Origin of the sequence: Luteibacter sp., from assembly GCF_035539195.1 — a bacterium.
GTDB lineage: Bacteria > Pseudomonadota > Gammaproteobacteria > Xanthomonadales > Rhodanobacteraceae > Luteibacter.
In genome coordinates this window covers 1-115,343 of the sequence record NZ_DATLIW010000040.1, presented here as the reverse complement: position 1 = coordinate 115,343, position 115,343 = coordinate 1, and the positions used below count along the sequence as shown (strand labels likewise).

The window sequence follows — 115,343 nt, the reverse complement described above, 5'->3', positions numbered from 1 at the left end:
GGTGCGTGAACTGATAGTGCCATTTCAGCCTGCCCGTGGCGATATCCAGCGCGACAAGACCGGCGCCGAACTTCTCCGATGTCGGCGTGCGACCGCCACCGAACTGATCCGGTGTCTGGTTGCCCATGGGCAGGTAGACGGTACCCAGCGCCTCGTCGACGCTGAAGAGCGACCAGACGTTGGGCGAGTTGCGTGTATAGATACCATCGGGTCCGATCGGTGCGGTCGCGTCCGGATTGCCCGGATCGAAGTTCCATACCAGGTGACCGTCATGCACGTCATAGGCGCGAATGACGCCGGACGGTTCGTTGGTCGACTCGTTATCGGTCACATGGCCGCCGATGATAACGAGGTCTTTCGTTACCGCCGGTGGCGAAGTGGAGTAATAGCCACCCGGAGTGAACGGGCCGATGTTGTTGCGCAGGTTGATCGTGCCCTTGTCGCCGAAGTCCGCGCAGGGCTGGCCTGAATCGGCATCGAGCGCAATGAGTCGCGCATCGGCCGTCGGCAGGAACAAGCGACGCGGGCAGGTCGCCGAGGCGTTGACAGTCGGCGGCAACGGCGCGGTGGACGCGGCGGCGGGAACGCCAGCCGCCGTCGTCGCGGGCGCTGGAATCACGGCCGAGGCGTACTTCGCGTCGTCGTGATACGACACGCCGCGGCAGGTCATATGCTCCCAGTGCTTGAAACCGACCGGGCTCTGGATCTTCGGATCGAATTCCCAGCGCTTCTGCCCGGTCGCCGCATCCACGGCGATGACGCGACTGTGTGGCGTGCACAGATAGACGGTATCGCCGATCTTCAGCGGGGTGTTCTCGGAGGTGGTTTCCGTCGGATCGTCCGGTCCTACCTTGTCGCCTGTCTCGATCTTCCAGGCCACCTGCAACTGACCGACGTTGTCCGGGGTGATCTGGGTGAGCGGCGAATACCGTTGGCCGTACGGCGAGCTGCCGTAATCCGTCCAGTCGGCGTCGGCGCGCGCAGCCCGGTCGCCTTGCGGGCCGGAGACATCGGCCATCGGCAACTCGCCAGGCATGTCGTGGTCGACATGGAACACGCCGACGAGACCGACGGCGGCGACGACGAGCAGCGAGAGGAAGAGAAAGCCACCACCAGTGCCACGGGCGCTGTCGTAGTAGCGATCACGGCCGAGGCCGCGTCGGGGCCAGGGAAGCAACAACCACAGGCCGAGCACGAACCAGACGTCCAGGCGTGGCAGCAACTGCCAGAAATCCCAATGGACTTCCCAGACCGACCAGGCTGCGCTGCCAACGAGCATCAATGCGTACAGGCCCACCGCGAGTCGTTGTCGCAGGAGCAACAAGAGGGCCACGACCAGCAGGATCGCGCCGGCCACCACGTAGTAGATCGAGCCACCGAGGTTGACAAGGCGTATGCCACCCAACAGGGTCGCTATGCCAGCCAGCGTAAATAGGAACGCGGTGAACAGCGTTGCCGGATGGAATCTTCTGACTCGTTTCACGTCTAGCCTCGTCATGAGCAATACCCCCACCGCCGTGCGACAGGGTGGTGGTCACGGCGTGAATCCGAAGTGGAGGCCCTGCGCTATGCGCTTTTCGCACTGGTCTTTTCGGCAAGTTCGGCGACCATCGCTTCGCGCATCAGGTATTTCTGCACCTTTCCGGTCACCGTCATCGGGAACGCATCGACGAAGCGCACGTAGTGCGGCACCTTGAAGTACGCGAGATGACGCCGGCAATAATCCTGGATGGCCGCCGCGGATACGCTACTGCCGTCGCGCAGACGTACCCAGGCGCAAACCTGCTCGCCGAGGCGCTCGTCAGGTACCCCAAACACCTGCACGTCCTGGATATCGGGGTGGCCATAGAGGAATTCCTCGATCTCGCGTGGATAGATGTTCTCGCCACCGCGGATGATCATGTCCTTTAGACGACCGACGATCGTGCAGTACCCCGCCGCGTCGATCGTCGCCAGGTCACCGGTGTGCATCCAGCGGGCCGCGTCGAGCGCGGCGCGCGTATCGATCTCGTCGCCCCAGTAGCCGCGCATCACCGAATAGCCGCGCGTCAGCAGTTCGCCGGTCGTGCCACGCGGGACGACGCGCCCGGCCTCGTCGACGATCTTCACCTCCACGTGCGGGTGGATCCGTCCGACCGTGGCAACGCGCAACTCGAGCGGATCCTCCGCCACGGTCTGGAAGCTCACCGGGCTGGTTTCCGTCATGCCATAGGCGATCGTCACTTCCGCCATGTGCATCTCGCGCACCACGCGGCGCATGATCTCGATCGGACAGGGCGAGCCAGCCATGATCCCCGTGCGCAACGAGGTGAGGTCGAACTCGTGGAAACGCGGATGCTCCAGCTCGGCGATGAACATCGTCGGCACGCCATGCAGGCCCGTGCAGCGCTCTTCGGCGACGGTCTCCAGCGTGGCGAGCGGGTCGAAACCCTCGCCCGGAATCACCATGCAGGCGCCGTGTGTCACGCAGGCGAGGTTACCCAGCACCATGCCGAAGCAGTGATAGAACGGCACCGGGATGCAGAGCCGGTCTTCCTCGGTGAGGCGCATCGCCTCGCCGATGAAGAAGCCATTGTTGACGATGTTGTGGTGGGTGAGCGTGGCGCCCTTCGGTGCACCGGTGGTGCCGGAAGTGAACTGGATGTTCACCGCGTCGTCGAACGACAACTCGGCCTCGATCGCGGCGAGCTTCTCGCGCGCCCCGGCATCCGCGGCGATATCGGCCCAGCGACGGGTGCCGGGCGCCGCTTCGTCGTCGAGCAGGATGACGTGGCGCAGGTCGGGGAGCGCGGCGGCACGCAGGCCGCCGGCCACCGAGGCGGTCAACTCGGGAGCCAGGCCGCTGAGGATCTCCAGGTAATGCGAACTCTTGAATGCCCGCGGCAGGATCAGTGCACGACAGGCGACCTTGTTCAGCGAGTAAGCCAGTTCATGCGAGCGATACGCCGGATTGACGTTGACCAGGATCAGGCCGGCCTTGGGCGCCGCGAACTGGGCGACGACCCACTCGGTGCGGTTCGGCGCCCAGATGCCGACGCGGTCCCCCGGCTCGAGGCCGAGCGCAAGCAGGCCGGCGGCCACACGCTCCACTTCGGCATGGAACTCGCGGTACGTCCAACGGATACCTTGCTGCCGGACGACGAGGGCTGGCCGTTCGGGCCAGTTCGCGACAATCCGGTCGAGCATCGCGCCGACCGTTTCGCCGAGCAGTGGCGTGGCGCTCGCCCCGTGGACGTAACTCGCGGTGTGATCCATGCGGACGTTCCTCATGCCTTTGCGTTGCAAGGCAGGATAGGTCAGCTGCTGCCACTGACCAACCCGGCGATGACCTCGTCGACCCCGGTGACACCCTTCACCGAGTTTCCTTCGAAGTCGATCCAGCCCTCGTTGAAGCCGTCCAGCATGCGCATGCGCGGGGTGGGGTTGCTCATGCCCTGGGCGGTGAATCGCGGCGCCCACGCCTCGCGCGGCACGATGCGCGCGGTGACGTCGCGGCCCAGCGCCTTGGCGAAGGCGTGGGCGATGTCGTTCGGACTGGTCCGTCGCGGTCCTTCGAGTTCCACCACGCGGACACCGGTAGACACGTCGCCCAGCAGCGTCGCGGCCAGCTCGCCAACGTCCTTCGTGGCGACCATGGGCAGCTTGCGATCGAGCGGATAGAGGTAACTGTCGATGACGCCGGTATCGCGCGCCGAAGCGACATCCCACTGGGCATTCTCGAAGAACCAGCCGGCACGGAGAAAGGTGACCGGCATAGGCAGCCTGCCGAGTACGCTCTCCATGCGGCCGAGCTGCGAGAGCAGGTTCTCCTCGGCGGCGTGGGCGCCGATCGTCGAAAGGACCACGACCCGGTCCGGCCGGGCGGCAAGCAGGGCGTCGCGGATCGATGCGATGCTGCGATGGGACTCCGGGTAGCCCGGCGCGGGATCGAACACGGGCGGCAGCAGGACGAAGACGGCCTCGGCCCCGCCGAACGCACGGGCGAGCGCCGGCGTGTCGTCGATCTCGGCAACGGCGGTCTCGGCGCCACGCCGGGCGAAGGCGTGGGCCTTGGCGGCGTCGCGAACGATGGCCCGAAACGGCTTGCCTGCGTCGAACAGGGCTCGGGCCAGGGCCGTTCCGACCTGGCCGGTGATTCCGGTGATGGCATACATGGTGATTTCCTCGTCTGGATGGGAACGAGGACCACCATAGGCGTGTGCAACTCGTGACTGAAGCGACTTATTTGCAGGTCTTTAGTGACCTTTTGTCACTTCAAGCGAAAGCGGACTGGCCGAACGTGAGGTCATGCGCGGCCCGCTCCGCCGCCGACACACGGGCTGCCGGGGCGCTCTCGCCCTCCCCGTCGACGGTGAAGAAGGCGACCTGCCCGCTCAGCGAGTGCGCCTGGTCCTGCATCGACTTCGCCGCGGCGGCCGCCTCTTCGACGAGCGCCGCGTTCTCCTGGGTCACCTGGTCGATCTGCGCGATCGCCAGGTTCACCTGATCCACGCCCGCCGACTGCTCGGCGCTCGCGGCGGCGATCTCGGCGACGATGTCGGTCACCTTCTTCACGCTGGCGACGATGTCACGCAGGGCCTGCGAGGACTGCTCCACCAGCGCGGCGCCGATCTCCACGCGCTCGCTGCTTTCGACGATCAGGCCCTTGATCTCGCGTGACGCGGCGGCGCTGGACTGGGCCAGCCGGCGCACTTCCGCCGCGACCACCGCGAAGCCCCTGCCCTGCTCGCCGGCGCGTGCCGCTTCGACGGCCGCATTCAGTGCAAGCAGGTTGGTCTGGAACGCGATCTCGTCGATGAGTCCGACGATATCGCCGATGCGCCGGCTGGAATCGCCGATCTCACGCATGGCGTCCATCGCCTCGCCGACCACGGCGCCGCCTTTCTCCGCTTCGCCGCGCGCGTGGCGCGAGAGACGATCGGCGGCGGTCGCGTTTTCCGCATTCTGTTTCACCGTCGCGGTCATTTCTTCCATCGACGCCGCGGTCTCTTCGAGGCTGGACGCCTGCTCCTGCGTGCGCTGGGAAAGATCGTCGTTGCCGCGCGCGATCTCGGCGGACGTGGTGGCGACCACGTGCGCACCTTGCTGCACTTCGGACACGATGGACGAGAGCGTTCCGCGCATGCGCTCCAGTGCGCCGAGCAGGCTGGCCGGTGCATAGTCGCCACCGTCGTTACGCAGGTCGCCGCCGGCGATACGGCCGGCGATGTGCACCGCATCGCGCGGCTCGCCACCCACCGTGGCGCGAATGCTGCTCATCGACAGCCAGACCACCAGTAACGCCAGCGCGGCAATGGCACCGGAGCGAAGCAGGTCCGCTTCCAACTGGGCGCGGAATGCCGCATCGATGTCGTTGAAATAAGCCCCCGAGATGAAATGGAGGTCCCAGGGCTTGTACCAGCTGGAGTAGCTGATCTTGTCCTTCAGTTCGTTGGTCTTGGGCATGACCTGTGTGTAGCGCGTCATGCCATGACCGTCCTTCGTATCGGCCTCGAGCATGGCCACATACTGGTGGAAGCCTTTGCCGTCCTTGTCGTCACGGATGTTCTTGCCGACATCCTCCGAACGCAACGGATGCATGCGCATGGTCAGTGCGGAATCGAAGGCGAACACGTAACCGGTGCCGTTCGACCAGCGCATCGACTGGATATCACCGAGCGCGGCGACGCGCGCCTCCAGATCGCTCGTCTCGCCCCTCGCCGCACGCGCGTGGTACGCGTCGGCGATGGCGATGGCGGCACTGACATGCTGCTCCAGCGTATCGGCGAGCCCTGCCATCTGTACGCGACGGCTTTCGACGGCCGACATGACGGTCTGGCCGATGAGGCCGAGCACCACGACGGTCATGACCATCCACACGCGCGTATTGAGCGTCGTGCGGCCGAACCAGTTCTTCAATGCGGACACTGCCGTCACCCTGTTTGCTACCCCGTATCTGCATTAACGGCTGGGGATCGCAGGGCTTTACGACCGTTTTGTGAACGGACGCGCGCCCACCTGTCCTACGGCGCGGTGAGGTGATGATCACCGGGGCCTATCAGCGTGTCCGCCTTCCCGGGCAGCCCGACCACCGCCTCCGCCCCCACCGGCACGTGCATGTCCAGCTCGACCCGGCCGTCCACCTTGCGCCAGGCCACCGATGCCTCTCCATAGGGCGTCATCACGGCCGCCGAGGCATGGTCCAGCCAGTCGGTCACGGCAGGCCGCACCTCGATCCGCTGCCATCCGGGCGCCAGGGGCCGCAGGCCGGCGACGTCGCCGAACAGCCAGTCGTCCACCGTCCCAAGGAAATAATGCCCCCGCGAACGCGAGGCCAGCTTCCAGTGCTCCCACAGGCTGGTCGCGCCGTTCTCCCGCCAGAATCCCCAACTCGGGAAGGTGACCTGGGTGGCGATGCGCCAGGCTTCATCGGCATGCCCCGTGGCGGTGAGCACCGGCAGGACGATCTTGGTGGCCAGCGCTCCGGTATCGAGATGGTCGTCGCGCGCCTTCGCGTCCGCCGCCACGCCGGCAGCCACGCGTGCGCGCAGGTCGTCGGGCACCAGGCCGAAGGCCAGCGCCAGCAGGTTGTGCGCCTGGCGATAACCATGGTCGCCCTCGCCGCGATAGCGCCCTTCCGCGCGATCCAGGAAGCGCGCATTGAAAGCGTCGCGCACCGTGTCCGCCTGCGTGTCGAAGCCGGCGGCGCGCGTGTCGTTGCCCAGCAGCCGAAGCATCTGCGCGGTAACGCGCTGCATCCGGTACAGGTAGGCCGTGGCAGCGACACGCTTGTCCTCCGGCGCGTTCTCGCCAGCCGGGTCGGTTTCCGGGCTCACCCAGTCGCCCAGTTCGGTATCCGCGATGCCGCCGGGAGAACGGGCGTTCTCCATGGCCACGTAGCGCGCGATTCCGTCGATGTGTTCGTCGATCGGACGACGGTCGCCCGCGTTCATCCACAACGACCACGGCACCAGCACATAAGCGGCGTGCCAGGTCGGTGCGCGCACATCGCCCCAACCCGGATTCGGCGCGATCAGCAAGGGCGCGCCATCCGCCTTGCGGGTATCGGCGATGTCGCGCACCCATTTCGCCAGCAGGCGATCGGCATCGAGGTTACGCAGGAACATATCCGCACCGAGCATGCCGTCGCCGGTCCAGCCGTTCTTCTCGTACATCGGCGTGTCGGTGGGGATGCCGTAGAGGTTGTTGAGCATCGTGTCGACCGCCGCGCGGTGAATCCAGTCCAGCAGCGGATTGCCGCTGTCGAAGCGCCCCGTTACCGCGACATCGGTGTGGACGACCTGTGCGGTCACGGCGTCCAGTGCCGGCCTGCCACCCGGCCAGCCTTCGACCTGCACGTAGCGAAAGCCCTTGTACGAAAAGCGCGGGTGCCAGCGTTCGCGACCGCCGGCCAGGGTCAGTCGATCCGTCTGGAAACCCGCCTTGAAATAATGGTGCTCGTCGCGCGCGTCCACCGTGCCGTCCGGCATCAGCTTCTCGCCGTAGTGGGCGACGATCGTCGTACCCGCCGGCCCGGTGGCATCGAACGTGGCCCAGCCCGCGATGACGCGGGCGAAGGCGAACACGAAGACGCCGGGCTTCGGTTCGGTGACCGACGTGGCATGCAGGGTCTGGACCGGGCGGATCGGCTGCTCCGTCTGCGCGACCGGCCTGCCTCGCGGTGCCGGCAGCACGCTGGCCGGCACCCATGTGACGGGCGTGGCGTCGCGTGCGTCGTAGGTTTCGCCGCCATAAAGATCGTCGAGGCGTGTCGGGCCATCCGCGAGCTGCCAGGTGTCGTCGCTGACGATGTCCTGCACGTGTCCGTCGTCGTAGCGGATACGTAGCAGGGCACGCACGCGTGGCTGCCCGTGCCAGGGGGCGCGTTCCCAATGCCAGACATTGGGATTGGTCATGCCGTAGAAGCCGCGCCCCAGTTCGGCGCCAAGGGTGTGCTCGCCCGCTGCCAGCGCGACCTCCATGGCGACCACCTCCACGCGCTTGTCGTAGTCGGTAAAGCCGGGTGAAAGCACCGCGTCGCTCACCGGTTGGCCGTCGATGGAGAGGTCGGCGTAGCCCCCCGCCGCCACGTAAAGCGTTGCGCGGCGTGCATGCGCGTCGACGTGGAAGACCTTTCGCAGCAGGGGCGCGGGCAGGCTTTCCGCATCCGCTTTGCCGATCCACCGCGCGCCGTGCCAGCCCGCTTCATCGAGCGCCGTGTCGAAGTGCGACGCCACGCTGCCATCGCCGTGCGAGGTATGGACGGCCGCACGCCATGCGTAACGCTGGCCCGGTTGCAACGCCGGACCCGCGTAGTCGATATCGAAGGATCGCGACGATCGCACTTCGCCGCTGTCCCACACCGGCCTGCCTTCGTGGGTGACCACGATGCGGTAGCCGGTCTGCCGCGTGCCATTGACGGTGGCGTCGATCAGCCAGGAGAAGCGCGGCGTGGGGGCGTCGACGTAGGTCGGGGCATCGGCGCGTTCGACGCGGGGCGTGTGGACGGCGACGCTGGCGCCCGTCACCGCCGAAGCGACTCCCACAGGCAGCGCGGGCAACGCGGAGAACACGAGGGCGAGCATGGCGGCGCGGACGATTGGCAAGGCCGGGACCTTTGCGGGACGAAACGTCCGAGCATAACCGGCAGAATGCCGTGGCGGTGGGTGCCGCATACATCCATCTAACGCGCGAAGGTTTATCCCTGCCGGACATCGAACCTCCGGAGCCAATGTCATGAAGACCGTCCTCACCGGTATCGCACTCACCCTGACCCTCGCATCGGGTGTCACGTCCGCCGGACAGTTCGACAGCCTCAAGGGCCTGGCGGGCGGGTCGTCCGGCTCGCTCACCTCCGGCAGCATGGGCAACGCGGCCGGTATCCTGCAGTACTGCGTGACCAACAACTACCTCGGCGGCGACAGCGGCGCCTCGGGCGTGAAGGACCAGCTGCTGGGCAAGCTCGGCGGCAAGTCGTCCGAGGCGGCGCCGACCCAGGACACGGGCTATCTCGACGGCGCCAAGGGCCTGCTCAAGTCCAAGGATGGCAAGACCGTCGATCTTGGCGGTGCCGCCGGCGCGGACAGCTCGCCCATGGGCGATGCCAAGGCCAAGATCACCAAGAAGATCTGTAGCGCCGTGCTCAAGCAGGGCAAGGGCATGCTCGGCGGCATGGGCAAATGACATGACGTGGACGGGACATGGACGTCCCGCCCCGTAAACCGGAAGACCTCCCCACCGCGAGGATCTCCCCATGGCGAAGCACGCCACGTTCGACCCCTATGCCATGCGCGATCCGCGCACGCAGTATCCGCAACCGGATTTCTCCAAGCAGCCCCAGCCTGCGCCCGGACTGGCCAGGGACATGGTGCCGAAGCCCGACCATGGTGAAACCAGCTATCGCGGCAACGGACGCCTGAAGGGCCGCAAGGCCCTGGTCACCGGCGGCGACTCCGGTATCGGTCGCGCGGCGGCGATCGCCTTCGCCCGCGAAGGCGCCAGCGTGGTGATCAACTACCTTCCGGACGAACAGAAAGACGCCGACGAGGTGATCGCACTGCTGGCCGGCGAAGGCCACAGCGTTATCGGTCTACCCGGCGACCTGAAAGACGAAGCCTTCTGCAAGCAGCTCGTCGCCAGGGCCGTCGAGGAACTGGGCGGCCTCGACATCCTGGCCAACGTCGCCGGGCGTCAGCAGTTCGCCAAGTCGATCGACGAGCTGGACAGCGCGGCGTTCCAGGAGACCTTCCAGACCAATGTGTTCGCCCTGTTCTGGCTGTGCAAGGCCGCCCTGCCGCATATGCCACCGGGCGCCGCGATCGTGAATACGGCTTCGATCCAGGCCTATGAGCCGTCGGACATCCTCCTCGACTACGCGCCGACCAAGGCGGCCATCGTCGCCTTCACCAAGGCGCTGGCCAAGCAGGCGGCCGAGAAGGGGATACGCGTGAACGCCGTGGCTCCCGGTCCGGTGTGGACGCCATTGCAGCCGAGCGGCGGCCAGCCGCAGGAGAAGCTGGTCGAGTTCGGCAAGAACGTGCCATTGAAGCGACCGGGACAGCCGGTCGAGTGTGCACCGGTGTATGTGTTGCTGGCTTCGCAGGAGGCGAGCTTCATCACCGGCGAGACGTATGGCGTGACGGGCGGGCATATGCTGCCCTGATGGCAGCACCCTTTCGCCGCTGAAGCGGCTCCCACACGGAGCGCGTTATGCCCTGTGTGGGAACACCTTCGCCGCTGAAGCGGCTCCCACACGGAGCGTGTTATGCCCTGTGTGGCAGCACCCTTTCGCCGCTGAAGCGGCTCCCACACGGAGCGCGTTATGCCCTGTGTGGCAGCACCCTTTCGCCGCTGAAGCGGCTCCCGCACGGAGCGTGTTATGCCCTGTGTGGCAGCACCCTCTCGCCGCTGAAGCGGCTCCCACACGGAGCGCGTTACGCCCTGTGTGGGAGCCGCTTCAGCGGCGATGCTTCTACGAGCCCCGGGTAATCCGCCCGATCGCGTCGATAAGATCGGCCACGCCATACGGCTTCACGATGATCGCCGTGCGCGCGTCACGCTGCACGCCGTTGGCCGTCTGGTCGCCGGTGGCGAACAACACCGGCAAGGACGGCTGCACCTCGCGCATGCGTTCGGCCACTTCCACACCGTTCATCCCCGGCAGGCCTACGTCGGTGAGCAGGATGTCGATGTTCTCGGCGCGGTGCCAGCGCATCGCCTCGTGGCCGTCGCCGGCTTCGAAAACGATATGTCCGCGGCTTTCGAGCATTTCGGCGATCGACATGCGGATCAACGCATCGTCCTCCACCACCAGCACACGCAGCGGCGCCGGCATGCCGTTCGGCGGTGGCATCGACGGTGCCGGCGCCGCCGTGGGACCGACCGGCGTGCGCGGCACGCGGCCGGCGAGCACGTGGCGGATCTTGCGGGCCAGCGCTTCGCGCGAATACGGCTTGCTCAGCAACTCCACGCCTTCGTCCAGGCGGCCGCCGTGGACGATCGCGTTTTCGGTGTAGCCCGAGGTGAACAACACGGCGATGCCGGGCTGACGCTCGGCGGCCTTGCGCGCCAGCTCGGGGCTGCGCAACGGACCGGGCATGACGACATCGGTGAACAGCAGGTCGATCGCAATGCCGCTCTCGATGATCGACAGCGCGCTCTCGGCGTCGCGTGCCTTGAGCACGCGGTAACCCAGGTCGGCAAGCAAGCCGACAACGGTCTCGCGCACCTGCTCGTCATCCTCGGCCACGAGGATCGTTTCATCGCCGCCGCGCACGCCTTCTTCTTCGAGATCGACGACACGATCTTCGCCCTGGGTCGAGCGTGGAAGATAGATCTTCACCGTCGTGCCCTCGCCTGGCTCGCTGTAGATCTTGACGTGGCCGCCCGACTGCTTCACGAAGCCGTAGACCATGGACAGGCCCAGTCCGGTGCCGCGCCCCTCGGGCTTGGTCGTGAAAAAGGGTTCGAACACCTGACCGAGGATGTCCGGCGCAATGCCGGCGCCGGTGTCGGTCACCGCGAGCATCACATACTGCCCCGGACGCAGGTCGCCATGGGCTTTGGCGTAGGCATCGTCGAGCAAGGCGTTGCCGGCTTCGACCGTGAGACGACCCTGCCCGTTCATGGCGTCGCGCGCGTTGATCGCGAGGTTGAGCAACGCGTTCTCGACATTCGACGGGTCGACCAGGGTATTCCACAGACCGCCTGCGATGACGGTTTCCACCTCGATGGCCTCGCCCAGCGCACGGCGCAGCAGTTCGTCCATGTCGCGGACGAAACGGCCGATGTTGACGACCTTGGGCGCCAGCGGCTGGCGGCGACCGAAGGCCAGCAACTGGGCGGCGAGTTTGGATCCGCGCGTGACGCCGGCCATGGCGTTGGCGACGCGACGCTCCGCACGTTCGTTGCCGGCCACGTCGGCGCCGAGCAGCTGCAGGTTGCCGCTGATCACCTGGAGCAGGTTGTTGAAGTCGTGAGCGACGCCGCCGGTGAGGTTGCCGATCGCATCCATCTTCTGCGCCTGGCGGAGCTGCTCCTGGGCCACCTCCAGGGCGGCCTCGCGCTCGCGCTCGGCCGAGACGTCGCGGGCCACGGCGAAGATCAGGCCTTCGCTCGGCACGGCGCGCCAAGAAAGCGTGCGCAGGCCACCGTTGGCCGTGCGATAGCGGTTCTCGAAACGAAGCGTGGTCTCGCCGTCGGCCAAGTGTCCGGTTTCGTCCTGCGTACGCGGAATGTCCTCCGGATGGACGAAATCCAGGTAGGAGCGGCCAAGCGTATCGCGCTCGCTCCAGCCGAGAATGGCCGTCCATGCGGGATTAACCGAGATCAGGCGGGTATCCGTGTCGGCGACCACCAGGATGTCGCTGGACAGGGTCCAGACGCGATCGCGCTCGTACGTGCGCTCGACCACCTGGCGCTCGAGGTCTTTGGCAAGCAACCGGAGCTCGTGCTCGGCACGGCGCCGTTCCACGGCCACGCGCGTGCGGCTGGCGACCTCGCTCACGAAGCTGATCTCTTCCTCGCTCCACTCGCGGGGGTGCTCGTGGTTGAGGTACAGGAGGGCGACAAACCCACCCCGCTCCGTCACCGGCATATTGATGAAGGACAAGGCGGTGATCCCGGCCAGCGCGTCGGCGCGGGCGGCCGTCCGTGGATCCTCCCTGGCGTCGCTGATCACGACGGTCACGCCGCGCTTGAGCTCATCGATATAACTGCCGTAGTCGCGGAACTGCAACACGCCGGCAAGGGTCTGGATGCCCGGCGCGTTCCAGTCGCGCTCGACGGTGATCGTCTCGGCCACCGGATCGATCGTGCCGTAGCCGGCGCGGCTGACCTTCAGCGTCCGACCGAGGACTTCGCCGACCCGATAGGCGATCTCGACCGGATCTTCGATATCGCGCAGAAGGTTGCCCACCTCGATGAGGGCCAGGCGGCGATCTTCGGTCGCGCCGGCCGTATCGAGGTCGCCGCTTTCCGAACGGATCGTCACGACCACGGCGGCAGGCTGTGCCGACCGGGCTTCCAGCGATACGCGCACCTGGGTGCCATCGACCGTGCTCAGGGCCAGCTCGCGGACGCCATTGCCGGGGACGACCAGCGGCAAGGCGGCGGTCAGGCGATCGCGACTGTCCGGGCTCCACAACCCCAGAAAGCCCGAGGGCTCGTGCTCGCGCAGGCGGGCGGTCACCCAGGCATTGGCATAGAGCAGCTCCCCCGACGCCGACACGGCCGCGAACCCGAACGGCAGGGTATCGAGCGCATGGGAAAGGAGAGTCTGGTCCTGCAATGCGAACGATGAGGGCATCTGTGAAGGCTATGGTGGGGTTGAGATGGGCGGCGATTTTATCGGTTCGTCGTGCTTCCCTTTGTGTAGACGGTCTTCACAGAACCGTCATGCGCACGGCCATGAAAAGCGCTTGACAACGGCGACTCCCCGGCCGATCAACAACCTACGTCGACACCCTATATCTTGTGTTGACGCACCCCGTCACCAGCTATATCGTGTGTCTCGTTGGTGTCCGGAGAGGCGCGACTGCCCGTCGGACTTAATAGGGAATCCGGTGTGAATCCGGAACTGCCCCGCAGCGGTAAGTGGAAACGATCCCGTTCAATGCACTGGTCCTTCGGGGACTGGGAAGCGACGGGTAGGCGGACCGCAAGGTCCATGTCCACGAGTCCGAAGACCTGCCAGCGATCGGTGCCCGAGCGGCCTCGATAGTGGTGACGGCTTCCGCGGGGAAGCACGTCGCGGACCGGAGCCCTCTCGAAGGCGCTCCGTCCCCGACTTTTCCCGTTTCCAGCCGCATTGCTTCGAGCCTCGCCCTCGGGAACGGGGTTTGACCAAGGCCATGGGGCTGCCAACACAATGACGACGATGGATTCCGCAGCGCGCGAGCGCACCGAGACGGCCGATGCGGCCGCCACCCCCTCCGCAGCAACCGACAAGGCGCCTGCCGCCGGTTACAGGAACGACGCACCGCCGGCCTTCGCGCTGACGCCGCCGCACAACCCCGGACAGATGCGCGTGACCAAGCGCAACGGTGGCCACGAAGTGGTCGACGTGAACAAGATCGTGCGCGCGGTGACGCGCAGCGCCGATGGCCTGTATGCGGTCGATCCCATGCGCGTGGCGCTGAAGACGATCGGCGGCCTGTACGACGGCGCCACCACCCAGGAACTCGACCAGCTGTCGATCCGCACCTCCGCGGCGCTCACCGCCGAAGAGCCGGAGTACGGTCAGCTCGCCGCGCGCCTGCTCGCCGCTTTCGTCGACAAGGAAGTGTCCGGCCAGGACATCCATTCCTTCTCGCAGTCGATCTCGACCGGTTTCGACCTGGGCATCCTCAACGAGCGCCTGCGCGACTTCGTGCAGATCAACGCACGCAAGCTCAACGATGCGATCGACACGACCGGTTCGCGCCGTTTCGAGTACTTCGGCCTGCGCACCGTGTACGACCGCTACCTGCTGCGCCACCCGACCAGGCGCTTCGTCATCGAGACGCCGCAGTACTTCTTCATGCGCATCGCCTGCGCGCTTGGCGGCAACGACGTGGCCGAGACGCTCGAGCTGTACCGCATGCTCTCGTCGCTGGAGTACCTGGCCAGCTCGCCGACCCTGTTCAACGCCGGCACGGCGCATGAGCAGCTGTCGTCGTGCTTCCTGCTCGACTCGCCGCAGGATGCGCTGGAATCCATCTACGCCAAGTACGGCGACGTGGCCCAGCTGTCCAAGTTCGCCGGCGGCATCGGCCTGGCCTACTCGCGCATCCGTTCGCGCGGTTCGCTGATCAAGGGCACCAACGGCCATTCCAACGGCCTCGTGCCCTGGCTGAAGACACTGGATGCCTCGGTCGCCGCGGTGAACCAGGGCGGCAAGCGCAAGGGCGCGGCCTGCGTCTACCTGGAGTCCTGGCACGCGGATATCGAGGAGTTCCTCGAACTGCGCGAGAACACCGGCGACGACGCGCGTCGCACGCACAACCTCAACCTCGCCAACTGGGTGCCCGACCTCTTCATGCGCCGCGTGGAGACCGACGGCGACTGGTCGCTGTTCGATCCGAAGATCGTCCCGCATTTCGTCGACACCTGGGGCCCGACCTTCGAGGCCGCCTATGAAAAGGCCGAAGCCGAAGGCCTCGCCGCCAAGTCGATCAAGGCGCGCGAACTCTACGCCCGCATGCTGCGTTCGCTGGCCCAGACCGGCAACGGCTGGATGACCTTCAAGGATCGCTCCAACGCGACCAGCAACCAGACCGCGCTGCCGCAGAACGTCATCCACCTGTCGAACCTGTGCACCGAGATCCTCGAAGTGACCTCGGAAGGCGAAACGGCCGTGTGCAACCTCGGCTCGGTGAACCTGGCCCGACACGTGGTGGACGGCCAGTTCGACTACGACAAGCTCGCCACCACGGTGCGTACCGCCGTGCGCCAGCTCAACCGCGTCATCGACCTCAACTTCTACCCGATCGCCACGGCGAAGACGGCGAACATGAAGTGGCGTCCGGTCGGCCTCGGTGTGATGGGCCTGCAGGACGTCTTCTTCAAGCTGCGCCTGCCGTTCGATTCGGAAGAGGCGCGCAAACTGTCCACGCGCATCCAGGAAGAGATCTATTTCCACGCGCTGTCGATGTCCAACGAGATCGCCGAGCGCGACGGTCCGCTGCCGGGCTTCGAGGAGACCCGTTCGGCCAACGGCGAAATGCAGTTCGACTACTGGCCCGCCGCCACGCCGACCGACCTCGACGGCCGCTGGGCCGAGCTGCGCGAGAAGATCAAGGCCAAGGGCCTGCGCAACTCGCTGCTCATCGCCATCGCACCGACCGCGACGATCGCTTCCATCGCCGGCTGCTACGAGTGCATCGAGCCGCAGGTGTCCAACCTGTTCAAGCGCGAGACGCTGTCGGGCGACTTCCTCGTGGTCAACCGTTACCTGGTGGACGAGCTGAAGACACTGGGCCTGTGGACCGCCGAGGTGCGCGACCAGATCAAGCTTGCCGAAGGCTCGGTGCAGGGCATCACGGCCATTCCGGCGCCGCTGCGCGAGGTTTACCGGACCACGTGGGAACTGCCGCAGAAAGCGCTGATCGACCTCGCCGCTTCGCGCGGTGCGTACATCGACCAGAGCCAGTCGCTGAACCTGTTCATGGAAAATCCGAACATCGGCCAGCTGTCCTCCATGTACATGTACGCGTGGAAGTCCGGCGTCAAGACGACCTACTACCTGCGCTCGCGTCCGGCCACGCGCATCGCCAAGACCACGGTCAGCTCGTCGTCGGCCGCCCTGCCGACGCCCGCCGCACCGGTCGTCGATGCGCAGGAACAGGCCGAAGCCGCGGTGTTCTGCTCGCTGGAAAACCCCGAGTACTGCGAAGCCTGCCAGTAACAAGAAGAACACTGTGGGGCCAAAACACTGTGGGGCCCAAGACAATGTGGGACCCAAGACAATGTGGGACCCAAAACAATGTGGGAGCCGCTTCAGCGGCGAAAAGCCAACGGAGCGATTAAGCCGAAAGGCCAATCGCCGCTGGAGCGATTAAGCCGAAAGGCCAATCGCCGCTGAAGCGGCTCCCACAGAAGCGGCTCCCACAGAAGCGGCTTGCAAAGAAACGGCTCCCACAGAAGACGCTCATCCTTTCCCGAGGTACCCGATGTCCGCTGCACCGATCACCCGCGACTCCAATATTCTCGACCCCGGCTTCGAACTGACGTTGCGGCCGATGAAGTATCCGCAGTTCTACGAGATGTACCGCTCCGCCATCCGCAACACCTGGACGGTGGAAGAAGTGGATTTCTCGCTGGACACCTCGGACCTGAAGTCGAAGATGTCGGACGCGGATCGGCACCTGATCCATCGCCTGGTGGCCTTCTTCGCCACCGGCGACACGATCGTGTCGAACAATCTCGTGCTGAACCTGTACCAGCACATCAATTCGCCCGAAGCGCGCATGTATCTCTCGCGCCAGCTGTATGAAGAAGCGCTGCATGTGCAGTTCTACCTCACGCTGCTCGACACCTATATTCCGGAACCGTCGGAGCGCAACAAGGCGTTCGCAGCGATCGAAAGCATCCCGTCCATCGCGGCCAAGGGCGAGTTCTGCTTCAAGTGGATCGATTCCATCCAGAATCTCCACCGCCTGGAAACCCGCGAACATCGCCGGCAGTTCCTGCTCAACCTGATCTGCTTCGCCGCCTGCATCGAAGGCCTGTTCTTCTTCGCCGCCTTCGCCTACGTGTATTACCTGCGTTCGCGTGGCCTGCTGCATGGCCTGGCCTCGGGCACCAACTGGGTGTTCCGCGACGAGTCCGGGCACATGGCGTTCGCCTTCGAAGTCGTCCGCACCGTACGGGAACAAGAGCCGGACCTCTTCGACGACGAGATGCGCATGCAGGTCGAAGCCATGCTCGAGGACGCCATCGCTTGCGAGACCCTGTTCGCCCAGGATGTGCTCTCCGGCGGCGTCGCCGGCCTTTCGGTCACCGACATGCGCCAGTACCTCGAATACTGCGCCGACCAGCGTCTCGTGCAGCTGGACATGCCAAAGAAATACGGTTCGAAGAACCCGTTCGACTTCATGGACCTGCAGGACGTCCAGGAACTGACCAACTTCTTCGAACGCCGCGTGTCCTCGTACCAGGTCGGCGTGGAAGGCGAGGTCGCCTTCGACCAGTCGTTCTGACGTCTGGCCTGGCGTGGGCCGGGCAGGGTTCGGTGCAGTGATCTACAATTGCTGCACTGCAACAGGACCCAGCCATGACCGATATCGCCCGTCCCATCGAGGCTCGCCTCCTCGAAATCGTCTTCCCCGACCACACCAACCATCTGGGCACGCTGTTCGGCGGGCAGGCGCTGGCGTGGATGGATAAAGCGGCCTTCCTCGCCGCTTCGCGCTACTCCCGGCAGATCGTCGTTACCGCCCGTTCGGAGCAGGTCGACTTCCACGTGCCTGTACGCAAGGGCCAGATGGTCGAGTTGATCGCTACCGTCGTTTCGGTGGGCCGCACCTCGATGAAGATCGATGTGGCCATGTACACCGAAGACCTGCTCACCGGCGCCCGCGAGCTGTGCACGCGTGGCACGTTCACGATGATTGCGCTCGATGCCGACCATAAGCCCACGGCGGTGCAGCCGCTTCCGGTGTAAAGCCATGTCCGGGGCAGCCGGCCGCCTGTGGGAGTCTGCTATCGCCGGCGATTCCGCGGCGGCGGGCCCATTGCGACGCTGCTGCCAGCACCCTTTCGCCGATGAATCGGCTCCCACAAGAAGCCGTGGCCCAGCCTGTTGACTTAGAGTGCACTCGAAGGCGTACGCTCTTCGAATGCCTTCTTCGATGACCATTGCCGAGGCCGCTCTCGCCACCGGCCTGACCCCTCATACGCTGCGCTACTACGAGCAGATCGGCCTGATCGATCCCGTGCCCCGGCGGAGCGGACAACGCGTCTACGGCGAGGCCGAGATGCGTTTCATCCACTTCGTGCTCAAGCTGCGCGCCACCGGCATGCCCATGCGGGTGATCCAGGAATATGCCGGGCTGCGACGCCAGGGCGAAACGCCCGAAAGCATCCGCCTGCGCGGCGATCTCCTCGCCCGCCATGCCGCCAACCTGCGCACCGAGCTGGTCACGCTCACCGAAACCATCGCGCGACTGGACGACAAGATCGCCCTGTACCGCTCGATGTACGTCGAAGACGGCGCCCCTTCCCCTGCCGAAGTACCGGCGCCCCCGGCGCCGATCCCGGCCGCCATCCCCTCGAAACGAAGGAGAAACGCATGAAGACCCGCCAACTCGGAACGCACGGCCCCCAGGTGTCGATGCTCGGCCTTGGCTGCATGGGCATGAGCGAGTTCTACGGTGCCGGCGACGAGAAGGAATCCATCGCCACCCTGGAGCGCGCGCTCGAACTTGGCATCACTTTCTGGGACACCTCCGACGCCTACGGTCCGCACACCAACGAGGAACTGCTCGGCCGCACGCTCGCCGGCCGCCGCGACAAGGTGTTCCTGGCGACCAAGTTCGGCATCGTCCGCGACCCGAACGATCCGACCCGGCGCGGCATCAGCGGTCGCCCGGAATACGTCCGCCAGTCCGTGGAGGGTAGCCTGCGCCGGCTGAAGACCGATCACATCGACCTCTACTACCAGCACCGTGTCGACCAGGCCGTACCGATCGAGGAAACCGTTGGCGCCATGGCCCGGCTGGTGGAAGAAGGCAAGGTACGGCACCTCGGCTTGTCCGAGGCCTCGGCCGAGTCCATCCGCAAGGCGGCCGGCGTGCATCCCATCGCCGCGCTGCAGAGCGAGTACTCGCTGTGGACGCGTGACCCGGAAACCACCGGTACCCTGGCCGCCTGCCGCGAACACGGCATCGCCCTGGTCGCGTACAGCCCGCTGGGCCGTGGTTTCCTCACCGGTGCGATCACCCGGCCGGAAGATTTCGCCGAAGACGACTACCGTCGCCTGAACCCGCGTTTCGTCGGCGAGAACTTCCACAAGAACGTCGCCATCGTCGACAAGGTGAAGACCTTCGCCGCCGATAAGGGCTGCACGCCGGGCCAGCTGGCCCTGGCCTGGGTGCTCGCCAAGGGCGAAGACATCGTTCCGATCCCGGGCACCAAGCGTCGCACCTACCTGGACGAAAACGCCGGCGCCGTCGAGGTGGCCCTGAGCAGCGCCGAAGTGACGGAGATCGACGCCATCTTCCCGCCGGACGCCGCCGCGGGCGACCGCTACCAGGCCAACATGATGGGTTTCATCAACGCCTGATCCGATGAACGGAGGCCTTGCCCCCGGTTAACGGGGGTCGGGCTTCCATCCCTATAATGGGCGGATGTCATCTGCCGACCACTCGCCGCTGGGCAAGGCCACCGTCTACGCCGACCGCTATGACGCCGGGCTGCTCTATCCCATTCCCCGCCAGGGCAAACGCGACGAGATCGGCGTGTCCGTCGATGCGCTGCCTTTTCATGGCGTGGACGTCTGGAACGGCTATGAGCTGTCCTGGCTGGACCTTCGCGGCAAGCCGGTCGTGGCGGTGGCGGAATTCCGTTTTCCGGCGACCACGCCGAACATCGTCGAATCCAAGTCCTTCAAGCTGTACCTGAACAGTTTCGCCCAGGAACGCCTGGCGGATGCCGCGGCCGTGCGCGCCTTGCTCGTCCGTGACCTCTCGGCCGCGGCCGGCGGCGCCACCGAGGTGATCCTGCGCGCACCCGGCGCGCTCGACGGCACGCCCATCGGTGAGCCGGAAGGCGACCTGCTCGATATCCAGGAACTGGACTTCGACAGCTATGGCCCGCCGCGCCCGGACTTCCTCCGCACCCACGGCGGCGATGCCAGCGAAATCCTGGTCTCGCACCTGCTTCGCTCCAATTGCCCGGTGACCGGGCAACCCGATTGGGGCAGCGTGCAGATCGCCTATAAGGGCGAGTCGATCGACCATGCGGGCCTGCTGCGTTACCTGGTTTCGTTCCGCAGCCACACCGAATTCCACGAGCAGTGCGTCGAGCGCATCTTCATGGATATCCGCGAGCGATGCGCCCCTCGCGAACTGGCCGTCTATGCGCGTTATACGCGCCGGGGCGGCCTCGATATCAACCCGTTCCGCAGCACGGACCCGACCGCCGTCCCCGGCAATCCGCGCGGCGCGCGCCAATGATGAATGCATCGTTCATGCGTTCTTCATTGGTCTTGCCTTTAGTTGTGTAGCCTGTAACCTGCCGCGGCCAAGGGGATTGGTCCCTGCGCCTCGTCCCATTCGACTTTGATCAGCACTATCGGAATCCAGACATGAAGCTTTCCTTCCGCTCGTCCGCCCTCGCCACGGCCACCGTCGCCGGCCTGCTGGTCCTCACCGCCTGCGGCAAGAAGGAAGATCAGCAGAACGCCGCGCCGGCACCGTCCACGACGGCTCCGGCTGCCGCCAGCACGGCGCCGGCCGCTCCGGCCGCCGCGACCACCGCCGCCGCCGCTCCGGCTGCCCAGCCCGCCGCCGCTCCGGCCCCTGCCGCTGCACCCGCCGCCGCGGACACCCTGAAGGTCGGTTCGGTCACCCTCGGTAATGCCGTCGGCGCCGACAAGAAGGTCGCCAAGGCCAAGAACGCCTTCGCTCCGTCCGACAAGACCATCTACGCCTCGGTCGCCACCGACGGCAACTCGGCCGGCGCCACGCTGAATGCGAAGTGGACTTACCAGGACGGCGACACCGCAACCACGGTCAGCGACATCAGCCAGTCGATCAGCACGGAAGGCCCGGCCGTTACCACGTTCAAGATCCAGAACCCGAACGAGTGGCCGGAAGGCAAGTACAAGGTCGTCATCTCGCTCAACGGCCAGGCCGTGGGCAACGAAGCCTTCGAGGTCAAGAAGAAGTAATTCGCTTCTTCCTGCCGATATGCCCCGGAAACGGGCGGCGAAAGCCGCCCGTTTTTTCGTATGGGATCTCTCTCGCCTACCCCAGTCCGTACTTCGAGAACGGCGAATCGAAACCCCTGGAACCGCGGATCATCCGCTTCGCGATGATAGGCCGACCGGGCAGCGTTTCCGTATCGCGCTGCGGATACATCGACACGGATACCGACACCTGCGTCATTGCCGCAAGCGGGTCGGTCGCCCTCGGCCAAGGGTCGATAACGTTCCTCGAAGAATTCCTGGTGGCGCCCTCGAACGACACGTTTGTCATAAAGAAACAGACCTACTGGGATGCCGCCCTCGTCTAGGGCGGTCGGTCTGCGCAACGTTCGAGGTCCGGCCGCGGTTTCGTCTACGTCGGTGGGTTCGCGCGCGTGCCGAGCAGACCGTTGAGCGTCGAATAACTCACTACCCCGGGCTCCGGCCTGCCCATGAACTCGGCCGCCGCGCGTGCGGTGGCCGCATACGCGTCCAGCGACAGCGCGATGCCCGCGCTCAGCCGTCGCGCACCCGCCGCGAACAGTTCCTCTCGCGTGGGAAGGCCCGGCACCAGCATGACGTTCAGCGGCACCGGCGCAATCGCCTGGGCAAGGCGGCGGATGTCGTCGAGCGCCGCAACGCCGGGAACGAACATGCCGTCCGTGCCGGCGTCGATGTAACGCTTCGCGCGGCCGGTGACTTCCTCGACGGCTGCGTTCCCCGCAGCCATCCCGCGCAGGTACACGTCGGTGCGTGCGTTGATATACAGATCGCGGCCGCCCAGCGTGGCGCGTATCGCCTTCAGCTTCGCGACGAGAAGGTCCGGCGACTTCGATCCATCCTCGATATTGATGCCCGCCACGCCGGCGTCCACGAGCGTGGCGACCAACCCGGCCACTTCGGCCGGGTCGTCCGAACACCCCTCTTCGATGTCCACGGTCAACGGCAGGTCGACCACGCGCAGGATGCGGCGAACCGCGCCGACCATCTCGCCGGCGGGCAGCTGGTCGCCGTCCGGCCAGCCGCACGACCACGCCACGCCGGCGCTCGTCGTGGCGATGGCGGGGGCACCGGCATGCTGGATCACCACGGCGCTGGCCGGGTCCCAGGCATTGGGCAGGACCAGCAGTTCGCTGCCGCGGTGGAGGTCTCGAAGGCGCTGTGCGCTCATGGGGAACGTTCCTGGCGAGAAGGTCCGCACACCATCGCGCCTTGGCGCCGCCGCCGCAACTGCCGCACGACGTGTAGGAGATGCATAGGCGCGGTGAGACAGGGGCTCACCCGTTGACGACACGGACTTCAGGCAAGCGATGGTCGAATGACACCCGACCTGGAGCAGCAAGTGTTGCCGCCCGGGCGGCAGGACCGCTCCATCCCACCCATTTCGCTTTTGCCGCGTCACCAAGAGGAGTCATCGCCATGCTGCATTGGGCCGTAGTTTTCTTCATCATCGCCATCATCGCGGCGGTCTTCGGCTTCACCGGCATCGCCGCCGGCGCCGCCAGCATCGCCAAGATTCTGTTCGTGGTCTTCCTTATCCTGTTCATCCTGTCGCTGCTGTTCGGCGGCCTGCGTCGCGGTCCCAGGATATAAGTCACGCGCACATCGAGTTAGAGGGACAACGCCCCGGCCCCAGACCGGGGCGTTGTCTTATCCGGATGTCACTCACGGGATTTGGCCATGCGCATGTTTGTCTGTCTTCTCCTGGCTGCTTGCCTGACCGGCACCTGCGCCGCCGAATCCGCACGCAGCAGCGCCGCCGATACCGACTTCGTCCGCAAAGCGAGCAGCGGCAACCTCAGCGAAATCGCACTGGGTAAACTCGCCGCCGACCAGGCGTCGTCGGATGACGTGAAGAAATATGCCGCACGCATGGTGGCGGACCACACGGACGCGAACGAGAAACTCGGCAAACTGGCCGGGAGCAAGGGCATTCAGATCGCCGCCGCTCCGGACGCCGCCCAACAGCAGGAGATCGACCGGTTGAAAGGCCTCGATGGCGCAGCCTTCGACCGCGCTTACTCCGATCTCATGGTCAAGTCACACAAGCTGACCGCGGGTCTTTACGAACTCGAGGCGACCAAGGGCGAGGACACCGAGATACGCGCCTTCGCCCACGACACGCTGCCCGTGTTGCGCGAGCACGAGAAGCTGGCGGATTCGCTGCCACCGTTCTGACCCGGCACGGGCTCGCCGGGGACGGCGAATCGGCGGATCATTGCGGGTCTGCCCTCCCCGCCTCCCCGGAAACGCCATGTCCCCCGATGCCCTCTCCGCACTCGATCGCCTGCCGCGCATCGCCCTGCTGGACAGCACGACGACCATCCATTCGCTCCCGCGCATCGAGCAGCAACTGGGGCTCGCCTCGCGCGGCATTCGCCTGAGTATCAAGCGCGACGATGTCATGGCCCTGGGCGGCGGTGGCAACAAACTGCGCAAGCTGGAGTATCACTTCGGTCACGCACGCGAGATCGGCGCGGATACGATCGTGACGGTCGGCGGCGTACAGTCCAATCATGCGCGGTTGACCGCCGCCGCCGCGGCCCGGCACGGCTTCGCGTGCGAGATGTTCCTCGCCCGGATGGTCCCGAAAGACGGCGACGACTACGAGAAGAATGGCAACGTGCTTCTCGACGAGCTGTTCGGCGCGGCAGTGACCTTGCTGCCACGCGGGGAGAATGCGCTGGCCCATGCCAACGCGCGCGCCGAAGCCCTCCAGGCGAAGGGCCGCACCGCGGTCGTCCTGCCCACCGGAGGCTCGACACCGCGCGGGGTACTTGGCTATGCGCGCTGCGCACGGGAGATCGCGCAGCAGGAAGAGGCGCTGGGCGTGCGCTTCGACCGCATCGTCGTACCGAACGGCAGTTCGGGTACCCATGCCGGGCTGATCGCCGGCTTCGCCGCGCTCGGTCGCCAACCGGAACGCGTGCAGGCGTACTCCGTGCTCGGCGAGCGGGATGCGGCGGTGACGACCACGCTTGGTCTGGCACGCGATGCGCTGGCCCTGCTGGAGTCGCCGGCCGAACTGGCGGAGGGCGACGTATGCATCGACGGTTCGCAGCGCGGCGAGGGCTACGGCGTACCCACCCTGGCCATGAAAGACGCCGTGCGCCTGATGGCCCGTGCGGAGGGCATTCTTCTCGACCCGGTGTACTCGGGGAAGGCGTTCGCAGGCTTACTGCACGATCTGCGTAGCGGAGCCGTGCGCGACGGCGAGCACGTGTTGTTCGTCGCGACGGGTGGCCAACCCGGGCTATACGCGTACCGCGACGACCTCACGAGCTGACGGACGCTTCGTGCGGGAAAAACAGCGCCGTGGCGTCGACATCATGGCAGCTCGATTCTCGCGAGCAGGCCTCCGCCCGGCCGATTGGCCAGCGTGAGTCGCCCGCCTACCGACAGCATCAGCTGGGCCGCGATGGCCAGCCCCAACCCTGTTCCACCGGTATCGCGATTACGCGAGGTCTCCAACCGATAGAACGGCTCCAGAACGTGTACCAGTTCGGCTTCGGGAATACCGGGCCCGCGATCGGCGACGTCGATGCACAGCGTGCCTGCGGCCGTCCGTGCGATGCCCACGTCCGCCGTGCCTGCGTACTTGAGCGCATTGTCGATCAGGTTACCGAGCACCCGGCGCAAGGCCTGTGGCCGGACGACCGCGGTGCCGTCGATGCTGCCCGACAGGCTTACCGGTTTGCCGGTGTCCTGATAGTCGAAGACGAGGCTCTCGACGAAGGCGGAGGGATCGATCTTGCGTGGCGTCTCTGTCGCGCCGTGTGCGCTGCGTGCATACGCCACGCCTTCGCGTACCAGATGTTCCATCTCGTGGAGGTCGTCCAGCAGCTTGCCACGCTCGGTCGAATCGTCGAGCGCTTCGGCGCGCAGGCGCATGCGCGTGATCGGGGTCTGCAGATCGTGCGAGATGGCGGCGAGAATCTGCAAGCGCTCCTTCACGTAGAGGGCGATGCGGTCCTGCATGGCATTGAAGGCGACCGCCGCGCGGGCGACTTCGGTGGGCCCGTCCTCGCGCATGCGGGGACCCTCGTTCGTCGGCGTCATCTTCTCCGCCGCGCGTGCCAGTCGGACCAGCGGTCGCGTCGCCAGGCGTACCGCCAGCCAGGTGATCACCACGAGCACGACCATCTGCAGAATGAAGACGAAGGGCAGCCAGTCGGCGAGTGGCATCACGCGTGGCGTCACTTCGATGGTGAGCGGCGCCCCATCGTGCAAGGTGAGATGCACCTGGTAGCGCTCCGGGCCCACGGAGACCGTGTTCGCCTTGACCGCGAACGAGGGCCCGACTTCGCGCTGGATCAGTCCGGTGACCACGCGCGAGCGATCCGAGATCAGTTCGGTGCCGGCCTGGCCCGGGCCGAGGATGTAGCGGTAGGTGTCGCGCTGCAGGCGGCCCAGCCACGCGGGCCGTTCCCCGGCGGGAAGGCGGTCGAGGATGGCGACCGAACTGCCGACGTCGTGCTCGAGGGTGTTGAGCATGACCGTCTTCGCGCTCTGGTAGCGTTCGAAGAACAGCAGCCCGAACGACATGCCGTGGGCGAGCAGCAACCCGGCGAAGATGATCAGGTACAGGCGCGATGCGATGCTACGCGGCATCCAACGCCGGAGCCTTGCGTTCACGACGCCTCTCCGAGCACCACGACGGGCATCGTGAAGACGTAACCTTCGTTACGCACCGTCTTGATATAGGTCTGTTCGCGGGCGTCGTCGGCGAGGCGCTGACGAAGGCGGCTGACCATCAGGTCGATCGAGCGATCGAACAGCTCCGCGTCGCGCCCCTGGGTGAGGTTGAGCAACTGGTCGCGCGAGAGGATCCGCTGCGGATGATCGAGGAACACTCGGAGCAGGCGGAACTCCGCGCCGCTCAGCGACACGATGGTGCCTTCCTCGTCGAGCAGATGACGCGCCGTGGTGTCCAGGCGCCAGCGGCCGAAGCCGAGCATCCCGCTGGCTTCGGTCACCCGCAGGTTCGGCGGCAACATGCGCGTGCGCCGGATCACCGCGTTGATGCGCGCGAGCAGCTCGCGTGGCGAGAACGGTTTCACCACGTAGTCGTCCGCGCCCATCTCCAGGCCGATGATGCGATCGGTCTCGTCGTCACGCGCGGTGAGCAGGAGCACCGGGATCGCCCGGTGCTTGCTCGCACGGAGGTTGCGGGTGAGCACCAGGCCGTCGTCGCCCGGCATCATGATGTCGAGCACGATGAGGTCCACGGCGGTGGAGTCGAGCAAGGCGTTCATCTCGCGACCATCCGCCGCGACACTGGTTCGCAGCCCATTTTTCTGCAGGTATTGCGCGACCCCGGTGCGGATCTCGCGGTCGTCGTCGACGACGAGGATGTGATCGACGTGGTCCATGCCAGTCTCCCGTGGCGATAGGTAAGGCTACGCAGGTTCACGCCTTGCCGAGCAACTGGCGGACGCGCGCTTCGGTTTCGTCGTAGTTTCCCTCGCCGTAGTGGCTGTAGACAATCTTGCCGTTCCGATCGATGAGATACAGCGCAGGCCAGAAGCGGTTGCCATAGGCGTTCCAGGTGGCGTACGCGTTGTCCACCGCCACCGGGTACGTGATGCCTTGTGCCCGGATGGCCGCGGCGACGCGACCCAGATCGTGCTCTTCGTCGTACTCCGGCGTGTGGACGCCGACGACGACAAGCCCATCCTTCGCGTAGCGACGGTAGAGCGCCTCGGTGTGCGGAACGACATGCACGCAGTTGATGCACTCATGGGTCCAGAACTCGACGAGGGTGACCTTGCCATGCAGATCCTTCAGCGTCAGCGGGGTTGAATTGAACCAGCGGTCGATGCCGGCGAACTCCGGCGCAGGCACGGCGGTGGAGGCGCCGGACACGGCGTCGCCGGCGCGGTCACGGGCCCAACCAGCCGGCCACGAGGCAAGGAGGGCGAGGCACAGGGAGGAGAAAACCAGGAGAAGGCGGGGCGAGGTCATGGCAAGTCACCGTTGACTGAGGATGACTCATTGAAGTCCCGCCACGTATCCCGCGCATGTCGTGCAAGGGCCGTTTTGTAACCGAACGTAGCGCGGCCACCGGGGGCCTGGCCCATGCCGTCCGGCGCCCCGTGTATCCGAATGTATCCGGCGGCCGGCGCTATACATTACGACGCGTTTCGGCGGGGGGGACGACACACCTGGGATACGCCGCGGGTGTCTCATGTTCCTCACTTTCAACGAACGGGAACCACCATGTCGCGCATCCAGAATGTCCTCTACACCGGCAAGACCCGCACCACCGGCGGCCGCGACGGCGAGTCGCGCAGCGCCGACGGCCGCCTGGCCATCAAGCTGTCCCCTCCGGGTACGGCCGGCGAGGGTACCAACCCCGAGCAACTGCTCGCCGCCGGCTGGTCCGCCTGCTTCATCGGTGCCATGGGACTCGCCGCCCGTGCGCGACACGTCGCCCTGCCGAGGGATACCGAGGTGAACGCCGAAGTGGATCTCGGCACCTCCGGCGACGAGTACTTCCTGCAGGCACGCCTCAACGTCAGCCTGCCCGGTCTCGACCGCGACGTGGCCCAGTCCCTGGTCGACGCCGCCCATCGCACCTGCCCGTACTCGAAGGCCCTGCACGGCAATATCGACATCGTCACCACGCTCGTCTGAGTCCGGCCCTGGCGGAATAGCCGTTTTGGATATGGGAGCGACCGCGCGACAGGCGTAGATTATTGCGAGCCACGAACCACGTGGCTCCCGGTAACGAACGGAGATGCGCATGTTTCGTCGGTCGTGGTTCGTGTGTGTAGCGGTGCTCATCGTCGCAACGGCGCAAGGCCGGGAAATGCACGACCACGGCATACCCGAGAAACTGGGGAAGGTCACCTTCCCCATTTCCTGCGACCCGAAGGTGCAACAGCCCTTCGACCGTGCGGTCGCCCTGCTGCATTCCTTCGCCTACGGGGCGGCCACGCAGGCCTTCCAGGAGATCGCCGCCACCGACCCGAAATGCGCCATGGCGCATTGGGGCGTGGCGATGACGTACTTCCATCCGGTCTGGGCTCCGGCCCTTCCGCCCGATACCTTCGCGGCCGGACAGAAGGAAATGCTCGAGGCGGCACGACTGGGTGCGGCGACACCACGCGAGCAACAGTTCATTCGTGCGCTCGGCGAGCTCTACAAGGTCGATCCGGGCCTCGAGCCCGCGCAACGCACGCTCGCCTACGAAACGGCGATGGGCGAGGTTGCCCGAGCCAACGCCAAGGATGTCGAAGCGCAGGTGTTCTACGCCGTGGCGCTGCTGTCCAATGCCGCACCGTCCGACAAGACCCATGCGAAGCAGAAGCAGGCCATCGCTATCCTCGAGCCGCTGTTCCGCATCAACCCCGATCATCCCGGCATCGCGCACTACCTCATCCACGCCTGCGACAGCGCGGAGCTGGCACAGCAGGGCCTTCCCGCGGCCAGGAAGTACGCCGGCATCGCACCGTCGGCGCCGCATGCCTTGCACATGCCGTCGCACATCTTCACCCGGCTCGGTCTGTGGGACGATTCCATCCAGTCCAACCTCGCCTCGGCGAAGTCCGCGCGCGAGCATGGGGACACCATGGGACGGCTTCACGCGATGGACTATCTGGTTTACGCGTACCTGCAAACCGGCCGCGCGAAAGAAGCCACGGGCGTCGTCGACGAACTGCACGCCATGCCGCCTCTGGACATGAAGGACTTCGGCGTCGCCTACGCCGCCACCGCCATGCCGATCCGCGTCGCGGTCGAGCAGGAACACTGGGCGGATGCCAGCGCGATCACGGACCCCCAGGGCGCGCCGCCCTCCGTGGTCGCTATCGCCGTATGGGCGAGGGGGCTGGGCCTGGCCCGTACGGGGCACCCCGCGGAAGCACGGAAGGAAGCGATGCGGCTGGGCCAGATCGCGAAACGATTGAGCGACACCGGCGATACCTATTGGTCGGTGCAGACCAGTGTGCTCGCGGACGAAGTCATGGCGTGGTCCGCCCAGGCCAGCGGCGAGGCCGCGAGCGCGGAGACCTTGCTGACCGCCGCCGCGGACAAGGAGGACGCGCTGGAAAAGCGGCCGGTGACGCCCGGCCCGATCCTGCCCGCACGCGAACAGCTCGGCGACCTGCTGCTGGCGCAGAACCGGCCCGATCCGGCCCTGGCCGCCTTCAAGGCCACCCTGACCGGATCGCCCGGTCGGGCGGGGGCGCTGGCAGGCGAAGCGCGGGCGTCGAAAGCCGGAAACTGACGGCACGATGCGCCTTATGGGGGAGCCTCGGCATGATCGCCATGCCAGAATGACTCCAACGCATCCCTACCGACTATCCCCATGACCTCGCCCCGCTCCGTCGTCTTCGCCGCCCTGGCGATCTGCGCGACCTTTGCCCTGACCACGGCCGTTGGCGCATCCCAGGCGGTGGTAACAAGTACCGCCGGCTCGGCCGACAGCAGCACCTCGACCTCTCGTGCATCGGCTCCGATCGCGCTGGTCCCCGCCGACCAGGAAGCCACCGCCGGCAAAGTGGCCAGCTTGTTCCTGACCCGGTTCCACTACCGGCCACGACCGCTGGATGCGAACTTTTCGGCCGTCGTCTTCGACAAGCTGATCGAAACACTCGACCCGGACCGCAGCTACTTCACGGCGGCGGACATCGCGCATTTCGCGCCGCTTCGCCCCACGCTCGGCACCGCCATCGACCAGGGCGACCTGACGCCGGCGTTCGAACCGGTGAATCTCTATCTCAACCGGGTGGTGGAGGAAACGCGCTATGCACAGTCGCTGCTCAAGGACGGCTTCGATCTCGGCGTCCACGAATCCATCGCCACCGAGCGCAAGGACGTGCCGTGGCCGGCGTCCACCGACGAACTCCATGAACTCTGGCGCCAGCGCGCCAAGGAAGACTGGCTGCGACTGAAGCTCGCCGGCCAGGGTGACGACGCCATCCGCAAGACACTTGCCCATCGATACGCCAACCTCGCGTCGCGCATCCAGAAAACCAGCGCCGACGACGCCTTCCAGCTCTTCATGACCGCCTATGCCGAGTCGACCGACCCACATACCGACTACTTCGCCCCCAAGGCCGCGACGGCGTTCAATACGGAAATGTCGCTGTCGCTCGAAGGCATCGGCGCATACCTGCGCGAGCACGACGAGTACACGCAGGTCACGGAACTGATACCGGGAAGTCCCGCCGCAAAGTCCGGCAAGATTCACGTCGGCGATCGCATCACCGGCGTCGGCCAGGGCGCCGCCGGTCCGCTGACCGACGTGATCGGCTGGCGCTCGGACGACGTCATCGCGTTGATCAAGGGCAAGAGCGGCACGAGCGTACGTGTCGAACTGCTCCCGGATGAAAGCAAGGGCGATGTCGCCCCGCACGTCGTCACTCTCACCCGCCGCCACATCAGCATCGAGGACGAAGCCGCGAAACAGACCGTCCTCCAGGTCGGCGAGCCAGGCCATGCGCACAAGCTCGGCATCATCACCGTGCCCTCGTTCTACGAAGACTTCGATGCCCGCCGTGCCGGCAATGCGAACTATCGCAGTGTGACGCGCGACGTCTCGCGCATGCTGGGCGAACTCAAGAAGCAGAAGGTGGACGGCGTCGTCATCGACCTTCGCGACAACGGCGGCGGCTCGCTGACCGAGGCGGCGGACATGGTCGGCCTGTTCACCGGCGCTGGCCCGGTGGTCCAGGTGCGCAGCGCGGACGGCAAGGTCGACGTGCAGGGCGCCGCCGAGGCCGCGCCGACCTGGTCCGGTGCCCTTGGCGTGCTGGTGAACCATGGTTCGGCATCGGCCTCCGAGATCTTCGCCGCGGCGATCCAGGATCGCGGCCGTGGCGTCATCCTCGGTCAACGCACCTTCGGCAAGGGCACCGTGCAGAATCTTCTCGACCTGGACGACGCCGTGCAGGAAGAGCACGAGGGCAAGCTCGGCGAACTCAAGATGACGATCGCGCAGTTCTATCGCATCAACGGTGCGAGCACGCAGTTGCTCGGCGTGACGCCGGACATCGTCTTCCCAGCGACGGAGAGCGAAAAGGACTTCGGCGAATCCACGTATACGAACGCCTTGCCGGCATCAGCCATTCCTGCCGTGCCGCATGCGACCGATCCGACGACGGGATCGCTCATTGCCGACCTCGAGCATGCGCATGCGTCGCGCGTGCAACACGCGGCCCGCTGGCAGCTCACGATCGACGAACTGGATGCCTTTCAGGCGATCGCCGCACGAACCCGCGTTTCCTTGAACCTCGACGAACGGAAGGCGACAAGGGAAGCCGATCTGAAGGCGTCCGCGGACTTCCGCGCCCGCCGTAAGGCCCTGAACATCGCCGACGGCCTGCCTGTCGACGATGACGCATCCGTCCAGGGCGACGACGGCCTGGATCCGGAAGAACGCAGCGTGGCGCTGGACAAGCGCCCCGGGCCAGCCAAGCCGTCAAGCGACGCCTATGTGCAGGAAGCCGCGCAGATCGTCGCCGACGAAGCGGCGATGGCGATGACGGCGAAAGGCGCCTAAACCGCCGGGGACCGCGATCCGTCGTAGAAGGCGGGCAAGTCGGCGGTCCCGTGCGTCTGGGCGCGAAGGCCTTGATACGGCCTTGATGCCTCCCGGGCCAATCCCCCCGCCGTCTTTAATCGGACCGTCCTACGCTGCTTGCCTCCCTTATCGAGAGGCCCTTCGCCATGCGTCCGATCCCTGCCCTGGCCGCGCCGCCATGATCGTCTTCGGCTGCCTGTTGCTGCTCGCGCTGTTCGCCTACCTGCTCTACGCACTGATCAGGCCCGAGCGGTTCTGAGACCACCCATCGAGGTTCTTCCATGTACGACATCGTCTTCGTGGCGGTGGCGGCGCTGTTCTTCGCCACCACCACCTGCATCGTCATCGCCCTGGACCGGATCTGAGCGAACATGTCCATTGATATCGCCCAATTCGCCTTGCTCCTGACCCTGATGGCCGGCCTGGTCGTCGTGGCCGGACGCTGGCTCACCCGCGTTCTCGTCGCGAAGGACCACTGGCCGGTCGAACGCCTCGGCTACCGACTGTTGGGCATCGATCCCGCCGCGCCGATGGACTGGAAGCATTACGGCATCGCACTGGTCCTGAGCAACGCCGCCATGATGCTGCTCGGCTACGCGATCCTGCGCATCCAGGCGTGGCTGCCGTTCGACGCTCTCCAGCGACCGGCGCAGACGCCCGATCTCGCCTTCAACACCGCGGCATCCTTCGTCACCAATACCAACTGGCAGTCCTATTCGGGCGAGTCGAGCCTGTCGAACTTCTCGCAGATGGCCGTCGTCACCTACCTGATGACGGTGAGCGCCGCGTCGGGCATCGCCGGCTGTGCCGCCTTCATCCGCGGCCTCGCACAGCGCGAAGCTCGCGATGTGGGCAACTACTGGGCCGACGTCAGCCGCATCGTCTGGCGCCTGTTGCTTCCGGCATGCCTGGTGCTTTCGCTGGTGTACGTGTGGCAGGGCATGCCGCAGACGCTGGCAAGCAGCGCGGATGCCAGCACCCTGGAGGGGGCGACGCAGCACATCGTGGTCGGTCCCGTGGCGAGCCTGGAGGCAATCAAGCACGTCGGCACGAACGGCGGCGGCTTCTACGGCGTGAACGCGGCGCACCCGTTCGAGAACCCCACGCCGCTGACCAACCTGCTGCACATGCTGGCCATGTTCCTGGTGCCTTCGGCTTTGACCTATGCGTTCGGCCGGATGCTTTCCCGGCACCGCCAGGGCTGGGCATTCCTCGCCGCCTTCATCGTCATGTTCGTCGGATTCCTCTGCGTGGAATACCCTGCCGAGCGCCACGGCAATCCGATGTTCACCAGCCTGTCGGTCGATCAGACCGCCGGTGCCCTGCAGCCGGGCGGCAACATGGAGGGCAAGGAGATGCGCTTCGGCATCGCGCAGACCAGCGCCTTCGTCGCCGTGACCACCGCGGCCACGACCGGCTCGGTGAATGCGATGCACGACTCGCTCACCCCGCTCGGCGGCATGGTGCCGCTGTTCCTGATGATGCTCAACGACGTATTCGGCGGCGTCGGCGTGGGGTTCATCAACCTGGTCTCGTTCGCGATCCTCACCGTGTTCCTCGTCGGCATGATGATCGGCCGCACCCCGGAGTTCCTCGGCAAGAAGATCGAGGCGCGCGAGATCAAGCTGGTGATGCTGGCGGTGCTCGCGCATCCATTCTGCATCCTCGGCTTCACCGCCCTGGCCGCGGTCTGGCCAGGTGCTTCGGCGAGCTTCGCCAACGCCGGCCCGCATGGTTTCAGTGAGCTGATCTACGCGTATACCTCGGGCACGGCGAACAACGGTTCGGCATTCGCCGGCCTGAATGCCAATACGCCCTTCTACAACACGACGATCGGCCTGGCGATGCTCATGGGCCGGTATTTCACGCTCCTGCCGATGTTGGCGGTCGCCGGCTCGCTGGCGATGAAACGCAGCGTGCCGGAAAGCCTGGGCACGCTGCCGACGGCGACGCCGTTGTTCACCGGCCTGCTGATCTTCGTCATCGTCGTCGTGGGCGGCCTTACCTTCCTGCCCGCGCTCGCCCTCGGCCCCATCGTGGAACAACTCGCCATGACGGCCAGCCAGTTCTTCTGAGGCAATGACCATGTCCTTCTCCCTTGTTCGTCCTGTTCTCGTCTCGGCGGTGCTTTTCATGGCGATCACCGGCCTGGCCTATCCGCTGGCCGCGACCGGTCTCGCCACCGCCCTGTTCCCTCGCCAATCGGCCGGCAGCCTGGTGCGCCACGGCGATACCGTGGTCGGTTCCGCCGTGCTTGGCCAGGACTTCCACACGCCTGGTTACTTCCATCCCAGGCCAAGCGCGACGGGCGACCAGCCCTACAACGCGGCCGCCAGCGGCGCGAGCAATCTCGGGCCCACCAGCGCCAGGCTGCGCGACACGGTGCGCGAGCGTGCGGAGGCCTTCCGCAAGGAAAATCACCTCGCCCCGGATGCTCCCGTGCCCGTGGACGCCGTCACGTCGTCGGGCTCCGGCCTGGATCCCGACATCAGCCTCGCGAACGCGCATGCCCAGGCGGCGCGCGTGGCCGCCGAGCGGCACCTGTCGGCGAACGACATCGCCGCGCTGATCGACCGGCAAGCACTGGGCCGTCAGTGGGGCGTGCTCGGCGAGCCGCGCGTCAATGTCCTCACCTTGAACCTCGCGCTCGACGGCGCATCGATCCGGACCCTTCCATGAGCATGCCCCTACCCACCGTTCCCGAAAGCCTCGATGACCGCCCGGCGATCGCCTCGCCGGGGCCCTGGGCGATCGTCGTCGGCGCGTTCGCCAAGCTGGCGCCGGCGACGCAATGGAAAAATCCGGTGATGTTCGTCGTCTACCTGGGCAGCATCCTGACCACCGTGCTCGGGGTGCAGGCCCTGCGTGGTCATGCGGACGCCCCGGCCGGTTTCGTCTGGGCCATCGCGGGCTGGCTCTGGTTCACCGTGCTGTTCGCCAACGCCGCCGAAGCGCTGGCCGAAGGACGCGGCAAGGCGCAGGCGGAAGCCCTGCGCGCAGCGAAGAAGCGCGTGCACGCCAAGGTGCTTCGGGAGCCTCGACCGGACAGCCTCTGGCATATCGTCGGCAGTGACGAAATCACCGCGGGAACGTTCGTGCTCGTGCAAGCGGGCGAAGTGATCCCCGCCGACGGCGAGGTGGTCGAAGGGGTCGCCTCCGTCGACGAGTCGGCGATCACCGGCGAATCCGCTCCGGTGATCCGCGAATCCGGTGGCGACTTCTCCTCCGTGACCGGCGGCACGCGCGTGCTGTCGGACTGGATCGTCGTCCGTGTCACCGCAAACCCCGGCGAAGCCTTCCTCGATCGCATGATCGCCATGGTCGAAGGCGCACGGCGCGGCAAGACGCCTAACGAAGTCGCACTGACCATCCTGCTCGTCGCGCTCACCGCCATCTTCCTCATGGTCTGCGCCAGCCTGCTTCCCTTCTCGGCACTCAGCGTGGCGTTGAGCGGCCACGGTGCCGTGGTGAGCGTGACCGTGCTCGTCGCACTCCTGGTGTGCCTGATCCCCACCACCATCGGCGCACTGCTGTCGGCGATCGGCATCGCCGGCATGAGTCGCATGCTGAAGGCGAACGTCATCGCCACCTCCGGCCGCGCCATCGAGGCCGCCGGCGATGTCGATGTGTTGCTGCTGGACAAGACCGGCACCATCACGCTGGGGAATCGCCAGGCGCACGCCCTGCATGCGGCCGCCGGTGTCACCGCCGAGTCGCTCGCCGAAGCCGCGCGGTTCGCGTCACTGGCCGACGAAACCCCGGAAGGTCGCTCCATCGTGACGCTGGCGCGCGAGCGACTGGGCACGAAGGACCCCAGCTTGCCGACGGGTAGCGCAGCGGTTCCGTTCAGCGCGCGGACGCGGATGAGCGGTGTCGACGATGGCGAGCGGGTCCTTCGCAAGGGCGCGGCGTCGGCGCTGCGCGCACACGTGGAAAGCCTAGGCGGCGCGTTTCCCGTCGATGTCGAGCGTACGGTGGAAACGGTGTCCCGTCGCGGCGCCACGCCGCTGGTCGTTGCCGAGGGGCGCCACGTGCTCGGTGTGATCGAACTCAAGGACATCGTCAAGGACGGCATCAAGACGCAGTTCGCCGAACTGCGCCGCATGGGAATCGCAACGGTCATGATTACCGGCGACAACCGCCTGACCGCCGCCGCCATCGCCGCGGAAGCAGGCGTCGACGACTTCCTCGCCGAAGCCACGCCCGAGGACAAACTGGCGCTGATTCGCCGCTACCAGAGCGAAGGTCACCTGGTGGCGATGACCGGCGACGGCACGAACGACGCGCCGGCGCTGGCCCAGGCCGATGTGGCGGTGGCGATGAACAGCGGTACGCAGGCGGCCAAGGAAGCCGGAAACATGGTCGACCTCGACTCCAATCCGACCAAGCTGCTGCGCGTGGTGGAGGTCGGCAAGCAGATGATCATGACGCGAGGTGCGCTGACCACCTTCAGCGTCGCGAACGACCTGGCGAAATACTTCGCCATCGTACCGGCGGCGTTCGTGGCCACGTACCCGTCGTTGGACGCGCTCAACGTCATGCGCCTGCACTCGCCGGGCTCGGCCATCCTGTCGGCCGTGATCTTCAATGCCCTGATCATCGTCGCTTTGATCCCGTTGGCCCTGCGCGGCGTGCGTTATCGCCCTGCGCCGGCAAAGGACCTGCTGACCCGCAACCTGCTGGTCTACGGCGTGGGTGGCATCGTCGCGCCCTTTATCGGCATCAAGCTGATCGACCTGATCCTCACGCCGCTGATGTGACCCGGCGCGTGCTCACACCGATGGCCGCACCCGCGAGGGGGCGGCTATCATGGCAGGCAATGATCTCGCACAGCCTGAAGGTCGCTCCGCGCCCGTTCCGCTACCGCGTGCTGGCGTATGCGGTGGCTGCCTGCGCCACGACCACCGGCATCGCAGCGCTCCTCCTGCGCGTATTCGACCTGTCGAACGTGGTGATGGTTTTCCTGCTCACCGTCGTGCTGGTGGCCCTGCGCTGGGGCCGGGCGGCCGGCGCGTTGGCGGCCTTCGTCGCCGTCGGTAGCTTCGATTTCTTCTTCGTGCCGCCGGCGTGGTCGTTCCACGTGTCGGACACCCAATACGTCTTCACGTTTTTCCTGATGCTGGTGGTGGCCCTGGTCACCGGACAACTCGCCGCACGCTTGCGCGCCGAGGCGGTAACCGCCGCGGCCGGGGAGAAGCGGGCGAGCGCGCTGGCGGCCGTGGCGACCGACCTGTCGGTGGCCGTGCGCGACAAGGACATCGCGCAGGTCTGCGGCGCACGTATCGGCCCCCTATTCGATGGCCATGCCACGCTGTTGCTACCCGACGACGATGAACGCATGTCGACGGAGGGCCCAGGCGATGTCGCGGTCGCCCAGTGGGTGCTCGAACAAGGCCTCCCTGCCGGACGCGATACCGATACCCTGCCCGCGAACGATGCCACCTATCTTCCGCTGCCCACGGCCATGCGCACGCGCGGCGTGCTCATGCTAGAACGTGCGGCGGAGGCTCCCCTGGATGCAGGGCAGATCGCCTTGCTGCGTGCCTTCCAGTCGCTGGTCGCGCTGGCGATCGAACGGGTGCACTTCGTCGAGGTGGCCCACGAAACCCAGCTGCGCATGGAAGGAGAACGCCTGCGCAACACCCTGCTCGCCGCAGTCTCCCACGACCTGCGGACACCGTTGACGGCAATCCGTGGCATGGCGGGCATGCTCGGCGACAACGACGTGGCGCGCGCCATCGTGAACCAGGCCGACCGCATGCAACGCCAGGTGGCGAACCTCCTTGACGCCGCGCGCATGCAGGGCGAAGGCGTGCACCTGGACCTGCAATGGCATGCGCTGGAAGAAGTCGTCGGTTCCGCGTTGGCGGCCGTCGACCTCGGTGCGCGCCGCGTGGTGGTCGACATATCCCCCGACTTCCCCCTGGTTCAACTGGACGCCACCCTGTTCGAACGGGTACTGGCGAACCTGTTCGACAATGCCGCCAAGTACACGCCGGGCGAAGCGACACTACGTATCCGTGCGGATCGGAATGGCCCGCGTATTCACCTGACCATCGAGGACGACGGCCCCGGCTTTCCGCCGGGGATCAACGCGGACTCGCTCTTCGAGGCCTTTGCACGGGGCACACGCGAGTCGGCCGTGCCCGGCGTCGGCCTCGGGCTGGCGTTGTCACGGCGCATCGTCATCGCGCACGGCGGCAGCATCGCCGCATCGCGCGCCGCGCCACATGGCGCGCGTTTCGAGATCACCCTGGCTGCCGGCGATCCGCCGACGGTCGACCTGGAAGAAGCCGAATGAACAAACCGCGCATCCTGGTGGTCGAGGATGAATCGGATATCCGCCGATTCCTGCGCCTGGCCCTCGAACGCGAAGACATGACCGTGTTCGAAGCCGGCGACGCGCTGCGAGCCCGCATCGATGCCGCCAGCCGCCAACCCGACCTCATCGTGCTCGACCTCGGCCTGCCCGACGACGATGGCAAGGCCGTGATCCGCGACGTGCGCGGTTGGTCGTCGGCACCGATCATCGTGCTCTCCGCGCGTGACAGCGAAGCGGAGAAAGTCGCCGCACTGGAAGCCGGTGCCGACGACTATCTTTCCAAGCCTTTCGGTGTTCCCGAACTCGTCGCGCGCGTCCGCGCCCAGCTGCGTCGCGCCAGCCTGGCCGGCGACCGCGGCCAGGCCAGTGCACGCATGCGCTTCGGCGATATCGAAGTGAACCTCGCGACGCACGAAGTCACCCGCCAGGGCGAAGCCGTCCACCTCACCCCGATCGAGTTCCGGCTGCTGGCCGCCCTGCTGCGCGGACAAGGAAAAGTTCTGACCCACCGGCAGCTCCTGCACGAGGTCTGGGGGCCGGGCTATGCCACACGTCCCCACTACGTGCGCGTCTACATGGCGAATCTGCGCCAGAAACTCGAGGACGAACCGGCGCGACCACGCCATCTGGTCACGGAACTCCAGGTGGGCTATCGACTTGCCGGCCTGGCCTGATGCGCCTTGATGTCATCTTGATGCCGCCACGATCAATACAGCGCCGCCCTTAGAAAGGGCTGCCTAGCATGGGTGGTCATACCTGATCCCAAGGCCTGACCATGACGCTCCGTTCCCTGCTGCTACCCGTTGCCTTTCTGGCTGCACTGCCCGCCTTCGCCGCCCACGCCGACGATACGTCGCCCATCTGCACGGACCGCCCGACCAAGGCGAATGCCCCGTGCACCGTGCCCCAGGGCTCGTGGCAGCTCGAGACAGATGCGGGCAACGCGACACACGACGCTCGTCCGGGGAGCCGTACCGACACGCTTTACGTCGTGAATCCGTATCTCAAGTACGGCATCGGAGCCCACACCGACATCGAAGTAAACTGGGCGCCCGCCGTACGCGTGCGCACGAGGATCGATGGCGATCGCCATACCACGCATGGCTCGGGCGATCTCTATGTCCGCGTGAAAACGGCCCTCTACAGTGGCGATGTCTTCAGCGCCTCGATCATCCCGTTCGTGAAGGCACCCACGGCCTCGCACGGTATCGGCAACGACCACTGGGAAGGTGGCCTCGCGGCACCGATGAGCATGGCGGCGGGTGCTGGATTCACGGTGACGATCGGCCCGGAACTCGATGCCCTCGCCGACGCCGACGGACATGGCCGCCATCTTGCCATGACCCATCTGGTGAACGTCGCGCATCCGCTCTCCAGCACCGTGTCGGTAGCGGTGGAGTATTGGCGCCAGGACAACCGCGATCCCTCCGGCCACGTCAAGCAGGAGTCCGCCGATATCGCCTTTACCTGGCTGCCACGCACGAACCTGCAACTGGATGTGGGCGCGAACATCGGCGTGAACGACGCGACGCCCGACCGCCAGATCTACGCGGGACTCTCGTACCGCTGGTGAGATGAGCGGAGCGCTATCGTCAGGCGAATCGATCGACGCATGCATTCGTGACAGCAATCTTCTGCAATTCCCGCTCAGGCCCTCGCTGCATAGTGGCCGGTACTAACCACCCTCCAGGGGAATGCCATGAGTGAGATCGAAGTTACCACGTCGCACGACGCCCCTCGCCGAAAGTTCGTCGCCTCGGCGAGCCTGACCGCCGGCGCCCTCGTCGCTGGCGCCGCATCCGTCGTGCAAAGCGCCGGTGCAGCCGCTGCACCGGCGCCTGCGAAGCCAGGTGCCGGACCGCATCGAGCCGAGTCGTCGACCGTTATCACCAAGGACGGCGTCGAAATCTTCTTCAAGGACTGGGGTCCGAAGGATGCGCAGCCCATCATGTTCCACCACGGCTGGCCGCTGTCGGCGGACGACTGGGACGCGCAGCTGCTCTTCTTCGTGCAGCACGGCTATCGTGTCGTCGCTCATGATCGCCGCGGTCACGGCCGCTCGCAGCAGGTGAGCGACGGCCACGACATGGACCACTACGCTGCGGATGCGTGGGCCGTGGTGGAGCACTTGAACCTAAAGAATGCCGTGCACATCGGTCATTCCACGGGTGGCGGCGAAGTCGCGCGCTACGTGGCCAATTACGGCCAACCGAACGGTCGCGTTGCCAAGGCCGTACTGGTAAGCGCGGTGCCACCGCTGATGCTGAAGACAGCGGGCAATCCGGGCGGCACGCCTATCGAGGTGTTCGACGGCTTCCGCAAGGCCCTGGCGGAGAATCGCGCGCAGTTTTACCTGGACGTGGCCTCCGGCCCCTTCTATGGCTTCAACCGTGCCGGGGCCAAGGTATCGCAGGGGATCGTCCAGAACTGGTGGCGTCAGGGCATGATCGGTGGCGCCAAGGCGCACTACGATGGCATCAAGGCCTTCTCTGAAACCGACCAGACGGATGACCTCAAGAAGTTCGCCGTGCCGACGCTCGTACTGCATGGTGACGACGACCAGGTTGTCCCTTACAAGGACGCCGGCGTGCTCTCGGCGAAACTCATCAAGGGCGCGAAGCTCAAGATCTATCCGGGTTATCCCCACGGCATGCTGACTGTGCACGCCGATGAGCTCAACAACGATATCCTCGAGTTCATCAAGAGCTGAACGAAGATTCGTAGCCGGGCCGGGGCGCCATGCCCCGGCCATGGCACGCCGTTCGGCACTGCCACGGCGACAACGGGAGGTGCCTTCGGAGAGGCTGGCCCTGGAAGATGGTGCGCCCGGAGGGATTCGAACCCCCGACCAATGGCTTCGGAAGCCACTACTCTATCCGGCTGAGCTACGAGCGCATCTTGCAGAGGCGGCATTGTAGCCGAATGGCTCGGGGCGGCCTAGCCTGAGCCGTCAGGCCCTGGCCAATGCGGGCTCGGCGCCCGCCGCGGCGGCGCGCAGGCTTTCCCTATAGCGACGGCTGCATGGCAGCACCGTACCGTCGGCCATATGCAGCCGGGCGTCGCCGGCGTCCAGCGGTTCGATCGAGGTGACCTGGGCCAGATGGACCAGATAGCTTCGGTGGGCCCTGACGAACACCGCCGGATCCAGCCGGGTCTCCAGCGCGGCCAGGGTGCTGCGTAGCGGGTAGTCCCGGCCACGCACGCGCAGGTTCACGTAATTGCCGGCGGACTGCACCCACTCGATATCGGCCGTGGCCACGAGGAAATCGCGACCGAGCTTGCGCACCAGGAAGCGCTCCGGCCGGTCCACCGCCTCGACCGGCTGGCCCTCGTCGGGCACATCGAGCAGGCTGGCTTCGCCCTGGATGTGACGCCCGAACCACTCGACCATGTGACCCACGGCGACGATCAGGAAGAAGGTGCGGATGTCCTTCAGGTATTCGTAGACCGCCTGGTTGGCCCAGGGGCCCGGCTCGTACTTCGAACCGAACCCGGCGTAGACCAGCATCCGCAGCAGGTCCATGCCGACCACGTGACAGGCGCAGTAGGCCACGCTGCCCAGGAGGTACAGCGGCAGCCGGCGACGCCAGGTATCCGCGTGCAGCGGCCAGCGGTCGCAGGCCTTCAGGAGGAAGGGCAACATCAGCAGGCCGAGGACGATGCTACTGAACTCGTTGGTCGCGATCTGCCAGGTTGGCGACGGGATGTCGTAACGCATGGCGTCCATCCGGGTGGTCATGGTGTTGCCGACGGCCGCGGTGACGAAGACCAGTACCCAGAAGGCGATCATGAGCGAGCGGCGACGGCGGTGGGCGCGGTCGAGTTCGCTGCCGGGCGGTGGGGGGGACGTGGCTTCCATGCCGGGAATCATAGCGTCGTCGTGGCGGGTGCTCGCCGAAAACCATCCCACCCGCCCCACCGTTCGTCCCTGAAAGCCGCCTGTTCGGCCCCTCGTGCTGGCGGCGGGCCCGGTCCGACACCGAATCTGGTGCAGCCTTCACGACAGGACGCACGGCCATGAGCACCGCCCGCCGCCACGATATCGATGCCTTGCGCATCTTCGCTTTCGCCCTCCTCATCCTCTATCACACGGCCATGGGCTACGTGTCCGACTGGGATTTCCACATCAAGAGCGCCTACACGGCCGAGTGGCTGCAATGGCCGATGCTCTTCGTCAACCGCTGGCGGATGTCCCTGCTGTTCCTGATCTCGGGTGCCGCGATCGCCCTGGCCGCGCCCGAGGGCCGGCTATGGCGTTTCGCCCGCGAGCGCACCTGGCGACTGATCCTGCCGCTGATCTTCGGCATGTTCGTCGTGGTGCCGATCCAGCCCTACTGCGAGGGCGTGGCCAGCGGTCACCTCACGCCCGGCTTCTGGAACTTCCTGATCAGCTACTGGCATGTGCATCCGTGGCCGAAGGACAGCTTCACCGGCTGGCAGTACGGCATCACCTGGAACCATCTCTGGTACCTGCCCTACCTGTGGACCTATACGCTGTGCCTGGTGGCCCTGATGCCGCTCCTGGGCAAGGGCCCGGTTCGCGCTGGGGTCGCCGCGTTCTGTCGCGCGCCGGGCTGGGTCGTCGTGGCTGCGCCGGTCGCGCTGCTGTGGTTCTACGTCCTGACCCTCGATCCCTTCTTCCCGTCGACGAACGCCTATGTCGGCGACTGGTACCAGCATGCCAAGTACGCGACCATCTTCCTCGGCGGTTACCTGCTGGCCCGCGAGGCCGGGTTCTGGACTCGCGTGGTGGCCCTGCGCAAGACGACGCTCGTCACCGCGCTGGTGGCGATAGCGGTGTACATGGGCCTGCGCCTTGCCGGGCAACTGGTCGGCGGCGACTCGTGGGTGCACCGCGTACCGGACGCGTTCTGGAACGTGCTGGTGGAGATCTCGCACTGCCTGTATCTGTGGACGGCCCTGCTGACCATCCTCGGCTGGGGCAAGGTCTTCCTCGACCGCCCGTTCCGCTGGCTGCCGTATTGCACCGAGGCGGTGTATCCCTGGTACATGCTGCACCAGAGCCTGATCATCCTGCTGCTGTTCTGGCTGAAGCCGATGGCGCTGGGGCCGTGGCTGGAGCCGGCGCTGGTGCTCGGCGGCACGATTGCCGGGTGCTATGTGCTGCACGAATTCGTGATCCGCCGCATCGGCTTCATCCGCCCGCTGTTCGGCCTGAAGCCCATCAAGCGCATGACCAGCGCTCGCGTAGCACCCGATTCGTCGACGATGGGCGCTCGCGACGGCATTTGATGGTGTCGCCCGCACAAGCGCGCGCCCCGCATTCGCTGAGTTACCCTGCGATCTGGACAACGAACTGGATATCGACACGTGACTCAAGGAACGATAGTCGTCACCGGCGGATCGCGCGGCATCGGCCGCGCCATCTGCATCAGGCTGGCGGAACGGGGACACCCGATCGCGGTGTGTTATGCGAAGGATGCCGAAGCGGCGCAACGCACGGTCGAAGCGATCGCGGCGAAAGGAGGCCGCGCCGCGGCATTCCAGGTCGACGTCGGCGACGCGGCGCAAGTGCGCGCCATGTTCCGCGCCGCGGAAGCGAGCTTGGGTTCCTTGCGTGGACTGGTCGCCAATGCAGGCGTACTCGGCGATGTCCGGCGCGTCGACGAACAAACGCACGAAGGCCTGCAGCGACTATTCGCGACGAACGTGCTCGGGCCGATGCTATGCGCCGGCGAAGCGGTGCGGCGCATGTCGAAGCGACACGGTGGCGACGGCGGCGCCATCGTCTTTATCTCGTCCGTCGCGGCACGCCTGGGCGGACTGGGTGGACTGGTGCCTTATGCGGCGACCAAGGGCGCGATCGAGACATTGACCCGTGGCCTGGCCTCCGAAGTGGCTCAGGAAGGCATCCGCGTCAATGCGGTCGCGCCGGGCATCGTCGAAACGGACATGATTACCGACACGGTACGCGCTGCGGTGCCTGGCCTGGTGCCGATGCAGCGTTTGGGCGAGCCCAGCGAGATCGCCGATGCCGTCGCCTGGCTCCTGTCCGCGGAGTCGTCGTTCGTGACGGGCACGACGGTGACGGTTTCCGGCGGACGCTGACGAATAAGCATTGCGCCACACCAACGAAAAGAGGGCCCCTTGTGAGCTGCCCCCGGACGTTGGACATCCGTCCAATCTCCGGGGGCAGTTCATTGCGGGGCCCTTTGCGTGCCTTATTTTGTCTTGTAAAGCTCGCCCAGCCAATCGGGCTTGCTCTTGTCGCGCTCCAGATGCGGATACATCAGGCCGTCGTGGTAATCGACGCTGATCGTCTTGTAGGTGTCGAAGTTCTTCACCAGCAACTGGATCGGTGCCTTGTTCGTCTTCGCGTCGGTGACGGCGTCCTTCAGCACGTCGCCGGAGAACTCCTTGTTGTTCACCGCGATGATGTGCATGCCCGGCGAAAGACCCGCCTGGAAGGCGGGGCCGTCCCAGCGCACATCGGAGATATCGCCCTTGGACGATACGGCGAAGCCGGCCGAATAGGTCAGGTCCGTCATCATGCGACGGGTTTCGAAGCCCTTGATCGCCTCGGAAGGCTTGTCGTTGTAGACCAGCTTCCAGCCACTGCGCGCGATACCTTCGATGTCGCCCTTGTGGCCGTCCACGCGCTCACGCAGGTAGGTCGACCAGTCGTACGGCGCGATACCGTTGAGGGTCGAGACCACTTCTTCGAAGGTGTACGGATTGACCTTCCAGTCGCCATCCTTCATGCCGAAGAACGCCTTGGCGAAATCGTCGAGGTTGCGCTTGTTCTTGGTCAGCTCACGCAGCCGGGTGTCGACGTCGAGCCAGATCATCTGGCCACCCTGGTAATAGTCTTCGCTCATCTGGTAGTTGCGATACGAGAGCGGGCGACGCTGGGCGATGGTCGGATCGTTCGTGGTGTCTTCGATGTTGCGCCACGACAGGCCCGGACGGCCCTTGTCATAGGTCGCGGCGACGAAGGCGAGAAGGTCGCGTGCCTGGTCCTGCGAGACGAGGCCGGAACGCGCGGCAACCACGTTACCCCAGAACTGGGTCTGGCCTTCGTAGACCCACAGCAGGCTGTTACCCATCGGCACGTTGAAGCTCGGCGTGGCCAGGTCGGCGCCACGACGGTACTTGCCGTCCCAGGAATGGTTGTATTCGTGGGCGAGCAGGTCGCGGCCCAGCCAGTTCTTTTCCCACTCGGTGAAGTAGCCCGGGGCGGCGCTGTTTTCCGAGGAGCGATGATGTTCCAGGCCGATGCCGCCGAGCTTGTCGGTCAGCGCGAGCAGGAAGTCGTAATGGTTGTAGTGGCGCGCACCGTAGAGCTTGTCCATCTGCTGGACCAGCTTGCGATGGATCTCCAGCGCCTCCGGCTTGATCTCGAGCGACTTGGCGTTGTCGGCGACGATGTTCAGGTGAACCGGGGAACGACCGTTCGGATCGAGGTCGACGCGCTTGAAGTAGCGGCCGGCGAAGATCGGCGAGTCGACGAGATCGTCGTAATCGATCGTCTTGAAGCTGACCGTGTCGCCACTCTTGCCGGCTTCTTCCAGTGCGCTGCCGTACTGGAACCCTGCCGGAAGCTTCACGCTCGCGTCGACCTGGACGCGGTCGGCGCGATAGCCGGCCGGATACAGCGACACCTGGTTCCACTCGACATTGACGATGTCGGGCGTCATCACGATGCGACCCTGACGGGTGTCCTGCGGCGTCAGCGTCTGGAATTCCACGTCCACGGACGAGGCACCGGCGGGCACGTCGACGTGGAAGGCATAGACGTTGAACTCGTCACGCTTCCACTCGATGCGCTTGCCGCCGGCGGTCACGACCAGACCGGCGAACTGGTCGATCGGCCCGGTCGGCGAATGGTGGCCGGGAATCCACTGCGGGAACAGCAGGGTCAACGGACCCGGCTGCGCGGGAATGGTCTCGCGCACACGAAAGACGCGGTGGTCCGTATCGGTCGCATCGACGACGAGCTTGAGCGTGCCGTTGTAGGCAGTGTCCTGCGGCGCGGGGACATCGTCCGCGCGGACGGCCGTCGCGCCAACGCCGGCGAGTGCCGCCAGCAGCGCGGAGGCAAGAAGGGTGGATTTCACTGATTTCTCCCAGGGAACGTGGGTCGGCGCGAGCCCCTGCGGTTCGCGCAAGCGTCCGATCCTAAACGCCGGGGCCTGGGGTTCCCTATGCCAGAGGTAACGGACAGGGCGCACGGGCTTTCCCGTGAAGGAACTTTCGATCCCCGAGGGAAAGGAAGATCTTGGCGCGGGAAGTTAAAAGATCGTAATATCGCGCGGCCAGTCAAGGGGCCGCCCGGCGAAGGGGCCGGTGCGCACTATCAGGAACACAGGGAATCTCATGGAAAAGCGTCTTCTTACGGCCGCCGCGGCTGCCGTGCTTTCGCTCGCCTCGTTCGGCGCACAGGCTGCCAACGAGGGCACGTTCATCGGCATCAACGGTGGCCGTGCTGACTACGACATCAACCACACCGGCTTTCAGGACAAGAACGACACCGCGTTTGGCGCCGTCGTCGGTTATCGCTGGGCGGTCGATCGTCCGTTCTACTTCGGCGTGGAAGCCGGTTACGTGGATCTGGGCAAAATCTCGTCCAAGTACTCGTACGGCGGCATCACCTACGGCGAGACGGACGCGTTCAAGCTGAAGGGCAAGGCTGTGCTGGTCGGGGCGAATGGCAAGTGGGAGTTACCGCATCACTGGACCATTACCGCCCGCCTGGGCCTGGCCCATTCGCGCACGACCTACGACATCCGTAGCGATCTTTACCAGCGGGGCCCGAACGGTATCGATACCACTCCCTACGCCACCCTGAAGTCGCATAACACGTCGACCGACAACGGCATCTACGCCGGCGTAGGATTCGGTTACGACTTCACGCCGAACTTTGGCGTGGCAGTGAACTACGACAACTATTCGCTGAAGGCGCAGAACATCACCGACGACAAGCGCACGGTGAATGTCGGCGTGTGGGGCGCTTCGGCAGAATTCCGCTTCTGATCGGCAATCGTCGGGGACCATGAAGAACGGCCGCTTTTCGCGGCCGTTTTTTTATCCACCGCGAGCGCTCAGGTGCGCGATGGAATCTTCAACCCACGCTCCACGCCGGGGCGCGAAGTGCCACGTTCCAGCCAGGCGATGACGTTCTGGAAATCGTCGAAGCCGACCAGCTCGCGCGCGCCGTAGAATGTCACCAGGTTGTTCACCCAGCCCAGCGTGGCGATATCCGCGATGGTGTACTCGTCGCCGACGATCCACTGGCGGCCATCGAGGCGACGGTCCAGCACACCGAGCAGACGCCTGGACTCGTCGACATAGCGCTGCAGCGGGCGCTTGTCCTCGAACTCACGGCCAGCGAACTTGTGGAAGAAACCGACCTGACCGAACATCGGGCCGATCGCCGCCATCTGGAAGAACACCCACTGGATCGTTTCCCAGCGTTTCGCCGCGTCGGCGGGAATGAACTTTCCGGTCTTCTCGGCGAGATAAAGCAGGATGGCACCGGATTCGAACAAGCCGATCGGCTTACCGTCCGGGCCGTTCGGGTCGATCATCGCCGGAATCTTGCCGTTCGGATTCAACGACTCGAATTCCGGCAGCTTGTTCTCGTTCTTCATGATGTCGACCAGGTGCACCTCGTAAGGCAACCCCAGTTCCTCCAACATGATCGAGGTCTTGACCCCGTTGGGCGTCGGCAGCGAATAGAGCTGGATACGGTCCGGATGGGCGGCCGGCCAACGCGAGGTGATCGGGAAGGCGGAAAGATCGGACATGAGGCGTTCCTTCGAAGGCGTAACGCCCGAAGTTAGGGCTTCGGACCGGGGCTTTCAAGGCCGGTGTCGGACGCGCCAGGCAGCCCGCTCTCTTCCACATCGCCAGGGGCGACTTCCCTTGCGCCCACACGTGCCGTAAGTGCAAGGCGCGGCGCATATCGCGACCGACAAGGAGGGTTCCGGCTGCGCTATCGTCCGTGCCCCGCCAAGCAAAGGAATGTCATGACGCCGTCATATCGTCATCCACGGTCGCGTGCCGCGTTGTTTTCGCTCGCTCTCTGCGCCGCCGGCGCCATCGCTCCCGGGAACTCGTACGCCCTTCCCGTGAATGCCGTCGACGCATTCGATGCGGCGGTCGCGCGCGGCTTGCCGCAAACCGTCGCGCTTGCCGCCTCGTCGGACATGACGCGCGGCGATCAAACAAGCAGCGGCGAGCTTGCCATCGAGTCGGTCCTGGATGTCGACCTTCGCTTCCCCGACCACCTGCCCGGCGATGCGCCGGAAAGCATGTACCTGGCGACATGGCAGGGTGCGGCTGCCGTGGTGACGCGGTCGGGTACGCATCTGGATATCAGCGTGCCCCGTAACGACGGCATGGAGGTCATCGGCTTCAGCCGCGACACCGACGAAAGCCACCATGTGGAAACCGGCGCCGCTCGCGAAGGGAGGCAAGGTCCTCGACCGCAAGCATCGCAGCCCGCCATGGGCATGCCGTGGGACGTGACGCGAAGCGCCGCCGCACCGAGGCAGCGACGCGACACCACCTTACCCGCGCTGATCTTCTGGCTGTTCCTGCATGACGATACCCTCGGCATGACACGGCAACATGTTCATGCAGGCTACGTGGCCTGGTGGCTCGCGGACATGAAGAAGATTCTTCCGACACGGCGTTTGTGGGTGATCTACAGCCAGCAGGTCGAAGGATTGACCGATATGCCGTACGGGCACGAAGCGTCGCTCAGAGACTGGACCAGGGTCGTGGAAAACTATGCGCGGCGGGAGAAGCTGACGAGAATCCGCGACAAGTTCGAATACAAGTTCATGCTGGTCACGAACGATGAGGTCGCACCAGGCGTCTCCGGACTCTCCTGGTACGGCGGCGACGAGGCCATGGCCTCACTGCAGGGGCGTTACACGATCGTCGCGCATGAGTTCGGTCATACACTGAAAGCAAGCCACGACGACGCCGAAGTGCGCTGGTCGTCGTGGTGGCCCTGCGAAACGAACATGAAATCGGTCACCAGCGCCCTGCGCGCGAACTGCTATCGCTATTCCGCGGCGAACGAGCGCCGCATGCGCGTCCACATGGCTCACGAATGGATGGTGCCGGTAAGACTGTATCCTCCTGAAATCCCGCGACTCATCATCGACTAAGCCCGACTGGCACGGGGATCGAGTAAGCGGAACCGACTGGAACAAGAGGTCGCCTGTGTGTCGCGCCCGCGAACCATGTCACGATTCGGCCGCGACATATTTCAACGGGAACTCAAAGCATCCGATTTCGGCACCACCCGGGGCGCGAATGGAAAGGTGGGCCTTCAACGCCATGTTCGGCAACGCCGGGGGCGCCCTGAGTGTAAAAGTTCGTGAGAACGATATCTCAGAAAAATCCGGAAGATCGCCATCACTCACCGCGACGTAGTTGGGCAGGAGTAAGGAATTGATAACCGCGCCGGCCTGCAATGTTGTATTGGGAAACGATCGATAGCTTCCCTTGACAGTGAACGACACGTCCGCCCCTTTCGGAACGACTGCGATCCCGGCATCGACCTTCCCTTCCGTCGTCAGGGCCGTAAAGGAAATGGGGGCATTCGATTGAGAACACGTTGTGGGCTGGACGGACTCGGTAGCGGACACGAGCGTCCATGGCACCAAAAGCAGACCGGCCAACGACATCACCTTTCCTGTGTTTTTCATTTGAGCTCTCCTTGCTCACACCGCCCCTGCTCGACCGTTTTAAACCATGTGGCGCCGAGGCGAAAGTAGGCCTTTCGTCATAGCGGCGCCAGCGTCATGGCTGTCGTTGGTGCACGCGCAGCAAGCTCAGCCCCGGTGGTTCAGCTTGCTGTGCCTGACACCGTAGGTGAAATAGACGATCAGACCGACCGCCATCCAGATGGCGAAGCGTTCGAACGTGATCCATGGCAGGCCCCAGATCAGCGCCAGCGAGAACAGGATGCCGAGCGGGGCGACGAACCACACCGCCGGCGTCTTGAACTTGCGCTCCAGCGCCGGCTTGCGCACACGCAGCACCAGCACGGAAGCGCAGATCAGGATGAAGGCACTGAGCGTGCCGATGTTGACCAGCTCCGCCACCTCTCCAATCGGTAGCAGCCCGGCGACCACGGCGGTAAAAAGGCCAAGGATCATGGTCGGACGCGCCGGCGTGCCGAAACGGGGGTGCACCCGGGCGAACCAGGCGGGCAGGAGACCATCGCGCGACAGCGCGAACCAGATGCGTGCCGCGCCGAGCATGAAGGCGAACAGGACGCTGATCACGCCGATGACGGCGGCCACGGCGATGACGTTGCTGAGCCATGGCAGGCCGATGGCGTTGAAGGCATCGGACACCGACGCTTCGCCGTTGAGCGTGCCGTAAGGCACGATGCCGGTCAGCACCAGCGAGACGGCGATATACAGCACCATCGCCACGGCCAGCGAAAGCAGCACCGCACGCGGAAGGTCGCGCTGCGGGTCCTTGGCTTCTTCGGCGGCGGTGGTCAGGGTGTCGTAGCCGAACACGGCGAAAAAGACGACGCTGGCACCGGTAAGCACGCCCTGCCAGCCGAAATGGCCCATGCCCTTGTCGTCGAAAATGCGCTCGGGAATGAACGGGTGCCAGTTGGCCGTATCGATGTAGAAGGCGCCGACGCCGATCACCAGCGCCACCCCGATCACCTTGATACCGACGATCACCGTATTCAGGCGAGCGCCCCATTCGGTCTTGACTGAAAGCAGGATGGCGACGAACAACGAGATGCCAGCGGCGATGATGTTGAAGCGATGCGCGTCGGTCGGCGCGCCGACCGGATGGGCGAAATGCATGCCGAATGGCGTCATGGCCTGCTGCCAGTAGTACGCCATGGTGTCCGCGCTCATGCTCTTCTGCGCCCATGCCGGCAGATGCACGCCCGCCGAGGCGAGCAACACCTGCACGTATCCGGACCAGCCGATAGCAACGACGGCGACCACCAACGCGTACTCGAGGAGAAGGTCCCAGCCGATGATCCATGCGGCGCCTTCGCCGAGGACGGCATATCCGTAGGTGTAGGCGCTGCCGGTGACGGGGATGAGACCGGCGAACTCGGCGTAGCACAGCGCGGCGCAGGCGCTGCCCAGGCCGGCGATGATAAAGCTGAGTGCCACCGCCGGACCGGCGTTGAGCGCCGCCTGCTGGCCGGCAAGTACGAAGATGCCCACCCCGATGATGCCGCCGATACCGATGGCGGTGAGCTGCCACAGACCCAGCACCCGCCGGAAGTCCTTGCGCTGGCCCACCTCGGCCTGCAGCTGCTCGACGGACTTGTGACGAAGAAACTTGGCTAACGACATCGGCGGATCCCTGGGGCTGGCTGACCGGGGATCATAGCGGGGTGGCCGGAGCCTGTCGTCGTGCAGCGCCGTAAGACGCCCTTGCGGGAGAGCTACTTGCCGTCGAGCGCCTTGCGGCCCAGTGCCGGATCATCGGTGAAGAAGGCATCGATCCCCGTGGCCAGGTAAGCGCGAATCTCCGCGACGGATCCCGCTTCGTTCCGCGCCGCGTCCCCCGCGTCATTGCGAAAATCCGCAGCGAGGAAGTGATTCTCCGGCCGGAAGGTGTAGGGGTGAACTTCCAGGCCCGCGGCATGCGCGTCGTGGACCAACGGAGCCACGGCTGCCAGGCGGCCGTCCTTGCCCAGCGGGATGATGCTGCGGGTCGAGGGGCCGATAGCGTCGGCGTAGGCGGCAATGGCCTGGAGGCCCTTCGGCGTCATCATCGCGCCGTAGGTCGTGCCGGCATCGTCCGCCGGATGCTCCGCGGCATCGTCCATCAGCTGGAGCAGGCGAATATTCGGATGCGCCTTGCCCAGCTTGCCGTGCAGGTACTTCAGGTTGCCGATCTCGAAAGACTGGATCTCGACGGGAGCCGTGCGCGTGTATGCGTGCGCGGCCAGCGTGGCCAGCAGTTTGTCTTCCATCGGCAGGCCCACGCCATGGAAATACGTGGCGTGCTTGATCTCGGGAATGATGCCGATGACGCGTCCACGGGCGGACGATTCCGCAGCGACGAACTCGATCATCTCGTCGAAGGTCGGCACGCTGAACTGGCCATCGAATGCGGTATTGGCCTTGCGAATATCGGCGAGCCGCTCGCGGGCGCGCAGGGTCTTCAGCTCCGCCAGCGTGAAGTCCTCGGTGAACCAGCCGGTGATCTTGACGCCGTCGACCGTCTTCGTCGTGCGCCGGCCGGCGAACTCGGGATGCGACGCGACATCGGTCGTGCCGCTTATCTCGTTCTCGTGGCGAATCACCAACACGCCATCCTTCGTCGAGACCAGGTCGGGCTCGACGAAGTCGGCGCCATCCTCGATGGCGACGGCATACGAGGCCAGCGTGTGCTCGGGCCGCAGCGCGCTGGCGCCACGATGCCCGATGACGAGGACCTTCGCGGCGAGCGGCTTGACCGGTGCGGCATGCGTGGACATCGAGAGCGCTCCGAACGCCAGGGCGAGAGCGCACGAGGATAGAACATACGAGGAGCGGGCAAACGCCTTCATCAGAAATCCGCCGTGAGGGTGACGAAGCTCTGCCGCGGCGCGCTGGCGTGGAAGGCGAGCGCACGGCCGTTCGGGTCCGTGGCCGCGAAGGCGGTCAGGTTGGTCGCATAGCGGTGGTCGGTGAGATTCGTGATGTTGAGGGCCAGGGTGAGCGCCTTGAGGCTGGCGACAGGACCGAAGTTGTAGCTAGCGCCAAAGTCGAAGGCCGTGGCGCCGGCGACGCTCTGGTCGTTCGTATACGTGTAGTAGCGCTTGCCCGTGTACTTGCCCTGCAGGCTCGCCGACCACGGACCATAGGTATAGCTGATCTCGCTGGCGTACATGCGCTTGGGCGTGTCGACCGTGGTCTTGTCCTTCACCGGCACGATCTGGCCGTTCGCCACGTAGTTGTCGTCATACCGGGAACGGTTGAACGAAGCCGAGTTGTACCACTCGAAGCCGCGGACCGGCTTCCAGATGAAGGTGAACTCCGCGCCGCGACTGCTCACCGAGCCGACGTTGACGAAAGCCGTGTTGCATTCGGGGCGCGTGCCCTGCTCGATGCTCGGGCAGGGGTTGAGCGAGAGCAGGCGGTTGTCGAACTTCACGTCGTACAGGGCGACGGAGGCCTCGTACCACGCACCGACGCTACGGAAGCCGCCGTCGATGCTGCGCGACTGTTCGGGCTTCAAGCTGGACTTCGTACCGTTGAACGCGGTCTGCGAGACCGAGAGCGGACCGCCTGCGCCGCCACCCTGGAAGGCGGCGATATTCTTCGCGTAGGAAAGGAACAGCTCCTGCCCCGGCGCCAACCGATAGGCCAGGCCGGCCTGCGGAAGGAAGGACTTCTCCGCCTTCAGCGTGCCGTTCGCGTAGGGGCTCTCCACCCCCGGCAGCTCGCGCGCGGTCATCGTGGTGTGCGGGCTCTTCACCCCGAAGTCGACACTGAGGCGGTCATCCAGGGCCTTGAAGCTGTCCTGCAGATAGGCCTGCTTGGTGGTGATCACGTAGTCCTGCGCGAACAGCCGGCGGTTCGGGTTGGACAGGTAGCGGTCGTCGCTGACCGGGCCGTCGATGTAATAGAAATTGCGTTCGACGTGATGATCGTTCTTCTCGTACCAGATGCCGCCTTCGACATGGTGGCCGTCGAGTTCCCAGGCCAGCGAGGCGATCGCGCCGTTACGGTTGATCGTGTAGTTGGTGCTGCGGATCGAGATCGGCAGCTCCTGCGCCGTGCCCGGATACGACTTCTGCCCGGGTGCCCACCAATGACCCTGGCCGGCGTCTTCGTGGTGGTAGACCTGGGTGTGCAGCGTGCCGGAGTCCGCGACCGTGAAGTCGCCGGCGAGATAGTAGAGGTCGTCCCGACGGAGGGCGCGACTCTGGTAGTAGGCATCGTCGATGTTGTCGACGCCGCCCGAATAGCCGCAACGCGGATCGCTCACCCCGCCCTTGGTATAGCTGGGTGCGCAGTAGGCCGCGGCCAGCGCACGTTTCCAGTCGGGGGCGTAGAGGTTCCAGTCCCAACCGAGCCCACGGCGCATCCCGCTCTTGGAAAGATACGCATAATCCGCCTGGCTGGTGCGCGAGGTATCGGCGAAGCCGGTGATGCGATTGCCCTCGCCGAACTCGTACACGGCCTTGCCGTTGAACTGCTTCGTGTTGGTCGGCGAGTTGGGATTGGCCCACATGTCCGCATCGCTGTGCGCGCCGGACAGGTACATCGAGAAACCCTTGTAGTCGCCGGTGTCGATGCGCGCAAAGGTGCGACGGTTGTGGTCGCTGCCGAAGGTCTGCGCGACCTTGCCACCGAAGGTCTTGGCCGGGTCCGACGAGAAATACTGGATGGCACCGCCGAGGTTGCTGGTGGAAGCCGTACCGAGCGCGCCGATGCCCTCGGACAGCTCGACCGTCGCCATGTTCTCCGCGATCAGGGCGCGCGAGATGTTCAGACCGTTATAGTTGCCGTAGGCGTTGTCGCCGAGCGGCAGGCCGTCCAGCGTGTATCCCAGGCGCGTCGTGTTGAAGCCACGCAGGGTGATCGTCTGCGATTCCTCGTTGGCGCCGAACGCGTCGTTCGACTGCACGGAAACGCCCGGCAGGCGGTTCAGGATCTTCTGCGGACTGGTACCCGGCGGCAGCACCTTCTGGTCGGCCGGCGTGATGCGCTGCACCTGTCGCGTCTCGCCCTGGCCGATCACGGACACACCTTCGAGCTGCTGGGCCTGCTCGGCGGTGGCGGGCGGCGGAACATCCTCGGCATGGGCCTGGAAGGCCATGGCGGAGGCAAGGGCGATGAACAGGGTACGGCGGGAAAGCGGCATCGAGGGGAAACTCGCGGCAAGGGAAGCCGACAAGACTGCAGACGCGACATGTACATTTTCTTACGAAACGATGTGATTCTTGAGAAGGGGTGACCTGTACCGCAGTTCCGGGCAGGCCGTCCCCGAACTGCAACACGCCCGCGTCAACATGCTCGGCTTTATCCTCACGGAACCCGCCATGCGTCGACTCGCCACCCTGGCCGCCATCCTTCTCGCCGTGGTTTGCGCGGATGCGCATGCGCATCGCGTGATCGTGTTCGTCTGGGATGGCATGCGACCCGACGCGATCAGCGAGGACGACACGCCTCACCTGGCGGCGCTGGCGAAGCAGGGCACCTACTTCGCGGACAACCATGCGACCTATCCCACCTTCACGATGATCAACGCGTCGAGCTTTGCCACCGGCTCGTTCCCCGGGACCATCGGCTTCTTCGGCAATCGGTTCTGGGCGCCGGGCGCCACGGGGTTCGACGCCAAGGGTGCGCCGAGCGATTACAACGCGCCGATCTATACCGAGGATTACGCGGTGCTTCGGGCCCTCGACGACCACTGGCATCACGACCTGCTGCAAGCGCCGACCCTGCTGGAGCGTGCGCGCAAGGCCGGCCTGAAGACCGCCGTGGTCGGCAAGTCGGGGCCCGCCTTCATGCAGGACATCCACGAGGGCGGGGTTATCCTCGACGAAAACGTGGCGCTCCCGCTGGACTTCGCCAAGCGCCTGTCCAGGGCCGGCATGCCGCTACCGGCGAACACCGTGCATGCCTACGATGCGGACCGCTTCCAGCTCGAGCCGGACAACGGCACGCCGACCGCGCAGCTGCCCCTGGTGACCCTGAAGGATGGCGCCACCTCCGACGCTTCCGATGCCGCCGGTGCGCCGCCGACGGCGTCCAATGCGTATCTGATGAACGCCTTCCTGACCTATATCCTTCCGGTGGAGAAGCCGGACGTGAGCTTCGTCTGGCTGCGCAACCCCGATTCCACCGAGCACCTCTACGGTGTCGGGTCGCCGAACTTCCACCTCGCGCTGCGCGCGCAGGACGAACTGCTCGGCAAACTGCAGGCGCGCCTGAAGGAATTGGGCATGGATGCGGATACCGACCTGGTCATCGTCTCCGACCATGCGCATAGCAACGTTTCCGCCCCGCTGGACCTCTTCCCGCTGCGTACGATCGCCGACGGTCGTGTCGGCAAGCCCGATGGCGAATGGGGCTATGCCGTGTCGGGAGCGATCCGGCTGGCCGATGAAATGACCCGGGCCGGCTTCACGGCTTTCGACGGCTACGGCTGCCTGTATGTGCCCGTCATGGCCGGCATTCAGGCGGATGGCAAGCCGTTGCGGCCGACGCGCTTCGACGACGACGGCAAGCTGTGCGGCAAGCCCGGCCCATACACCACCCCGGCGTACAAGGTCCCCACCGAACTGCCCCGGGAGGCCTTCGTCATAGCGCCAAACGGCGGCAGCGAGTACCTGTACCAGCCCCAGCACGACCGCGCGCAGGTGCTCAAGGCCGTACGTTTCCTGCAGAGCCACGAAGCGTTCGGCGCCATCTTCGTCGACGCGCGCTACGGCAAGATTCCCGGCACCCTGCCGCTGGGCACGGTGCACCTGGCCAACAAGCGTGCCCCGGATATCGTGGCCAGCTACGACTTCGATGCGGATACGGTCGTCCAAGGCTTCAAGGGCACCGTATACACCAGCATGTCGAACGAACGCGGCATGCACGGCAGCTTCAGCCCGGTCGACGTGCACAACCTGCTCCTGGTGAGCGGCCCGGACTTCCGCAGGAACCTGCGCAGCGAGCTGCCCAGCGGCAATGTGGACCTGGCACCCACGCTGGCCGCGGTGCTGAAGCTGGACTTCGGCAAGCCGGACGGTCGCGTACTGCGCGAGGCCATCGAGGGGCGTAACGGCGAGGGCCTGACCGTGAAGCCGGTGGAGGTGGCGACCGATATGGCCACCGGCCTCGACGTGCGCCGCGTGGACGGCTCGCCGATGCACCGCAGCGCCTACCGATTCGTCCTGAAGACCAAGCAGCTGGACGATAACGGCAAGGTCTACACGTACTTCGACCAGGCCAAGGCCGAACGCACGCCGTAGCGAACCCCTATGTGGGAGCCACGCACGCCGTAGCGAACCTATATGTGGGAGCCACGCACGCCGTAGCGAACCTATATGTGGGAGCCGCTTCAGCGGCGATGGAGTTGCCTTGGCCTGACTATCGCCGCCGAAGCGGCTCCCACGCGAGCGCGTTTCTGCTAGTTTTCCGACCCGATAACCCCGTCCTCCCGGATACCCCCATGCTCAAGCATCTCGCGATGGCCACGCTCTCGGCCGCCCTGCTCGCCTCCTGCGCCAGCGCCCCGAAAGACAAGACCGCCCGCCCCGCTGCCATCACCGATGGCGCGACGCTCGACCTGGCCATCCTCGAGACGACCGATGTCCACTCGAACATCCTCTCGTACGACTACTACAAGCAGAAGGACGATCCGACCTTCGGCTACGAGCGGGTCGCCACGCTGATTCGCCAGGCCCGCAAGGAGTTCCCGAACACCGTGCTGTTCGACAGTGGCGACACCATCCAGGGCTCGGTGCTCGCCGACTACCAGGCCATGGTCAAGCCGGTGGGCTGCGATACGGAGCTCGGCATCTACGCGGCCATGGACGCGATCGGCTATGACGGCGGTACCGCCGGCAACCACGAGTTCAACTACGGCCTGCCCTTCCTCGCCCAGGTCACCAACACCGCGATGAACGTCGACGGCGTGAAGGCGCAGCAGTGCGCGGGCCCGAAGTTCCCACTGGTGCTGTCCAACGTCTACAGCGCGCGCGACGGCAAGCCGATCTTCAAACCGTGGACGATCGTGACCAAGACCGTCAACGTGACCACGACGATGGGCAAGGTCGTACCGACCACGCTGAAGATCGGCATCATCGGCTTCACGCCGCCGCCGATCCTCGACTGGGACAAGCGCAACCTGCAGGGCAAGGTCACCGTCGACGGGGTCGTCGAAGCGGCGAACAAGTACATGCCCGAGGTCCTCGCGCAGAAACCCGATCTGGTCGTCGCGATCCTGCACGGCGGCCTCAACACCGCCCCGTATACGCCGCAGATGGAAAATGGCGGCTGGTATCTCGCTGGCGTGCCCGGCATCGATGCGCTGCTGCTGGGTCACTCGCATACCGAGTTCCCCGGACCGCGCTACATGGACATGAAGGATGTCGACGCCAAGCGCGGCATCGTGCGCGGCGTGCCCGCGGTGATGGGCGGTTTCTTCGGCAAGGATCTCGGCGTGATCGAGATGACGCTGAAGCGCGATGGCGATCGATGGGTGGTCGAGAAGGACAAGAGCCACAGCCAGGTACGCCCGATCTGCCCGAAGAAGAACGACTGCGTTGCCGTCGATCCGACCATCGCGCCGATCGTGAAGGACGCGCACGAGGCCGCGATCGCCTACGTGAATACGCCGATCGGCGCGACCGATCACGACCTCACCAGCTACTTCGCCGACGAAGGCAACATGAGCGCGCTCGCCGTGGTCAATGCCGCACAGGCCGACTATGCGCGTGACGAACTCGGCCGCACGCACCCGGAGTGGAAGGACGTGCCGGTGATCTCCGCGGCATCCGCCTTCCGCACGGGTTTCGGCGGCCCCGACGACTACACCGACGTGCCGAAGGGTCCGATGACGATCCGCAACGCCGCCGACCTCTACTTCTATCCGAACACGCTCGCCGCGGTGAAGATCGACGGCGCCGGCGTGAAGGCGTGGCTGGAGGAATCGGCACAGCGTTTCAATCAGATCGACCCGTCGAAGGAAGCCGAGCAGTCGCTGACCGGCAAGTTCGTCGCTTACAACTTCGACCAGATGCAGGGTGGGATCACCTACACCATCGATATCACCAAGCCGGAAGGCCAGCGCATCGGCAACCTTCGCTACAAGGGGAAGCCGGTCAAGGACAGCCAGCCCTTCATCGTGGTGACCAACAGCTACCGTGCCAACGGCGGTGGCGGCTTCCCTGGCATGAACGGCGAGTCCGTCGTGCTGAACGCACCGGACGGCAATCGCGAAGTCGTCATCAAATGGGTGCAAGCGAAGAAGACCATCACCGCGAAGGATGTCGAGAAGCGCTCATGGAGCTTCGTGCCGGTAAAGACCAAGGGCCCGCTGACCTTCACCGCCGCCGCCGGCAAGGAAGACATCGCCAAGGCGCAACACCTCGCTATCAAGCAGCTGCGCGACAACGGCGACGGCACGGCGGTGTACGTCCTGGACCTGTCCAAGCGCTGAGGTCGCTGGGCTGAGGCTTCTTGTGGGAGCCGCTTCATTTGTGGGGCTGCTTCATTTGTGGGGCCGCTTCATTTGTGGGGCTGCTTCATTTGTGGGGCTGCTTCATTTGTGGGAGCCGCTTCAGCGGCGATGGGTGCTTGCCGCACCCTGGCCCTGGCCCGCTGCTGCGGGATCGCCGCTGAAGCGGCTCCCACACTTCTCTCTCCACCCCATCCATTTCCCTGACTTTTCTCTCCACCCCATCCATTTCCCCGTCGGCAGCGTCGCCGGATGCCACATAGGCCATCCGGCCAGCGCGAACCCGCTTGACAGCCACGTATACGCGGGCATAACGTCGAGCCATGCATCCCATCGCGCCAGCGCTGCGTTCCATCCCGGCCCTCACGGCCGGCGCGCTCGCGTCCGTGTCCACCACCGCGACTACAACGACAACGACCACTACCCTGGTCGGAGGATCGGAGTTCGCGCGCGCCTAGTTTCTTGTCGCTGCCGGCCCCGACCTCCCGCAGGACGGGATCGGCGCCGGAACCTCCAGCCAAGACTCCCAACCTGATGTGACGAAGGGCCTCTCACCGGAGGCTTTCATCGTGTCCATCGCTGTCGCATTACCCCGTTCGCCCTTACGTGTCGCGCCGATCCGCGCGGCCGTCGCTCCCCTCGTGGTCCATGTCGGCGTCGTCGGACCCGGCAAGGTCGGCACGGCGTTCCTGAACCAGCTGCGCCTTGCCGCACCCCGGCTGCTGCGCGACTGCAACCTGCAGCTCAGCCTGCGCGCGGTGAGCGACAGCCGGCACATGTGGCTCGATTGCGACGACGACGCCCTCAATGGCCGCCAGCACGGCGCCCAGACCTGGCGACCGACCGAGTTGGACGAGTTCGCCGCTTACGTCGCCGGCGAGGGACACCATGTCGCCGTGCTCGCCGATTGCAGCGCCAGCGACGCCGTCGCCGACCATTACGCCGGCTGGCTGGCCGCCGGCATCCACATCGTCACGCCCAACAAGCGCGCGGCCAGCGGCCCGCTCGAGCGCTGGCGCAAGATCGGCGCGGCGGCGGACGCCAGCGGCGCACATCTCTACTACGAAGGCACCGTCGGCGCCGGCCTGCCCGTGGTGCAGACCCTGCGCGACCTGATCGACACCGGCGACGAGCTCACCGCCGTCGAGGGCATGCTCTCGGGCACGCTCGCCTGGCTGTTCAACCGTTTCGACGGCTCGGTACCGTTTTCCGCCCTGGTCCGCGAGGCCCATGCCATGGGCTACACCGAGCCCGATCCCCGCGACGATCTGTCGGGCATGGACGTGGCGCGCAAGGTGGTCATCCTGGCCCGTGAAGCCGGCGTGGCCCTGTCGTTGGACGACGTGGCCGTGCGCAGCCTGATTCCCGCCGAACTGGCCGACGCCTCACGCGACGACTTCATGGCGAACCTGCACCTCATGGACGCACCGATGGCCGCCCTGCTCGCCGAGGCCCGGTCCGCCGGCGGCGTACTCCGTCACGTGGCCCGACTGGACGGGCGCCAGGCCTCGGTCGGTGTGCAGGCGATCGAGGCCGACCACGCGTTCGCCCATGCCAGGCTCACGGACAACGTGCTGCGTTTCGCCACGCGCCGATACTGCGACAATGCCCTGGTTGTCCAGGGGCCGGGTGCCGGCCCCGAGGTCACGGCCGCGGCGGTATTCACGGACCTGCTGCGCGTGGCCGGTGCCATGGGAGTAAAACGGTGCGCATGCTGAAAGAAGATTCCACGCCCTTGCTTCGTGCGGATGTCGCCGTCGCCGAGGCCTACGCCAGTGTCGGCAACGTCGGTATCGGCTTCGACATCCTCGGTCACTGCGTCGAAGGCGCCGGCGATCGCGCCGAAGTACGTCGCATCCCCGAGCGGGAGGTGCGCATCGCCGCCATCGACGGCGTGATCACCGACCTGCCGATGGCCGCCGCCGACAACACCGCCGGCGCCGCGCTGTTATCGATGATGCGCGCACTCGACCTGCCCTTCGGTTTCGAGCTGGTGCTGCACAAGGGCATCGCGCTGGGCTCCGGCATGGGCGGCTCCGCCGCGTCGTGTGTTGCCGCCGTGGTCGCCGCCAACGCCCTGCTCGACGAACCGCTGTCGCGCGAGGCCTTGTACCCGTTCGCACTGGACGGCGAGGTTGTCGCCAGCGGCAGCCGCCATGGCGACAACCTCGGCCCGATGCTGCTCGGCGGTCTGGTGCTCGCTACCGAATCACGGCTGGTCCGCATCCCCGTACCGGGTGAATGGCATTGCGCGCTGGTCCACCCACACGTGGTCCTCGAGACCCGCCGCGCACGCGCCGCGCTCGCCGGTCACTACGCCCTGGGTGAGTTCGTCGCGCAGAGCGCCAACCTCGCGCTGGTGCTGGCCGGCTGCTATCGGGGCGAGGCCGCCCTGGTCCGCGAGGGCCTCTCCGACGTGTTGATCGAACCGCGTCGCGCGCCACTGATTCCCGGCTTCGCCGCGGTGAAGCAGGCCGCCCTGGCCCACGGTGCCCTTGGCGCCAGCATCTCCGGCGCCGGCCCCAGCGTGTTCGGTTGGTTCGAGGACCGCACCTCGGCCGTCGCGGCCTCCCACGATATGCGTGCCGCCTTCCGGGCCGCCGGCCACGACAGCGACGTCCTCGTCGCACCCATCGACGGCCCTGCCGCCCGGCTGCTCTGACCATGCGCTATGTCAGCACGCGCGGCGGTACCGCGCCCACACGTCTTTCCGATGCCATCGCGGCGGGCATCGCACCCGACGGCGGTCTCTACGTTCCCGAGAGCATGCCGAGCGTCCCGCTCCCGCCGGCGAACGGCACCCTCGCGGGGACTGCCCTGCGCATGCTCGAGCCCTTCTTCGATGGCGACCCGCTCGAAGACGATCTGCCTGCGATCTGTGCGGAAGCCTTCTCGCCTCCGGCACCGCGCCGTGAGCTGCACATGGAGGGTGCCCATGTTCTCGAGCTCTTCCACGGCCCGACCGCCGCCTTCAAGGATTACGGCGCACGTTTTCTCGCCGCCTGCCTCAGCCGCCTGCGGCGCGACAGCGACCGGCCGCTCACGATTCTCGTCGCCACCTCGGGCGATACCGGCGCGGCCGTGGGCGCGGCATTCCATGACCTGCCGGGCGTCCGCGTCGCCATTCTGTATCCGGACAACCGCGTCTCCCCGCGTCAGGCGCATCAGCTGGGCAGCTTCGGTGGCAACGTACGCGCGCTGCGCGTGGGCGGCAGCTTCGACGACTGCCAACGCCTGGTGAAGGGCGCGCTGAGCGACACCGTCCTGCAAGCCGACGTACCCATGTCCTCGGCGAACAGCATCAGCCTCGGGCGCCTGCTGCCACAGATGGCTTACTTCGGACATGCGTCGTTACAGACCGAAGGCCTCATGAACGTGATCGTGCCCACCGGCAACCTCGGCAACGCCGTTGCCTGCCTCTGGGCGCGTGAAATCGGCATGCCGATCGGCGAGGTGGTGTTCGCATGCAACGCCAACGATACCTTGCCGGAGTTCTTCGCCGGGCTGCCTTACCGCGCGCGGGATGCGGTGGCGACGATAGCCAACGCGATGGATGTCGGTGCGCCAAGCAACTTCGAACGGCTGAGTCATCTGTTCGGTGGCGACGATGCCACGCGACGGCGCGGCCATGCCGAAGGTGTCGACGATGCGGAAATCCGCGACGTGATTCGTCGTCACGCCGCCAGCGACGATGAAATCTTCTGCCCGCACACGGCGACGGCGATCCGCGTAGTCGAGCGTCGGCGGCTGGCGGGAGATGCACGCCGCTGGACGGTGGTGGCCACCGCGCATCCGGCCAAGTTCGACACGATCGTCGAGCCGCTGATCGGGCGTACCGTTGCCATCCCCGAAGCCCTGGGCGCCATGCTCGTCCGCGAAGCATCCGCCGAGCCGCTCGCTGTCGATGCCGGCACGTTCGCCGCCTGGCTGCGCCGCTGGTAGGCGGCCGCGCTATCGCCGCTGAAGCGGCTCCCACATACCGCTGGAGCACCTGGTACCTGGCACCTGGTAACTGGCAACTGGCAACTGGCACTGGCACTGGCAACTGGCACTGGCAACTGGCAACTGGCAATGGCAATGGCAATGGCAATGGCAATGGCACTTGGCGGCTGACGGCTGACGGCTGACGGCGGGTACGTGCGGCCTTGCACACCGAGTGGAGACCGCGCCTATCCGGTGTGGGAGCCGCTTCAGCGGCGATGCCCTCACTGGGCAATACCAGTTTGCGAATTCGCATAGAGGGCAGGCTTTCCGCATGCGAACCACCCGCTCGGGCGTCTAGCCGTCCAAATGTCCTAGGAAACAAGTTTCAAGAGAAAGTGTTGACACACGTCGACGACCTGACATACGGTCGACTACATGACGCAGCGCACCACCACTGGCCGCTTTGCCCTGAACCGCCTCCCGGCGGCAGTCGGCAAGCTGCGTCTCGGCGGCGGCCTCCTTCTTATTAACCTTGTACTTATTACCTGCGGAGGTGCGGGCTAAGGGCAAGTGTCCAGGTAAATAAGAAACAAACCTGAAGACTCCTTAAGAACCCCGCACCCGGCAACGGATGCGGGGTTTTTTATTGCCCCGGCCCGCCTCATCACGAGCGGAGCCAGACATGAATCCAGCAAACCAGGGCAGCACCGAATCCGTCGAGAGCGACGTAGGCGGTCGCGTGCGCATCTTCGACACCACCTTGCGCGACGGCGAGCAAGCCCCCGGCTTCTCGATGGACCGGCGTGCGAAATTGCGCATGGCACATGCCCTGGAGGCACTCGGCGTCGACATCATCGAGGCCGGGTTTCCCCAAGCCTCACCCGACGATTTCGCCGCCGTGGCGGAGATCGCGAGGACGTTGAAGACGCCCACGATCGCCGCATTGGCCCGATGTCAGCCCGCGGACATCGACAGTGCGGGTAAGGCATTGCAAGGCGCTCGACATTCACGGATACACTTGTTCCTGTCCACCAGTCCCCTGCACCGCGAGCACAAGCTCGGCAAGAGCAAGCAGGAAGTGATCGATATCGCTGCAACGGCGATTCTCAGGGCCAAGGCCCTCGCTCACGAAGTCGAGTTCTCGGCCGAAGATGCGCTGCGCACCGAGCCGGACTACCTCGCCGAGATCTTCTCCGTCGCCGTCGAAGCCGGTGCCTGCGTCCTCAACGCGCCCGATACCGTCGGCTATGTCACCCCGCAGGAAATCACCGAGATGTTCACCTACCTGCGCAAGCACGTGCGTGGGGCGGATCGCGTGGTCTTCTCGGCCCACTGCCACGACGACCTGGGCATGGCCACCGCCAACAGCCTGGCCGCGATCAGTGCCGGTGCGCGACAGGTGGAATGCACCATCAACGGCATCGGCGAACGCGCCGGCAACGCCGCGCTGGAGGAGATCGTGATGGCGCTGCATACGCGCCGCCCGCTGTTCAAGGTCGATACGGGGATCGTCACCGAGCGCCTTTTTCCGACCTCCCGCGTGCTCGCCGAAGTCACCGGGCAGGCCGTGCCACGCAACAAGGCCATCGTCGGCGACAACGCGTTCGCCCACGAATCCGGCATTCACCAGCACGGCATGCTCAAGCACCGCGGCACCTACGAAATCATGCGACCGCAGGATGTCGGCGCGAAGACCTCGCTCGTTCTGGGCAAGCATTCCGGCCGCCACGCGCTGCGCCAGCGCCTGGTCGAACTCGAGTACGACGTGGACGAGGCGACGCTCGACGCCGTCTTCGAAAGTTTTAAAACCCTTACAGACAAACAGCGCTCCGTGACCAACGATGACATCTGTTCACTGATGGCAACACATCAAAACAACACCCAAGCCGCCGCCGTCGCGGTCAGCCCCTGAAGGAGCAATACATGGAAGCCCCGACCCATCTCTGGCACAACGGTCGCATCAAGACCTGGGCCGACGCCACCGTTCATGTCGGCGCCCATGCGCTGCACTACGGATCCTCCGTGTTCGAGGGCGTGCGCGTGTACGCCACCCCGGACGGACCGCGCTATTTCCGTCTCGAGGAACACACCGAGCGGCTGTTTCACTCCGCGCGTGTCTACGACCTGGTGATGCCGTTCGACGCCGACACGATCAACCGCGCCTGCCGCGACGTGATCGCCGCCAACGGCCTCACCTCGGCCTATGTGCGTCCGATCGTCTTCCGCAGTGGCTTCACCTTCAGCCTGGCTCCTTCGCTGGATACCGCCGTGGACGTCGCCATCATCGCCCTGCCCTGGGGCGCATACCATGGTGCCGACGCCATCGAGAACGGCGTCGACGTGTGCGTGTCCTCGTGGAACCGCGCCGCGCCCAATACCTATCCCAGCGGCGCGAAGGCCGGCGGCAACTATCTCAACAGCCAGCTGATCGCGCGCGAAGCGGTCAACGGCGGCTTCGCCGAAGGCATCGCCCTGGGTACCGACGGCCTGCTGAGCGAGGGCGCCGGCGAGAACCTGTTCATCGTGCGCAAGGGCACCATCTACACGCCGCCGGCCGCCTCGTCGATCCTCTGCGGCATCACGCGCGATTCCGTACTGACCCTGGCCCGCGACCGTGGCTTCAACGTCGTCGAGCAATCGCTGCCACGCGAGATGCTGTACTTCGCCGACGAAGTGTTCATGACGGGCACCGCGGCGGAAGTCACCGCCGTCCGTTCGGTGGACCGCAAACCGGTCGGCAGCGGTCGCCCGGGCCCGATCACGCGGCAGCTGCAGGAAGACTTCTTCGGCCTGTTCGATGGCCGCACCGAAGATCGTTGGGGCTGGCTGAGCGCCATCGACGAGCCCGCCGTCGCCGGGAGGGCCGCGGCATGAGCGCGCGCACCCTTTTCGACAAGCTATGGGACAGCCACCAGGTCGTCCCCGAAACCGACGCCACGCCGGGCGTGCTGTACATCGACCTGCACCTCGTCCACGAAGTCACGTCCCCGCAGGCGTTCGACGAACTGCGCTCGCGTGGCCTGAAGGTACGCCGCCCCGACCGCACGCTGGCGACCCTCGATCACTCCACCCCGACCCTGCCTGCCGACGCGAGCGGTGTTCGTCCCTACTACACGAAGGAAGCCGAGGCGCAGGTCGCCAAACTGGAATCCAATGTCCGCGAGTTCGGCATCGACCTGATGGGCTGGGACAGTCCGCAGCGCGGCATCGTGCACGTCGCCGGTCCCGAGGTGGGCGCGACGCAGCCGGGCATGACGATCGTATGCGGCGACAGCCATACCGCGACCCACGGTGCGTTCGGTGCGCTGGCCTTCGGCATCGGCACCACCGAGGTCGGCCATGTGCTGGCGACCCAGTGCCTGCTCCAGCGCAAGCCGAAGTCCTTCGCCATCCATGTGGACGGCACCCTGCAGCGGGGCGTCACGGCGAAGGATCTGATCCTCCACATCATCGGCACGATCGGTATCGGCGGCGGCACGGGCTACGTGCTGGAGTACATGGGCGATGCGATTCGCGCCCTGTCGATGGAAGAGCGCATGACCGTCTGCAACATGTCGATCGAAGCAGGCGCCCGCGCCGGCCTGATCGCGCCGGACGAAACCACGTTCGCCTGGCTCGAAGGCCGCGAGCGTGTGCCCAAGGGCGAGGCCTGGGATCGTGCCGTCGCCCATTGGCGCACCCTGCCCAGCGATACCGGCGCGGCATACGACCGCGAGGTTCGCATCGATGCCTCGAAGATCCAGCCCTCGGTCACCTACGGCACGCACCCGGGCATGGTCGTCGCCATTCATGCCAACGTTCCGGTCGCCGCCGATGCGGTGGAGCAGCGCGCGCTCGATTACATGCAGGTGGTGGCCGGCAAGCCGATCGCCGGCGAACGCGTCGATGTCGTCTTCGTTGGCAGCTGCACCAACGGTCGCCTGTCCGATCTGCGTGCCGCGGCGGAGATCCTACGCGGACGCAGCGTCGCCGCCGGCGTGCGCATGCTGGTCGTACCGGGATCCGAACAGGTACGCCGCGATGCCGAGCGCGAAGGCCTGCACGAGATCTTCCGCGCCGCCGGCGCCGAGTGGCGCGAGCCAGGGTGCTCCATGTGCATCGCCATGAACGGCGACCTCGCACAGCCGGGCCAGCTCGTCGTCGCCACCAGCAATCGCAACTTCGAGGGACGCCAGGGCAAGGGGGCACGCACCGTGCTCGCCAGCCCGCTCGTCGCCGCCGCCTCGGCCGTGGCCGGGCGCGTCACCGATCCCCGCGAATACATGACCCAGGAAGTCGCCGCATGAGCCAGACCAGCCGCCCGCTCGCCTACGTGCATTCCTGCACCGCGGTGCTGCGCAACGAAAACATCGACACCGACCGGATCATCCCGGCGCGCTTTCTCACCACGACCGAACGCACCGGCCTGGGCAAGCATTGCTTCGAAGACTGGCGCTATGCCGCCGATGGCAGCGACGATCCGGCCTTTCCGCTGAACCAGCCCAACGCCCGCGGCTGCGCGATCCTGGTTGCCGGCCATAACTTCGGCTGCGGTTCGTCGCGCGAGCACGCCCCCTGGGCCCTGCTCGACTACGGCATCCAGGCCGTGATCTCCAGCGAGATCGCCGACATCTTTCGCGGAAATTCGCTCAAGAACGGCCTGCTCGCCATCGTGGTCAGCCCGGCCGAGCATCGCTGGCTGCTGGACAACCCCGGCATCGAGCTTCGCATCGACATCGCGGACGGTTCGATCCGCCTGCCCGACGGCGGCACGATCCGTTTCGATCTCGACGCCTTCTCGCGCCATTGCCTGCTCAACGGCGTCGACCAGATGGGTTTCCTGCTACGGCAGGAAGCGGCCATCGACACCTTCGAACACCGTATGGAGGAAGCCGCATGAAGGCCCAGATCGTCGTACTGCCCGGTGACGGCATCGGCCCCGAAGTCGCCGCCGCCGGCGTCGCCGTGCTGCGCCAGGTCGCCGAGCGCTTCGGTCATCAGTTCACCTTCAGCGAGCACGCGATCGGCGGCGATGCCATCGATCGCTTCGGCGATCCGCTGCCGCCGGCGACGCGCGAAGCGCTGTTGGCCGCCGACGCGATCCTGCTCGGCGCGGTGGGCGGCCCGAAGTGGTCGGACCCCAACGCGACGGTGCGCCCGGAACAGGGCCTGTTGGCCATGCGCAAGCTCCTCGGCGTTTTCGCCAACGTACGTCCGCTGAAGCTGCACCCGCGCACCGCCGCGCTGTCGCCGCTGAAAGCCGAGCGTACGCAAGGCGTGGATCTGGTCTTCATCCGTGAGCTCACTGGCGGCATCTATTTCGGCGCGAAGACCCGCAGCGACACCGAGGCGACCGACGAGTGCCGGTACAGCGTCGAGGAGATCGAGCGCGTCGTCCGTCATGCGTTCGAGCTGGCGCGTACCCGCAAGAAGAAAGTGACCTCGGTGGACAAGGCCAACGTGCTGGAGACCTCTCGCCTGTGGCGCTCCGTCGCCACGCGTGTCGGTGCCGACTACCCCGACGTGGCGCTCGAGCACCAGCTGGTCGACTCCATGGCGATGCACCTGCTGACCCGCCCTGCCGACTACGACGTGATCGTTACCGAGAACATGTTCGGCGACATCCTGACCGACGAAGCCTCGGTGCTTGCCGGCTCTCTGGGCCTGTCGCCCTCCGCATCGATCGGTGGGCCGGGCGCCGGCGTCTATGAGCCGATCCACGGTTCGGCACCGGATATCGCGGGACAGCAGCTGGCGAACCCACTCGGGACGATCCTCTCGGCGGCCATGCTGCTGCGTCACTCCCTGGGCTTGGCGGAGGAGGCCACCGTGGTCGAAGCGGCGGTGGATCACGTTCTCGAGCACGGCAATCTCACCCGCGACCTGGGCGGCAGTGCGACGACATATGCCGTGACACGCGCTGTTCTGGATGCATGTAAAGCCAAGGCGGAGGCCGCATGAACACGAAGAAGATCCCGATCCGCACGTTGCGCAGCGACGCCATCAAGACCGGCCCGGATCGCGCCCCCGCGCGGGCCATGTTGCGCGCCACCGGCCTGGACGATGAAGCCATCGCCAGGCCGATGGTCGCGATCGTGCACAGCTGGTCCAACGTATCGCCGTGCAATCTCAACCTGCGCGATCTCGCCGAGGCCGCCGCCGACGGCGTGCGCGCTGCCGGCGGCACACCGGTCGAGTTCAACACCATCGCCGTCACGGATGGGATCGCCATGGGCACGTCCGGCATGCGCTCCTCGCTGGTGAGCCGTGAGCTGATCGCCGATTCCATCGAGCTCGCGGTGGACGGCCATTGCCTGGATGCCATGGTGGTCCTGTGTGGCTGCGACAAGACCATTCCCGCGGCCGCGATGGCGCTCGCCCGCCTGAACATTCCCGGTGTGGCGCTCTACGGCGGCAGCATCGCGCACGGCAGTCGGCATGGATGCCCGATCACCGTGCAGGAAGTGTTCGAAGCGGTCGGCGCCCATGGTGCCGGCAAGATCGACGATGCCGAGCTGGACGATGTGGAGCGTCATGCCTGCCCGGGCGCAGGCGCCTGTGGCGGCCAGTTCACCGCCAACACCATGGCGATGGTACTGACCACGCTGGGCCTGTCCCCGCTCGGGCTCAACGACATCCCGGCGACCGACCCGGCCAAGCGCGACGCGGCCTTCCGCTGCGGCGAACTGGCCATGGCCTGCCTCAACGACAATCGCCTGCCTCGCGACGTGATGACCCGCACGGCTTTCGATAACGCGGCGCGCATGGTCGCCGCGACGGCGGGCTCCACCAATGCCGTACTGCACCTGCTGGCGATGGCTAACGAAGCGCGCGTGCCATTGACCATCGAGGACTTCGAACCGGCCTCCGCGCATACGCCGGTGATCGCCGACCTGAAGCCGGGCGGTCGCTATAGCGCGGTGGAACTCACCGCCGCGGGCGGCACGGCCATCGTCGCGCAGGAATTGCGCAAGGCCGGATTGATCACCGACACGCCAACCGTCACCGGCCGCAGCCTGTTCGCCGAACTGGATGCCGCGCCCGCAGCCAGCGAAGGACAGCAAGTCGTGCGCACCGTCGCGAACGCGTTCAAGCCGCGCGGTGGGTACAGCATCCTCTACGGCAACCTCTCACCCGAAGGCTGCATCCTGAAGCTGGCCGGCCACGGCCGCACCAGCCACGCCGGCCCGGCGCGCGTCTTCGAGAGCGAAGAAGACGCTTTCGCCGCCGTGCAGGCCGGGCGCATCCGCTCGGGCGACGTCATGGTCATCCGCAACGAAGGCCCCGCCGGCGGCCCGGGTATGCGCGAGATGCTGGCGGTCACCGCCGCCCTCGTCGGTCGTGGGCTCGGCAACGACGTGGCACTGATCACCGACGGGCGCTTCAGCGGCGCCACGCATGGGTTCATGGTCGGACACATCGCACCCGAGGCAGCGCGCGGCGGTCCGATCGGGCTGATCCGCGAGGGCGACGCGATCTTCATCGATGCCGCGACCCGCGAGCTGCGCACCGACGCCGACCTCGCCTCGCGTCGCGGAACGTGGCAACCGACACCGCCCAAGGTGACGCGCGGCGTGCTGGCGAAGTACGCGCGACTCGTTGGCTCGGCCGCGGAAGGTGCGGTAACGCAGGCCTTCGACGATGCACCGGCGACCACCGCAACCCCGACCCGGCGTAAGGCCGACGAGGAAAACATGACCCAGGAGCTGATCGGCAACTGACGCCACCTTGTGTAGGAGCCGATGTCGTCGAACCTCGTTGCAAGCCTATCGCCGCTGAAGCGGCTCCCACGAAGAGCATCGCTGCACGGCATCCAGAGCCACCCGTTTTGCGCCACTTGCCAATCCCTATCAGGAGACACCCCGTGACCGACAAGCAAGCCACCACCGCCCCCCTGCAGAACGCCCGTATCGCCGTGCTCGGCTACGGCAGCCAGGGCCGCGCGCATGCGCTCAACCTGAAAGACTCCGGCCTGGATGTGGTGGTCGGGCTGCGTCCCGGCGGTCCGTCGTGGAGCCGCGCCTATGTCGACGGTTTCGCCGTGGCCGAACCGGGCGACGCCGTGCGCGGCGCGGACCTGGTTGCCGTGCTCACCCCGGACATGACCCAGCCTGGCATCTACAAGGACGCCATCGAGCCGAACATCAAGCCCGGCGCGACACTGCTGTTCGCCCATGGCTTCAACGTGCACTTCGGCCAGATCGATCCGCGCAAGGATATCGACGTCGTGCTGGTCGCGCCGAAGGGTCCCGGCGCGCTGGTCCGTCGCGAGTATGAAATCGGTCGTGGCGTGCCCTGCCTCTATGCCGTGCACCAGGATGCCACGGGCCACGCCGCCGAGCGTGCCACGGCCTATGCCGCGGGCATCGGCGGTGCGCGCGCGATGCTGATCGAAACCGACTTCAAGGAGGAAACCGAGACCGACCTGTTCGGCGAACAAGCCGTGCTCTGCGGCGGCGCCAGCGAGCTGGTCATCAAGGGATTCGAAACCCTCGTCGAGGCTGGGTATCGACCGGAGATCGCCTATTACGAGGTCATGCACGAGCTCAAGCTCATCGTCGACCTCTTCTACGAAGGCGGCATCGCCCGCATGCTGGAGTTCGTCTCCGAGACGGCGCAGTACGGCGACTACACCCGTGGTCCGCGCATCGTCGACGAAGGTACCAAGCAGCGCATGAAGCAGGTCCTCACCGAGATCCAGGACGGCACGTTCGCCCGCGAGTGGACCGCCGAATACAAGGCCGGCCTGCCCAATTACAAGGCGTTCAAGCAGCGCGATCTCGACCACCCGATCGAAAAGGTCGGCGCTCAGTTGCGCGCACGCATGCCGTGGCTGGCCACCAACCAGCCGAAACCGGCACCGGAGCCAGCCAAGGCCGCGGAGTAAGCGGCAGGTCTTGTAGGGGCGCGCGACGTACGCGCCGTTCTTTGCGATCCCTCCCGCGGCTCCCCATCGCGGACGTCGCGCGCTCCTACACCCTTTACATGAGAGGACTCAGATACCCGTGAACGCGCAACTGGACTCCGTCGGCGACATTCGCCGTCCTACCGTGAATCATCCCCTGGCCGGCCAAGCCATGACCGGGGCGGACATCGTCGTGCAGGTGCTCGCCGACGAGGGCCTGGACGTACTCTTCGGTTACTCCGGTGGCGCCATCCTTCCCGTCTACGACGCGGTGTTCCGTTACAACGAATCGCACCTGCATGACGATGGCAGCGAATCCCTGCCGCTCATCGTTCCCGCGAACGAACAGGGCGCCTGCTTCATGGCGGCGGGCTATGCGCGGGCGTCCGGCCGCGTCGGCGTCGCGTTGGTCACGTCCGGACCCGGCGCGACGAATGCAGTGACGCCGGTGCGCGACTGCATGGCGGATTCGATCCCGCTGGTCGTCGTCTGCGGCCAGGTTCCCACCGGCGCGATCGGTACCGACGCGTTCCAGGAAGCGCCGATCACCACGATCATGGGGGCCTGTGCCAAACACGTATTCCTGGTCACCGACGCCTCGACCCTCGAGGCCACCCTGCGCACGGCGTTTCATATCGCACGCAGCGGCCGGCCGGGTCCCGTGGTCATCGATATTCCCAAGGATATCCAGAACGCGCCGCTGGTCTTCGAGGGCCGGCGCGAGCTGGCCGTGCGCGGCTATCGGTCGCGGCTGCACGCGGTGGAGTCGGCAGTCATCGACGACGCGCACTGCGCAACGTTCTTCGCGATGCTCGCGGCGGCGAAACGACCGCTGATCTACGCCGGCGGCGGCGTCGTCTCGGCCGGAGCGGCGGGCGCGCTGCGCGCGTTCTCGCACGCATTCGGACTGCCCGTCGTCACGACGCTCATGGGTATCGGCGGATTCGACACTACCGATCCCCTGGCAATGCACATGCTCGGCATGCACGGCGCCGCGTATGCCAACTACGCGATGGACGACTGCGACTTCGTCTTCGCCCTCGGCGCGCGCTTCGACGACCGTGTCGTCGGCGTACCGGACAAGTTTGCACCCAAGGCGCGGGCGATCGCCCAGATCGATATCGATCCGGCGGAAATCGGCAAGGTAAAGGCCGTGGACTGGAAACACATCGGCTCGCTCGATACCTCTCTCGAGCGCCTCCTTGCCTACGGCCAGCGCACGGGTTTCGGCACCGATTACGCGGCGTGGCACGCCCATGTCGCCGCGCTCAAGCAAACCCATGCCATGGACTTCTGCCGCGACGGCGAAGCCATCCATCCCTGTGCGGTGATCGAAGCGATCAATCGCATCACCGACGGCCGCGCGATCATCAGCACCGGTGTCGGCCAGCACCAGATGTGGGCCGCACAATATTTCGACTTCCGCGAGCCACGTCGCTGGCTCACCTCGGGATCCATGGGCACGATGGGCTTCGGCCTGCCCGCGGCCATCGGCGCCCAGTTCGCCCGTCGCGACCTCGTCGTCATCGACATCGACGGCGACGCCAGCATCCGGATGAACATCGGCGAACTGGAAACGGTGACGACCTACGGCCTTCCGGTGAAGGTGGTCGTACTCAACAACGCCGGCGACGGCATGGTGCGCCAGTGGCAGAAGCTGTTCTTCAAGGGACGCTTCTCCGCCTCCGACAAGAGCCTGCACAAAAAGGATTTCGTGCGCGCGGCGCAAGCCGATGGATTCGACTGGGCGCGACGTCTCGACAAGCCAGCCGAGATCGACGCGACCATCGCCGACTTTCTCGCCTTCGACGGACCCGCCTTTCTCGAAGTCGTCATCGATCCCGACGCCGGCGTGTACCCCATGGTCGGCCCCGGCTCGACCTATGCCGAAATGATCACCGGCGACTGGATCGCCAGTCGCCACGCGCCGCCGATCGACACCGCCGAACCCACCGGGATGTTCTGACCATGCGCCACCTGATATCCATGCTGTTACAGAACGAAGCCGGCGCCCTGGCCCGCGTCGCAGGACTGTTCGCATCGCGCGGCTACAACATCGAATCGTTGACCGTCGCGGCGACGCAGGACGTGGATGCATCGAGGCTGACGCTGGTCGTATTCGGCGACGACGCCGTCGTCGAGCAGATCGTCAAGCAATCGGCGAAACTCGTGGACGTCATCGAGATCGCCGATGTCTCGGGAAGCGATCACGTCGAGCGCGAACTGCTGGTGGCCCGTACGGACGCGGGCGGCGAGGCGGTCGACGCGTGCCTTAGCCGCTTCGGCGGCCGCCTGCTGCACCGCTCGGCGGGACAGTCGGTGGTCGAGTACACCGGATGCGCGCGCGATGTCGATGCCTTCCTCATCGCCCTCCGCCTTTCGGGTCATATCCTCGACCACGCACGCAGTGGCATCGCCACGATCGCACAACCCCTTGTCGCGGCCTGACACCATCGGGTACTCGCCGCTCAGAAGTAGCGGATCTCGAATCCCAGGTCGCCCGAGAAGGTCAGCTCGTTGCTCAGGTCGAGTTCGTTCACGGGCTTGATATGCGCGTTCAAGAGAAGGTAGGTATCGAAATGCTTGATCGGCGAAGGCGGCTTGTCGCTTCCATTGTCAGCTACGAAGCCTATCGCGAACGCCCCATTGGGGATGGGTTGGACGGAGCCCGTGGAAGGTCCCCATATCGTATGTTCAAGATCGGTCGGGCTTGCCGACGCCGTGTAGTAGGCATGCGCGCCTTCGATATGGGCCGACCAGCTGTCATATCGGACGTACAGCTTTCCTGCCGTCGATTGACCGCCGTCCGAAACCAGGCCGAAATCGTAGTCGTCATGGGTAGCGCTTCGCGAGGCACCGCTGGCGACGGTCGCGTAACGCATCGGGTTGGCGCAGACGATGTTCATCTTGATCCGTTGCTCGCCAAGCGCCGTGGGCAGAGAGGGATCGGGATTGAGGTCGCCGCGCGCAATCCGCCCGAAGTCGACGATGCCGGTTCCGACCGTCATCTCACACGCGGGGCCCGGCGTAATGCGGCCGGCAACACCCAGGTCGACGCCCGAAGCAGCCAGCGAGCCGGCCGCCGAAAAAAGAAGAAGGGCACAGGTAAGCGCGGATGGACGATGTATCACGGAAAAACCCTCAGAAGTACGCAATCTCGAATGAAACATCGCCGGCTAGCGTCAGCTCGTCTTCAAGCACCAGATCGACCTTCGGCGCGATATAGACGGCGATGCTCAACGACATGGATGCGGAACGTATGAAGTCGGGGCCCGAGGTGACACCCCCGGTCTTGTTCAAGCCGACGTAGTAGGCCCCTTGCGAGAACGGGATGCTGCTATCGGTCGATGCGCTCCAGGACGCGAGGTCTTCCGATCCGGTGACATACGCTGCCTTGGCATCGGCCATCGCCCCGTGGTACTGCTCGGTCAGGACGAAGTGACCCGTCGGCTTGCCATTACTGCCAAGACCCAGACCATAGCGTTCGCGGCCGTTACCGCCTCCCGTCGCCAGGTCGCGAGCCTTCAGGGCGAATCGCGCCGGACCGCCGCACTCGACGAGCAGCGTGTTGTCCTTGTCGACGAAGTGCGTGTACTCGGTCTCGATGGGGTTCAGATCTCCCATACCGATATCCCCGAGATCCAGGACGCCGTCCCTCAACGAGACCTCGCACGAGGTGGGAGAGATGCTCCCGGCGACTTGCAAGCCGATGCTGTTGCTTGCCAGCGCGCCCGTGGGCGCCAGCGCGAATGTCATGAGGATGGCGGCTGCGCTGCGATGCGTTGTCATTAGAAGTACCTGATCTCGAGGCCAAGGTCGCTGGAGAATCCCACGGTGTCCGAGAGGTCCAGCTCGTTCGTCGGTTTGATCAGGGGCCGTATGAGCAGGTCGACGCTCAGGTCCTTGATGTTGTCCGGCGCATCGGTACTCTCGGCAACTCTCACGAAGCCGACGGCGTAACGCCCGTTGGTGATAGGCAGGTTCTCCCTTGGAGATGTCGCCGGCCCCCAGGTCGCGTGTTCGAGGTCGCTCGTGCCCTGGCTCGATCCCGTGGCGTATCCCTGCTTGCCGTCGATCTTGGTCGACTGCGTATCGAAAAGCAGGAACAGCTTGCCGGGGGTTGCCTCGCCGTCCGCGGCGTACATGTTGAAGACCAACGGCTGACTGAAATCGCTTCCCCTTGCTTCGGTAACGACAAAGGCGAATCGCGTGGCGTTCAGGCAGGTCACCAGGGTCTTGACCCGCTGCTCCTCCAGATTCGTCGGCTTCGACGGATCCTCGTTCAACATCCCGCGAGCGATCGTACCGAGGTCCAATGCGCTGCTACCGATGCTGACACCACACGCCGCGCCGGGTGCGATGCTTCCATTGACGAGCAAATCGGCGCTTGCCGCGCTCGCGGCCTGGGAGGCCACGAACAGCAACGACGTCGATATGAGGACCGACAGGTGTTTCATGCGTTTTTCCTTCATGGTAACGACCTTCCTGGAGCGGATGGGTCTCAATAAACGATCTCGAAAGTCACGAGGCCATCTGCCTCGATCGCTTCGTTCAACGAGAGCAGATGCCTGGGAGCGAGGTAGACCTTGGCATCGAGGGTGATGTGCAACGCCGTCAGCGGGCTGGGACCGGCCGCGGCATCGCCGGTGCCGGCATAACCCAGGCGTTCCGTGCCCGTGGGCACGGCCACGATGGGGTCGCGGGCTTGCGACCACGTCCTGCCGCCATCCACCGAGCGGGTGGCATGCAGTTCACCTCGATCCGATGTCGCTCTCGCGCCCCAATGGAGTACGTAAGCGCCGATGTTCTCGCCGGCAGGCGTCTGCCCCAATCCCATCCATGATGCGTCGGTGTAGCGCAGCCCGAGTCCCGTGGGGACGACCGCCGTCCCCGCTCGCTCGTCGCGCATAAGGCGCAGGGCGAATGGCATGGGAGCATCGCACGTGACCTGCAGCTCGCCATTTTGCGTCGAAGGAAGCGGCGTCGAAGCACCGCCTGGATCGAGATCCGTCGAACGGATCCGTCCGAAGGAGAGGTGCCGTGTCACCTCCACCTGGCAACGTCCCGCGAGCACATCGGCCTGCAGCGAAAGCTCGCGCGTGACCCTCGCCCCCACCGCGTCGATCTCACCGAGGATCGTCCAGCGCGTCGCATCGCGCACGCTCATTGCCTGCGCCTTGACGGTCGCATCGATATCCACCTGCGCGATGAACACGCGCCCGGTGGCGACCCGCCCGGCCTTGACCGGTGCGATGCCCTGGTCGGGCTGCCACGGAAGCGACGACGCCACGCGAATAGGGATATCGCCTTGCCTTTCCAGTTGTCCAAGATCGACGGCCTCGCCGTCGAGTACGCCACCGCGCAAGCGCAGCCCGAACCGACCCTGGCCTGTGAAACGAAATGCCTTCGTGTCGGCGGGCTGCGCACGAAAGAAGACCGTCATATCCTGCGGCTCCGGGCAACGGACCGACAGGGTGATCGAGCGCGCCGGCAAGACCAGATCGCCGCTTGCGTCCACGGCCATCGTCGCGCGACTGAGCCGACCGTAGTCGACCTGTGGCGCGCTCGATGTCACCTCGCAGTGCGTCACTTGCGCGCCAGCCTCGGCCGCAAAGGCAAGCACCGCCAGGAAGAACCATTTCACCCTGGCATTCATGGGCCGGACCTCTCGACGGCATGACATACCGCGACCGCCGATTCGAAGTAGGCACCGGCATCGGCAGTCGCGCCCAGAGCGTAGTCCAGCTCGCAGCGCGGAAGGTCGGGGATGTTCACCCACAGTCGCGGCGTCGCCAATGCGTTCGGCACGAAGACCTGACCATCGCCCTGAACCAGGCTGACCAACTCACCGTGTTCGTCCGTGACGGTGGCGCCGACCGGCAAGGCCCGTCCATCGACCGACCGGGCAGTGAGCAGGAGACGACGCGTTTTCACCACGCCGAAGCGCAGCGAGGCCACGGCACCACGCCCCGCCTCGACGATGGCGGCACCGTTCTGGATATCGACATGCCGTGGCAGGGAGTCGGTCGCGACTTCGATACTGCTCTTGCCGAAGGGGCTGAGCTGCGGCAGCACGGCGTAACCGCGCGCGTCCGTCCATACGGGGCCACCGGGGGTCGACACCCGGACACCGGCGGCATCGCCTACCGAGAGCACGCCGAAGGTGTCACGCACGGCGTACGGCGAGGCGGTCAGGCCGTGCGTATGCAAGACAAGGGCGCCACGAAGGCCAAGGGTAGTGGTGCTGCCTTCCGGATTTCGCGTGTAGCCCGTGTCCAGCTGCAAATAGCGCGGCAGTAAGGACAGGCCGGCCGTCAGGCTTCGCCTTCGGTCGCCGGGCCGGTATTCCATGCCTGCGCGATACGACGCGTACTCGTTGATCTGCTCCGACAGGTTGGCCCCATAGCGGGTCTCGGCGCCGTACCGGCGCATCGAGGTAGTCAGCCGACGCTGCTCGCCAAGCGGAACGCTGACGGTCAGGAAGACGCTGTTGTCACGGGCCCGGCGCCCGCCGTTGAGATTCCATTCCGCCGAAAGCGACAGCGAAGCGCGGCCGACGCGCGTCCCCCACGACGCCAGGGCGCGACGCGCCCCACGGCCGTCGAAGAGGATCGTGCGCGAGTATCCCGTACTGAGGTTACCGAGCCCCGGGTGCGACCAGGACAGCGTCGCTGTGGACTGGTCCCGATAGCGCGAACGACCAAGGCTCGCTTGCGTGACACGCGTCGTGTCGAGAAGGTCGCGGTAGCCCCGATCCTGGCGGGTATGGGAAAGACCGAACGACCAGCGATCGGTCAGGCGCTGCGACAGGGCCAGCATGGCCTGCGTGCCCGAAGCGTCCACGCGCGGCGCATCGGATCCGGCGAGATTGACTTGCAGTTGCATCGTCGATCCCACCTGCACACCGAGGCCGAGCCCGATCGCACGGTAGTTCGAAGCCGCCATGAGCCCGCCACTCAGCGACACGCCACGACCGACCGGCCCGCTCCATCCGCCACTGGCGACCCACGGCGCACGGTCGGCACCGGTGTTGCGCACCTTCCCCACCGCGAACGAGTAGCCTGCCGACGGCGCGATGGTGCCCGCCAGTGCGGCGGCGACCACGAAGTGCTGGGAGCCGCCGTCGATGCCGACGACCGTCACATCGAGGTCGGCGTAACGATTGATGCGCGGAATGTCGGCCAGCTTGAAGGGGCCCGCCGGCACGATGGTCGAGTAAACCAGCACGCCGTCCTGGCGAACTTCCACGCGCGCCTCGCCCTGCGCAACGCCCTCGACGATGGCGCCGCCGCCCTGGGTCGGAAGCGCCTGTTCGCTCATGACCTGGGCACCGGCGATCTGTGCCCCGGACAGGACAGGACTCACCAGGTTGATCTCGCCCACTTGCAGCACCGATCGGCGCTCGGGAAATGCGCGCTGGGCATACGTGTCCAACATCTGGATACGATGCCGGCCATCGCTGGAGGTGGAGACCTGGTGGCTGCGAAACACCCAGTCGCCCGCATTGAATCCGGCCTCGGTATTGGCCGACCAGTAGCGGCTGGTACGCGAGCCCCATCGACTGTCCAAGCCGGTGATCTCGTAGTTGAGAAGTCCGGCGGCACCGCCGTGCTCGTAGCCGGACACATCCTGCGTCGGCACGCGCAACGCATCGGTCGGGACCAGCAGGGAAACGGCGGCTTTGCCGGGATCGATCTCGACTTTCGCCGTGGGATAGACCGCGACCAGGTTCACGCACGAAGCCTCCTGCGATTCGCCCGTCGCGGGATCGTTCGTCCGGATCGGCGTCAGCTCCGCCGCGTCCAGCAGTGCCTGGTCGATGCACAACGCGCCCTTCGGGTTGAAGCGTGCGCTGGTCTGTCCCATGGGTTTGCCGTTGACGGCAAGCGAGACCACGTGATGCCCGGCTGTGAAGCGCGGCGCCTCGCGAAAGTACTCGGCCAGCTTCGGATCGATGCCTCTCAGCTTCAGCATGCTCTGATCGAACTCGACGTCGCCGTCCCGTACGAGGTTCTCGTCGGGACGCATGGCATAGGCGTCGGTGATATCCGTCGCATACGCCAGCGGCAGCAACGCCAGACGCAGATGGGCACCGCTCATCGCGTCGCAGCGGAACTTAGCGGTGCGTCGTAAGCATCGACCGCGAAGCCGTAGACGGTGGCTGGATAGAGCCGTACCGCCGTCGCCGTCCCGGCGGCTTCGGGAAGGGGTAGCGCATGGCGGGCTCCCGGCAGCACGTATGCGGCGGGAACGCGGACCGACGCCATCGTGGGTAGCAGATGAACCTCCTGCCCCATGCGCACGACATAAGGCGTATCGTTGCGCACCACCAGTTGGCCCTGGTCGATCGACCAGGTGAGGCCCTTCCAAGGCTCCCGGTTCGGCGCCAGTCCCTTCGGGTGCAGGATGACCGGCAGGTTCTGCCGGATGTTCACGGCAACCGTTGCGCGACCCGGCTCCAGCTTGCTCTTCGGCTGCAGCCCTTCGAACACCACGCGTTTCAGCCGCTGAGTCTTCAATGGCTCGACGTTACGCAGGATGAAACGGACCAGCTGGTTCTGCCCCGGCTCGACGCGCGAGACCGGCGGCGTGACGAACAGCAAGGGCTCGGTATCTTCGGGGATGTCCTGCAAGGTGACATGCAGGAGCGAGGGTCGCGGATCGCTATTCCTGACATTGATCGAAGCCTCGCCCTTTTCCTCGTAGACGATGACCACCGACGTCTCCGGCAGCATGCCGTCGGCCAGCGCGGGCATGGCCATGCCCGCGCCAAGCAGTGGCACGGTGAACAGGAGGCGTATCGCGTGCTTGCGCGAGGTACCGATCCTCTTCACGTCAGTAAAAGATCTCGATCGTGGCACGACCGGAAATAGCGACGTCCTCGTTGACGATAGGGTCTTTGGCCAACACCGCTTCGATCTTCAACGGCACGGTCAACGTCGCCAGGTCTGCCGGCTCGGTGGCCGAGGCATCGGCCGCGAACGCAAAGGCCTCGCCATCGTGATCGAACGGGACGAGGCCGCTCACAGGTGTGCCCCACGCCTGGCCTGCGCCGCTATCGGTGGACTTCAGAACGAACTTGCTGGACGCCATGCTTTGCGCATCGATGCTCAACTTGAAATAGCCGTTGGGCTTGTTGAGATTGCCCTGCTCGTTACGACCGAGGCTGTAGTGGGAATCCCCGGCGGTCGACGTACCCTCGGCCAGCGAATCGGTCGCCTTCAGACGAAATTTTGCCGGAGCGCCCTGGCAGTCGATCAGCAGCGATGCGGTCTTTGCGCCGAGCGCGAGATCCTGACCGGGCGTGAAGTCGCCCAGTTTTACGGGGTCCAGCTGCACGTCCGGGGCACCGCCCAACGACACGCTGCACGATGCCGGGGTAATGGTGCCCGTGACCTGGAGCGTCGCCGTATCGGCCGCGATCGCGGCCAGTGGTGTCAGCAACGCCAGACTGATGCCGGAAAGCAAAGCGATATGTCGCATCTGACCCTTCTCCTGAAAAGTGGTCAGAAAGCATATCGGCCGTGCCGGGCCGCCCATATAGGATCACTCCTATTTCGGACGGCCAATCCTCCCTCGCACGATCTACCAGACTTTGTAGACCTGGCCGGTCTGCCGACCTTCGACCGAACGCGAGAAGGCCAGGGCGGCGCGCGTCGCGCTCACCGGCTCGAAACCGCGGAAGTACGGCGCATACGCGTGCATTGCCTCGGTCAGCACCGTCGGGCTGACGACGTTGATGCGGATGCCACGCGGCAATTCGATCGCCGCCGCACGCACGAAGGCCTCGACAGCGCCGTTGACCGTGCTGGCCACCGCCCCGGACAGGATCGGCTGCTCGGTGAGGATGCCGGTGATCAGGGTGAAAGAGCCGCCGTCACGAAGGTGCGGCGTACCGGCGTTGACCAGGCGTATCTGGCCGAGCAGTTTGTCCTGCAACCCCTCGAGGTAGTTCGCTTCGGTCAACTCGCCCAGGGGGGCGAAGGGCACCTTGCCAGCGGCGGAGATGACCGCGTCCACCGGCCCTACCTGGCGAAACATGGCCTCGACGCTCGCCGCGTCGCGCAGATCCACGCGGACGTCGGCGCCTGTGCGGCTCGCCCCGACGATCTCGTGCCGCGCGCCCAGTTCCGCCGCGACCGCCTTGCCCAGGGTGCCGTTGGCACCCACGATCAGAACCTTCATGTTCGCCTCCTTGGTGATTGATAACAGGAAAGAGTACGCTCGGCCGTATGAACCGTCGCGCCGCCCTGTCGCTGCCGCCGCCCATGGCCGATACCTCGGCGCTCGGTCGCGAGCAGGATGTCCTGGGCCTCTCGGACGAACCCTCGATCCACTACCTCGACCACGGTTCGCGCAGTCGGCTGATCCGCTGGCATTACCACCCCGCGTACGAGCTGCATCTGATCGTCGCGACCGAGGGCACGGCCTATGTGGGCGACTACGAAGGACGTTTCGCGCCCTATACGCTCATGCTGACCGGACCCAACGTGCCGCACAACTGGGTGACCGACTCCCGCTGGGAGCCGGCAGCCCTGCGCGATCGCGTGATCCTGTTTTCCGAAGCCTTCGTCCGCCGCTGCATCGAGTTCTTCCCGCTTGCACGGCACGTGAAGTCGCTGTTGCTGGAAGAAGCACGCTACGGCATCGAGTTCGCACCGGACCTCGGCCGGCAGTTGGAACCGTACTTCCGCCGTGTTGCCGAGAATCCGGGCCTGCGTCGCGTGGCGAGCTTCTTCGAGATGATCGAAGCGCTGGCGGAAGACTCGACGCGCCGGCCGCTCAGCAGTCGCCCTTTCCAGGCCTCGGCCGATCCCAGCCAGTCGATGAAACTGCATCGCGCGGTGACCTTCATCGACCGACATCACGCTGGCGATGTGTCACTGAAGACCGTGTCCGATCGTCTTGGCATGTCCGAAACCGCGTTCTCGCGTTTCTTCCACCAGCACACCGGTTACCGCTTCATCGACTACGTGAACCAGACACGCGTGCAACGCGCGTGCGAGAAGCTCGTCGGTTCGCCAGGGTCCATCACGGACATCTGCTACGAGGTGGGCTTCAGCAATCTGTCGAACTTCAATCGCCGCTTTCTTGCCCTTACCGGGATGACGCCGCGCGAATATCGGATGCGGCACCGGCAACCCGCCGCCGACCTGTGATGTCGCGCCGCGTCACGCGGCGCACGAGCGCACACGCTTAGTCCGGCGTTTATACGTACTTTGTTGCCTGGCGCAACATGTGCTGCACAGCAGCATTAACGGCCGCATGGCCGGCGTTTCTTGGGCCGAAGCGCGGCTCATTCTGCAAAAAAGTACGCATCTTCACTGGAAACGACCAGACCCGTATTGGTGGTCGCGGTGCCCTTGAATCTATAAACGTTCATCCATTCGGTTCGCCGTAAAGGGAGGCATGATGAGCGATGACCGGAACGGCCTTGGAAGAGGTATCGCCTCCGTGCTGTTCGCGACGTTGTTGGGAACGGCCGGCGCGGCATACGCCGATACCACGCTCACCATCGGCACGGTGAACAACGCGGACATGGTGCGCATGCAGGCACTGTCGTCCGAGTACGAGAAGAGCCATCCAGGCGTGCATCTGAACTGGGTAGTGCTTGAAGAGAACACCTTGCGGCAGCGCCTGACCACGGACATCGCCACGCACGGCGGCCAGTTCGATGTCGTCACCATCGGCGCTTACGAGGCGCCCCTATGGGGCGCCCAGAAGTGGCTCAAGCCACTGGACAACCTGCCAGCCGACTACGACACCGACGACATCTTCAAGAACGTGCGCGAACAGCTGACCGTGGATAACCACCTCTATGCCGTTCCGTTCTATGCCGAAGCGAGCATCACCTACTTCCGCACGGACCTGTTCGCCAGGGCGAACCTGACCATGCCCGCCGAACCGACCTGGGACCAGATCCGCGGCTTCGCGCAGAAGCTCCACGATCCCGATCACGGTGTCTACGGCATCTGCCTTCGCGGCAAGGCCGGCTGGGGCGAGAACATGGCCCTGCTCGGCACGGTCGTCAACAGCTACGGCGGGCGTTGGTTCGACGAGCAGTGGCATCCGCAGATCGATACGCCGGAGTGGCACAAGGCGGTGAGCTTCTACGTGGACCTGTTGAAGAACAACGGTCCGCCTGGCCCCTCCGACAACGGCTTCAACGAGAACCTCGCCCTGTTCGCCTCGGGCAAGTGCGCCATGTGGGTGGATGCGAGCGTCGGCGGCGGCACGGTTACCGATCCGAAGGAAAGCAAGGTCGTCGGCAACGTGGGCTTCGCCCGCTCGCCGCATGAAGTGACCGACCGCGGCTCGTCGTGGCTATGGGTCTGGTCGCTGGCCATCCCGGACAGCACCAGGCAACCGGATGCGGCGCGCGCGTTCATCCTCTGGGCCACCTCCAAGCCCTACCTGAAGATGGTCGCCGACAAATACGGCGCGCAGGCCACGCCACCGGGCACACGGGAGTCGACCTATGCCAATCCCGCCTACATGAGCGCGGCCCCCTTCGCCAAGGTGACCTACGACTCGCTCAAGGCGGTCGATCCCGCGCATCCGACGCTGAAACCGGTGCCGTACAAGGGTATCCAGATCGTCTCGATCCCCGAATTCCAGGCAGTCGCCACCCTGGTCGGCCGCGAGATCGCCGGCGCGCTGGCGGGACGCGGCAACGTGGACGCCTTGCTGCATACCGCCAACGCCGCCGTCAGCCGCACGATGAAACGTGCGGGCTATTACGACCAGAAACCGGTCATCGCCAAGGAGCCGCCGAAATGAGCGCGCGTATCCGTAAACGCCCGGAGCGGCTGCTCGCCCAGCCCGCGATCGTCATGCTGCTGGTATGGATGATCGTCCCGCTGGCGATGACGCTGTACTTCTCCACGCAGTACTACAACCTGCTGTATCCCGGTAAGTCGGCCTTCGTCGGGCTGGAGAACTTCGCCTATTTCTTCACCTACCCCAGCTTCTGGACCTCGGTCCTCAACACCATCGTCCTCGTCGGCAGTGTGCTCGTGGTCACGGTGGTGGGCGGCGTGCTGATCAGCGTGCTGGTGGACGAGACCTTCCCCGGCCAGGGCATCGTGCGGATGCTACTCATTTCGCCGTTCTTCATTATGCCGACCGTCGCCGCGCTGGTATGGAAGAACCTGCTGATGAATCCCGTCTCGGGCTTTCTCGCCTGGGTATGGAAGCTGTTCGGCGCGACACCGGTGAACTGGTTCGCCGACTGGCCGCTGTTTTCCATCATCACCGTGGTGTCGTGGGAGTGGTTGCCCTTCGCCATCCTCATCTTCGTCACCGCGCTGCAGTCGCTGGACCGTGAACAGATGGAAGCGGCACGCATGGATGGCGCACGCGGCTTCGCGATCTTCCGCTACCTGACCCTGCCGCATCTCGCACGGCCCATCGCGGTGGTGGTGATGGTCGAGGCGATCTTCCTGCTCAACATCTTCGCCGAGATCTTCGTCACGACGAACGGTGGCCCGGGCGACGCGACGACGAACGTGCCGTATCTGGTCTACACCCAGGCGCTGCTCGAGTTCGACGTGGGCGCGGCTTCGGCCGGTGGCCTTGTGGCCGTGGTGCTTGCCAACATCATGGCGGTGTTCCTCATCCGCCTGATCGGCAAGTCGCTGACCGAGAAAACGTGAGGAGAATCGACATGGCCAAGCGCAAGCACAATCAGACCGCCCGCACGATCCGCATCGTCGCCTCATGGATCGTCGCGCTCATCGTCTTCTTCCCGATTCTCTGGATGCTGCTGACCAGCTTCAAGTCGGAGCTCGATGCCTTCAGTATGCCGCCGCATTTCTTCTTCGCGCCAACGCTGGAGAACTACGAGCAGATCCTCGCGCGCGCCAACTACCTGCACTACGCGTGGAACTCCATCGTCACCGCGGGTGGCGCGACCATCCTCGGCATGATCGTCGCCGTCCCGGCGGCTTATGCCTTCGCCTACCACCCCACATTGAAGACGAAGAACATCCTGCTGTGGATGCTTTCGACCAAGATGCTGCCAAGCGTCGGCGTGCTGGTGCCGATCTACCTTATCTGCCGCAACCTGGACATGCTCGATTCGAAGACGGCGCTGATCATCATCTTCGCGCTGATCAACCTGCCGATCATGGTCTGGATGATCTACACCTACTTCCGCGACATCCCCTACGACATCCTCGAAGCGGCACGCATGGACGGTGCCGACACCGCCCAGACGATGTTCCGCGTACTGATTCCGGTCAGCCGTGGCGGCCTTGCCTCGACCGCCTTGCTCTGCCTGATCCTGTCGTGGAACGAGGCCTTCTGGTCGCTCAACCTCACCACCGCCAGCGCTGCGCCCCTGACCGCGCTGGTCGCCTCGTTCTCCAGTCCCGAGGGGCTGTTCTGGGCGAAGTTGTCCGCCGTATCGACCCTGGCCTGTGCACCGATCCTGGTGCTCGGCTGGCTGTCGCAGCGCCAGCTCGTCCGCGGCCTCACCTTCGGCGCAGTCAAATAGGAGTCACTCATGTCTCGTCTGGAAATCCGTTCGCTGCGCAAGTCGTTCGAGGGTGTCGAGGTCATCAAGGGCATCGACCTGGTCGTCGAGGACCGCGAGTTCTGCGTCTTCCTGGGGCCGTCCGGTTGCGGCAAGTCGACCACGCTGCGCCTGATCGCCGGCCTCGAAGATGCCGACGATGGGCAGATTCTTCTCGACAAGGACGACATCACCGATCGCGCGGTCGACAAACGCGACCTGGCCATGGTGTTCCAGAGCTACGCGCTGTATCCGCACATGACCGTGCGCGAGAACATGTCGTTCGCGCTACGACTGTCGAAGATGGACCCGCGTGCCATCGACGAGAAGGTCGGCCGGGCGACCAGGATCCTCGCGCTGGAGCCGTATCTTGACCGCAAGCCCTCGGCGCTTTCCGGCGGCCAGCGCCAGCGCGTCGCGATCGGTCGTGCGATCACCCGTGAGCCGCGTGTGTTCCTGTTCGACGAGCCCTTGTCCAACCTCGATGCCGCGCTGCGCGCGGCGACGCGGCTGGAGATCGCCCGCCTGCACCAGGAACTCAACGCGACGATGATCTACGTCACACACGACCAGGTCGAGGCGATGACCCTGGCCGATCGCATCGCCATCTTCAACGAGGGTCGTATCGAGCAGATCGGTAAGCCGATGGCGCTTTACCACCGTCCGGTGAACACGTTCGTGGCCGGCTTCCTCGGCATGCCGCAGATGAACTTCTTCGATGCCACGGTCGAGGGCGGCAGCGTGCGCCTTGGCAATGGCAACAGCGTGAGCGTTCCCGGTGCCGGGCCATTGAGCGGCAAGGTCACCATCGGCATCCGGCCCGAGCATCTTCGCGTCTGCGATGGCGATGGCACCGGCGAAACGGTGAGCGGCAAGCTCTCGGTGGTCGAGCGCCTGGGCAGCGAGACCTACGCCTACGTGGACGTACCGCAGGTCGGGTCGATCACCGTGCGCGCCGAAGGCGACTTCGAGCGTCGGGCCGGCCGTGACATCTGCATTCGCCTCGATCTGACGCACGCCCACGTCTTCGACGCGTCCGGCGCCGCCATCCATCATCCTTGAGACCGCCTCATGCCCGTCCCCCTCGACAGCACCACGCTCGGCCGCCTTCCCCAGGGCGTCGATGCGCCACCCTTCGATCGCTCGAAGGTCACAGCCGGCATCGCACACATCGGTGTCGGCGCCTTCCACCGTGCGCACCTGGCCATCTACACCGATCACGTCCTGGCCGATGCCGACATGCATGCGTGGGGCATCCTCGGCATCAATCTTCTGGACCATGATCGGCCGCTGGCCGACGCCTTGAGCGCGCAAGACGGCCTGTACTCGGTCAGCGAGTTCGACCCGCGCGGCGTGCGACATACGCATGTCGTCGGCGCTATGGTCGAGTATCGGTTTGCGCCGAGCGATCCTGGTGCCGTCCTCGAGCGGCTTGCGGATCCCGCCATCCGCATCGTCTCGCTGACGATCACCGAAGGCGGCTACCTCATCGACGAACACGGCGCGTTCCGCCTCGACGACGAAACGGTCGCCCACGACCTGATGCATCCCGGCGCGCCCAGGGGCGTGTTCGGCTTCATCGTCGGCGCGCTCGAGGCGCGTCGCCAGGCCGGCGTTGCGCCGTTCACCGTGATGTCCTGCGACAATCTCCGCCACAATGGCGCGCAGGCGAAGAAGGCGGTGCTCGCGTTCGCCAACGCGCGTTCGAAGGATCTCGCGGACTGGATCGACAAGGAAGTGGACTTCCCCAACGGCATGGTCGATCGCATCACCCCCGCGACCACGCCGGAAGTGCGAGATCAGCTCAATGCCGCGACCGGCCTCGACGACAAGGCGCCGGTCGTCTGCGAAGACTTCATCCAATGGGTGCTCGAAGACAGGTTCCGCCGGGGCCGGCCGGCCTGGGAGCGTCACGGCGTGCAGATCGTCGACGATGTATCGCCCTACGAGGATGCCAAGATCCGCCTGCTCAACGGCTCGCACCAGATGTTGTCCTACCCGGCCTTCCTGTCCGGACATCGGCAGGTCGACGTCGCGGTGAGGGACCCGCTGTTCAACCGTTACCTCACCGACTTCCTCGACGAGGACGCTGGCATCTGGCTGACGTCGCTACCGGGCATGGACCTCGAGCCGTACAAGAAGAAGCTGCTCGACCGATTCAGCAATGCGTCCATCGCCGACCAGCTCGATCGCCTCTGCCTGGACGGCGGCTCGAAGATCCCAGGCTTTCTCGGCCCGACGATCACGGCCTGCCTGGAGCACGGCAGGGACGCCCGCCGCCTCGCCTTCCTGCTCGCCGCCTTCGATCGCTACGTCCGCGTAGGCAGGGACGATAACGGCGAGTCCTACCCACTGCGCGAACCGAATGCGATGCGACGGGTGCAGCCGATGATCGACAGCGGATCGAAAGACACGTTGATCGAAAGCGTGGAACTGGTCGGCCCCCTTCCCGCGAAAGACAAACGGTTCCGCAAGCAGTACGACCGTTACGTAACGTCCCTGCAAGAGAAGGGTGTACGCGCGACGCTGGAGAACCTCGACGCTCTCGTCGACTAAAGGGTAACGGTATCGTCTCGGGCACTTCACTCCCGCGAACCTACGTTGGATGCCTTCCCGTCCTCGAGTGGAGTCCGCGCCGATGCCTTACAACCCGAGCAACCCGCAACCGCCCTTCGCCGAGCCGGGCAAGAACCGCCCCGATAGCGAGATCCGCAAGCCCGGCAGCTACAAGCCCGAGCACGACGCGGACCCCGAGCCGCCCGAGGATGAAGACGATCCGATCGAGCCGCTCAAGCGTTGATGGTCTTTCCAGGGCGCCGAAAGGCGCCCTTCTTCGCAAGGTAACGCTTAAGCGTCGTCGCGGTGTTCCCACGCGTACTCGACCATCCGCCGCGGGCGGAATGTGAGTACAAGCCGGTGCTCGCCAGAAGGCAAGAACTTGCTGGCGACCTGCGAGGTGACTGCCGCACCGGCTAGACTTCGCTTATGACTCCTGCTCCCAAGAAGCCCCAACCGCGGCGCACGGCGGCCCCGTCCGCACGCAAGGTCGCCCCGCCGAAACCGGTCGCCCGACCCGCCGATGCGTCGACGACGGCCGAGCGCTTCCTCGCCTTCCTTCTCAAGGGGCTGCCTCCCGGGCGGCGAGAGAAGATCCACGGCTATCTCGTGCTCACCCGCATGGACCGTCCGATCGGTGCCCTGCTCCTGCTGTGGCCGACCTGGTGGGCGCTGTGGCTGGCGGCGAAGGACTTCCCGCCGATCGGCAGCCTGATCATCTTCACCCTCGGCGTCTTCGCCATGCGCTCGGCCGGTTGCGCGATCAACGATTACGCCGACCGCAAGCTGGACCCGCAGGTGGCCCGCACGGCGGGGCGGCCGATCGCCAGTGGGCGCGTCACGCCGCGCGAGGCCTTGTACGTGTTCGCCGGATTGCTGGTCTTCTCGTTCCTGCTGGTGCTGCTGACCAATCGGCTGACCATCCTGCTCTCGTTCGGCGGCGCGGCGCTGGCGGCGATCTATCCCTTCTGCAAGCGCTACACCAACCTGCCCCAGGTGGTGCTCGGCGCCGCGTTCGGCTGGTCCATTCCGATGGCCTTCGCCGCGGTGACCGACAGCGTGCCGCCGGTGGCGTGGCTGCTCTTCATCGGCAACATCCTGTGGTCGGTGATTTACGACACCGAGTACGCCATGGTCGACCGCGAGGAAGACATCAAGGCCGGCGCGAAATCCACCGCCATCCTGTTCGCCGATGCGGATCTGGTCATCATCGGCATCCTGATGGGCACATTCCTGCTCACGATGCTGCTGGTCGGCACGCGCTCCGCCCTGGGCTGGCCGTACTGGCTCGGCCTCGCCGCCACGGCGGTGCTGTTCGCCTACCAGCAATGGCTGATGCGCGACCGTGCGCGCGATGCCTGCCTGCAGGCCTTCCGTCACAACAACTGGGTCGGCCTGGCCCTGTGGCTGGGCATCGTCATCGCACTGGCTCTGTGACCGTCATCACGCCACAGGATTTCCGTGGCGATTTATCACGATTGAAACCGCACGGTCATGCGGGTTGAGTCGATCCGTCATGGCTGACGCATAAGTTCCTACGGGTTGTGTTGCCCCTCCCCGGAGCTTTGCCCCATGTTGCATACCAAGCCACTCTGCCGTGCCCTGCGCACGGCGATAGCCACCGCTTTGCTCGTCGCCTCCGCGACGGCGGCCCGGGCCGACGACACCCCGCCGCAGAAGAAGACCACCGACCTGGATAACGTCGTGGTCACCGCCCGCTCCGGCGTCGAGACCCGCACCAAGGCGGAAACCAGCTACTCCATCACCACGATCGACGAAGACCGCCTGCGCATGCAGGCCCCGACCAGCGTCACCGAGGCGGTGAAATCCGTCCCGGGCTTCTGGGTGGAGTCCTCCGGCGGTGAAGCCTCGGGCAACATCCGTGCACGCGGCATCCCGGTCGACGGCTACGGCTCGGTCACCCTGCTCGAAGATGGTATCCCCGTGCAGCACGATCCGGCCCTGGGTTACCTCAATGCCGACCAGGCGTTCCGCCTCGACGAAACCATCGAGCGCGTCGAAGTCGTCCGTGGGGGTCCGTCGTCGATCTTCTATTCGAACGCGCCCGCCGGCGCGATCAACTTCATTCCCCGCCAGGCCGGCGATACGCCCGAAGGCCTGATCAAGTACACCGTGGGCAACTACGCGTTGAACCGACTGGACTTCTGGTACGGCACGCCCGTCGGTGGCGGCTGGAAACTCGGTGTCGGCGGCTTCTGGCGCGTGGACGACGGCCAGCGCAATCCCGGCTACAGGGCCAACGACGGTGGTCAGCTGCGAGCCACGCTGTCGAAGAAACTCGAGAACGGCGACATCAGCTTCGATGTGAAGCACCTGGACGACAAGGTCGCGCTGTACCTGGGCATTCCGATGCGGACCAACGCCAGCGGCGACATCCGTGCCGTGCCGGGTTTCAACGGCAACGACGGCACGCTGGCCGGCCCGGAGACCGAGCATCTGCAGATGCGCGAGGGCGACGGCAGCCTCTACAACTTCGACAACCGTGAAGGCACGCACGTCAAGCGTACCCAGGTGTCCTTCAAGTTCAACCACGACCTTGGCGACGACTGGAAGCTGGCCGAGTCCATGCGTTACAACACGACGGACACGCAGCGTAACGGCGTGTTCCCCAATGCCCTGCAGAGCGCGGCGTCGTTTCTCGCGCAGGACAGCAAGCGACTTTCCGCCATCCCCGGCGCCACCGCGCTGCAGTTCCGTTACGTGGACAACCCGGCGCAGGTGTACGACACCGCGAACCAGAACGGCAATGGCCTGGTACTCACCGACGGGCTGCGCGGCGTGACCATGCCGGTGAACGAGTTCATCAACGACACGCGCGTGCTTCGTCAGTTCGAGTTTGGCGAACAGACGCACGACGTCACCTTCGGCTACTACCACGCGAACTTCCAGCAGGACTTCGATCGCTATTCCTCCACCGTCCTGACCGACGTGCGCGACAATGCGCGCCTGATCGATCTGGTCGGCGTGGATCCGAACGGCAACGTCGTCGGCTCGCTGACCGACCATGGCGTCTACCGCTACGGCTACGAATGGGAACATGCCAGCGGCAAGTCCGACACCAACGCGGCCTATGTCTCGGACGAGTGGACCATCACGCCGGAACTTCGCATCGACGGTGGCCTGCGCTACGAGCGGGTCAATGTGCAGGGCTACACCGAAGGAAAGCAGACCGTCGACCTGGGTGGCTCGCCGGCGGCGGCCACCGTGCTCACCGGCAACGGCCAGTTCGCCCACTACGACCAGACCTTCTCCAAGACCGGCTGGACGCTCGGCGCCAACTGGCAGTTTTCGCCACGACAGGGCCTGTTCGCACGCTGGACGTCCGCTTTCCGCCTGCCCAACCTGAGCACCTACATCACCAGCCCGGCGGCCACGCCGCTGCTGCAGACGATGGACCTGGCCGAGACCGGCTGGAAGTACAGCGACCGGTTCATGGACCTGTACGCCACGGCGTTCTACACGAAGTACGACAACGTCGGCTTCACCAACAATGTCTTCGATCGTAACGGCAATACGTCCACGCCACAGACCGGCTTCGCCAGCACCAAGACCTACGGCCTCGAGCTCGAAGGCACGCTATACCCGACCAAGTACTTCGACGTGCAGTTCAACGCGACGCTGCAGGATCCGAAGTACAAGGGGCTGTCCTATACCGATAACGTCAACAACGGCCCGGTGCTTCGCGACTACGACGACAACCAGCTGATCCGCGTGCCGAAGGTGAGCTATCGCGTCGTGCCCGGCGTGAACCTGCTGGACGGCCGGCTGCGCCTGCAGATGTCGTACGAGCACGAAGGCAAGCGCTACGTCGATACCGCCAACTCGGTCGTCTTGCCCTCGTACCACGTGGTCGGTGCCAGTGCTCGCTACGACGCCACGCCGGAGCTGTCGTTCTATCTGTATGCCGACAACCTCTTCAACTCGCTGGGGCTGACCGAAGGCAATCCACGGGCCGGCGAACTCGCGAGTTCCGACGCGGGGGCGAACACGTTCATCGCGCGTCCGTTGCTCGGCCGTTCGTTCCGCGCCGCCGTGATGTACCGTTTCTGATGCGCGCTCTCATCGGCATGCTCCTGGTCTGTTTCGCCGCCGTCGCTGCAGCCGAACGGGCGCCCGACCTCACCCTGCGCGGCGCGCTGTCGGGCAAGGACCAGCACACCTATCGCGAAGTGCCGTTCGATGTGCCCAAGGGCACGACGCGGATCACCATCGACGTCGCTTACACCGGCCGCGACGAGAAGACGACGATCGATCTGGGCTTGCTGGGGCCGACCGGCTTCGCGGGGCAGGATGGCTTCCGGGGCTGGAGTGGCGGAAGCAAGCGTCGCTTCACGGTTTCCGCGACGGATGCCACGGCGTCGTTCCTGCCGGGGTCGATCGAGCCCGGCAAGTGGCGCCTGTTGCTGGGCATTCCCAATATCCGCCCCGCTTCGACGGCCACCTATACCGCGCAGGTGTGGCTATCGCGGGACGATGAAGGCTTTGGCCCCGAGCACGGACTATCCGCCGCGCTCAGCCCGGACGCCCGCTGGTATCGTGGCGACCTGCATATGCACACGGCGCATAGCGATGGCGGGTGCCCCAATGCGACAGGCACGAAGAAGGTGCCTTGCCCGCTGTTCCTCACCGTGGCTTCCGCGGCGAAGCGAGGGCTCGACTTCATCGCCATCTCCGAACACAACACCATGTCGCAGGTATCGGAGATGCGCGAGCTTCAGCCCTACTTCGACACGATGCTGATGATTCCCGCGCGGGAAATCACCACCTTCGAAGGTCACGCGAACCTGTTCGGCGTGTCGCGACCACTCGACTTCCGTGTCGGCAGCGCCAGCGTGCCGAACTGGAATGCCTTGCTCGCCGAGGTCGCCAGGGCGCATGGCGTGATCTCGGTCAATCATCCCCGTCGGCCTAACGACGAGACCTGCATGGGTTGCGGGTTCACGCCGCACGACACCGTGGACATGCATGGTTTCCAGGCGATCGAGGCGATCAACGGTGGCGATGTGGAACGTGCCGACAGCGGCATTCCGTTCTGGGAAGCCCAACTCGATGCGGGCCTCCGGATCACGGCCATCGGCGGCAGTGACAGCCACGATGGCAGCGATGCCCCGAGGGATGCCTTTGCCGGACGCATCGGTTCGCCGACGACGGTGGTGCATGCGCGCGAGCTGTCGATGGAGGGCATCCTCGATGGCATTCGTGCCGGGCATGTGTTCGTCGACGCCGAAGGGACGCGTGACCGCTCGCTCGACGTGCAGGCGACCGCCGGGTCGCACGTGGCCGGCATGGGCGATGCGCTTGCCGTGGCCAACGGGCAGTCCATGCGCGTCGTCGTGCACACGGCGGCGCTGGGCGGTCAGCAACTGCGCGTTCTCGACAACGGACAACCGGTCGACCTTGCGGGACGTGACGTGGTACCCGCGAGCGGCGAGTCGGCATTCGACTGGAAGAGCGATGGCAAGCCACACTGGTTACGCGTCGACGTTCGCTCACCCGAGGGCAAGCTTCTGATCCTCGGCAATCCCATCTACATCAATCACTGACGGTCGCCGGGCGACGGCGTACGCGCCAGTGCCCAGATGTCCACCCGCTCGACGCCGACGGCAAGCAGGGCCTTGGTGCACTCGATGAGGGTGGCGCCGGTGGTCATGACATCGTCGACGATGGCGACGTGCTTCTGCGCAGGGACGCGGCGTACGGCGAAGGCGCCGCGCACATTGACGAGGCGGGCCGCCGCGTCGAGTTCCGACTGGGCCTCGGTGCGGCGCGCGCGGTAGAGCATGTCGTGCGCGACAGGGATGCGATAGCGCTTGCCCAGCGGCCTGGCCAACTCCAGTGCCTGGTTGTAGCCGCGCGAGCGCAGGCGGCTCAGGTGCAGCGGAACGGGAAGGAGCAGGTCGGGCATCGACGGTGGCGGGCCCGCGTCCATCCATGCATCCGACAGCACGCGGCCAGCGGCAAGACTGCCGGCGAACTTGAAGCGTGCCTCGAGCGAGTCCAGCGGCCAGCCGTACTCGTAAGGCACCCACAGATCGCCCCACGGACGCGGCGCCGCCTGGCACTTGTGGCATTCCGGAAGCGGCGCGGGTAACGGCACGGCGCAGCGTCCGCAACAGGCGAGGTTGCGTGGCAACGAGGCATGGCAGGCGTGGCAGAGTTCACGCGCCTCGTGGCCCCCGTCGCCGCAGACCAGGCAGCGCGGCGGCAGCAGCCACCGGCCGGCCGCGGCGAACCATCGAGCAAGGCGGGACGCGTCCATGCGTCGGCGCTTCGGTCAGTAACGCCGGCGGTACAGCGCCGCGTCGACGATCGACCACAAATGAATGATCCAGCCCAGCCAGATCACCCAGAGCACGGCGGCCAGCACGAACATGATCAGCGCCTTGAACACCCGGCCCTGGACCAGCTGGCCGAGGCCAGGGATGAAGAAACTGCAGATGGCAGCGAGCACGTTGCCGCTGCTGCCCTGTCCGTCGCTCATGCGATTACCTCCTGATGGATGCCCGTTGGCACATGGTAAGACACCTCTCGGCCTTGCTTCGTAAACTTCCGACACGCCGTTAAGGTTGACAGTGGGCGCGCGCCTTTCCACACTTCGCGCCTTCGCCCCGGGAGCCCACCATGACCGCAGCCATCCGCCACGACTGGTCCCGCGAGGAGGTCGAGCACCTTTTCGCCTTGCCCTTCAACGACCTGCTCTTCCAGGCGCAGACCGTGCACCGCCAGTATCACGACCCCAACGCGGTCCAGGTGTCGACCCTGCTGTCGATCAAGACAGGTGGCTGTCCCGAGGACTGCGCTTATTGTCCCCAGGCCGCGCGCTACTCGACCGGCGTGAAAGCCGAAAAGCTGATGAGCGTGGAAGCCGTGCTTGCCCGGGCCCAGGCGGCCAAGGACGCCGGCGCGAGCCGCTTCTGCATGGGTGCGGCGTGGCGCTCGCCGAAGGACCGCGACGTGGTCAAGGTGGCCCAGATCGTTGCCGCGGTGAAGGGCCTCGGCCTGCAGACCTGCGCGACCCTCGGCATGCTTTCCCAGCCGCAGGCCGACACACTCAAGGCCGCGGGCCTGGACTTCTACAACCACAATCTCGACACCGCGCCGGACTTCTACGGCGAGATCATCCATACCCGCGAGTTCCAGGATCGCCTCGACACCCTCGACCACGTGCGCCAGGCCGGCCTGAAAACCTGCTGCGGGGGCATCGTCGGCATGGGCGAATCACGCGCGCAGCGCGCCGGCCTGCTGACCACGCTGGCCAACCTGCCCGAACACCCCGAATCCGTACCGATCAACCGTCTGGTCCAGGTGGCCGGCACGCCACTGGCCGGCACCGAGGCACTGGATCCGTTCGAGTTCGTGCGCAGCATCGCCGTCGCGCGCATCGTCATGCCGGCCTCGGTCGTACGCCTGTCGGCCGGCCGCGAGTCGATGGACGACGCTTTGCAGGCGCTGTGCTTCGCCGCGGGTGCCAACTCGATCTTCTACGGCGAGAAGCTGCTGACCACGGGCAACCCGGACGTCGAACACGACCGCCGGCTGTTCGAACGCCTCGGCCTCACGCCGATGGACGTCGAGATCGAGCCGGGCACGGTCCACGCGGACATCGTCGAACGCGCCGACGCGGCGTGAGCCGGCCGGACCTCCGCGCCCGCGTCGAAGCTGCGCGGGCGCAACGCGAACGGGAGGGGCTGCTGCGCCGCGCTCGCGTCTGCGAGGTCACCGCGGACGGCCATCGTGTCCTCGACGGACGGACGCTGGTCGACTTCTGCGGCAACGACTATCTCGGCCTCTCGCGTCACCCCGACCTCGTCGAAGCACTGCACCGCGTCGCGGCCACCGAAGGGGTCGGCACGGGTGCCGCACATCTGGTCTCCGGCCATCGCGGTGAACACGCCGCTCTGGAAGAAGAGCTGGCCGACTGGACCGGGCGTCGGCGCGCGGTGCTGTTTTCCACCGGCGTCATGGCCAACCTGGGGGCTTTGCAGGCCTTGCTCGGAGCTGGCGGCCTGCCAGGCCGCGGCGGTGCCCTTTGCGTGCAGGACCGTCTCAACCACGCCAGTCTCATCGATGGCGCGCAGCTGGCCGGCGCCGAGCTTCGTCGCTATCCACATGGCGATGCCGAGGCCGCGGCGCGCCAGCTCGACGCACGACCCGAGCACGCGGCCCTGCTCGCAACGGACGGCGTATTCAGCATGGATGGGGATGTCGCGCCGCTGTCCGCGCTGGCGACGCTCTGTCGGGAGCGCAGCGCGCTCTTCTATGTCGACGATGCCCATGGCCTGGGCGTTATCGGCCCCGAGGGCGCCGGCAGCGTAGCGGCGGCCGGACTCGACGCCACACGGGTGCCCCTGCTCATGGGCACGCTGGGCAAGGCACTCGGTACGGCAGGCGCCTTTGTCGCCGGCGATGCCGACCTGATCGAGGCCATCGTCCAGTTCGCCCGGCCCTATATCTATACGACGGCGATGCCGGCCGCCCTCGCCGCGGCAACGCGTGTCTCGCTGCGCCTGGTCCGCGCCGACGTGGAAGGCCGTCGCCAGCGGCTCGCGGCCCATATCGAACGGTTTCGCGCCGGCGCACGGCAACTGGGCTTGGCCGTCATGCCTTCTCGCACCGCCATCCAGCCGCTGCTCATCGGCTCGGCCGAGGGCGCGCTGGCCGCCTCGCGGGCCCTGGAGGCAGCCGGTTTCCTCGTGGTCGCGATCCGACCACCCACGGTGCCGCAGGGCGCGGCCCGGCTGCGGATCACGCTCTCGGCGGCGCATTCGCCGGAACAGATCGACGCCCTGCTGGACATGCTCTCCCGCCTTCCGGGTCCGGCCGGGACCGCCGCCGTATAATGGGCGGCCACGTCCCTCCCCCTATGCCCATGTCGATCCTCAACATTTCCGCCTACAAGTTCGTCGGTCTCGACGATCTGGACGTGCTGCGCGCGCGCATGGTCGAGCGCTGCGACGCCCTGGCGCTGAAGGGGACGATCCTGCTGGCACCGGAAGGGATCAACCTCTTCCTGGCCGCACCGCGCGAGGCGATCGATGCCTTCGTGAGCTGGCTCCACGAGGACCCACGCTTCGCCGACATCACGCCGAAAGAGAGTCTCTCCGACGACGTGCCATTCGGTCGCATGCGCGTGCGCCTGAAGAAAGAGATCATCACCATGCGTGCGCCGTCGATCCGTCCCGAGGAAGGTCGCGCACCGCATGTGCTGCCGCTGGATCTGCGGCGCTGGCTCGACCAGGGCCACGACGACGAGGGCCGCCCGGTCGTACTGGTCGACACGCGCAACGACTACGAAGTGGCCGCGGGCACGTTCGAGAACACTGTCGAATACGGCCTCGCGAGCTTCACCGGGTTTCCCGACGCCATCGCCGCGGATCGCGCGCGCTTCGATGGCAAGACCGTGGTCTCGTTCTGCACGGGCGGTATCCGCTGCGAGAAAGCGGCCATCCACATGCGCGAGATCGGCATCGATCGCGTCTTCCAGTTGGAAGGCGGCATCCTGAAGTATTTCGAGGAAGCCGGCGGCGCGCACTGGCGTGGCGATTGCTTCGTCTTCGACGAGCGCGGCGCCGTCGATCCGACCCTCGCACCGAGCGACCCGGCAGGCGGCGCGTCATGAGCGGTCTGCACATCGAGCGCCACGGCGAGGGCGATACACCGCTGGTGCTGATCCATGGCTGGGCCATGCACGGCGGCATCCTCTCGCCACTGGTCGACGCACTGGCCTCGCGCTACACGATGTACGTCGTCGACCTGCCGGGCCACGGCTACTCGCGCGACTGCGGCATTCCGCTCGAACCGCTGGCCTGTGCAAAGGCGATCGCCACAGCGACGCCGCCCGCGATGTGGATGGGTTGGTCGCTCGGTGGACTGGTCGCGCTGACCGCCGCACTCGACACGCCGGAGCACGTGACCTCGGTGGTCGCCATGTGCTCCACGCCGCGCTTCGTCCGCACCCAGGGCTGGCCCTACGGCAACGACGCGGCCATGGTGCAGAAGCTCGCCGCCGATCTCGAGACCGACTACCGCGGCACACTGGAGCGCTTCATCGCGCTGGAGGCCATGGGCAGCGCCGATCCGCGCGCCGAAGCCCGACGCCTGAAGGAAGAAGCCTTCGCCCGCGGCGAGCCCGACCCGCGCGTCCTGATGGAAGGCCTGCGCCTGCTCGAGAGCGCCGACTTGCGCCCGCGCCTGTCCGAACTGCGTCAGCGCAGCCTGTGGATTGCCGGCCGGCGCGACCGCATTGTTCATCCCGAGGCCGTGCGCTGGTGCGCCGAGGCGGCCGGCGGCCGCTTCGAGGAGATCGCCCACGCCGGTCACGCCCCCTTTATCGGCCACGCCGCCAGCGTGGCCGATGTCCTGACGCAGTTCACCGAAGCAGACGCATGAGCGAATTTCATTTCGACCGTACCCAGGTCAGGCGCAACTTCGGTCGCGCCGCCGGCACCTACGAGAAACACGACGCGCTACAGCGCGAAGTGCAGTCGACCCTGGTCGACCGCCTCGACATATTCGAGCAGGTGCCCGAGATCGTCCTCGACGTTGGCGCGGGTACCGGCCGCGGCAGCGCTGCGCTGAAGAAGCGTTACCCCAAAGCGCAGGTCATCGCGATGGATCTGGCGCTCCCGATGCTGCGCCAGGCCAGGCAGCACAGCAGTTGGCTGAAGCCGTTCTCGCGTGTCGCCGCCGACGCCTACACCTTGCCGATGCCCGACCACAGCGTCGACATTCTGTTTTCCAATCTGTGCTTCCAGTGGTGCGAGGACGTGGCCCGCCTGTTCACCGAGTGCGCGCGCGTGCTCAAACCCGGCGGCCTGCTCACGTTCTCCACGTTCGGTCCGGACACATTGAGCGAGCTCCGTGCCGCCTGGGCGGAAGCCGACCAGCACGCGCACGTGGCACGCTTTCTCGACATGCACGACATCGGCGACGCGATGCTGAGCGCCGGGCTGCGCGATCCGGTCTTGTTCGCCGAACGCTACACGCTCACCTATCCCACGCCGCGCGCGCTGCTCGACGAGCTGCGCGGTCTGGGCGCGAACAATGCCGACGCCGATCGTCAACGCGGACTCACCGGCAAGCAGCACTACCGCCGCATGCTCGATGCCTACGAAGCGATGCGCAGCGACGGGGTCATTCCGTCGACGTGGGAAGTGGTCACCGCCCATGCCTGGGGGCCTCCGGCCGGGCAGTCGCGCCGCGAAGGCAGCGGCGAGATCGCCAGTTTCCCCATCGACAAACTGCGTGGGTCGCGGCGGAAGACGCCGTTCTGACGGTTATCGTCGGGTCGCGCGGTAGCGGCAACCGGGTTCGTGTCCGTCGACCATCCCGGTGGCCTGCATGAGCGCGTAGCAGATGGCCGTACCGGCGAAACGAAATCCTCGCCGATGCAGGGTCGCGCTCATGATGTCGGAGGCATCGCTTCGCGAACGCGTTCCAGGCGCAAGGCATGATGGCGTGGCGCTGGCATCCCCACCGACGAAGCGATGGAGAAAGGCCGATAACGATCCCTCGTCTTCGATCAACCTGAGCGCGGCCCGCGCATTGCCGCGCACCGAGGCGATCTTGAGGCGATGACGGATGATGCTGCGATCGCGGCGGACCATGGCGAGTTCGCTGTCGGTCATCGCGGCGATGCGTGAGAGGTCGTAGTCGTGAAAGATGCGGCGATAACGCTCGCGCTTTGCCAGAACGGTACGCCACCTCAGCCCGGCCGCCGCGCCACGCAGCGTGATCAGCTCGAAGAGCTGTCGATCGTCGTGGATCGGCAGCCCCCACTCCCCGTCGTGATACGTGCGTTCAACATCGCTTTGTTCGGCCCAGGCGCATCGCATGTCCCGTCTCACACGTCCTGAAGAAGAGACGAGAATAGCTACGCAAAGTGGCCGCGAATGTCCGCTTCAGGTCGCGCTTCCCGTGCGAATGCCTACCAGGGCAAGTCATCCAGATCGACGTTGCCGCCAGTCAACACCGCGCCGATACGGCGCCCGACGACACGCTCCGGGTAACGCATGAGCGCGGCGAGCACCGTGGCACTCGACGGCTCGACGACGATGCGCAACTCGGACCAGAGCAGGCGCATGGCGGCGATCACGTCGGCGTCGCTGACACGCAGCACGCTGACGCCCTGCTCGCGCAGAACATGAAAGTTCGGCTCGCCGATCAGCGTACGCAGGCCGTCGCAAATCGTGTGGGGCGTGAACGGCCCGACCCGCGCATCCGCTTCCAGCGAACGGGCCGCATCGTCGGCGCCTTCCGGCTCGGCGCCGAACAGCGCGATCGCCGGGTCGATGCCGTGGGCCGCGATCGAGCAGCCGGATGCCAGCCCACCACCACCGACGGGAAAGACGATCGTATCGATACCCGGAGACTGGCGCAGCAGTTCGGGCACCAGCGTCCCCTGCCCCGCCATCACGCGCGAATCCGCGTAGGGGTGGACCAGGGTCGCGCCCGTGCTTGCCATGACCTCGGCAGCCTTCGCCTCACGCGCCGCGGTGGTCGGCTCACAGCGGTGCACCGTCGCGCCCGCGACGACAATCGCGTCCACCTTGGTCTTCACCGCGCCTTCGGGAACGACCACGTGTGCCGTGATCCCGCGCGTACGCGCCGCCATGGCCAGGGCATTACCGTGATTGCCGGAGGAGTGCGTGACGACGCCGCGCGCGGCGTCCTCGTCGCTCAACGACCAGACGGCATTGGTCGCGCCGCGAAACTTGAATGCGCCGCCCCGCTGCAGGTTCTCGCACTTGAAGACCACCATCGCCCCGACCAGCATGTCGATGCGGTCGCTGCGAAGCACGGGTGTCACCAGCGCATACGGTGCGATGCGCGCGGCGGCGTCGCGTACGTCGGCAAAGGTCGGCAAGGTCACGTGTCGAATTCCACGCCGCAGACGAAGCGACGCTCCTGACCGGCGGCCAGCGTGATCAGCGGCGTGCAGTCGTCGCGGTTGAAGGCATCCGGCATGCATTCCATGGGCTCGAGTGCGACCGACTTGCGGGCGTCGCGTTCGGCGGTGTCCGAGGTGAAGGCGAGCATCACGCCCTTCTCCTGCCACACGGCGATGCCCACACCCGTTTTCGGGTCGCGCAGATGGGTGCGCGCCTTGCCATCGGTATCGAGCTGCAGATCCGCGTAGGTGTGATTGAGCGCGACGCTGCCGATCGCGCGCGGCTTGCGAAAATCGAGCGACGCATCGGCTTTTTCCACAGCCTGCCACGCGCGCGTGCCCGGCAGCGGAATGAAATCCTTGTCCGTGGCGATGACCTTGTCCGCCGGCACCTGCAGCTCCCAGGTGTCGATCGGGTTTTCCGAAAGCCGGAAGTACGGGTGCCAGCCGAAGAACGTGGGTGCGGCGTGGTCGCCGACATTGCGTGTTTTCGCTTCCACCGTCAGGCCGTGCTCGTCCAGCGTGAAGGTGACACTGAAGTCGAGGGCGAACGGGTAGCCCGGATTCACCCCGGGCCGGATCGCGTCGGTGAAGAGCGTGACCGAGGCGCGGTCGTCGTCGGCATGCTCGCGCTGCACGTCGAACAGCGTGCCGCGAAGGAAGCCGTGGCGGCTGGCGCGATCGGCGCCGACGGCACCCGGCTGCAAATCGTAAGTAGTTCCTTCAAATGTGTAGCGCGAATCGTTAACGCGGTTGGCGAACGGCGTCATGATCGCGAAGCGCGATCCCTTATGCCCCACCAGCTCCTTTTCGTCGCGGAAACCGTCGGTCACGGCGTGTGTCGCGTCGCGCCAACGGGTGCTGATGGAGAGCACGGTGGCGCCGCGCCGGGCGATGCGCACCTCGCGGTCGGCATCGGCGTCGACCAGTACCACCAGTGCGTTCGCGCCCAGGGTGGAGTGCGTCACAGTGAATCGGGACATGGGGAGGCTTCCTTTTGACGAATCCGACCGCATGTTAGCCTGCCTGTCAGACCAGAACATGTGTTGTCTTACCGCCATGAGTGATCGCTCCGACGCCCCTACGTCCGTTATCCGTCTCGCCGACTACCGCCCGCCCGCGTGGGCCGTGGAAGAGGTGGCGCTCGAGTTCGACCTCGGCATCGACCGCACCGAGGTCGTCAGCCGCCTCACCCTGGTAAGGCAGGCCGACGAGCCTGTTCGCCTGAACGGCGAGGGGATCGAGCTCCTGGGGCTCACGCTGGACGGCCGTGAGCTGGGCGACGGCGAGTACATCCTCGCCAACGGCATGCTGGAAGTCGCGGTCGACGCCGACCGCTGCGTCCTCGGCGCCCGCGTCGCGGTCCGCCCGGCGGAGAACACCGCCTTCGAAGGCCTGTACCTTTCCGGCAGCCGCGATCGCGGCTTCCTGCTGACTCAGTGTGAAGCCGAGGGTTTCCGGCATATCACCTATTTCCCGGACCGTCCCGACGTCCTGTCGAAGTACGCCGTGACGCTGCGCGCCGACCGGGAGCGCTTTCCTGTTCTGCTCGCCGGCGGCAATCCGGACGGTGCGGGCGAACTGCCCGACGGCCGCCACTGGGCACGTTTCGTCGACCCGCACCCGAAGCCGAGCTACCTGTTCGCCCTGGTCGCCGGTCGGCTGGAACGGATCAGCCACGACTACACCACGGCCGATGGCCGCGCGGTGGCCCTGCACATATGGGCCGAGGCCGATGTCATCGATCGCTGCGACTACGCCATGGACTCGCTCATTCGCTCGATGCAATGGGACGAGCGCACCTACGGTCGCAATTACGACCTCGACGTTTTCCACGTCGTCGCCACGCACGATTTCAACATGGGCGCGATGGAGAACAAGGGTCTCAACATCTTCAACGCGAAGTACCTGCTGGCCGATCCGGATTCGAGCACCGACGACGAATACCGTCACGTCGAAGCCGTGGTCGCGCACGAATACTTCCACAACTGGAGCGGCAACCGCGTCACCTGCCGCGACTGGTTCCAGCTCAGTCTGAAGGAAGGCCTCACCGTGTTCCGCGAGCAGAGCTTCTCGGCGGACATGAACTCGGTGTCGCTCAAGCGCATCGAAGACGTCGCCTTGCTGCGTCGAGCGCAGTTCCCCGAGGATGCCGGCCCGCTATCGCATCCGGTGCGGCCGTCGCAGTACAGCGAGATCAACAATTTCTACACGGCCACCGTCTACGAGAAGGGCTCCGAGCTCGTACGCATGCTCGCCGGCCATCTCGGCCGCGAGGGTTTCCGCAAGGGCATGGACGTCTACTTCGATCGCCACGACGGCGATGCGGCCACCATCGAGGATTTCCTGAAAGCCCTGGGCGATGCCAACGGCACCGATCTATCGGCCTACCTGGCCTGGTATGGCCAGGCAGGGACGCCACGACTGACCGCCGAGGCACGTTACGACGCCGCACAGTCGCGCTATCGCCTCACCTTGCGCCAGCGCACGCCGGCGAGCGCGGGGCAGACGGTCAAGCATGCGCTGCCGATTCCCGTCCGGCTGTCGCTGTTCGATGCCTCCGGCAAGGCGCTGCCGCTTCGCCTCGAAGGCGAATCCACGGCGGGTGCCGCGGAACGCACCATCGTGCTCGATGGCGCCGAGCGCAGCATCGTGTTCGAGGACATCGCCAGCGCTCCCGTACCGTCCTTGCTGCGCGGCTTCTCGGCGCCGGTGATCCTCGAATTCGATTACGCCCCCGAAGAACTGGGTGTGTTGCTTCGTCACGATCCGGACGGCTTCAATCGCTGGGAGGCCGGTCAGCAGCTCGCCGGCCTTGCTTATGACAACTGCCGCGACGGCAAGCTCGACGGCGCCGCGATCGGCGCCTGGACGACGGCCCTCGCCCAGCTCTTCGGCGATGCCTCGGTCGAAGACGCACTGCTCGCCGAACTGCTTACCCCGCCCGGCGAGATCGAGTTGGTCGAGCGCCAGCCCGAGCGCGACCCGGACCGCATCCGCGCCAGCCGGCAAGCGATGCTGCGCGAGCTGGCAAGCCGGATCGGCGTGCCCTCGCTGCGGGCACGTTACGACGCCCTGCGCGCCGCCACCAGCGCTGCCCTCGACGCGGCCAGCCAGGCGCGCAGGCAACTCAAACGCCGCGTGCTCGACCTGCTCGCGCTGGTCGATGAAAACCACGCGCGCGAGCTCGCTCGCGCGCAGTACGAGGAAGCCCCGGGCATGACCGACCGCCTCGCGGCACTGGCCACGCTGGCGACGATCGATCCGGAAGCCGCGGCGCCCGCGTTCGCACACTTCCGCCAGCGCTACGAGGGCAATGCCCTGGCACTCGACAAGTGGTTCGCGGTACAGGCCCAGTTGCCCGGCGACACGGCACTGGAGCGCATCCAGTCGCTGGAGCGCGACGACGCGTTCACCCTGAAGAACCCCAATCGCGTGCAGTCGCTGCTGGGTAGCTTCGCGCGCGCCAATCCCAGCGGCTTCCATCGCACCGACGGCGCGGCCTATCGCTGGCTGGCGGATCGCCTGGTGGCGATCGATGCGCTCAATCCGCAGGTCGCCGCGCGTGTGGCGACGGCCTTCAACGGGTGGAAGCGCCTGGAGCCGGTGCGGCGCGAAGCGGCGCATGCGGTGGTCGCGGAACTGGCGTCACGCAAGGATCTTTCGCGCGATCTCACCGATATCCTCGCCCGGGTGGCCTTGGGCTGATCCCTGGATCAGTCCTCCAGCCCGGCCAGCGTTTCGCGAATACGCGCGAGGCGCTCCTCGATACGCGGGCGCAGGCGGCCCTGCTCGGCGGGATGGCGTTCGACAAGCCGCTCCATGGCCATTTCCAGACTCCCCATTTCGATGAGCAGGTCGTGGTGGCGGATCATGGGTTCATTGGTGGACATGACAGCGTTCATGGCGTGCAGCCCTTTCCCTCGTTGGTCGGGATGCTGCGATGCATCGGCCGTGCCACGCGCTTTTGCGGGCGAAGAAATGTGCGCTGCGTCACAGGCGATCTCGGGACTGGGGAGAAACTGACGTACTGCGTCACCAATTGCCGAAATCGAGCACCTCGTTGACGAAAAAGTCACACACGATTCATTCGAACGGTGTACTGTTCCATTCAACGAAAAAAAGCCGAGGCGTTGGCCTCGGCTCTTCGTGCCAGTCACTCGGTTTCTGGCGCCCGGCAGCACGGTCATCCTGGATTCCCCCTGTTCCTGAGACCGCCGGGCGCCAGATCTCATTCGACAAACCGAATGGGGCATCCTTGCCCACATCCCGCTTCCTTCGCCCGGCACACGACCAAACCCCTGTCGTTCGGTCTCGGCGCGCGTGCGATCGCGCAGCGTCTGCCCGGGTGAAGTGCACGGAATAGGAAGCACGAGCCGTGCCAAGACCTGCCCGATGGCGACGGCGCTGCAACGCAGCGTGGTTTGCCCGGCAGGCGTAAAATGGCCGGCCTGGCCACCTGCCGAACATCCTGACCATGCTGCATACAGAAACCTACGACGTCATCGTGGTCGGTGGCGGACACGCCGGCACCGAAGCCGCCCTTGCGTCCGCACGCACCGGCGCACGCACCCTGCTGCTCAGCCACAACATCGAAACGATCGGGCAGATGAGCTGCAACCCGGCGATCGGTGGCATCGGCAAGGGCCACCTGGTCAAGGAGATCGACGCCCTCGGCGGCGCCATGGGGCATGCGGCGGATCGCGCCGGCATCCAGTGGCGGACGCTCAACGCATCCAAGGGACCGGCTGTGCGCGCCACGCGCTGCCAGGCCGATCGCACCCTTTACAAGTCGGCGATCCGCTTCATCGTCGAAACACAGCCCAACCTCGAACTGTTCCAGCAGGCCGTGGACGACCTCATCCTCATCGATGGTCGTGTCGCCGGCGTGCGTACGCAGATGGGCCTCGACTTCCACGCACCCGCGGTCGTGCTTACCGCGGGCACCTTCCTTGCCGGCAAGATCCACATCGGTTCGGCGCAATACGCAGGTGGCCGCGCCGGCGATCCACCGGCCTCGACACTGGCCGCGAAGCTGCGCGAGTTGCCGGTTGCCGCCGACCGTCTGAAGACAGGTACGCCGCCGCGCATCGACAGCCGCAGCATCGATTTCTCGGTCCTCGAGGAGCAACCCGGCGACGATCCCATGCCGCACTTCTCTTACATGGGATCGGCCGCCGAGCACCCGCGCCAGGTGAGCTGCTGGATCACCCACACCACTGAAGCCACGCACGAACTCATCCGCGGCTCGCTGGACCGGTCGCCGCTGTACAGTGGGCAGATCGAAGGCGTCGGCCCGCGCTATTGCCCGTCGATCGAAGACAAGGTGGTCCGCTTCGCCGACAAGACCTCGCACCAGATCTTCGTCGAACCGGAAGGTCTCGATACCTTCGAGATCTACCCCAACGGCATCTCGACCTCGCTGCCCTTCGACGTGCAGCATGCGCTGGTGCGCTCCCTTCCCGGCTTCGAGCGCGCGCACATCACGCGTCCGGGTTATGCGATCGAGTACGACTACTTCGATCCGCGAGGCCTGCATCCCTGGCTCGAAACCAAGGGCATACCGGGGCTGTATTTCGCCGGCCAGATCAACGGCACCACGGGTTATGAGGAAGCCGGCGCGCAGGGACTCATCGCCGGGATGAACGCCGCGCTTGCCGTGCGCGGCGAGGCGCCGTGGTATCCGCGCCGCGACGAGGCCTATATCGGCGTCCTCATCGACGACCTCACGACCAATGGCACCATTGAGCCGTATCGCATGTTCACCTCGCGCGCCGAGTACCGGCTGCACTTGCGCGAAGACAACGCCGACCTTCGCCTGACGCCTCACGGCTACGCACGCGGCGTCGTCCCCGAGGATCGCTTCCGCCGGTTCGAGGCCAAGCGCGACGCGGCGGAGCACGAGACGGCGCGCCTGCGTGGTATCTGGGCCGCACCGACCAACGCGCTCGGCGCGGCGATCGAGCGCTCGCTCGGCATCGCCGTAAGCCGCGAGACCCATGCCCTCGATCTGCTCCGCCGACCCGAGCTGGACTACGCCACCCTTACCGGCGTTGCCGAACTCGGGCCGCCGGTGGACGATCCCGAGGTCGCCACGCAGGTGGAAGTCCAGGCGAAGTACGCCGGTTACCTGGAACGCCAGCGCGACGAGATCGAGCGTCAGCGCCGGCACGAGTCCACGGCGATTCCCGAAGGCTTCGATTACGACCGCGTGCGCGGCCTCTCCGCCGAGGTGCTGCTCAAGCTCAAGCGGGCGCTACCCGTGACCATCGGCCAGGCATCGCGCATCAGCGGCGTGACGCCGGCGGCGATTTCGCTGTTGCTGGTCCACCTGAAGCGTCGCGCCGCCTGAGCGGCGCATGTGCCAACCAGCAGTCGGCGGCGCAGCGGTCCATCTGGCATCATCGGCGCCAGTCAGTGCTTCAGTGAAAAGGTAGACCATGCAAGTCTGGATCGGACGTAACGGTGAGCGCTTTGGTCCCTACACGGACGACGACATCCGTCAGTGGCTGCGCGACGGCACCTGCCGTCCCGACGAACTCGGCTGGTACGACGGCATGGTCGACTGGCGCCCGCTGGGCGAACTGTTCCCGGACGATCGCCCGGCGGTCGCCGAGGGCGCGCCACCGATGCCACCCTCTCCGCCACCGTTCCTGGGCGTCACCGATGTCGCCGCGCCCGAGTACGCCGGCTTCTGGCTGCGCTTCGGCGCCTGGGTCATCGATTACCTCATCCTCATCGTGCCCTTCACCGTCATCGCGCTGAGCATGGGTCTGGGCGCCGTCATGACCACGGTGATGGAGCAGATGAAGACCGATCAGGTCGCCGCACTCCAGGCCTACGCCACCTCGGTGCTGCCGATCACCTACGTGCTGATGGTCATCGGCTTCGTTTACTACACGGTGTTCGAGGCCTCGAAATGGCAGGCCACGCCAGGAAAGATGGCGGTGGGCATCCGTGTTACCGACACCGACGGGCAGCGCATCTCGCTCGCCCGCAGCGCCGGCCGCAACGCGATCCGCCTGACCAACGTGTTGCGCTTCCCGATACCGCTTCCGCTGATCTGCTACGTCGTCGCCGCCTTTACCGAGCGCAAGCAGGGCGTGCACGACATCCTCGCGCGGACCTACGTGCTGATGGGTCGCGCCGACCAGGCCGGCGCTCCCGTGGCGGCCCCGCGTAGCGGCGAGAACGGCCGCTTCGACGCCTGATCACGCCGCCTGGCCCGGCCCTCGGGCCGGGGCCTTGCCTGTGCTTGCTATCATCCACGGCTCGACCCGACGTTTCGGCCGGCCGAGCAACGCACAGGAACCACATGCAGAGCATCGAACAACGAATTGCCCAGGACATCGCCGCAAAGCCCGAACAGGTGCGCGCAGCGGTGGAACTCCTCGACGGCGGCGCCACCGTGCCCTTCATCGCCCGCTACCGCAAGGAAGTGACCGGCGGTCTGGACGACATTCAGCTGCGTCTGCTCGAAGAGCGCCTGCGCTACCTGCGCGAGCTGGAAGACCGCCGCGCGGCGATCCTCGACAGCATCGTCGAGCAGGGCAAGATGACCGACGCCCTCAAGGCGGACATTCTCAGCGCGGATACCAAGGCGCGCCTGGAAGATCTCTACCTCCCCTTCAAGCCCAAGCGCCGCACCAAGGCCCAGATCGCCCGCGAGGCGGGTCTGGAGCCGCTGGCGCTCGGCCTGCGCGAAGATCCCACGCAGGATCCGGAAACCTTCGCCGCGAGCTTCGTCGATGCCGAAAAGGGCGTCGCCGACACCAAGGCCGCGCTGGATGGCGCGCGCGCCATTCTCATGGAATCCATCGCCGAGGACGCGACCCTCGTCGGCGAGCTTCGTGACTGGCTGTGGGAGAAGGGCCAGATCCGTGCCGTCGTCGTCGCCGGCAAGGAGAACGAGGGCGCCAAGTTCCGCGACTACTTCGATCACAGCGAAGCCGTGTCGAAGATTCCCTCGCATCGCCTGCTCGCGCTGATGCGTGCGCGCAACGAAGGCGTGCTCGAAATCGACCTCAATCCCGGCGCGGACGCCGACCAGGGACATGCCGAGGGCGAAGGTCGCGTCGCCGCGCGCGCGGGCATCGTCAACCGCAACCGTGCCGCCGACGCGTGGCTGCGCGAAACGGTGCGCCTGACCTGGCGCGTGAAGCTGCACCTGCACCTCACGCTGGATCTCTTCGGCCGCGTGCGCGAAGGCGCCGAAGACGAGGCCATCCGCGTGTTCGGCGACAACCTGAAGGACCTCCTCCTCGCCGCGCCGGCAGGCGCAAAAACAGTCATGGGCCTCGACCCGGGCATCCGCACCGGCTGCAAGCTGGCGATCGTCGACGCCACGGGCAAGCTGCTCGCCTTCGACACGATCTACCCGCATGAGCCGCGCAACCAGTGGGACCAGTCGGTGGCCCGCATCGCGCAGCTGAGCAAGCAGCACGGCGTGAACCTCATCGCCATCGGCAACGGCACCGCCTCGCGCGAGACCGACAAGCTGGCGGCGGAAGTCATCAAGAAACACCCCGACCTAAACCTTTCCAAGGTGGTGGTCAGCGAAGCCGGCGCGTCGGTGTACTCCGCGTCCGAGCTCGCCTCGAAGGAGTTCCCGGAACTCGATGTGTCCATCCGCGGTGCCGTGTCCATCGCCCGCCGCCTGCAGGATCCCCTGGCCGAGCTGGTGAAGATCGAGCCCAAGGCCATCGGCGTCGGCCAGTACCAGCACGACGTGAACCAGGTGAAGCTCGCGCGCGCGCTCGACGCCCGCGTCGAAGACTGCGTCAACGCGGTCGGTGTGGACGTCAACACCGCATCGGCGCCGCTGCTTGCACGCGTCGCCGGCCTGTCGAGCAGCGTGGCGGAGAATGTCGTGAAGCACCGCGACGCCAACGGTCCCTTCCCCAGCCGCAAGGATCTTCTCAAGGTTCCGCGCCTGGGCGAAAAGGCCTTCGAACAATGCGCGGGCTTCCTGCGCATTTCCGACGGCAGCAATCCGCTCGATGCAAGCTCCGTGCATCCCGAGGCCTATCCCGTCGTCGAGCGCATCCTCAAGCAGTGCGGCCGCGAAGTGAAACAGGTCATCGGCGATACGTCCTTCCTGCGCGCGCTCAAGCCGGAAGACTTCACCGACGCGACCTTCGGCGTGCCGACGGTGCGCGATATTCTCAAAGAACTCGAAAAGCCTGGCCGCGATCCGCGTCCCGAGTTCGTCGCGCCCAGCTTCGCCGAAGGCGTCGAAGACCTGAAAGACCTGAAGGTCGGCATGGTGCTCGAAGGCCGTGTGACCAATGTCGCAGCCTTCGGCGCCTTCGTGGATATCGGCGTCCATCAGGACGGCCTGGTTCACGTGTCGGCGCTTTCGCACACCTTCGTCAAGGACCCGCGCGACGCGGTGAAGGCCGGCGACGTGGTCAAGGTCAAGGTCATGGAAGTGGACCTGCCGCGCAAGCGCATTGCGCTCACCATGCGGCTCGACGATGTCCCCGGTGAAGCCCGGAGCGGGCGACCGGGTCAGCGTGACGACGCCGCGCAAGGCGGTGGTGGTGGCGGTGGCAACCGTCGTGGCGCCCAGGGCGGCGCCGGCCGTCCGCCGCAACCGCCCAAGGCCGCCCCGGCGCCGGCAAACAGCGCCTTCGCCGACGCCTTCTCGCGCGCGCTGAAGAAATAAGGCGATGCGTCCACCGGGACGGTGTCCCGGTGGACGTCCTCTTTTTCGGCAAGCCTCAAGAATTTTCTGAGTACTGGCGGCTCCCCTGCTCCGTGCGCGCCGATGCATCGGCGATGGGCGCTGGCTGTGTGCCCCGGCCCGCCAACGCCGGATTCCCGTGGCATCGGCCCCTGGGTGCTTTCCAGGTGCGGCGGCGCAGCATGCGCCGCCGTATGGCTTCCATTACCGTAACGTTTCTCTAACGCCCCACACACGGAGTGAACCACATGCGTATTCGCCATCTTGCCGGTGCCATCGGTGCCGCCCTTCTGTTCAGTGCCGGGGCGCACGCCGACGGATTCCAGCAGGTCGTATCGTTCGGCGACAGCCTGAGCGACAGCGGCAACGTCTCGATCCTCTCCGGCTCGCCGGTCATCGCCCGCTTCACGACCAACCCGGGTACGACCGCCGTCGAGAACATCGCCAACCACTTCAACCTGGCCCTGACGCCCTCGTTGGCCGGTGGCACCGATTACGCCTTCGGCGGCGCGCGCGCCGCGATTCCGAATCCGGTCCCGGCGACATCGGCGCAGATCCAGCAGTACCTCGCGGCGAACGGTGGCAAGGCCAACCCGAACGCGCTCTACACCATGTGGATCGGCGCCAACGATCTGCTCGCCGCGACCGAAAACCCGGCCACCGCGCAGGTCGTCGTCGCCACGGCGGCCACGCAGGAAGTGGGCCAGATCAAGGCATTGCAGGCCGCCGGCGCGAAGACTATCGTCGTCTTCAACCTCCCGGACGTCGGCAAGACGCCGGCCGCCATGTCACAGGGCGCCGCCGCATCGGCCGGTATCACCCAGCTGAGCCAGGTCTACAACGGTATCCTCTCCGGCGGCCTGGCTTCGGCCCAGCGCGGGATCGTGCCGATCGACACCTACGCCCTGCTCAACGAAGTCATCGCCAGCCCGGGCACCTACGGCTTCACCAACGTGACCGTGCCGGCCTGCACCACGGCCAGCTCCATCACCTGTACACCGGCCACGCTGCGCGACCCGAACGCCGCCAGCACCTACCTGTTCGCCGATGGCATCCACCCGACCGCGGCGGCCCATGCCCTGCTCGGCCAGTACGCCCTCTCGATCATCGAAGCTCCGCAGAAGATCTCCCTGCTCGGCGAGGCCGGCCTGGCCACGAGCGACGCGCACACGCGCGTGCTGCGCAACCAGATGATGGCCGACAACTTCGGCGCGGACACGCGCGTCTTCGCCTCGGCCGAATATGGCCAGCAGAAGTTCAAGAGCAGCGGCACCTCGCCGAAGACGGACAGCGATAACGTCAACCTGACCATCGGTGCCGACGCCAAGGTCAACGAGAACATCTCCATGGGCGTCGCCCTCGGCGTCGCCTCGAGCAACGCCGACTTCTCCGGCGGCGGCGGCTACAAGATGACCGACCTTGCGGGCTCGGGTTACGCGTTCTATCACGCGGGTGGCGGCTACGTCGGCACCTTCGTCAGCTTCGGCCAGCTGAGCTTCACCGACATCGATCGTCGTATCGACCTGGGCCCGGCCCAGCGGACGGAAACCGGCAAGACCGACGGCTCGCATGTCGGCGGCGGCCTGCAGGGCGGTTGGTGGTTCGGCAGCGAAACGCTGAAGACCGGTCCGTTCGTCAGCCTCACGTTCGAGCAGCTCCGCGTCGACGGTTACAACGAGTACGGCGGTGCCAGCACCGCGATGAACTTCGGCAGGCAGACCCGCAACTCGCGCGTCGAGACGGGCGGCTGGCGCGTGCAGGGTTCGTGGCAGTCGGGTAACACCGTGCTGCACCCGTTCGCCGAAGTCGCCTACAACCACGACGGTCGTGCCGACGCACGCTACGTCACCGCCGGCTTGATGAGCATGAGCGGCCGGTTCGACCTGCAGGGCTTCACCCCGGACAAGACCTGGGCCACGGCCGACCTCGGCCTCACCGCCGACTTCAACCAGCGCTGGAGTGCATGGGCCGCGTACAGCGGTCGTTTCGCCGACGACACCCAGCGCTACAACAGCCTGAACCTCGGCGTGAAGATGGCGTTCTGATCGAGCCACCCCGGTAGGTAGCTACCCACCCTATGGGGCGTAGCTACCTTGGTGGGTGAAACAACCCTGTGGAAGCCGCTTCAGCGGCAAAAAAAAACGCCGGCGCAAGCCGGCGTTTTTTTCGGGCAAGGTGGCCGAAGTTACTTCTTGCCGTTGCCGCCAGCCTTCGAATACATCGCCTCGGCCTGCTTGCGCAGATCGTTGGCGGCGTCGTCGGAGAGGACGTCGGTCTTGCTACCCGTCTGGTTCTCTTTCAGGACCAGGTCGCCGGCGTCGTTCCAGCCCGCGCGCTCGGTCGAGGTCGGCTTGCCGTCCTTGTTCGGCTTCTTCTCCTGGACGATGACCCAGGGCTTGCCGTTCTTGTAAGCGAAGTCGGTGGCGGTGAAGCCCTTGTCGCCGTAGTCGACCAGCTCACGCACGAACTGGACATCGTTGCCTTTCTTGAAGATCTGCCAGCCACGGGATTCGCCGTCTTTCAGCGCCGTACCCTGGGTGACCTTCATGCCGCCGATGTTCTTCTTGACGCTGTTGAAGCCGCTGAGCTCCTTCTCGCCCGGGGTGGCTTCGCCGACCATCTGGATGTTGGCGACGTTCTTCGCACCCTTGGTCAGGACGGGCGTCTTCAGGGGCGACGAGTAATGGCGATCGCCATCCTGCAGCGATGCCTCGACGATGTACATGTCGTTCGGATTGAGGTCCGTGGCGTTGAAATCGAGCTGGAACTGCGCCGGCAGCGTCACCGGAGCGATCGTCTTGGTGGCCAGCGGCTGGGAGCCTTCGGCAGTCACGTCGAGCAGCTTCAACTCGAGCTTGGCATCGGGCGAAAGCTGGGCACCGGCATCACGCAGGGTGACACTGCCGGTAACGGCGTTGGCCGGGCCGGCCGGCGCGTCAGGCGTGCCACCCGCGGCCTGCTGGCCGTTGTCGGAAGAGCCGCCGCAACCGGCGAGGGCCAGTGCGGCCACGGATGCGAGCGACAAGAAAATCCTGCGCATGGTCGAACCTCGTAACGGAACGGAAAGAGTCGGGTCACGGAAGATACGCGCGCGCATGGCGCCAGTTCTTCCGGGGGGAACCCTGGAGCATACCGGCAAATGGGCCAGTGGAAAAGTCAAGGGTGAAAATCCCTAGGAACTCGTAAGTGCGGGCCGGTTGGCAAGCTGGCAGTCAGACTTGCCGAAAATCGGCAAACGCCTGATCCATAATCGGTTCGCAGAGGGACCACTGGCAAAAAAAGGTTCTTCGCGGATTACCGGGGGCGGGCGCTGGGCATGCCGGGCATTCTTTCGCACCTCGCCTAGGGCTCGCCTTCGGCATCGCGGGCTCGGCTGCGCCATCGCTTTGTACACTTGGGCGTTTCGCGGGGAGACCTTGGCGCCCTGAAGTGGTCTAATTTTTCTGGACATCCCAAAGGGATTCGCAGCCAGAACGAGGTGAACCATGGGACGCAAAGACATTACGCAGGCTCAGCG

At 65.9% G+C, this 115,343-nt stretch carries 93 protein-coding genes, 1 tRNA gene, 1 pseudogene and 1 riboswitch (1 of these 96 running past the window's edge); of the genes and pseudogenes, 62 read left to right on the top strand and 33 right to left on the bottom strand.

Annotated elements, in window-relative coordinates; translation table 11 throughout:
- The 5 genes from VM621_RS17750 to VM621_RS17730 form a co-directional block, all read right to left on the bottom strand.
- Positions 1–1,483, bottom strand: the 5' portion of a protein-coding gene (locus VM621_RS17750; protein WP_325470291.1) for a membrane-bound PQQ-dependent dehydrogenase, glucose/quinate/shikimate family. It extends 980 nt beyond the left edge of the window; only the first 1,483 of its 2,463 coding nucleotides appear in the window; it begins with the start codon at positions 1,481–1,483; its stop codon lies beyond the left edge, outside the window.
- A gap of 83 nt (positions 1,484–1,566) precedes the next feature.
- Positions 1,567–3,255, bottom strand: a complete 1,689-nt coding sequence (locus VM621_RS17745) for an AMP-binding protein (protein WP_325470290.1) — start codon at positions 3,253–3,255, stop codon at positions 1,567–1,569.
- Between the two features lie 41 nt (positions 3,256–3,296).
- Positions 3,297–4,154 carry an NmrA family NAD(P)-binding protein gene (locus VM621_RS17740; RefSeq protein ID WP_325470289.1) on the bottom strand — a complete coding sequence of 286 codons (858 nt, stop codon included), beginning with the start codon at positions 4,152–4,154 and terminating at the stop codon, positions 3,297–3,299.
- A 100-nt stretch (positions 4,155–4,254) separates the two neighbouring features.
- Positions 4,255–5,907 carry a methyl-accepting chemotaxis protein gene (locus VM621_RS17735; protein ID WP_325470288.1) on the bottom strand — a complete coding sequence of 551 codons (1,653 nt, stop codon included), beginning with the start codon at positions 5,905–5,907 and terminating at the stop codon, positions 4,255–4,257.
- A 95-nt stretch (positions 5,908–6,002) separates the two neighbouring features.
- Positions 6,003–8,585: a family 78 glycoside hydrolase catalytic domain gene (locus VM621_RS17730; protein WP_325470287.1), complete on the bottom strand. Its 2,583-nt coding sequence runs from the start codon at positions 8,583–8,585 to the stop codon at positions 6,003–6,005.
- A 130-nt stretch (positions 8,586–8,715) separates the two neighbouring features.
- On the opposite strand from VM621_RS17730, the gene VM621_RS17725 reads away from it, so the two are divergent.
- Positions 8,716–9,162, top strand: coding sequence for a DUF2501 domain-containing protein (locus VM621_RS17725; protein ID WP_325470286.1), 447 nt, complete (start codon positions 8,716–8,718; stop codon positions 9,160–9,162).
- Between the two features lie 70 nt (positions 9,163–9,232).
- Positions 9,233–10,141 carry an SDR family oxidoreductase gene (locus VM621_RS17720; protein ID WP_325470285.1) on the top strand — a complete coding sequence of 303 codons (909 nt, stop codon included), beginning with the start codon at positions 9,233–9,235 and terminating at the stop codon, positions 10,139–10,141.
- A 309-nt stretch (positions 10,142–10,450) separates the two neighbouring features.
- Here the strand turns inward: VM621_RS17720 and VM621_RS17715 are convergent, their stop codons facing one another.
- Positions 10,451–13,285, bottom strand: a complete 2,835-nt coding sequence (locus tag VM621_RS17715) for a response regulator (RefSeq protein WP_325470284.1) — start codon at positions 13,283–13,285, stop codon at positions 10,451–10,453.
- A 191-nt stretch (positions 13,286–13,476) separates the two neighbouring features.
- Positions 13,477–13,687, top strand: a riboswitch (cobalamin riboswitch).
- Positions 13,688–13,855: 168 nt separating this feature from the next.
- Between VM621_RS17715 and VM621_RS17710 the strand changes: the two genes are divergently transcribed.
- The 8 genes from VM621_RS17710 to VM621_RS17675 all read left to right on the top strand — a co-directional run bounded on the left by VM621_RS17710 (position 13,856) and on the right by VM621_RS17675 (position 21,693).
- Entirely contained in the window at positions 13,856–16,363 is a 2,508-nt protein-coding gene (locus tag VM621_RS17710) for a ribonucleoside-diphosphate reductase subunit alpha (RefSeq protein WP_414674570.1), read from the top strand.
- 265 nt (positions 16,364–16,628) lie between these two features.
- A complete protein-coding gene (locus VM621_RS17705) occupies positions 16,629–17,657 on the top strand; it encodes a ribonucleotide-diphosphate reductase subunit beta (protein WP_325470282.1) in 1,029 nt (342 codons plus the stop codon).
- Positions 17,658–17,731: 74 nt separating this feature from the next.
- A complete protein-coding gene (locus VM621_RS17700; RefSeq protein ID WP_325470281.1) occupies positions 17,732–18,121 on the top strand; it encodes an acyl-CoA thioesterase in 390 nt (129 codons plus the stop codon).
- A 187-nt stretch (positions 18,122–18,308) separates the two neighbouring features.
- Positions 18,309–18,752, top strand: coding sequence for a MerR family transcriptional regulator (locus VM621_RS17695; protein ID WP_325470280.1), 444 nt, complete (start codon positions 18,309–18,311; stop codon positions 18,750–18,752).
- Positions 18,749–19,741, top strand: a complete 993-nt coding sequence (locus VM621_RS17690; protein WP_325470279.1) for an aldo/keto reductase — start codon at positions 18,749–18,751, stop codon at positions 19,739–19,741. Before VM621_RS17695 ends, VM621_RS17690 begins: the two co-directional genes overlap by 4 nt.
- Positions 19,742–19,805: 64 nt before the next feature.
- Complete coding sequence (queF, locus tag VM621_RS17685; RefSeq protein WP_325470278.1) at positions 19,806–20,633, top strand: NADPH-dependent 7-cyano-7-deazaguanine reductase QueF; 828 nt, start codon at positions 19,806–19,808, stop codon at positions 20,631–20,633.
- A 131-nt stretch (positions 20,634–20,764) separates the two neighbouring features.
- The gene (locus tag VM621_RS17680) at positions 20,765–21,349 is read left to right on the top strand and encodes a hypothetical protein (RefSeq protein ID WP_325470277.1); all 585 of its coding nucleotides are present in this window, start codon (positions 20,765–20,767) and stop codon (positions 21,347–21,349) included.
- Between the two features lie 143 nt (positions 21,350–21,492).
- On the top strand, positions 21,493–21,693 hold the full coding sequence (locus VM621_RS17675; RefSeq protein ID WP_325470276.1) for a hypothetical protein: 201 nt from the start codon (positions 21,493–21,495) through the stop codon (positions 21,691–21,693).
- Between the two features lie 44 nt (positions 21,694–21,737).
- Here VM621_RS17675 and VM621_RS17670 read toward each other — a convergent pair whose 3' ends face one another.
- A complete protein-coding gene (locus VM621_RS17670; protein WP_325470275.1) occupies positions 21,738–22,535 on the bottom strand; it encodes an isocitrate lyase/phosphoenolpyruvate mutase family protein in 798 nt (265 codons plus the stop codon).
- A gap of 248 nt (positions 22,536–22,783) precedes the next feature.
- Here VM621_RS17670 and VM621_RS17665 point away from each other — a divergent pair, with 248 nt between their 5' ends.
- The 3 genes from VM621_RS17665 (at position 22,784) to VM621_RS17655 (ending at position 24,650) form a co-directional block, all read left to right on the top strand.
- Positions 22,784–22,957 carry a DUF1328 domain-containing protein gene (locus VM621_RS17665; protein ID WP_159896214.1) on the top strand — a complete coding sequence of 58 codons (174 nt, stop codon included), beginning with the start codon at positions 22,784–22,786 and terminating at the stop codon, positions 22,955–22,957.
- 87 nt (positions 22,958–23,044) lie between these two features.
- Positions 23,045–23,542 (top strand): DUF4142 domain-containing protein, encoded by a 498-nt coding sequence (locus VM621_RS17660; protein ID WP_325470274.1) that lies wholly within the window; start codon positions 23,045–23,047, stop codon positions 23,540–23,542.
- A 76-nt stretch (positions 23,543–23,618) separates the two neighbouring features.
- Positions 23,619–24,650 (top strand): D-cysteine desulfhydrase family protein, encoded by a 1,032-nt coding sequence (locus VM621_RS17655; protein WP_325470273.1) that lies wholly within the window; start codon positions 23,619–23,621, stop codon positions 24,648–24,650.
- A 41-nt stretch (positions 24,651–24,691) separates the two neighbouring features.
- Here the strand turns inward: VM621_RS17655 and VM621_RS17650 are convergent, their stop codons facing one another.
- Genes VM621_RS17650 through VM621_RS17640 form a run of 3 tightly spaced genes read right to left on the bottom strand, consistent with a single transcriptional unit; the run spans position 24,692 to position 27,328 of the window.
- Positions 24,692–25,999 carry a HAMP domain-containing sensor histidine kinase gene (locus VM621_RS17650; protein WP_325470272.1) on the bottom strand — a complete coding sequence of 436 codons (1,308 nt, stop codon included), beginning with the start codon at positions 25,997–25,999 and terminating at the stop codon, positions 24,692–24,694.
- Positions 25,996–26,736, bottom strand: a complete 741-nt coding sequence (locus VM621_RS17645; RefSeq protein ID WP_325470271.1) for a response regulator — start codon at positions 26,734–26,736, stop codon at positions 25,996–25,998. The genes VM621_RS17650 and VM621_RS17645 overlap by 4 nt, the downstream gene beginning before the upstream one ends.
- A gap of 37 nt (positions 26,737–26,773) precedes the next feature.
- Positions 26,774–27,328: a redoxin family protein gene (locus tag VM621_RS17640; RefSeq protein WP_325470270.1), complete on the bottom strand. Its 555-nt coding sequence runs from the start codon at positions 27,326–27,328 to the stop codon at positions 26,774–26,776.
- Between the two features lie 255 nt (positions 27,329–27,583).
- Here VM621_RS17640 and VM621_RS17635 point away from each other — a divergent pair, with 255 nt between their 5' ends.
- From VM621_RS17635 to VM621_RS17585, 11 genes are all read left to right on the top strand, one after another.
- Positions 27,584–28,000: an organic hydroperoxide resistance protein gene (locus VM621_RS17635; protein WP_325470269.1), complete on the top strand. Its 417-nt coding sequence runs from the start codon at positions 27,584–27,586 to the stop codon at positions 27,998–28,000.
- A gap of 109 nt (positions 28,001–28,109) precedes the next feature.
- On the top strand, positions 28,110–29,594 hold the full coding sequence (locus VM621_RS17630; RefSeq protein ID WP_325470268.1) for a hypothetical protein: 1,485 nt from the start codon (positions 28,110–28,112) through the stop codon (positions 29,592–29,594).
- Positions 29,595–29,675: 81 nt separating this feature from the next.
- Positions 29,676–31,871, top strand: coding sequence for a carboxy terminal-processing peptidase (locus tag VM621_RS17625; RefSeq protein ID WP_325470267.1), 2,196 nt, complete (start codon positions 29,676–29,678; stop codon positions 31,869–31,871).
- Positions 31,872–31,956: 85 nt separating this feature from the next.
- Complete coding sequence (gene kdpF, locus VM621_RS19660; protein ID WP_414674569.1) at positions 31,957–32,151, top strand: K(+)-transporting ATPase subunit F; 195 nt, start codon at positions 31,957–31,959, stop codon at positions 32,149–32,151.
- Between the two features lie 112 nt (positions 32,152–32,263).
- Positions 32,264–33,967, top strand: coding sequence for a potassium-transporting ATPase subunit KdpA (gene kdpA / locus VM621_RS17615; protein WP_325470265.1), 1,704 nt, complete (start codon positions 32,264–32,266; stop codon positions 33,965–33,967).
- A 10-nt stretch (positions 33,968–33,977) separates the two neighbouring features.
- The gene (kdpC, locus tag VM621_RS17610; RefSeq protein WP_325470264.1) at positions 33,978–34,571 is read left to right on the top strand and encodes a potassium-transporting ATPase subunit KdpC; all 594 of its coding nucleotides are present in this window, start codon (positions 33,978–33,980) and stop codon (positions 34,569–34,571) included.
- Positions 34,568–36,652 (top strand): potassium-transporting ATPase subunit KdpB, encoded by a 2,085-nt coding sequence (gene kdpB / locus VM621_RS17605; protein WP_325470263.1) that lies wholly within the window; start codon positions 34,568–34,570, stop codon positions 36,650–36,652. Before kdpC ends, kdpB begins: the two co-directional genes overlap by 4 nt.
- Positions 36,653–36,711: 59 nt before the next feature.
- Positions 36,712–38,193 carry a DUF4118 domain-containing protein gene (locus tag VM621_RS17600; RefSeq protein ID WP_325470262.1) on the top strand — a complete coding sequence of 494 codons (1,482 nt, stop codon included), beginning with the start codon at positions 36,712–36,714 and terminating at the stop codon, positions 38,191–38,193.
- Positions 38,190–38,888 carry a response regulator gene (locus VM621_RS17595; protein ID WP_325470261.1) on the top strand — a complete coding sequence of 233 codons (699 nt, stop codon included), beginning with the start codon at positions 38,190–38,192 and terminating at the stop codon, positions 38,886–38,888. Before VM621_RS17600 ends, VM621_RS17595 begins: the two co-directional genes overlap by 4 nt.
- 101 nt (positions 38,889–38,989) lie before the next feature.
- Positions 38,990–39,787, top strand: coding sequence for a transporter (locus tag VM621_RS17590; RefSeq protein WP_325470260.1), 798 nt, complete (start codon positions 38,990–38,992; stop codon positions 39,785–39,787).
- A 126-nt stretch (positions 39,788–39,913) separates the two neighbouring features.
- The gene (locus VM621_RS17585) at positions 39,914–40,924 is read left to right on the top strand and encodes an alpha/beta hydrolase (protein ID WP_325470259.1); all 1,011 of its coding nucleotides are present in this window, start codon (positions 39,914–39,916) and stop codon (positions 40,922–40,924) included.
- 108 nt (positions 40,925–41,032) lie between these two features.
- Here the strand turns inward: VM621_RS17585 and VM621_RS17580 are convergent.
- Positions 41,033–41,109 (bottom strand) — tRNA-Arg (locus tag VM621_RS17580).
- Between the two features lie 55 nt (positions 41,110–41,164).
- Positions 41,165–42,073 (bottom strand): LytTR family DNA-binding domain-containing protein, encoded by a 909-nt coding sequence (locus VM621_RS17575; RefSeq protein WP_414674568.1) that lies wholly within the window; start codon positions 42,071–42,073, stop codon positions 41,165–41,167.
- A gap of 158 nt (positions 42,074–42,231) precedes the next feature.
- On the opposite strand from VM621_RS17575, the gene VM621_RS17570 reads away from it, so the two are divergent.
- Together VM621_RS17570 and VM621_RS17565 are read left to right on the top strand one after the other, a co-directional pair.
- Positions 42,232–43,467: an acyltransferase family protein gene (locus VM621_RS17570; RefSeq protein WP_325470258.1), complete on the top strand. Its 1,236-nt coding sequence runs from the start codon at positions 42,232–42,234 to the stop codon at positions 43,465–43,467.
- Between the two features lie 78 nt (positions 43,468–43,545).
- The gene (locus VM621_RS17565) at positions 43,546–44,283 is read left to right on the top strand and encodes an SDR family NAD(P)-dependent oxidoreductase (RefSeq protein ID WP_325470257.1); all 738 of its coding nucleotides are present in this window, start codon (positions 43,546–43,548) and stop codon (positions 44,281–44,283) included.
- Positions 44,284–44,396: 113 nt separating this feature from the next.
- On the opposite strand, the gene VM621_RS17560 is transcribed toward VM621_RS17565, so the two are convergent.
- Positions 44,397–46,292: a M61 family peptidase gene (locus VM621_RS17560; RefSeq protein ID WP_325470256.1), complete on the bottom strand. Its 1,896-nt coding sequence runs from the start codon at positions 46,290–46,292 to the stop codon at positions 44,397–44,399.
- 259 nt (positions 46,293–46,551) lie between these two features.
- Here VM621_RS17560 and VM621_RS17555 point away from each other — a divergent pair, with 259 nt between their 5' ends.
- Positions 46,552–47,208 carry an outer membrane beta-barrel protein gene (locus VM621_RS17555; protein ID WP_325470255.1) on the top strand — a complete coding sequence of 219 codons (657 nt, stop codon included), beginning with the start codon at positions 46,552–46,554 and terminating at the stop codon, positions 47,206–47,208.
- 68 nt (positions 47,209–47,276) lie between these two features.
- Here VM621_RS17555 and VM621_RS17550 read toward each other — a convergent pair whose 3' ends face one another.
- Positions 47,277–47,981: a glutathione S-transferase N-terminal domain-containing protein gene (locus VM621_RS17550; protein WP_325470254.1), complete on the bottom strand. Its 705-nt coding sequence runs from the start codon at positions 47,979–47,981 to the stop codon at positions 47,277–47,279.
- A gap of 222 nt (positions 47,982–48,203) precedes the next feature.
- Here VM621_RS17550 and VM621_RS17545 point away from each other — a divergent pair, with 222 nt between their 5' ends.
- Positions 48,204–49,355 (top strand): hypothetical protein, encoded by a 1,152-nt coding sequence (locus VM621_RS17545; protein ID WP_325470253.1) that lies wholly within the window; start codon positions 48,204–48,206, stop codon positions 49,353–49,355.
- Between the two features lie 78 nt (positions 49,356–49,433).
- Here the strand turns inward: VM621_RS17545 and VM621_RS17540 are convergent, their stop codons facing one another.
- The 4 genes from VM621_RS17540 to VM621_RS17525 form a co-directional block, all read right to left on the bottom strand.
- Positions 49,434–49,898, bottom strand: coding sequence for a hypothetical protein (locus VM621_RS17540; protein ID WP_325470252.1), 465 nt, complete (start codon positions 49,896–49,898; stop codon positions 49,434–49,436).
- Positions 49,899–50,024: 126 nt separating this feature from the next.
- Positions 50,025–51,533, bottom strand: a complete 1,509-nt coding sequence (locus VM621_RS17535) for an amino acid permease (protein ID WP_325470251.1) — start codon at positions 51,531–51,533, stop codon at positions 50,025–50,027.
- A 92-nt stretch (positions 51,534–51,625) separates the two neighbouring features.
- On the bottom strand, positions 51,626–52,666 hold the full coding sequence (locus VM621_RS17530) for a glycerophosphodiester phosphodiesterase (RefSeq protein WP_325470250.1): 1,041 nt from the start codon (positions 52,664–52,666) through the stop codon (positions 51,626–51,628).
- A gap of 71 nt (positions 52,667–52,737) precedes the next feature.
- Entirely contained in the window at positions 52,738–55,041 is a 2,304-nt protein-coding gene (locus VM621_RS17525) for a TonB-dependent receptor (RefSeq protein ID WP_414674567.1), read from the bottom strand.
- Between the two features lie 178 nt (positions 55,042–55,219).
- Here VM621_RS17525 and VM621_RS17520 point away from each other — a divergent pair, with 178 nt between their 5' ends.
- From VM621_RS17520 to ilvN, 14 genes and pseudogenes are all read left to right on the top strand, one after another.
- Positions 55,220–57,142, top strand: coding sequence for an alkaline phosphatase family protein (locus VM621_RS17520; protein WP_325470249.1), 1,923 nt, complete (start codon positions 55,220–55,222; stop codon positions 57,140–57,142).
- A gap of 200 nt (positions 57,143–57,342) precedes the next feature.
- Positions 57,343–59,334, top strand: a complete 1,992-nt coding sequence (locus VM621_RS17515; protein ID WP_325470248.1) for a bifunctional 2',3'-cyclic-nucleotide 2'-phosphodiesterase/3'-nucleotidase — start codon at positions 57,343–57,345, stop codon at positions 59,332–59,334.
- Between the two features lie 587 nt (positions 59,335–59,921).
- Positions 59,922–61,070 carry a homoserine dehydrogenase gene (locus tag VM621_RS17510; protein ID WP_414674566.1) on the top strand — a complete coding sequence of 383 codons (1,149 nt, stop codon included), beginning with the start codon at positions 59,922–59,924 and terminating at the stop codon, positions 61,068–61,070.
- Positions 61,064–62,014 carry a homoserine kinase gene (locus VM621_RS17505; RefSeq protein ID WP_325470468.1) on the top strand — a complete coding sequence of 317 codons (951 nt, stop codon included), beginning with the start codon at positions 61,064–61,066 and terminating at the stop codon, positions 62,012–62,014. Before VM621_RS17510 ends, VM621_RS17505 begins: the two co-directional genes overlap by 7 nt.
- Positions 62,015–62,016: 2 nt before the next feature.
- On the top strand, positions 62,017–63,294 hold the full coding sequence (thrC, locus tag VM621_RS17500; RefSeq protein WP_325470247.1) for a threonine synthase: 1,278 nt from the start codon (positions 62,017–62,019) through the stop codon (positions 63,292–63,294).
- Between the two features lie 664 nt (positions 63,295–63,958).
- Positions 63,959–65,167, top strand: a pseudogene (locus VM621_RS17495) (2-isopropylmalate synthase); the annotation flags it as partial.
- A gap of 32 nt (positions 65,168–65,199) precedes the next feature.
- Complete coding sequence (locus tag VM621_RS17490; RefSeq protein WP_325470245.1) at positions 65,200–66,150, top strand: branched-chain amino acid transaminase; 951 nt, start codon at positions 65,200–65,202, stop codon at positions 66,148–66,150.
- Positions 66,147–67,562, top strand: coding sequence for a 3-isopropylmalate dehydratase large subunit (gene leuC / locus VM621_RS17485; RefSeq protein ID WP_325470244.1), 1,416 nt, complete (start codon positions 66,147–66,149; stop codon positions 67,560–67,562). Before VM621_RS17490 ends, leuC begins: the two co-directional genes overlap by 4 nt.
- Positions 67,559–68,155, top strand: a complete 597-nt coding sequence (leuD, locus tag VM621_RS17480) for a 3-isopropylmalate dehydratase small subunit (RefSeq protein WP_325470243.1) — start codon at positions 67,559–67,561, stop codon at positions 68,153–68,155. Before leuC ends, leuD begins: the two co-directional genes overlap by 4 nt.
- A complete protein-coding gene (gene leuB, locus VM621_RS17475) occupies positions 68,152–69,216 on the top strand; it encodes a 3-isopropylmalate dehydrogenase (RefSeq protein WP_325470242.1) in 1,065 nt (354 codons plus the stop codon). The genes leuD and leuB overlap by 4 nt, the downstream gene beginning before the upstream one ends.
- A 26-nt stretch (positions 69,217–69,242) precedes the next feature.
- Positions 69,243–70,976 (top strand): dihydroxy-acid dehydratase, encoded by a 1,734-nt coding sequence (gene ilvD / locus VM621_RS17470; protein ID WP_325470467.1) that lies wholly within the window; start codon positions 69,243–69,245, stop codon positions 70,974–70,976.
- A gap of 143 nt (positions 70,977–71,119) precedes the next feature.
- The gene (ilvC, locus tag VM621_RS17465; RefSeq protein ID WP_325470241.1) at positions 71,120–72,142 is read left to right on the top strand and encodes a ketol-acid reductoisomerase; all 1,023 of its coding nucleotides are present in this window, start codon (positions 71,120–71,122) and stop codon (positions 72,140–72,142) included.
- A gap of 190 nt (positions 72,143–72,332) precedes the next feature.
- Positions 72,333–74,126 (top strand): biosynthetic-type acetolactate synthase large subunit, encoded by a 1,794-nt coding sequence (ilvB, locus tag VM621_RS17460; RefSeq protein WP_325470466.1) that lies wholly within the window; start codon positions 72,333–72,335, stop codon positions 74,124–74,126.
- Positions 74,127–74,128: 2 nt separating this feature from the next.
- Positions 74,129–74,608 (top strand): acetolactate synthase small subunit, encoded by a 480-nt coding sequence (gene ilvN, locus VM621_RS17455; protein ID WP_325470240.1) that lies wholly within the window; start codon positions 74,129–74,131, stop codon positions 74,606–74,608.
- Positions 74,609–74,628: 20 nt separating this feature from the next.
- Here the strand turns inward: ilvN and VM621_RS17450 are convergent, their stop codons facing one another.
- The 8 genes from VM621_RS17450 to VM621_RS17415 are packed head-to-tail and all read right to left on the bottom strand — an operon-like array spanning position 74,629 to position 82,345.
- Positions 74,629–75,330 (bottom strand): DUF1120 domain-containing protein, encoded by a 702-nt coding sequence (locus VM621_RS17450; protein ID WP_325470239.1) that lies wholly within the window; start codon positions 75,328–75,330, stop codon positions 74,629–74,631.
- Positions 75,302–75,949 carry a hypothetical protein gene (locus VM621_RS17445; protein WP_325470238.1) on the bottom strand — a complete coding sequence of 216 codons (648 nt, stop codon included), beginning with the start codon at positions 75,947–75,949 and terminating at the stop codon, positions 75,302–75,304. The genes VM621_RS17450 and VM621_RS17445 overlap by 29 nt, the downstream gene beginning before the upstream one ends.
- A complete protein-coding gene (locus tag VM621_RS17440) occupies positions 75,949–76,617 on the bottom strand; it encodes a hypothetical protein (protein ID WP_325470237.1) in 669 nt (222 codons plus the stop codon). Before VM621_RS17440 ends, VM621_RS17445 begins: the two co-directional genes overlap by 1 nt.
- A gap of 44 nt (positions 76,618–76,661) precedes the next feature.
- Entirely contained in the window at positions 76,662–77,816 is a 1,155-nt protein-coding gene (locus VM621_RS17435; RefSeq protein ID WP_325470236.1) for a hypothetical protein, read from the bottom strand.
- Positions 77,813–80,260, bottom strand: a complete 2,448-nt coding sequence (locus VM621_RS17430) for a fimbria/pilus outer membrane usher protein (protein ID WP_325470235.1) — start codon at positions 80,258–80,260, stop codon at positions 77,813–77,815. Before VM621_RS17430 ends, VM621_RS17435 begins: the two co-directional genes overlap by 4 nt.
- Entirely contained in the window at positions 80,257–80,994 is a 738-nt protein-coding gene (locus VM621_RS17425) for a fimbria/pilus chaperone family protein (protein ID WP_325470234.1), read from the bottom strand. The genes VM621_RS17430 and VM621_RS17425 overlap by 4 nt, the downstream gene beginning before the upstream one ends.
- Position 80,995: 1 nt before the next feature.
- Positions 80,996–81,700, bottom strand: coding sequence for a DUF1120 domain-containing protein (locus tag VM621_RS17420; RefSeq protein ID WP_325470233.1), 705 nt, complete (start codon positions 81,698–81,700; stop codon positions 80,996–80,998).
- A gap of 45 nt (positions 81,701–81,745) precedes the next feature.
- The gene (locus VM621_RS17415; RefSeq protein WP_325470232.1) at positions 81,746–82,345 is read right to left on the bottom strand and encodes a short chain dehydrogenase; all 600 of its coding nucleotides are present in this window, start codon (positions 82,343–82,345) and stop codon (positions 81,746–81,748) included.
- 47 nt (positions 82,346–82,392) lie between these two features.
- Between VM621_RS17415 and VM621_RS17410 the strand changes: the two genes are divergently transcribed.
- The 10 genes from VM621_RS17410 to VM621_RS17365 all read left to right on the top strand — a co-directional run bounded on the left by VM621_RS17410 (position 82,393) and on the right by VM621_RS17365 (position 94,795).
- A complete protein-coding gene (locus VM621_RS17410; RefSeq protein ID WP_325470231.1) occupies positions 82,393–83,319 on the top strand; it encodes an AraC family transcriptional regulator in 927 nt (308 codons plus the stop codon).
- 253 nt (positions 83,320–83,572) lie between these two features.
- A complete protein-coding gene (locus tag VM621_RS17405; protein ID WP_325470230.1) occupies positions 83,573–84,940 on the top strand; it encodes a sugar ABC transporter substrate-binding protein in 1,368 nt (455 codons plus the stop codon).
- Positions 84,937–85,815, top strand: coding sequence for a sugar ABC transporter permease (locus VM621_RS17400; protein WP_325470229.1), 879 nt, complete (start codon positions 84,937–84,939; stop codon positions 85,813–85,815). The genes VM621_RS17405 and VM621_RS17400 overlap by 4 nt, the downstream gene beginning before the upstream one ends.
- Before the next feature lie 11 nt (positions 85,816–85,826).
- The gene (locus tag VM621_RS17395) at positions 85,827–86,657 is read left to right on the top strand and encodes a carbohydrate ABC transporter permease (protein WP_325470228.1); all 831 of its coding nucleotides are present in this window, start codon (positions 85,827–85,829) and stop codon (positions 86,655–86,657) included.
- Positions 86,658–86,666: 9 nt separating this feature from the next.
- A complete protein-coding gene (locus VM621_RS17390) occupies positions 86,667–87,737 on the top strand; it encodes an ABC transporter ATP-binding protein (protein WP_325470227.1) in 1,071 nt (356 codons plus the stop codon).
- A gap of 9 nt (positions 87,738–87,746) precedes the next feature.
- Positions 87,747–89,231, top strand: a complete 1,485-nt coding sequence (locus tag VM621_RS17385; RefSeq protein WP_325470226.1) for a mannitol dehydrogenase family protein — start codon at positions 87,747–87,749, stop codon at positions 89,229–89,231.
- An 82-nt stretch (positions 89,232–89,313) separates the two neighbouring features.
- Positions 89,314–89,475, top strand: coding sequence for a hypothetical protein (locus VM621_RS17380; RefSeq protein WP_325470225.1), 162 nt, complete (start codon positions 89,314–89,316; stop codon positions 89,473–89,475).
- 185 nt (positions 89,476–89,660) lie between these two features.
- A complete protein-coding gene (gene ubiA, locus VM621_RS17375; RefSeq protein ID WP_325470224.1) occupies positions 89,661–90,668 on the top strand; it encodes a 4-hydroxybenzoate octaprenyltransferase in 1,008 nt (335 codons plus the stop codon).
- 135 nt (positions 90,669–90,803) lie between these two features.
- The gene (locus VM621_RS17370; RefSeq protein ID WP_325470223.1) at positions 90,804–93,302 is read left to right on the top strand and encodes a TonB-dependent receptor; all 2,499 of its coding nucleotides are present in this window, start codon (positions 90,804–90,806) and stop codon (positions 93,300–93,302) included.
- The gene (locus VM621_RS17365) at positions 93,302–94,795 is read left to right on the top strand and encodes a CehA/McbA family metallohydrolase (protein ID WP_325470222.1); all 1,494 of its coding nucleotides are present in this window, start codon (positions 93,302–93,304) and stop codon (positions 94,793–94,795) included. The genes VM621_RS17370 and VM621_RS17365 overlap by 1 nt, the downstream gene beginning before the upstream one ends.
- On the opposite strand, the gene VM621_RS17360 is transcribed toward VM621_RS17365, so the two are convergent.
- The gene (locus VM621_RS17360) at positions 94,789–95,511 is read right to left on the bottom strand and encodes a ComF family protein (protein ID WP_325470221.1); all 723 of its coding nucleotides are present in this window, start codon (positions 95,509–95,511) and stop codon (positions 94,789–94,791) included. The genes VM621_RS17365 and VM621_RS17360 overlap by 7 nt on opposite strands.
- Positions 95,512–95,526: 15 nt before the next feature.
- Complete coding sequence (locus VM621_RS17355; protein WP_325470220.1) at positions 95,527–95,733, bottom strand: hypothetical protein; 207 nt, start codon at positions 95,731–95,733, stop codon at positions 95,527–95,529.
- Positions 95,734–95,873: 140 nt separating this feature from the next.
- Between VM621_RS17355 and bioB the strand changes: the two genes are divergently transcribed.
- The 5 genes from bioB to bioC are packed head-to-tail and all read left to right on the top strand — an operon-like array spanning position 95,874 to position 100,525.
- On the top strand, positions 95,874–96,881 hold the full coding sequence (bioB, locus tag VM621_RS17350) for a biotin synthase BioB (RefSeq protein ID WP_325470219.1): 1,008 nt from the start codon (positions 95,874–95,876) through the stop codon (positions 96,879–96,881).
- On the top strand, positions 96,878–98,092 hold the full coding sequence (bioF, locus tag VM621_RS17345) for an 8-amino-7-oxononanoate synthase (protein ID WP_325470218.1): 1,215 nt from the start codon (positions 96,878–96,880) through the stop codon (positions 98,090–98,092). The genes bioB and bioF overlap by 4 nt, the downstream gene beginning before the upstream one ends.
- Before the next feature lie 29 nt (positions 98,093–98,121).
- Positions 98,122–98,871, top strand: a complete 750-nt coding sequence (locus tag VM621_RS17340) for a sulfurtransferase (RefSeq protein WP_325470217.1) — start codon at positions 98,122–98,124, stop codon at positions 98,869–98,871.
- Positions 98,868–99,641 (top strand): pimeloyl-ACP methyl ester esterase BioH, encoded by a 774-nt coding sequence (bioH, locus tag VM621_RS17335; protein WP_325470216.1) that lies wholly within the window; start codon positions 98,868–98,870, stop codon positions 99,639–99,641. Before VM621_RS17340 ends, bioH begins: the two co-directional genes overlap by 4 nt.
- Positions 99,638–100,525, top strand: coding sequence for a malonyl-ACP O-methyltransferase BioC (gene bioC / locus VM621_RS17330; protein ID WP_325470215.1), 888 nt, complete (start codon positions 99,638–99,640; stop codon positions 100,523–100,525). Before bioH ends, bioC begins: the two co-directional genes overlap by 4 nt.
- Before the next feature lie 3 nt (positions 100,526–100,528).
- Here bioC and VM621_RS17325 read toward each other — a convergent pair whose 3' ends face one another.
- From VM621_RS17325 to VM621_RS17315, 3 genes are all read right to left on the bottom strand, one after another.
- Positions 100,529–101,086 carry a DNA-3-methyladenine glycosylase I gene (locus VM621_RS17325; protein ID WP_325470214.1) on the bottom strand — a complete coding sequence of 186 codons (558 nt, stop codon included), beginning with the start codon at positions 101,084–101,086 and terminating at the stop codon, positions 100,529–100,531.
- A 92-nt stretch (positions 101,087–101,178) separates the two neighbouring features.
- Complete coding sequence (locus VM621_RS17320; RefSeq protein WP_325470465.1) at positions 101,179–102,132, bottom strand: pyridoxal-phosphate dependent enzyme; 954 nt, start codon at positions 102,130–102,132, stop codon at positions 101,179–101,181.
- Positions 102,120–103,124 (bottom strand): aldose epimerase, encoded by a 1,005-nt coding sequence (locus VM621_RS17315; RefSeq protein WP_325470213.1) that lies wholly within the window; start codon positions 103,122–103,124, stop codon positions 102,120–102,122. The genes VM621_RS17320 and VM621_RS17315 overlap by 13 nt, the downstream gene beginning before the upstream one ends.
- Positions 103,125–103,200: 76 nt before the next feature.
- Here VM621_RS17315 and pepN point away from each other — a divergent pair, with 76 nt between their 5' ends.
- On the top strand, positions 103,201–105,849 hold the full coding sequence (gene pepN, locus VM621_RS17310) for an aminopeptidase N (protein ID WP_325470212.1): 2,649 nt from the start codon (positions 103,201–103,203) through the stop codon (positions 105,847–105,849).
- Between the two features lie 8 nt (positions 105,850–105,857).
- Here the strand turns inward: pepN and VM621_RS17305 are convergent, their stop codons facing one another.
- Positions 105,858–106,331: a hypothetical protein gene (locus VM621_RS17305; RefSeq protein ID WP_325470211.1), complete on the bottom strand. Its 474-nt coding sequence runs from the start codon at positions 106,329–106,331 to the stop codon at positions 105,858–105,860.
- Between the two features lie 287 nt (positions 106,332–106,618).
- Between VM621_RS17305 and mnmG the strand changes: the two genes are divergently transcribed.
- The 4 genes from mnmG to VM621_RS17285 all read left to right on the top strand — a co-directional run bounded on the left by mnmG (position 106,619) and on the right by VM621_RS17285 (position 113,871).
- On the top strand, positions 106,619–108,493 hold the full coding sequence (mnmG, locus tag VM621_RS17300; RefSeq protein WP_325470210.1) for a tRNA uridine-5-carboxymethylaminomethyl(34) synthesis enzyme MnmG: 1,875 nt from the start codon (positions 106,619–106,621) through the stop codon (positions 108,491–108,493).
- 88 nt (positions 108,494–108,581) lie between these two features.
- Positions 108,582–109,352, top strand: a complete 771-nt coding sequence (locus VM621_RS17295; RefSeq protein ID WP_325470209.1) for an RDD family protein — start codon at positions 108,582–108,584, stop codon at positions 109,350–109,352.
- A gap of 104 nt (positions 109,353–109,456) precedes the next feature.
- Positions 109,457–111,808 carry a Tex family protein gene (locus tag VM621_RS17290; protein ID WP_325470208.1) on the top strand — a complete coding sequence of 784 codons (2,352 nt, stop codon included), beginning with the start codon at positions 109,457–109,459 and terminating at the stop codon, positions 111,806–111,808.
- Between the two features lie 266 nt (positions 111,809–112,074).
- Entirely contained in the window at positions 112,075–113,871 is a 1,797-nt protein-coding gene (locus VM621_RS17285) for an autotransporter outer membrane beta-barrel domain-containing protein (RefSeq protein WP_325470207.1), read from the top strand.
- A gap of 140 nt (positions 113,872–114,011) precedes the next feature.
- On the opposite strand, the gene VM621_RS17280 is transcribed toward VM621_RS17285, so the two are convergent.
- Positions 114,012–114,866 carry a YbaY family lipoprotein gene (locus VM621_RS17280; RefSeq protein WP_325470206.1) on the bottom strand — a complete coding sequence of 285 codons (855 nt, stop codon included), beginning with the start codon at positions 114,864–114,866 and terminating at the stop codon, positions 114,012–114,014.
- Positions 114,867–115,343: the final 477 nt, after the last annotated feature.

What these genes read in the sequence shown, in the direction of transcription:
- VM621_RS17745 (WP_325470290.1), bottom strand. Translation starts at nt 3,255, where the DNA reads ATGGATCACACCGCGAGTTACGTCCACGGGGCGAGCGCCACGCCACTG.
- VM621_RS17740 (WP_325470289.1), bottom strand. Translation starts at nt 4,154, where the DNA reads ATGTATGCCATCACCGGAATCACCGGCCAGGTCGGAACGGCCCTGGCC.
- VM621_RS17725 (WP_325470286.1), top strand. Translation starts at nt 8,716, where the DNA reads ATGAAGACCGTCCTCACCGGTATCGCACTCACCCTGACCCTCGCATCG.
- VM621_RS17720 (WP_325470285.1), top strand. Translation starts at nt 9,233, where the DNA reads ATGGCGAAGCACGCCACGTTCGACCCCTATGCCATGCGCGATCCGCGC.
- VM621_RS17715 (WP_325470284.1), bottom strand. Translation starts at nt 13,285, where the DNA reads ATGCCCTCATCGTTCGCATTGCAGGACCAGACTCTCCTTTCCCATGCG.
- VM621_RS17710 (WP_414674570.1), top strand. Translation starts at nt 13,856, where the DNA reads ATGGATTCCGCAGCGCGCGAGCGCACCGAGACGGCCGATGCGGCCGCC.
- VM621_RS17705 (WP_325470282.1), top strand. Translation starts at nt 16,629, where the DNA reads ATGTCCGCTGCACCGATCACCCGCGACTCCAATATTCTCGACCCCGGC.
- VM621_RS17700 (WP_325470281.1), top strand. Translation starts at nt 17,732, where the DNA reads ATGACCGATATCGCCCGTCCCATCGAGGCTCGCCTCCTCGAAATCGTC.
- VM621_RS17695 (WP_325470280.1), top strand. Translation starts at nt 18,309, where the DNA reads ATGACCATTGCCGAGGCCGCTCTCGCCACCGGCCTGACCCCTCATACG.
- VM621_RS17690 (WP_325470279.1), top strand. Translation starts at nt 18,749, where the DNA reads ATGAAGACCCGCCAACTCGGAACGCACGGCCCCCAGGTGTCGATGCTC.
- queF (WP_325470278.1), top strand. Translation starts at nt 19,806, where the DNA reads ATGTCATCTGCCGACCACTCGCCGCTGGGCAAGGCCACCGTCTACGCC.
- VM621_RS17680 (WP_325470277.1), top strand. Translation starts at nt 20,765, where the DNA reads ATGAAGCTTTCCTTCCGCTCGTCCGCCCTCGCCACGGCCACCGTCGCC.
- VM621_RS17675 (WP_325470276.1), top strand. Translation starts at nt 21,493, where the DNA reads ATGATAGGCCGACCGGGCAGCGTTTCCGTATCGCGCTGCGGATACATC.
- VM621_RS17670 (WP_325470275.1), bottom strand. Translation starts at nt 22,535, where the DNA reads ATGAGCGCACAGCGCCTTCGAGACCTCCACCGCGGCAGCGAACTGCTG.
- VM621_RS17665 (WP_159896214.1), top strand. Translation starts at nt 22,784, where the DNA reads ATGCTGCATTGGGCCGTAGTTTTCTTCATCATCGCCATCATCGCGGCG.
- VM621_RS17660 (WP_325470274.1), top strand. Translation starts at nt 23,045, where the DNA reads ATGCGCATGTTTGTCTGTCTTCTCCTGGCTGCTTGCCTGACCGGCACC.
- VM621_RS17655 (WP_325470273.1), top strand. Translation starts at nt 23,619, where the DNA reads ATGTCCCCCGATGCCCTCTCCGCACTCGATCGCCTGCCGCGCATCGCC.
- VM621_RS17645 (WP_325470271.1), bottom strand. Translation starts at nt 26,736, where the DNA reads ATGGACCACGTCGATCACATCCTCGTCGTCGACGACGACCGCGAGATC.
- VM621_RS17640 (WP_325470270.1), bottom strand. Translation starts at nt 27,328, where the DNA reads ATGACCTCGCCCCGCCTTCTCCTGGTTTTCTCCTCCCTGTGCCTCGCC.
- VM621_RS17635 (WP_325470269.1), top strand. Translation starts at nt 27,584, where the DNA reads ATGTCGCGCATCCAGAATGTCCTCTACACCGGCAAGACCCGCACCACC.
- VM621_RS17630 (WP_325470268.1), top strand. Translation starts at nt 28,110, where the DNA reads ATGTTTCGTCGGTCGTGGTTCGTGTGTGTAGCGGTGCTCATCGTCGCA.
- VM621_RS17625 (WP_325470267.1), top strand. Translation starts at nt 29,676, where the DNA reads ATGACCTCGCCCCGCTCCGTCGTCTTCGCCGCCCTGGCGATCTGCGCG.
- kdpF (WP_414674569.1), top strand. Translation starts at nt 31,957, where the DNA reads ATGCCTCCCGGGCCAATCCCCCCGCCGTCTTTAATCGGACCGTCCTAC.
- kdpA (WP_325470265.1), top strand. Translation starts at nt 32,264, where the DNA reads ATGTCCATTGATATCGCCCAATTCGCCTTGCTCCTGACCCTGATGGCC.
- kdpC (WP_325470264.1), top strand. Translation starts at nt 33,978, where the DNA reads ATGTCCTTCTCCCTTGTTCGTCCTGTTCTCGTCTCGGCGGTGCTTTTC.
- kdpB (WP_325470263.1), top strand. Translation starts at nt 34,568, where the DNA reads ATGAGCATGCCCCTACCCACCGTTCCCGAAAGCCTCGATGACCGCCCG.
- VM621_RS17600 (WP_325470262.1), top strand. Translation starts at nt 36,712, where the DNA reads ATGATCTCGCACAGCCTGAAGGTCGCTCCGCGCCCGTTCCGCTACCGC.
- VM621_RS17595 (WP_325470261.1), top strand. Translation starts at nt 38,190, where the DNA reads ATGAACAAACCGCGCATCCTGGTGGTCGAGGATGAATCGGATATCCGC.
- VM621_RS17590 (WP_325470260.1), top strand. Translation starts at nt 38,990, where the DNA reads ATGACGCTCCGTTCCCTGCTGCTACCCGTTGCCTTTCTGGCTGCACTG.
- VM621_RS17585 (WP_325470259.1), top strand. Translation starts at nt 39,914, where the DNA reads ATGAGTGAGATCGAAGTTACCACGTCGCACGACGCCCCTCGCCGAAAG.
- VM621_RS17575 (WP_414674568.1), bottom strand. Translation starts at nt 42,073, where the DNA reads ATGGAAGCCACGTCCCCCCCACCGCCCGGCAGCGAACTCGACCGCGCC.
- VM621_RS17570 (WP_325470258.1), top strand. Translation starts at nt 42,232, where the DNA reads ATGAGCACCGCCCGCCGCCACGATATCGATGCCTTGCGCATCTTCGCT.
- VM621_RS17555 (WP_325470255.1), top strand. Translation starts at nt 46,552, where the DNA reads ATGGAAAAGCGTCTTCTTACGGCCGCCGCGGCTGCCGTGCTTTCGCTC.
- VM621_RS17550 (WP_325470254.1), bottom strand. Translation starts at nt 47,981, where the DNA reads ATGTCCGATCTTTCCGCCTTCCCGATCACCTCGCGTTGGCCGGCCGCC.
- VM621_RS17545 (WP_325470253.1), top strand. Translation starts at nt 48,204, where the DNA reads ATGACGCCGTCATATCGTCATCCACGGTCGCGTGCCGCGTTGTTTTCG.
- VM621_RS17540 (WP_325470252.1), bottom strand. Translation starts at nt 49,898, where the DNA reads ATGAAAAACACAGGAAAGGTGATGTCGTTGGCCGGTCTGCTTTTGGTG.
- VM621_RS17535 (WP_325470251.1), bottom strand. Translation starts at nt 51,533, where the DNA reads ATGTCGTTAGCCAAGTTTCTTCGTCACAAGTCCGTCGAGCAGCTGCAG.
- VM621_RS17530 (WP_325470250.1), bottom strand. Translation starts at nt 52,666, where the DNA reads ATGTCCACGCATGCCGCACCGGTCAAGCCGCTCGCCGCGAAGGTCCTC.
- VM621_RS17525 (WP_414674567.1), bottom strand. Translation starts at nt 55,041, where the DNA reads ATGCCGCTTTCCCGCCGTACCCTGTTCATCGCCCTTGCCTCCGCCATG.
- VM621_RS17520 (WP_325470249.1), top strand. Translation starts at nt 55,220, where the DNA reads ATGCGTCGACTCGCCACCCTGGCCGCCATCCTTCTCGCCGTGGTTTGC.
- VM621_RS17515 (WP_325470248.1), top strand. Translation starts at nt 57,343, where the DNA reads ATGCTCAAGCATCTCGCGATGGCCACGCTCTCGGCCGCCCTGCTCGCC.
- VM621_RS17505 (WP_325470468.1), top strand. Translation starts at nt 61,064, where the DNA reads ATGCTGAAAGAAGATTCCACGCCCTTGCTTCGTGCGGATGTCGCCGTC.
- thrC (WP_325470247.1), top strand. Translation starts at nt 62,017, where the DNA reads ATGCGCTATGTCAGCACGCGCGGCGGTACCGCGCCCACACGTCTTTCC.
- VM621_RS17490 (WP_325470245.1), top strand. Translation starts at nt 65,200, where the DNA reads ATGGAAGCCCCGACCCATCTCTGGCACAACGGTCGCATCAAGACCTGG.
- leuC (WP_325470244.1), top strand. Translation starts at nt 66,147, where the DNA reads ATGAGCGCGCGCACCCTTTTCGACAAGCTATGGGACAGCCACCAGGTC.
- leuD (WP_325470243.1), top strand. Translation starts at nt 67,559, where the DNA reads ATGAGCCAGACCAGCCGCCCGCTCGCCTACGTGCATTCCTGCACCGCG.
- leuB (WP_325470242.1), top strand. Translation starts at nt 68,152, where the DNA reads ATGAAGGCCCAGATCGTCGTACTGCCCGGTGACGGCATCGGCCCCGAA.
- ilvB (WP_325470466.1), top strand. Translation starts at nt 72,333, where the DNA reads ATGACCGGGGCGGACATCGTCGTGCAGGTGCTCGCCGACGAGGGCCTG.
- ilvN (WP_325470240.1), top strand. Translation starts at nt 74,129, where the DNA reads ATGCGCCACCTGATATCCATGCTGTTACAGAACGAAGCCGGCGCCCTG.
- VM621_RS17450 (WP_325470239.1), bottom strand. Translation starts at nt 75,330, where the DNA reads ATGTTTCATTCGAGATTGCGTACTTCTGAGGGTTTTTCCGTGATACAT.
- VM621_RS17445 (WP_325470238.1), bottom strand. Translation starts at nt 75,949, where the DNA reads ATGACAACGCATCGCAGCGCAGCCGCCATCCTCATGACATTCGCGCTG.
- VM621_RS17440 (WP_325470237.1), bottom strand. Translation starts at nt 76,617, where the DNA reads ATGAAACACCTGTCGGTCCTCATATCGACGTCGTTGCTGTTCGTGGCC.
- VM621_RS17435 (WP_325470236.1), bottom strand. Translation starts at nt 77,816, where the DNA reads ATGAATGCCAGGGTGAAATGGTTCTTCCTGGCGGTGCTTGCCTTTGCG.
- VM621_RS17430 (WP_325470235.1), bottom strand. Translation starts at nt 80,260, where the DNA reads ATGAGCGGTGCCCATCTGCGTCTGGCGTTGCTGCCGCTGGCGTATGCG.
- VM621_RS17420 (WP_325470233.1), bottom strand. Translation starts at nt 81,700, where the DNA reads ATGGGCGGCCCGGCACGGCCGATATGCTTTCTGACCACTTTTCAGGAG.
- VM621_RS17415 (WP_325470232.1), bottom strand. Translation starts at nt 82,345, where the DNA reads ATGAAGGTTCTGATCGTGGGTGCCAACGGCACCCTGGGCAAGGCGGTC.
- VM621_RS17410 (WP_325470231.1), top strand. Translation starts at nt 82,393, where the DNA reads ATGAACCGTCGCGCCGCCCTGTCGCTGCCGCCGCCCATGGCCGATACC.
- VM621_RS17405 (WP_325470230.1), top strand. Translation starts at nt 83,573, where the DNA reads ATGAGCGATGACCGGAACGGCCTTGGAAGAGGTATCGCCTCCGTGCTG.
- VM621_RS17400 (WP_325470229.1), top strand. Translation starts at nt 84,937, where the DNA reads ATGAGCGCGCGTATCCGTAAACGCCCGGAGCGGCTGCTCGCCCAGCCC.
- VM621_RS17395 (WP_325470228.1), top strand. Translation starts at nt 85,827, where the DNA reads ATGGCCAAGCGCAAGCACAATCAGACCGCCCGCACGATCCGCATCGTC.
- VM621_RS17390 (WP_325470227.1), top strand. Translation starts at nt 86,667, where the DNA reads ATGTCTCGTCTGGAAATCCGTTCGCTGCGCAAGTCGTTCGAGGGTGTC.
- VM621_RS17385 (WP_325470226.1), top strand. Translation starts at nt 87,747, where the DNA reads ATGCCCGTCCCCCTCGACAGCACCACGCTCGGCCGCCTTCCCCAGGGC.
- VM621_RS17380 (WP_325470225.1), top strand. Translation starts at nt 89,314, where the DNA reads ATGCCTTACAACCCGAGCAACCCGCAACCGCCCTTCGCCGAGCCGGGC.
- ubiA (WP_325470224.1), top strand. Translation starts at nt 89,661, where the DNA reads ATGACTCCTGCTCCCAAGAAGCCCCAACCGCGGCGCACGGCGGCCCCG.
- VM621_RS17370 (WP_325470223.1), top strand. Translation starts at nt 90,804, where the DNA reads ATGTTGCATACCAAGCCACTCTGCCGTGCCCTGCGCACGGCGATAGCC.
- VM621_RS17365 (WP_325470222.1), top strand. Translation starts at nt 93,302, where the DNA reads ATGCGCGCTCTCATCGGCATGCTCCTGGTCTGTTTCGCCGCCGTCGCT.
- VM621_RS17360 (WP_325470221.1), bottom strand. Translation starts at nt 95,511, where the DNA reads ATGGACGCGTCCCGCCTTGCTCGATGGTTCGCCGCGGCCGGCCGGTGG.
- VM621_RS17355 (WP_325470220.1), bottom strand. Translation starts at nt 95,733, where the DNA reads ATGAGCGACGGACAGGGCAGCAGCGGCAACGTGCTCGCTGCCATCTGC.
- bioB (WP_325470219.1), top strand. Translation starts at nt 95,874, where the DNA reads ATGACCGCAGCCATCCGCCACGACTGGTCCCGCGAGGAGGTCGAGCAC.
- VM621_RS17340 (WP_325470217.1), top strand. Translation starts at nt 98,122, where the DNA reads ATGTCGATCCTCAACATTTCCGCCTACAAGTTCGTCGGTCTCGACGAT.
- bioH (WP_325470216.1), top strand. Translation starts at nt 98,868, where the DNA reads ATGAGCGGTCTGCACATCGAGCGCCACGGCGAGGGCGATACACCGCTG.
- bioC (WP_325470215.1), top strand. Translation starts at nt 99,638, where the DNA reads ATGAGCGAATTTCATTTCGACCGTACCCAGGTCAGGCGCAACTTCGGT.
- VM621_RS17325 (WP_325470214.1), bottom strand. Translation starts at nt 101,086, where the DNA reads ATGCGATGCGCCTGGGCCGAACAAAGCGATGTTGAACGCACGTATCAC.
- VM621_RS17315 (WP_325470213.1), bottom strand. Translation starts at nt 103,124, where the DNA reads ATGTCCCGATTCACTGTGACGCACTCCACCCTGGGCGCGAACGCACTG.
- pepN (WP_325470212.1), top strand. Translation starts at nt 103,201, where the DNA reads ATGAGTGATCGCTCCGACGCCCCTACGTCCGTTATCCGTCTCGCCGAC.
- VM621_RS17305 (WP_325470211.1), bottom strand. Translation starts at nt 106,331, where the DNA reads ATGACCGTGCTGCCGGGCGCCAGAAACCGAGTGACTGGCACGAAGAGC.
- mnmG (WP_325470210.1), top strand. Translation starts at nt 106,619, where the DNA reads ATGCTGCATACAGAAACCTACGACGTCATCGTGGTCGGTGGCGGACAC.
- VM621_RS17295 (WP_325470209.1), top strand. Translation starts at nt 108,582, where the DNA reads ATGCAAGTCTGGATCGGACGTAACGGTGAGCGCTTTGGTCCCTACACG.
- VM621_RS17290 (WP_325470208.1), top strand. Translation starts at nt 109,457, where the DNA reads ATGCAGAGCATCGAACAACGAATTGCCCAGGACATCGCCGCAAAGCCC.
- VM621_RS17285 (WP_325470207.1), top strand. Translation starts at nt 112,075, where the DNA reads ATGCGTATTCGCCATCTTGCCGGTGCCATCGGTGCCGCCCTTCTGTTC.
- VM621_RS17280 (WP_325470206.1), bottom strand. Translation starts at nt 114,866, where the DNA reads ATGCGCAGGATTTTCTTGTCGCTCGCATCCGTGGCCGCACTGGCCCTC.